The organism is Eubacteriaceae bacterium Marseille-Q4139 (assembly GCA_018223415.1).
Lineage (GTDB): Bacteria > Bacillota > Clostridia > Lachnospirales > Lachnospiraceae > CABSIM01.
Genome location: JAGTTQ010000001.1, coordinates 747,343 through 862,685, shown reverse-complemented (window position 1 = coordinate 862,685; position 115,343 = coordinate 747,343). Strand labels below are relative to the sequence as shown.

Below are 115,343 nucleotides of genomic sequence, written 5' to 3'. Positions count from 1 at the left end.
TTCTGCTATGGTGGGAGTTGCCATGGCATATAAAGGTGCCGGTGTTTGGGCTTTGATTTTTCAGCGTCTTCTGAACCAGGCCATTGATACAGGTGTGCTTTGGTGTACAGTGCGCTGGCGTCCGAGCCTTGAGTTCTCTTTCCGGCGGCTGAGACCAATGTTTGCATATGGGAGCAGGATTCTGGGATCATCGCTCCTTAATTCCTTTACCTCGAATCTGTCGGGTCTCTTGATTGGGAAAATATACGAGTCAGAGATGCTGGCCTATTACGAAAAGGGAAGGACAATACCGGGAATGCTGACAGATAATTTACAGATTTCGGTTCAAAGTGTGCTTTTCCCGGTTATGGCATTGGAACAGGATAAAGCAGAACAGGTAAAGGATATCCTGAAACGCTCAATTGGGATCAGCACATACTTTGTTTTCCCGTTTATGATCGGCATTGCCTCCTGTGCAGAACCTTTGATACAGATACTTTACACGGAGAAGTGGATTCAAATGGTGCCGTATTTGCAGCTCTGGTGTTTTATTTCCATGTTTTATCTCTGGCACACCGCAAATCTCCAGGTAATTCAGGCGATGGGACGAAGCGATATTTTTTTGAGGATAGAAGCCGTCAAACAATTCCTTGCCCTTGCTGGTGTTTTCCTTGCTATTCCGTTTGGTGTGTTGACTCTTCTGATGTCAGTATGCGTGACAACAGTCATTTCCCTTGCCATCAACGCACATCCGAATCAAAAGCTGGTCAACTATGGCTTTTTAAAACAGGTGCGGGATATGTTTCCGATTCTTGCGCTTAACGGTCTTTTGGCGGCAGTTTTATGGTTGACCGGCCGTCTGCCATTTACGGGTCTGACCATGATATTTACTAAAGCGGCAGTCGGCATAGCCTTTTATATAGCTGGTTCTTTAGTGATGAAGCTCAGCGTACTGAGATATGCGGTCGGATTGCTTTTGGAGCTTGCAGGTCGTGGAGAAAGGAAAGAGTGCTGATGGAAGACAAAAAAATATTGGTGACAAGGGCGTATCTCCCTCCAATGGAGGAATATATTGAGGAATTAAAAGAACTTTGGGAATCCCACTGGATCACGAATATGGGAGAGAAACACAGAAAACTTCAGCAGGAACTGATGCAGTTTATGGGGGCAGATGCGATTGAGCTTTTTACCAATGGCCATATGGCGCTGGAGTTATGCATTCAGGCATTTAATTTGACGGGAGAGGTTATAACGACACCCTATACGTTTGCCTCCACAACGCATGCGATTGTTCGGAATGGCCTGAAGCCAGTATTTTGTGACATTGATCCGGAGACATTTACCATAGATGTATCGAAAATAGAGAGCCTGATTACGGACAGGACATGTGCAATTCTTCCGGTACATGTGTATGGCAATGTCTGTGACGTAGATGGAATTGACCAACTTGCAAAAAAGTATGGACTCAAGGTGATTTACGATGCGGCGCATGCTTTCGGAGAAACATACAGGGGAAAAGGCGTTGGAACATTTGGCGATGTATCCTGCTTTAGCTTTCATGCAACGAAGGTCTTTAATACGATTGAGGGCGGAGCTGCCGTTTATCATGACAGTGAGTACGGATTGGAGCTGTACCGGCTGAAAAATTTTGGAATCCGCGGGCCGGAGCGGGTGGATGCCGTTGGGGCAAACGCTAAAATGAACGAATTCTGTGCGGCTATGGGATTATGCAACCTGCGCCATATGGAGGAGCTTCTGACAGAAAGAAAGCGTGTGACGGAACGCTATCTGGAGCATCTTGAGAGGATTGACGGACTGAAGCTGAACGCTGTTCAAAAGGATGTGAAACCAAATTATGGGTATTTTCCGGTAATATTTGATGAAAAACGATTTGGTGCCAGCCGAAATGAAGTATTTGAGATCCTTTGGCAGCATGGAATAGGAACGAGGAAATATTTTTATCCGCTGACAAATTCTTTTGAGTGCTTTCATGGACAGTTTTCCCTGGAAGAAACCCCGGCTGCCAGATATATTGCCAATCGTGTTTTGGCGCTGCCAATCTATCCTGAGCTGGAAAATACAGAAGTTGACAGGATCTGTGATATTATTTTAAGCTGCCGCCATTAGACGGAAATAAGGACAGCAAAACAGCCGGTTATAGGACTGGAGGGAAAGCTATGGTATCTGCGGAAAAGGAAGACGCCGGACAGGAGATCGTTGTCAGTACATATTGTCTGGCATATAACCACGAGAAATTTATACGGGATGCATTGGAGGGATTTGTTTCACAAAAAACAAATTTCAGATATGAGGTTCTTGTACATGATGATGCCTCCACAGACGGAACGGCACGTATTATCCGGGAATACGAAGAAAAATATCCGGATATCATAAAGCCAATCTATCAGAAAGAGAATCAGTACTCCAAGGGAATTGATATTGTTGGGACGATTATCACCCCAAGGCTTAAAGGAACGTATATTGCAATATGTGAGGGGGACGATTACTGGACCGATCCGGAAAAACTGCAAAGGCAGGTGGACATTTTGGAAGCCATGCCCTCTTGTATAGCATGCGTGCATCAGACATTGGAAATCGGATGCAGAAGTGGGAAAAAGCGGCTTATCTCACCGTATCGTGAGGATGGTTTTGTCGATATGCAGACGATCATCAGCGGGGGGAACAAAGCTTTTCAGCTCTCTTCACTGGTTTTCCGAAAGAAGGCTCTTGAAGAAATACCGCAGTTTGTATCGGCGGTGAAGGGAACTGGGGATTATGCGCTTTCGATGTATCTTGGATTGAAGGGAGATATCTTTTTTATCAATCGAACGATGTCGGTTTACCGTATGCTTTCTTCGGAGAGTTCATGGACAAGCCGCATGGCGGCAGACGAAAAAGCCTGGCTTAAGCACTGCCGGGAAACGATTGATATGCTCCGGTCGGTTGATTGCTATACAGAAGGGAAGTTCCATGAAATGTTTGATCGGGAACTGGCAAAATTTGAATACGAGCTGGAACGTGCAGCATGCAGCAGCAGCGTCTTTTTGTTGCCCAGATATGCGGAATACTGGAAAAGGGAGCCGCTGGTTAAAAAGCTGCGATATTTTATAAAGCTCATGCTGCCGCCGCCGATATGAAATAGATGGAAGAAGTAGAATCTGATATGGGGGAAAATAATTTGCATCATCGGAAAAAGAAAATGGCTTTGCTGGGGGCTGTCACTATAATTTGTCTTGTGATTTTGTTTTGCTCGAAAGATTATGCGAAAATGGCTTCGGGTAAGATGCAGACAGGAGAAATTGCCGTGGATTTCCAACAGGTGGTTGGTCAGATCCGGCCGCTCCAGGGAATGAACAATGGCCCGGCCAGCGGATATTTCCTGAACGAGTCGGGAGATATTGCATGGCAGATGGATGTAACAGGTCTTTATAAAGAAATGGGGATCCCTTATGTGCGGACGCATGATACCGAGTATCCCTATGGACAGGATCTATTTGTAGATATTCACTGCATTTTCCCGGATTTCCGTGCAGATCCAAATCTGCCGTCTTCGTACAGCTTTGAAGAGACCGATGAATATATTGCGGCAATCATTGATTCAGGTGCGCAGGTTTTTTTCCGCTTAGGCGAGTCCATAGATCATTCCGGAGAAAATCGTTATACCAGACCGCCGGAAGACCTTCAGAAATGGGCAGAAATATGTGAGCATATTATTCGTCACTATAACAAGTATTGGGCAGATGGATATTCATATGGGATCGAGTACTGGGAGATATGGAATGAGCCGGATTCCGGGTCGATGTGGCGCGGATCCATGGAGGAGTTCTATGAACTGTATCATGTAACGGCATCCTATCTGAAACAGACGCATCCGGAAGTAAAAGTGGGCGGCGGCGCTTTCAGCTACCCGGAAGAAGAGAAGATAACAGCTTTTTTGGGAGCGGTACAGGAAAATAATTCTCCTTTGGATTTTCTAAGCTGGCATACCTATACAAATGCTCCCGGGAAATTTGCAGAAAATGCAGGAAAAGTCCAGGAATTATTGAACCAATATGGTTTCACAGAGACCGAGAATATTCTGGACGAATGGAATTATCTGGACGGGTGGGACGATCAAACCAATGCCATTTCTGTTCGGAATTCCTTTATTGGAGCTTCTTTCCTTGCAGCAAGCCTGATAGAAATGCAGAACAGTCCATTGGATCTGGCAATGTATTATGATGGACAGTATTTGTTTGCGGATTTTTATTGCGGTCTGTATGATGCCGAAGGGAAAAAAGAACCTGGATATTACAGCTTTTTGTTTTGGAATGAACTGAATCATCTGAAAAACCAGGCATATGCGGAGTCAAGCCTGGACAGTGTTTATTGCTGTGCAGCCGTTTCCGGGGAGGAGCAGGCTCTTTTGGTTGTAAATTATAATGCGGTACCAACCAAAGTCCACATAAAATTCCAGGAAAGTTCAATCATAGAAAAGCTGACATCTGTGCGCATAAATGGGCAGCATCCGGAAAGCGTTGCGGAAAACAGCGTTTTGTTTTTTGGAGAGAAGACGTTTTCGCTGGAGGCAGGAGAAATTTTATTCCTGACTTTTCAGTAAGGTGGGGAAACCTCAATACAGAAAGGGGAAAAAATGCCGCGGTTTAGCGTACTGGTGCCGGTTTATAATGGGGAATTGCATATTAAAAAATGTCTGGAGTCACTTTTAGAACAGACTTTTGAAGACTTTGAGGTGATTCTCCTGAATGACGGATCATCAGACCGTTCGGGGGAAATTGCAGATGAGTTTGCGTTAAACGACAAAAGGATCCATGTTTTTTTTCAAAAGAATCAAGGCATCTTCAGAACCAGAATATCCATGATGCAGCAGGCAGCAGGAGAATATCTCGTTTTTTGCGATGCAGATGATTGGATGGAGAAAAACGCTCTGGAGAAGCTTGACAAAGCGATTCAGGAAAGCAATGCGGAACTGATTTTATTTGATTCTAATAAAGTTTACACAGAAAAAGGAAAAGAAAAGATTGTTCCGGATACTCCAATAGGTGAATGCGCAGGCTTTTTGGACAAAGAGTTTATTGCGCAGAGATTGTCAGAGTCTTTTGTTATGAATCCGCTGTGGAGAAAGACAGTAAGACGCAGGATTGTGGATCCAAAGCGGTATCATAAATATTTGGACATCTGCCAGGGGGAGGATCTGATCATAGGGCTGCCCTGGCTGTTTGAGGCAGGAAAGGTGTTTTATCTGAAGGAATCGCTTTATTATTATAGGTGCGGTGAGCCTCAAAGTGCAACAGGACGTGTATTTCCATATCGTTTCCGGATGGTTAATGAAACGAGGAAAATTCTTTTGGAGTATTTAAAGCAGTATCCGGAAAATGTGAACATGGAGATTCTGGCAAATCATTATTTCCTGGCTTTAAATTATTGTATGGCGGATATTGTATTCGGTATTAAAAGCGGCAGAGAAAAGAATGCAGCGTTTGAAGAAATGAAAGCTTCTGTGGTTTATAAGAGCCTTAAAAATTATGTGCGCACGGAAAGCATGAGGGTTCGTTTCAGGCTTTCTACGAGACTTCTCATTCGGGGACATTACAGGGCCTTAAGTATTTTCTGCCGTTTCGTTGGGATTATGCAAAGGAGAAAGAGATGAAGCTTGGAATTATGCAGCCATATTTTCTTCCATATATCGGATATTGGCAGCTGCTGAATGCAGTGGATGCATATGTCATATTGGATGATGTAAACTATATTGGAAGAGGATGGATTAACCGCAACCGCATTTTGATTCACGGAGAACCTGCCTATCTGAACCTTCCTGTCAGTAAGGCCAGTCAGAATCGAAAAATCAATGAGCTTCAGGTAAACTGGGACGAAAAGGAGAGGCTAAGGGCAAAAAGAAAAGTAGAACTGGCATATAAGAGGGCTCCCTATTTTGATTCTGTATATCCATTGTTTTGCGGGATTGTGGATGACGAGCAAAGGAACCTGTCGGAGTATCTTACGGACTCTATACGGAAAATTTGTGAATATTTGGAAATTGAAACTCCAATTCTGCTATCTTCTGAACTTGAGAAAGATCATTCACGGAAAGGGCAGGAAAGGATTTTGGACATATGCGACCATCTCGGAGCCAGTGAATATTATAATGCGATTGGCGGGCAGGCACTTTATTCGGGAAGCAGGTTTCAGGAGCATAAAATTCAGCTTGGCTTTGTAGAGACCGGAGTAATTGAATATGAACAATTTGGCAGTGTATTTGTCCCGGGATTGTCAATTCTGGATGTCATGATGTTTAATCCGGTAAAACGAATTCAAGAGTTTTTGGGCGAGTATGTGATCGTTCCGGGACGGGAAGAGACGGAGGAAGAAAATGAATCGAATATTGAGAGGTCTGCTGAGTGAAAAATCCTATTATGCGATGCTGAGACACCAGGGGCTTCATATTGGCGAAGGGTGCGATATCTGCCGGGATGTGGAATTTGGCAGTGAGCCATATCTGATTTGGATCGGCGATCATGTGAGAATTACATCCGGAGTTAAATTTGTGACACATGACGGCGGAATGTGGACATTGCGCGGTTTAGGATGGCTGGAAAACGCAGACCGTTTCGGAGAAATACGAATCGGCAGGAACACTCATATAGGATTGAACAGTATTCTCATGCCAGGGGTTCATATCGGTGAAAACTGCATCATCGGCTGCGGAGCAGTGGTGACGCATGACATTCCGTCTGGTTCTGTGGCAGTCGGGGTTCCGGCCAGGGTTATTCAGACCGTAGAAGAGTATTATGAAAAAAACAGAAACAGATGCGTGAAGACGAAGCATCTGGGGGCAGCAGAAAAGAGAAAGTATCTGGAAAAAGCGATAACAAGCCAGCGAAAAACAGAGCTCGTCAGAAAGGATGCAATATGAAACCAAGAAATGTGCCGCTTCATGGAAAGAGAATACTGATTACAGGTGCCGCAGGCTTCATTGGCGCAGGGCTCGCGGAAAAAATATGCAACATATTTCCCGACTGTTCTTTGATCGGTATAGATAATATCAATGATTATTATGATACGCATTTGAAGAGAGGCAGGCTGGAACGGCTGAAGGGTTATGCATGTTTTCGGTTTGTTAAGGGATCCATCTCCGATAAAGAATTTGTGCAGAACATATTTTCCGTGTATAGGCCTCATGTTGTGGTGAACCTGGCAGCGCAGGCCGGAGTCCGTTATTCCATTGATTTTCCGGATACTTATATTGAAACAAATATCGTGGGATTTTTTAATATATTAGAGGCGTGCCGGCATTATCCTGTTGAGCATCTTGTTTTTGCATCCAGCTCATCTGTATATGGGGCAAACCAGAAAGTACCATACTCAGAGGAGGATCAGGCGGATTGGCCTGTCAGCTTATATGCGGCGACAAAAAAGTCCGACGAGCTTTTAGCAAATGCATATTCCAGACTGTATGATATTCCGTCTACCGGGCTCCGTTTTTTTACCGTTTATGGCCCGGCCGGAAGACCAGATATGGCTTATTACAGCTTTACGGACAAGATGGTCCGGGGCGAAACGATCAGGCTTTTTAATTATGGAAAATGCAAACGAGATTTTACATATATTGATGATGTGACGGAAGGAATTATAAAAGTTCTTCAGGCAGCTCCGGAAAAGGGATGGGACGAACGCGGGCTTTCTGTTCCGCCGTATGCAATCTACAACATCGGCAACAGCCATCCGGAGGATTTAATAGAGTTTGTCAGAGTTTTGCGCGAGGAGCTGATCCGTGCAGAGATTCTGGATAAGGATTATGATCTGGATTCTCATATGGAATTGGTGCCCATGCAGCCAGGAGATGTAGTTGTCACCTGTGCAGATACGGAATCCCTGGAGAGGGATTTTGGATTTCGCCCATCGGTTCCGCTTCGGGAGGGATTGAGAAAATTTGCGGAATGGTATTATGAATATTACATGAGAGAATGAGAAGGCACTGCCTGTGGAAGGAAGGTTGGTATGGAACAGACAATGAAGATTACAGTGGTCGGAGCAGGTTATGTGGGATTGTCGGTTGCCGTATTGCTGGCACAGCGTCATAAGGTTTGTATCCTTGATATTCTTCAGGAACGGGTGGAAAAAATTAACCGCAGAGAGTCTCCGATCCAGGATTCCTGTATTGAAGCGTATCTGAAAGAGAAAACGCTGGAATTGGAAGCAACTTTGGATATGGCCAGGGCATATAAAGATGCTGACTTTATAGTGATTGCGGTTCCTACGGATTACAGTCCGGAGAAAAACTTCTTTGATACATCATTGGTGGAGACTGTGCTCCAGCAGGCAGCCGAGAGTAATCCCAGAGCGGCTCTGGTTATAAAATCTACGGTTCCGGTAGGCTTTACTCAGAAGGCAGCAGAGAAACTGAAGGGCAGATGTATTCTGTTCTGCCCGGAATTTTTACGGGAGACGAAGGCACTGTATGATAATCTGTTTCCTTCCAGAATTATTATTGGCTGCGATAAGGAAGAAACGTCTGAAGCGGCAGCTGCCGTTTTGGGAGATATTTTGAAGGAAGGCTCAGAAAGAGAAAATGTCCCCGTCTATTATATGGGGTATTCGGAGGCAGAGGCAGTAAAGTTATTTGCTAATTCATACCTTGCTTTGCGGATCGCGTATTTTAATGAAATGGATACCTATGCAGAGATGAAGGGATTGGATACCAGGCAAATTATAAAAGGTGTCTGTGCAGATCCACGAATTGGTGATTATTACAATAATCCCAGTTTTGGCTATGGGGGGTATTGTCTTCCTAAGGATACAAAACAATTGGTGGCGAATTATCAGGATGTACCGGAGAAGTTAATAGGGGCAGTAGTGGAAAGCAATAAAATTCGGACAGATTACATCGCTGAGCGGATTGTGGAACTGCTGCGGAAAGATGAGACAAAAGCGGAGCAGACTCCAAATACTGTGGTCGGGATTTTTCGTTTAACAATGAAGAGTAATTCTGATAATTTTCGCCAGAGCAGTATTTTAAAAGTCATGGAGAACATAAAACGTGAGGGGATAGCGATGCTCATTTATGAGCCGGCGCTGAGAGGCCAGACGGACTTCTGCGGGTGTATGGTGACTGCGGATTTAAAAGAATTTAAAATGAAAAGCAGGCTGATTGTGGCAAACCGATATGACAGTTGTCTTGATGATGTGAAACATAAGGTATATACGAGGGATATTTTTAAAAGGGATTAGGTAGCAGGACAATGAAAGTGCTAATGGTGGGAGTGGATCAGAAGGTTGTGGGCGGAATGCTCACAGTTTCAGAGAATTATCTGAAAAGCAAACGATTTCGTACGCAGACAAATCTGAAATATATATCTACTGCAACACGCGGCAGCATTCCGATAAAGCTGCTCAAATTTGCGGGCGCAATGATAAGAATCATAGGTCTGATTCTGACCGATAAAACGGATATCGTCCATGTGCATATGGCAGAAAGAGGGAGTGTTTTTCGGAAAGGAATTGTGATTGTCATTGCAAAGGCGTTGGGGGCCAAAACGGTAATTCATATGCATGCCGGCCCGATTGAAGAATGGTACAGCAGGCAGCGCCTTCCGGTAAGAACACTGACAGCATGGATTTTTTGCCAGGCAGACAGAATGCTTGTTCTGGGAAAAAACTGGGTGCCTTTTATGGAACGCGTAATGGGAGAAAAGAATCGGAAGAAAGTTTTGGTGCTTCATAATGCTGTTCATACACCATCCGAAAATCTGTATAACAATGAAGGCAAGAATCTGTTGTTTTATGGGATGCTGACGAAACAAAAAGGGATAGAAGATCTGCTGGACGCTTTTTCTAATATTCTGGACGAAATTCCGGAGGATATTTGCCTAATGCTCTATGGGGACGATGTAGAAGGCAATGTTCGGGAAAGGATTCATGCGCGCTCACTGGAGACACGAGTGAAATATTGTGGCTGGCTTGAGAAAGGAGAACGGGAAAAATGCTTTTCCGAGACCATATTGCATGTTTTGCCGTCTTACAGTGAGGGGCTGCCCATGGCAATTTTAGAAACGATGAGCTATGGAATTCCGAATGTATCAACAGAGGTGGGCTCCATTTCCGAGGTGGTTGAAGACTCAAAAAATGGGCGGTTAATACAGCCTGGAGATGTTTCCAAGCTATCTTTGGTTATGAAGGAGATGATTCTATGCCCGGAGACCAGAAAAGAGTATAGTGATAATGCTTTCATGAAAATCCGAAATGAGTTCTCATTTCCTGTTCATTTGAGGCACCTTATATCTATTTATGAGGATTTGCTTAAGGCTGAATAATCTCAGAGGGGATGACATAGTGAGGGAAAATAAAGAGAAGCTGCTGAATTTATATGTTGATAATCTGTCGCAAAAAGAACTCCTTTTCGAGGCAGAGAAGCGGATTATGGGCAGGACGCCTTCTCAAATGGTATTTGTTAATGTGGATGTGGCGGTAAAAGCGGATAAGGACGAATATCTCAGGAAAATCATCAATGAAGCAGATTTTGCGATGGTAGATGGAATGCCGCTTGTCTGGATTTCATATTTGTATGGAAGACCATTGAAAGAGAAAGTTTCGGGCTCGGATTTTGTTCCGGCGCTTTGCCGTGAGGCTGCCGATAAAGGATGGAAAATATTTCTCTTAGGAGGGGCGGAAGGGGTACCTCAAAGGGCAGCGGCTAATCTGAAAAAACGCATACCTAATATTACAATTTGCGGGACTTACTCTCCGCCAATGCAGTTTGAAAAGGACAAAGAAGAACTGGCTAAAATAAAAAGAATGATTGCAGAAGCGTCTCCTGAGATCTTGATTGTTTGTTTTGGATGTCCCAAGCAGGAAAAGTTTATTTATGAGCACAGCAGAGAATATGGAGCTCTTTTGTCCATCTGTGCAGGGGCAACCGTAGACTTCCTGGCAGGGACAGTAAAACGCTGTCCCAGATGGATCAGCAGTATAGGAATGGAATGGTTTTACCGTTTCCTGAAAGAACCTCGCAGACTATTCAAGAGATATTTTGTGGATGATTTAAGGATTTTAGCTATGGTATTTAAATATCGGTCATGGGGAGAATAAAATGAAAACCTTGTTATTGATTGGAAGCAACACCGGATACCGGGAAGTGGCAGAGTATATAAAGAAGAGAGGAGATCGTCTGATTGTGACAGACTACCTGCCTGTGGAAGAGTCGCCGGCCAAGCAGCTGGCAGACGAGGTTTGGAATATCAGCACGCGGGACGAAGAAGCCATTTATCAGAAATGCCTTGAGGAAAAACCAGATGGTATCCTGGCGACGACAAGTGAGCCAAACTTGGAGACTGCCCTGAAGCTGGCAGAGCGTCTCGGGCTTCCGTTTTACATTTCTCCTAGAGCCTGGAGCTATGTACATGATAAGCTGGAATTCAGGAAGATGTGTAAAAAACATGGGCTTCCTGTTGCAGAGGAGTTTTCGGAGGAAAATTTCCCAACAGAAAGCGATTGTCCTGTTATCGTGAAGCCGGCGGACAACTGTTTTAACCGGGGGATCACAATTTGTGAGCACATAGATAAATTTGGAGAGGCATGCCGGTTGGCCAGAGAAAATTCCCCTACTGGAAAGATTGTGATAGAAAAATATATCAGGGGAAATCAATTTAACACAAGCTATATAATTGTAGATGGGCATCCGGAGCTTATTTCTTTGTCGGAGACCCGGGTGAATCCGGACGAATCCACCATGTGTTATTGCCTTAGCTATTCCAGGACAGAGTGGGAAGCAGTATATCTTGAAAAGTATGACAAGAAGGTGCGGAAACTCCTGAAAGATATCGGCTTTGCGAATGGGATTGCGTTTTTCCAGACCATTGCAGATAAAGAGACAGGAAAGATATATTTTCTTGAGGTGAATAGTAGACTTGATGGCCTGGGACTTTTCAATATGCTGAAAGAAGCTATCGGTGTTGACCAGATCAAGCTGATTACGGATATATCTCTGGATGGGAAAACAGATTTGACTATTGTTCCGTATCAAACTGGCGGACGGGTTCTTTGCACTTATTGTATATGGTCTCATAAACCATGTGTAATTGCAAGTATTCGTGGAGTCCAGGAACTTTCCGCACATCTGGAACACCTGTATCTGCATATGAATTGTTATGAAGGGATGCGCCTGGAGGAACAGAAAGAAAAGGGAAATCTACTGTTTACCATCAATTTTTCAACGGCTACAAAAGAACAGATGATAGAAAAACTTCGGTATATTAACAGAACGGTATCCGTACTTGATACGGAAGGAGAAGATATCATGGTTCGTTATAATGGGCCGGAGATTCAGGAAAACCAGCCATCTTGAAATCTTCCCCCAAACGCCCTATAATATTGATAAGAAAACCCCTTTATCCCTCTATTGAGAGAGGAGAATCCCTCATGCAATACATAAGTCTGCACGCAGAACGGACTTCGTATATGCTGCCGTTCGACCAGGCGGAGGCGGAACAGTTCTTATATTTATGGCGGGAAAGGAAAAAACATGAAAAAGCTGCTGATGCTGGGGAGCAATAATGGAAGTGTTTATATTATAAAAAAGTGAACTGCTTCCCGTCAAGTAGACAATCAAAAAAATATAATTTTTTTCTGCCAGTAGGTATCACCTGCTGGCAGATTTTTACGCTGCCTGTAAATATTTTTCGTGTTTCTCCATTGGTGTTACTATACCAAGCTTCCTCTGCAAACGTCTGTTGTTATAGTAATTGATATATTTCTCTATCATGACCACCAGTGATTCTCTGTCCATAAATCGTTTACCATAATAACGCTCCCGTTTTAGAATTCCCCAGAATCCTTCCATTGGTCCATTATCGATACACTTTGCTACTCTGGACATGCTCTGCATCATCCCTGCTGCTTCAAGTTTTGCATGAAAGGCTCTATTGGTGTATTGAAAGCCTCTGTCACTGTGAAACATTGGATGTGCATCAGGATTATCTTTGACTGCATCATCAAAGGTATCAAACACTAATGCATTACTATTACTGTCTCCAATACGGTAGGATACGATTCTTCGGTCATACAGGTCAAGAATTGCACTTAAATATACCTTGTGCTTTTCATTTCCGATATAGTAATGAAATTCCGTTACATCGGTCAACCACTTTTCATTCGGAGCTTCTGCCGTAAATTCACGATTCAGGATATTTTCGGCTATGTACTGTGGATTTGCAGCCTGTCTTGTACAGCTATCGTTTGCATATTTAATGGTGGATTTGATACCAAGTTTCCGGCAGATGCGCAAAACACGTTTATCATTTACATCAATGTCATGGTAACGCTCCAACTCATCACGGATTCTGCGATAACCCTTATCAGGTGATTCTATGTGGATTTTTTCTATCAGTTCCGCAATTTTTCGGTTTTCCTGTTCATTCTCTGACATTTCATGGTTCAGCCATTTGTAATAAGCCGCCCTTGAAACACCGCCAATCTTACAAAGCTCCTGTATCGGATAATCGTGTTCTTTCTGTTCTTCTTTGACAGCCTGATAGATATGCTCGTGGCGGATCAGGCTCAGCCCCGCCTCCTTTCGATTTCCTCTAATTTTTTTAAGAATGATAACTCCATTTCTGCACGTTGCCGTTTGGCTTTTTCCAGTTTCAACTCCGCTTGAAGCTTTTCCACCTCTGTAAGAGAATCTTCCGATTTTCTTTTGCCGCGGTTATCCTGTAATGCAGGAACTCCGCCTGTTTCGTATTTGATAGTGTAATTTCGTGCCTGCTGATAGGACACCTTAAAGTTTTCTGATGTTTCAGCATAGTTATGGCCATGGGAAATGCAGTAGGATGCAATTTCCACTCTTTCTTCAAACGTTGTTTTTCTTCCTTTGGTCATAAGACTACATCCTCCTGTTCTGGAAGCCTTCAGTTCCTTATGACCATTATACAGCGCAATCCATTGCCTGAGTGTACGAGTACTGGAAATTTTATATTTTTTACAAATATCACGTAGTGAACCAAGACCAGAAAGATACTCTTGTACGGCAATCTCTTTCTCGGCAGAAGTTCTTTTGGTCCATCCTTTGTTGTAAAAGGTTTCTGAACCCATAGACTGATAATTACGAATCCATTCTTCTAAAGTAGTAGGATGAATTCCTTCGCCTGTTGATACAGATGTAATACTATGTTTAGCTTCCAAAATAAGCTTTACCATTCGTAATTTATCTTCAGCAGAATATTTACGCATAAGAAATGCTCCCTCCTTGATAAACAGTTTTATTATTTCAACTGTCTACCTAGAAGGGAGCATATCAAAGGCCAGAGAGCGGGGGCTTTATACGATTGTAACTGATGACCAAGAGCTGTCGGCCTCCCCAGCGAAAAAATCGGCGGATGAAATCTGGGATATTTCCACGGCAGATGTGGATTGTCTGGAAAAACGCTGTCGGGAAGAAGGCGTGGAAGCAGTCATCTGCGGTGTCAGCGAGTTTAATCTGGATCGCTGCCTGGAACTTACCGACCATTTGGGACTTCCCTGGTATTTTACCGCGGAGGCATGGAGCTATTCCAGGAATAAGATAAAATTTAAGCAGGCGTGCAGAGAAACGGGACTTCCCACGGCAGAGGACTTCCCTGTCCCGGAGAATCTGGAAGACTGGAGCGAAATCACATTTCCGGTGGTTGTCAAGCCGGCAGATATGTGTGCGAACCGCGGCCTGTCATTTTGTAATTGCAGAGAGGAACTGCCTGCTGCATGCAGGAACGCCGAAAGTCTGTCTCCCAGCGGAAAAATTCTTGTAGAGAAAAAGATACAGGGGAAAGAGTTTCTTGCGTACTATGCAATGGCTGAGGGGGAGTGCTCCCTTGTTTCGCTTTCCGCAGCTTATTTTCAGCCCGGGAAGCCAAGCTTCTGTTATTCGATCAATACATCGGTTGTCAGCGACTTAGCCAGATATATCGAAACGACGGATCGGAAGGCTGCGGAAATGTTAAAGCATATCGGGTGTCGGGAGGGGTTTGGCTGGATCCAGTTTATGATGGACGAAGCAGGAACCTTTTATGCCATTGAAATGGGATACCGCCTGCCAGGAGACTCCGGATATATACCGTTTTATGAGGCCTGCGGCTTTGACGCTGTCGACTGGCTGCTGGACTGTTCTCTGGGGATACGCCATACGAAAGAGGAGCTTCCGGTGCCTTTGAGAGTTCCATTTGAAAAGCCGGCCTGTTCGTATGTTCTCTGGTCAGATTGCGGGGGAACAGTTACGGAAGTCTCCGGCTTTGACAAGCTGTCAGATATTCCAGGGGTTCTGCTTGAGATTAACGTCCATAAGGGTGACAGGATCGAGCCATTCCAGCAACTTGCAAATGTTGTTTTCAGCAGCGGCTGCTGTGAGGAGATGTGCAGCCGTTTAAAAGAAGTTAATGACGTTGTTTCTGTACGGTGCCAGGGAGAGGACGGAGAAAGCAGAGACGTGCTGATCCGTTATACGGATTATGAGTTTTTAATGGAAACGGACAGAAAAGGAAGAAAATAGAAAGGAGCGTCTCATGCAATACGAAGGTCAAATCTGCCGCCCGCCCATGGAACGGGCCTCGTTCATGCTGCCGGTGACAGTCGGATGTTCTTATAACCAGTGTACCTTCTGTACACTTTTCAAGCACCTGAATTTCCGTGTCCTGCCCCTTGCCCAGGTGGAGGCGGAGCTGGGGCGCGTGCGGGCGCTAAACGGATCGCCGAAGCGGGTGTTTTTGGGAGACGGGAACGCGTGCCAGCTTCCGTTTGAGCACCTGTGTGAGATTTTAAGGCTGATCCATCAGTATTTCCCGGACTGTACGTCCATCGGCATGGATGCCACGGTCACGGATGTGAGTAAAAAAAGCGGGGAAGAACTGAAACGTCTCAGGGAAAATGGTCTGGACATCGTCTATGTGGGGATTGAAAGCGGGCTGGAGGACGTCCTTCTGCACCTTAAAAAGGATCACGGCCTGCGGGCCGCCTACGAGCAGACGGCAAGGCTTAAGGAGGCGGGCATCGCCTACGGCGCCCATTTGATGCTCGGGACGGCGGGAGCCGGCCGCGGCCTTGAAAACGCGGAAAAAACAGCGGAGTTCATCAATCGGACAGGGCCGGAGCGGATCATCAACACGACTATGTTCATCCACCGGCGGGCGCCGCTTTTTAAGGAGATCGAGGACGGAAGCTTTGTTCCGGCTTTGGAACTGGAAAGCCTTTTGGAGGAACGGCGCCTCATGGAGAAAATTTCTGTTCCCATCAAGATGTACGACGGCTTTCACGATGTGATTGAGGTTCGGACGCGCGGGCGGCTTCCCGAAGACCGGGAAAAGATGTTATCCCATCTGGACGAGGCCATCCGGCGGGAGGAAGCGAACCCGAAGAGAGAGGCTGTTTTCTTTGACTGACCGAAAGACAGAAAAACGGGCAGGCAGATTCTGGAATTTCCAGTTCTGCCTGCCCGATTCTATTTAGCACTGAGCTTCCCTGTAATGGAGATCCGTCCGGCCCAGCTTTTCGAGAACGACGTTCATATCAAGGGTCATGGTGCCGTCCTCCAGCTTAAAGCAGGGGATTCCGATCTTTCCGGCTTCGCGCACCCCGGCGAACAGGTCGTCGTGGTCTCTGAGCTTTAAGAACTTTTTCATATTTCCTGTGGTTTCGGTGATATCAAAATACATGAAGGGAATTTCATGCTCATTCAGAAAATCTTTTGCTTCCCTGCAATTGATGCAGGCATCCATTCCATAAATTAAAAGCTTCATGGGAATCTCCTCCTCGTTTATGTAAAAAGCGTTTCTTGTTACCATCATTATAGTCTTTTTGAAGGAAAAATGCAATCAAATCTCAGAAACCTTTTCGTGAGGCCGCAAAAATGCTGACAAACAGCAGAAGGTGCTAACGGCCGCCTTCCGTCTCAAAAAAATCCCGCTCGGAAAACAGGCATACATTCTCAATAAAAGTCTCCGTATCATATTGATCGGCCATCTCCAGGTAGCATTTGATAATCCCGAAGTAGAAATCCGCCAGCAGGGAGGCAAAGATCGGATGCGGGATTTTGGAGCGGTATCCCTTTTCTTCGGCTTCCTCCAGCTTTTCTGTGAGGATCTGGCGCAGGCCATTCTGGAGAATTTTCATCAGCTCCCCGTCCTGGTTCGCCCCGTAGATTTTCCGGTACTGTTTCATGTTTTCGTTGATGTGACGGATTAAAACCATGAGGAAATCGCGGATGGATTCCCGGTTTTTGAAGCAGATGACGTCTTCTGTGAGCCCTACCTCGTCGACGAGGCCGCGGAGGCAGCAGTGGAGCAGGTCATACTTGTCTTCAAAATATCGGTAAAAGGTGGAACGCGGCACCAGGGAGGCATTGCAGATATCCGTCAGGGTGATCCGCTCAAAGGGCGAATCGGCCATGAGCCCAAACAGGGTGCGGCTTAAGAGAAGATATGTCCGGCGTGCGGAGACGCTGGTTTTCGATGTTGTCTGATTCATAACAGGCCTTTCTTAACTGTCTTAAAATGGACACTTTCTGAAAAGTGTCGCATTTGGGTCAATTCAAAAAAAGTGATTCTTGAGTATTGTATCATAAAATAGGATAATATTGCAAGCAAGGAAGAGAGAACAAAAGGACGAGGATGAGACAGCATGAAGATCATGAAAACGGCAGCGGCCGCCGTGACGATGGCCGTATTTTTTATTTTCTTTGGCGGTGAGCCTGGCCTCTCAGCCATGGCGGCAGAAAGCCCCACGGAAAGCGGGTTTCGGGAAATCGACGGGGACTGGTACTACTTTTTTGAAGACGGCTCTGTCAATAAAGAAGATCTGTTCCTTGATAACGCCGTCTATGAATTTACCGAAAACGGGGCACTGAAATCTGCCCGATGGCAGGATAACACCGGCGGCGGGGCGTACCCGGCCGGCTGTTATGACGAAGAGACCCAGGCGCTTTTTGATGAGATGAATGAAAAGAAGCGGGAGCTGTATTTTGAGGAATACCCGGAGCGGGAGGACGGCTTCGATACGGATCTTCCCGTGTATGATAAGTACGCAGGCTTTGAGATGGACATGGAGCTTAACAGGGCGGCGGCCCATAGGCTTTCTGCGGCAAGGGAGAGCCGTTATTCGGACGGGAAGATTCCGGACGAAGGGACGGCAGGCGACTATCTGGCCGCGGTTTATGGCCGGAAGCATGCCACCTGCCTGGAAGTTTACATAAAATCCTGCGACGGGGCGGACGAGGCCTTTGAACGGCTCCTTAAGGAGACGGAAGACAGGTACGAGATCCGGGGAGACCGGCTGCGCTCTCTGGAATATTACAGGAGTGTGGGCATCGCCCATGAGGAGACAGACGGGCGGCACGCGTTTCTGATACTCTTCCTGCGTTAGAAAAAATTTGGCAAGGAGCAGAAACATGGGACAGAAATTTTTTAAGCGGCAGAAAGCGGAAGACACAGAAGGCATGGCGTTTCCTGCCAGGCTTGCCAGATTGATTATAAGAAGGCGCGGCCTCATCGAGAGCGTATTTGCAGTCGGCTGCCTGTTTTCCCTGCTGGCAATGTTTTTCGTGAATGTGAATTATGACCTGACGGAGTATTTGCCGGATGACGCCGAATCCAGCATCGGGATTGACGTGATGGAGCAGGAATTCGGCTATCCCGGGACGGCGCGGGTCATGATTAAGGACGTGAGCCTTTACGAGGCGAAGCAGTACAAGGATAAACTGGAGGCCGTGGACGGCGTCGATCAGGTTCTCTGGTGCGACAGCGCCGTCAACATCTATTCCGGTGAGGATTTCATCGACGAGGAGGAAATCCGGGATTATTATAAGGACGGCTGTGCCGTCATGGATGTGACATTTGTGGAGTCCGACGACTCCGACAGGACGTCGCGGGCCATCGACGAGATGGAGAAGATCACCGGGGAGAAGGGCCGCTTTACGGGCATGGCTGTCCAGAACAAGTCTCTGGAGTCAACGATGGAGAAAGAAATGAGCCGGATTCTTGTGGTGGCCGTCGTCATGATTCTTACGGTACTTTGCATCACGACATCGGCCTGGACGGAGCCGATTTTGTTTTTGTTTGTCATGGGTGTCGCCGTCCTTTTAAACAAGGGCACGAATATTTTTATCGGAACCATTTCCTTTATGACAGATAACGTGGCGATTATTCTCCAGCTTGCCACATCCATGGATTATGCGATTTTCCTGTTGGATGCCTTTTCCAGAGAGCGGGAAAACGGGGTGTCCGACGAGGAAGCCATTGTGACAGCCATCGAAGAGGCCATCAACTCGATTTTTGCCAGCAGCCTGACGACAGTAGTCGGTTTTCTGGCGCTGGTGTTCATGAAATTTACCATTGGTTTTGACCTTGGGCTGGTGCTCGCAAAGGGGATTGTTTTCAGCCTTTTGACCGTGGTCTTTTTCATGCCGGCCATGATTTTAAAGTTTGCGAAGTGGAACGATACGACGAGGCACCGTTCGTTCCTGCCGCCGTTTCAGAAATTCAGCCGGCGGGCGTACCATATGCGGTACGTGACGCTGGCGGTGATGCTTCTGCTTACGCCGTTCGCCTATGTGGCCCAGGGCATGAACGATTATCTGTATGGGAACAGTTCCGTGGGCGCAGCCGAGGGGACGGCCGTTTACGAGAGCAACGAAGAGATTACGGAGATTTTCGGCCGCAGCAACATGCTGCTGGCGCTCTATCCCAACACGTCGCCGGTGACGGAGGCAGCGCTTACGGAGGATATCGAGGCGCTTCCTTACGTGAAAAGCGTGACGTCCATGGCGAACACGCTCCCCGACGGGGTTCCGGAGGAATTCCTGCCGGAGTCCATGACAGAGCAGCTCCACACGGAGGACGCCTGCCGGATGCTCATCTACATCCGGACGAAGGAGGAGAGCGATCTGGCCTTTCAGTGTACCGATGAGATCCGCGGGATTCTCGAGTCTTATTATCCCGAGGGCAGCTACCTTGTGGGCCAGACGCCGTCCACCCAGGACATCAAAACCACGATCACGGCGGACAATATAAAAGTCAATGCGCTGTCCCTGGCCGGCGTATTCCTGGTTGTCATGGCCAGCTTCCGGTCGCTCATCATCCCGGTTGTCGTCATGATCCCCATTGAGGTGGCGATCTTTTACAACATGGCCGTCCCGTATCTGACCGGCGACAGCCTGGTGTACATGGGTTACATCATCGTCAGCAGCATCCAGTTGGGCGCTACGGTGGATTACTCGATCCTGCTGACGAACAACTACCAGAAGGCAAGGCGCACCATGACAAAGAGTGAGGCGTGCATGACGGCCATCGCCCGTTCCTGCCCGTCGATCCTCACCTCCGGCAGCATCATCACCCTGGCCGGCTACATCGTGCATTTTATTTCCACGACGGCGGCCATCGGTGATCTGGGGCATCTGATCGGCCGCGGCGGCCTGTTCAGCATGATTCTTGTTCTGACGGCCCTGCCGGCGCTTCTTGCCATGGCAGACGGCTGGATCGTCGAAAAGAAATGGCGGGCCGCCGCGAAGGCGAGGCAGGCCAAACGAAAGGAAAACGGAGGAGTGAAAGCATGAGACATCCATATAAAAGAGGGGCTGCGGCATTTCTCGCGGTGCTTGCGGCGGCCGGGAACATCTTTGCCGCACCGCAGGCGGCCTTTGGCGCCGGTGCCAAGGCCGGCGTGGAGGAGTCTGTTTACATAAATCTTGACTATTATGGGACGCCGACGAAGGTCAACGTGGTGAAGGCCATAAGTCCCAACGGGAAGACGGAATTTACCGACTACGGCGATTATCAGAAGGTGACGAACATGTCGGACGCCACGGAGCCGGAGCTCGCGGACGGGAGCGTCACCTGGAAGCTTTCCGGCGCGCCGGGAGAGCGGTTTTACTATGAAGCCGCCATGGACGCGGAGAAGACGGAGCTTCCCTGGACTTTTGATGTTTCCTATAAATTAAACGGCGTGCCGGCGGACGGCGATACCCTGGCCGGGGCGTCGGGGCTTGTGGAGATTCATATTCTGGCAGAGCCAAATGATAAGGCAGACGAGTATTACCGGAACAACATGGTGCTTCTTGCGGCCGTGCCGGTGGACCGGACGTCCTGTTACAGCGTGGAGGCCGAGGGCTCCCAGACCCAGAACATCGGGGAAAATACGTTTGTGGTGTTCACGGCCCTGCCTGGCGAGGAAGGCGACTTCACGGTTCGGATCGGGACGGACTGCTTTGAGACCATCGGCGTCGTCATGGCGATGGCGCCGGGAACCGTGAACGACCTGGAGCATGTAAAGGATCTTAAGGAGGCCAAGGATACCTGGAAAGAGGCAGGAGATGAGCTTTATGACAGCATGGATCAGATGGCCGCATCCATGGAAGCCATGGGGGACGGTGTGAACCAGCTCATTTCCGGCCTTCAGTCGGCGGAGGCGGCGAGGAAGACCTGGAGCGGCGCAAAGGACGGGATCCTGGCGGAAAACGACCAGGCGTTAGCGGCGTTTTCTGCGGTCGCCGGCCAGATGGAGGTCATGATCCCGCACATCCAGACGGCCAAGGACTCGGCCGAGGTGGTGCATGAGAGTATGGGCGGCATCGTGGACATCCTTGGCGACATGCAGGATCCCTTAAGGCGGTTAAATACCGGGCTCAGACGGATCCGGGGCGACGCGGAGGACATCTCCGGCGAGCTTCCTGGCCTCACGAGCCTGATGGAACAGCTGATTACTCTGGATGCAGCCCTGGAGGCCAGCACCCAGGCCTATGTGACGGGACTTGGGTCGTTAAGCGGAAGCCTGGGCCAGATTTCTGAGGATTATTACATGGACGCGGAGATCGCCACGCCGTCTGACGCGCCGGCGGCCATCCCCGGCGTCACCATGGACGGGAACGAGCTTTTGCAGGCTTTGATGGCGAGGAAGGGGTATCTGGAAAAGATTTCCGCCTCATCGAAGAGCCTGACTTCGGATCTTTCTCATCTGATGGAGGCCACTGGCGACTCGGCCAGGTACACAGCGGAGCTCATGGACGGGATGGACATGGTGATTGAGGATCTGACGGCGTTAAATGATTCTTTAGACATGTATTATCCCGATCTCCAGGCGGCGCTTGACGATACGCGGGTTTTGACGGAGCAGACGGCAGACGCCCTGAAAGCCAGTGTGGATGCGCTCTCGGCGCTTCAGAATACGGTAAGGGCCAGCAGCGATGACTTTGACGCGGCCGCCAGGGATACCATATACGGTAGCATGGAGCTTCTCGATAAGAGCCTGGGGCTTTTGGACAGCACCTCCTCCATGCGCGCGGCCGGGCGCACTATGAAGGACACGCTGGATGAGGAGTGGGAAGACTTAGAAGACGACACCCTGTTTTTGAACATGGATCCCAACGCCCCGAAGGTGTCGTTCACTTCTCCGGAAAACGCGGAGCCGGATACGCTCCAGATTATTCTGAGGACAGAAGAAATCAGCCTGGACGATGACGAGGAGGTTCTGGACGCTGAGACGGAGCCGGCTGACGTGAGCCCGCTTCAGAGGATGTGGAACGTGCTTGTGAAAATGTGGAATGCCATTGTGGAAATTTTTAAAAACCGATAAAGATTTTTGGAAGGAGAAGCTTCCCGTCCATGGCGGCATGGGCCCGGGAGGCGCCGGATCCGGGGAGGCATTCGGCGGCCGCAGGAACGTATCGTGAAAGGAAGTGGTTTTATGACAGGCTGGAAAAAGGGAATTTCCGCTGCTTTTATGGCGGCTGCTTTCGGCGTGCTTTCTTGCGGGACGGCCGCAGCCAGGACGCGGGAGGCAGTAGGGAAAGTTTCCCTTGTGATCGGCGCGGAAGCCGGTTTAAAGGAAGAAAACGGGGAAGTTTTTGTGACGCCGGACGGGGAAAATGCAGCCCTCTATACGGTTGAGGACGTCTTTGTCACAAATGAGGACGGCGAGGGCTTTCGGAACACGAACCCGCCGGAGGCGGAAATCACCCTCTCCGTAAACGATGACGAGGCATATTATTTTTCGGAGACAGGCTCAAAGGGCTTTAAGCTGCGCCTTTCGGAACGGGCAAAATCGCGGTATGATAAGGCAGAATTTGTGCGCGCATCGAGGGAAAACGACAGCTCTACGCTGGTTCTTACCATCCGCCTGCTGTTCGATGAGGACGCCGATACGGGGACGGCGCCTGCGCCGTCCGCAGCCGGCTGGTCTGCCGATAGGCCGGGGACGGCCTGCTGGAACGAGGTGTCCGGAGCCAAGTATTACCAGCTCCAGCTCGTCTTTCACGGAAGCTGGATCGGAGAGACACGTTCCATATATGGTACTAGTTATGATTTTTCCGGGGACATGGAGAACCCCGGGGAGTACCGCTACCTGATCCGGTCGGTGAGCCGGAAAAACAACAATAAGAGCGGCTGGCAGACTTCGGATGCCCTCGCTCTTAAGGAGGACGGGACGATGGAAGCTGTGGCCGGAGAATGTGCCGGGCAGTGGATGCAGGCGGCCGACGGCGTGCGGTTCTGGTGGCTTCGGGCCGACGGGACGTATCCGGCCGGAGAGTGGCTGAAGGAAGGCGGCAGGTGGTACCATTTTGATGAAGAGGGCTATATGCAGACCGGCTGGATCACCGTGGACGGGAAGGAGTATTATCTGGACCCGGAGAGCGGCGCCATGTATGAAAACACCGTGACGCCGGACGGGTATTTTGTCGGGCCGGATGGGGCGAGAATTGTGGATACCGGTGAGCCGTAACAGGCATGGGGCTGTTTGCATCACATGCCTGTCATTTTTCGGGAGCCTGGGGCGTACTGCCCCGGCTCCTTTTTCCTGCCGTTTTTGGCGCCTCATCTCTTGACAAGCAGGGAGAAAGGCAATATAATACGTTTATAGTCAATAAATTGACTATAAAGCTAAAAAAGGACGGTGAGCCATGACAAGGGAAGACAGAAGGAACGCATATCTGTACTGTAAATTCAGGGATGAACAGTTTGCCCTTTACGACGAGTACGCGAAACGCCACGGCATGTTAATGAAGACGCTGCTGGTGGTGAATGTCCTTTTTTATTCCGAGGAGGGGATGACGCAGACGGAAATATGCAGGAGAACGTTTCAGTCCAAGCAAACCGTAAACTTAATTATTAAGAATCTCCTGGCGGAAAACTATGTCACGGTCGCAGAAGTGCCGGAAAACAAGCGCAATAAAATTGTCCGGATGACAGAGGCCGGCCGCGGGTACTGCGAAAAGGTCGTCCGCCATATCACATGGGCCGAGGACACGGCAATGTCCATGTTTACGCCGGAGGAACAGCAGACGTTAATCGATCTGTCCCGGACATTTACAAAGAACCTTGCCAAGCTGGTAAATGAGGAAACGGAGGAGTAGGAATGGAATTTAACGAGGTCATAAATAAGAGAAGAACCAGCCGGGAGTGGACGGACAGGGAAGTAGACTTTGACGTGATAAAAAGAATCATCGGGGCAGGCATGAAGGCACCGTCCTGGGATCACTACCGGAACTGGCAGTTTATTGTGCTCCATACAAAGGAAGAAAAGGAAAATGCCTTTGGATATGCAAAATACATTGCAGAAAAATTTGATACGGGCCGGTACGAAAACAGGAAGCTGAACCTGGCCCAGGAAATGTACGCCTACGCCATGCCGCGGCAATATACGATGTTAGTGGACTGTCCGTACGTGATTGTCCCGCTGTTCCGATGCAGCAGGCTCAACGCCGAGTGGGTAAGCAAGCTGAACCCGCTGACGACGGCATGGTGCGTGGCTGAGAATATCATGCTTGCCGTCATCAACGAAGGGCTCGGCTACTCCCTGCGGATCCCCCTGAACAAGGAACACAACATTGTCCTTGAAAAACTCGGCGTGCCGCAGGGCTACATGACCCCTTGCTTCATCGGAGTCGGCTATCCCAAAGAAGACGAGCGGATTTTGGAGCAGTATGACAGCCGGCCGGACGGGCATATCCATATGGGGGCCTGGTAAATAACGAGGCATCGGTTCCGTTGGAATCGATGCCCCTTATAGTTTCTAGCGCCTTCTCCGGTCGTGCTTTTCGTAATATTTCTTCTTTTCCGCATACATTTTCTGCTCTGCGCCCTTTATCAGAAGGGACATGGAGGAGATATCCTGTCCGCACTGGATTCCCACGGAGATATTATAATCGGCTTTTGTCAGATCAGAATTCAGTGCTTCACTCCGCATTTCGAGATCCGCCTCTGCCGCATCCGGGACAAACAAAACGAACTCGTCCCCGCCTGTCCGGTAAATATATTCCGTATCGAAGTGTTTTCGGATCTCTTCGGCCACGGTACGCAGCATCTCGTCCCCCTTGTCATGTCCATGGGAATTGTTCATTTCATGGAGGCCGTTTGCGTCAATGTACACACAGGCCAGAGAACTTCTGTGTTGTGCAAAGATGCCGGGGAGATCCCTTTCATAACGGTTCCTGTTGTAGAGCCCGGTCAGGGCATCGTGATCGCCCTGCTTTTGAATTTCCGTGTAGCTTTTCAGGTTTTTGCAGAACATGCCGAAGCTGAACTGCATATTTTTAAGCAGCATTGCCGGTTCATGGCCCTTTTTCGTATTGCAGGCTGCCAGAATGCCGCAGATGCCTCCGCCCACGTCTTCGATGGGGACGGCGATCACATTTCTGATATCGGACAGTTCGCCTGCCGGAATCAGCTTTTTGAGTTCGCTTTCCCTGTAAGATTCATACATCTCATTGCCGGCAGCAAAGAATTCCAGAAACCTTCCGGCAGTTTCACGGCCGTCGGCGGCCCTGCGTTCCCCGGCCGGTTTGCCGTCTTCCCAGAAATACCATTTGCCGTCTTCTTCCTCGCTCAGGATCCAGAAACTGATTTTTTCAGCAGGCAGGATGCCGCCGAGCTTTTCCAGAGCCGCATAGATGTTTTCGCTTTTTTCATGTGCATTAAACAGAAGCTGCTCAACGTCATAGATATGGTTCAGCGTATCGAACCGCTTCTGCTTTTCATTCGTCACGCTCCGGACATAGCGCATCATCCACAGCAGGTACACGACAAAGCATAAAAGCTCGAACCCCAGGAAAATCCGGAGAATCTGTTCGATGGCATTGGCGCTTTCAAATACGACGCTCTCAGGCACGGACAGCGCAATCCGCCAGTCGTTGATATCCATGGGTTCATAATAAAAGTAGAGATATTCCCCGATGGTTTTTGATACGAATACGACGTACCGGCTTTCCCCGTTGGCCACTCCCTGCCGGAGCTGGTCCGCGTTATAGCCGGGAGCCATTTCCCGTTCGCCGAGTGCCCAGATATTTCCGGTGGCTCCGGGATGCCATGTGTCGATGAGGAAATCCCCGGTCTTTCCGTCTATGATATACAGAGCTGCTTTTTCGCCGTAAGCATTCAGATTGATCCCCTCCGGAAGTTCACCCGGCAGGATCACGCCGTACAGCATGGCCACAGTCTGGCCGTCCTGTTTTACAGGAACATAATGCCTCACGACATACGTGCTGCTATCGAGAATGTCGGTTTCGCGGTTCGTGATATGGATCCCCTTCGCGGCTTCTTCCTCAAAAGAGAGCTGTCCGCCGGCTTCTATGCGTCTCCCGCCCTCTGTGAGCACAATGTCGCCGGGCAGCAGCAGCTCGATGCGGGACATCATACCGATGTTGGTGTAGGAGTCCAAAAGCTTCCAAAGGTCAGGAGAAGAAAAATCCTGGTGCTGTGAGAGCACGGCCGAAAGCATTTCCAGCTCTTCCCGGTCATTTTTCGCATACATCTCAATGGTATCCGCCAGGTTCCCCGCCTCCTCATAGAGACGGTCAAAGCTTCTCTGTTCTTCCATGCGGCTTATGTAATTCGTCACGCCGAAAGACGCCGCCACAATAAAGAAAATCATGATGCCCGTCGTAATCAGGGGATATCCCCACCGGATGTCCGCTTTGGTTTTCTGCTGTTTTTGCTTTTTCATGCCAGCCAGCATAATTTTCAGCCTTCTTTTCTGATTTCTGGCGCCCGCCGTTGCCCGGCAGGGCAGGTGCATGTGATAAAAATTACAGCGCCATTATACAACAGGTTCCTTCTCTCTGCAAGACTTCTGTGTTCAGACATAAAAACGGCACAGCCCTGTTAAAGAAGCTGTGCCGTCAAAGCAGAAATTTTATTGATATCCAATGACAACGCAGACCATCATGATGATGACGCATGCCAGGATCCAGAGTCCCCAGAGCTTTCCGAAGAACTTCATCCACCTGTCGTAGGGGATGGCAGCCGCCGCGATGAACGGCATGAGGGAGCCGCCGTGGGGCTGTGCGTAGCCGCAGATGCCGTCTCCGAGACGGTAGGAGAGGACAAGAATCTGGCGGCTGATGTCGGAGAGGTCGGCCACAGGAGCCAGAATCGGCATGACGACGGCCGCCTGTCCCGTTCCCGAGGTGACGAATACGCTGGCAATCATGTTGATGATTAACATGGCCGGTGCCTTTAAAATATGCGGCAGGTAGTCCATGGAAGCCGCCATGCCCATGACGACGGTGTCCAGGATGTTGGCCTGATCCATGATGAGGGTACAGGCGGCGCCGAGGCCGACGATCAGGGCAGCAGAGATCATGCCCTTTGCGCCCTTTACGAACTCAGATGCGATTTTGCTGGGATTGTAGCCGTAGGCCAGGCCGCTTAAAATGCCCATCCACATGAAGACGATAGCGTTTTGCGTCAATGTCCAGCCGAATTTCAGGCAGCCGTAGATCAGGACGGCAAAGGAGCCTAAGAAGACGGCGAGAACCAGCCAGTGACGCTTTTCAATTTCCGCGTCCATCTCACTCATGTCAAAGGTCTTGATATCCGGACAGCCGTAGATGGCGCTCTTTGTGGGATCTTTTTTGCATTTTTCGCCGTAGCGAACGATGTAGGCGGTGGTAATCAGGTAGAGGATGACAAAGGCCGCGATCCGCATGGAAATGCCCGAGTAGGCGGGGAGTCCCACAAGCCCCTGGGCCACGGCTGTCGTTGAGGCAAAGATGCCGGAGGAGAAGCCGATTCCGATGCCCAGCATGACGATGGAAACACCGACGATGGCATCGTATCCCAGCGTGGCCGCCAGCATGACGCCGATGGGCGTAAAGCCGATGAATTTATTCGTCGACTGGGTGATGCCGATGCTGGCAAACAAAAGGACGAATAACGGGATAAAGAATTTTTCCTTCCCGCGGCAGGCCTTTGACAGACGGTTGCAGAAGGCGTGGAACATGCCGGTGGATAAGAGAACCTCCAGGCCGGCGCCGACGATCAGGACACCGAAAATGATGTCAGCCTGTTCCGTAAAGGAAGTCATGATGTAATTTGGTATTTCCCAGAAGGGAACGGGCGTTTTTTCGATGTAATGGAACGAATCTGCCACGACGACTTCCTGGCCGGCCTCGTTTTCGATCCGGTCATACTGTCCGGCAGGGATCACATACGTCATGATGGATACAAAAATTAAGATCATGAAGATCACGACGTAGCCGTGCGGCATTTTAAAGGCTTTTTTCTTCTTTGCTGCTTCCATGAGAATCCCCCTCGTATGATTTATTTTGCTTCGCTGTTTTCCTTTTCCAGGTTGCAGCGGAATTCTTCTTTTACTTTTGCTAAAAGCTCCGGTTTTTCAATGAGCTCCCAGGCGGAGCCGGCGATGATTTTTGCGCCAAAGATTACGGCGTCATGGGCTTCCTTCGTCTTTCCCGCCTCGATGTATTCCTGAGAGTGGGCCGCGGCCCCTTCGGGAACGAAGGCGATGCGGGCGCAGGTGCCGGGAACACGCCGCATGACGTTTCCGAAATCCGTGGAGCCGGTTTTTTCCCTGGCCGGACGGAGTCTCGGGGCGTTCACTGCCTTCGCCTGTTCCATGACAATGTCATTTAAAGAGAGAACCGGGATTTTATTGTCCACTTCCTTTTCGCGGATGATCTCCACCTCGGTTTCCGTCATCATGGCGGCGCCCTTTAAGACCTTTTCAAACCGCTCGCAGACGTTGTCGAGATAGGCGCGGTTGTAGGAGCGCACATAGGCGCTGGCCTCCGCGTATGCCGGAACCACGTTGGCCGGCGTCCCGCCGCAGTTTACGACAGTGTAATGCATTTTTACGTCGGAATTTACATGCTCACGCAAAAATTCAATGCCCTGGAACGCGAGGATCAGGCCGTCTAAGGCGCTCCTTCCTTTTTCCGGCTTGATGGCCGCGTGGGAGCTTGTGCCGCGGAAGATGATTTTATATTTGGTGTTTGCCAGGGACTTTACGTCCACCTGGGTGGCCGGGCCGCCGTGCATCATGAAGGCCGCGTCCAATTCCGTAAAATCGCAGCCCCTCTGGATCATCATGATTTTTCCGCTGACGCTCTCTTCGGCCGGCGTACCGTAGACGGTAACCGTATAGGGTTTATCGGTTTTTGCATCTTTTAAAGCCTTGGCGGCGGCCAGGATGCTGGGGCCCTGCATATGGTGGCCGCAGGCATGGCCGATTCCAGGCAGCGCATCGTACTCGCAGAGCAGGCCGATGTTGGGGCCGCCCTCGCCGTGATGGTAAACGGCGCGGAACGCCGTCTCGATGCCTGCCACGCCGCGTTCTACGAAAAAGCCTTCTTTTTCCAGCCAGCCGGTGAGGACAGCGGCGGCGTGGAATTCCTCAAGGCCGGTTTCCGGATGATCGAAAATATCGTCGGCCATGGCCGCAAGCTCGTCGCGCATGCTGTCTATCTCCTGAAACATTGCTTCTTTCGACATAAAAAAGCACCTCCGTTCGTTGATAGGGCAACTATACCAGAAGACGGCGGTGCTTGTACAATATGTAAAATTTAATTTATGGTTTTAGGTTTTTTATGGAAGGTTTGCATGAAGCCGTTAAGCTGTCAGGAAACGCTCGCCGTGGCTTTTTAAAATGTCCACCATGCCCTGCATGTAATCGGGCAGCTCCATGCCCTTTTTGTAGGCCGCGACAACGGCTCTTTTGTGGTTTTCCGTATCCATGATGTAAAAATTGACAGGCTTTTTATATTTGAGGTTGACGGCGTAGCCTTCGCGGATGAAGCTGATGCCGAGGCCTTCGGCCGCCATCTGGAGAGCAGTTTCCATGCTGCGGAAGATGCGGATGCGTCCCGGCGTCACATGGTGGCGTTTTAAAATAACGTCTTCCACATGGCGGCTGCTCTGCATGGGCGTGTGCAGGATCAGCGTCTGGCCGTTTAGGTGTTCCGGGCTCAGCTTGCGGTATTTTTCTCCGGGGACGTACTCGGCCATCTCGTTGATGGGATGGCGGACAGGGACGGCCATCAGGAATTCTTCCTCAAACAGGATTTCCGTCTCCATATTCCCGGTCACGTCGCTTTTATTGAGAATAATCATGTCCAGCTCGCCTTTTTTCAGCATCTCGTTGATGACCGTCAGGTTCCCCTCGCGGATCACCAGGTCCACCTGGGGCCATTTTTCCTCGTACTCGGCAATGACAGGCGGGAGAAACCAGGAACCGCGGCGCTGGGAGATGCCGAGCCGCAGGCGGCCGGCAGTTTTGCAGGCGATGTCGTAGATTTCGCTGTTGAATTCCTGTTCCAGCTTTAACATCTGGGCGGCCTTTTTCACATAGCATTCCCCGGCAAAGGTCAGCACGAACCGTTTCCCCTTCCGCTCAAACAGGGGGAGGCCGAGATTTTTCTCCAGGTTTGTGATGTAGATGCTTAAGGCCGGCTGAGAGATGAAGAGCCGTTCCGCCGCCTTTGTCAGGCTGCCGCATTCCGCCAGGGTGCATACATATTTCTGTTCCCGCAAATCCATAGTTCCCCTCCGTTTTCTGTGCTGATGTAGAAGTTTTTCTATATTATAGCAGTTTTTAGAAAATCTTACAAACGATTGGCGGATCATTAGAAAAATTTATACGGATCTTTAGCTTTTCTTATGATTTTTGGGTGAAGCGGCGGCTTCCAAAAAACGGGAAAGGCCTGCATAATTTGCCGTACCTGCTAATATGATGTAAAAAACGATTTCAGGGATGACCCATGAAAGAATATATCGAAGAGCGGGCAATCCAGATTGCCAATTATATTATTGATGAGAATGCGACGGTGCGGCAGACGGCGAAGAAGTTTGGGATATCTAAGAGTACGGTACATAAGGACGTCACCGACCGCCTCATCCACATCAACCCGACCCTCGCCGCCGAGGCCCGCGTCGTTTTGGACATCAACAAGGCCGAGCGCCATATCCGCGGCGGCCTGGCGACGAAGGAGAAGTACCAGCACCAGCTCCAGGCATGCAGCACAACAAAACCGTAAACAAAAATCCGCCGTTCCCTTCATGGGCCGCAAGAGTGTTTGCAGGCCGGGACGGCGGATTTTTCAAATCCCGCCCCGATACATCTCCCATTTGACAGATCCCCCTCCCCCCACTATAATAAGAAGAAAAACAAAACAGACAAGGAGCTTTTACCATGACATTCATATACCCTGCGGTCTTCACCCCGCACAAAGACGACAAAGGCTACCACGCCGCTTTCCCGGATCTGGAATGCTGCGAGGTGGACGGGCCGGATCTGGAGGACGCCATCGAAAACGCCAGGGAGGCGGCCTATAACTGGATTATGGTGGAGCTGGAGGAGGAAGAGTGCGACCTTCCCTTTGCCAGCCATGAAGACGACATCCATTTAGAGGAAGGGCAGTTTATAAGGCGGATCCTCGTAACCATCAAGCTTTTGCCGGATAACGACTAGGCGAACCAGACAGGCGTGCCGGCCTGCCCCGCCACTCACCGGAATAAAATAAAAGGTTTCCCAATAAAATGTAGCAAGTAAAATTGGGAGCCTTTTATTTTTATGTTTGGAAAGTGGAACTTAAAATGGAAAAAGCCGGGAAGAAGGGCGACAGCGGCCTTTGGCATTGTGGCGATCCTGGCGGCCGTCTGCATCGGCTTTACCGGCTGCCGGTCGGAGAACAATGCAGACGAAAAAATCCGCGATCTGGATTTTACGGTAATCGGCGAAAATGAAATTCCGGCAGAGCTTGCCGACATCATCGCCCAGAAGCGGGAAAAACCGTTCAAGCTTACATACGCCGACGGAAGCGACATGTACATCGTAGTTGGCGAAGGGCCGCAGAAAGGCGGCGGCTTCAGCGTTGCCGTGAAAGAGCTGTATGTGACGGAAAATTCCATCGTGATCCGGACAGAGCTCATCGGGCCGGAAAAAGACGAGGCCTCCGGCGCGGACATGTCCTACCCGGTACTCGTGGTAAAGACGCAGTTCATGGAAGAGCCGGTGGTGTTCCGGTAAAAAACAGGTATTTACTTGCGCCAGGTTTTCTGGTAGAATAGCGAAAGCTTAAAGGAAGGAAAAGCCGCCGGGCTGTTTTCTGGCTTAACCGGGACAGCCCGGCGGTGCCATACCGGCAGGAGAGCAAAGGAGATTACATGGAAGCTTCAGGAAGAGAAGACGCCCTTCAGAGGACAAGGGACATCGAGCGCAGCATCATCAAGCGGTTCCGGAAGGAAATCTGGCGGCCGTTCGTGCGGGCGCTCAACGATTATGACATGATAAAGGAAGGCGACAACATTGCTGTCTGCATTTCCGGCGGAAAGGACTCGATGCTGCTTGCAAAATGCATGCAGGAGATCCTGCGCCACGGGAAAATGGAATTCGGCTTAAAATTCCTTGTGATGGATCCCGGCTATGCGCCGGAAAACAGGGCGCTGATCGAGGAAAACGCAAAAACCCTGGGAATCCCAATCCATATTTTCCAGTCGGAAATCTTCGACGTGGTGGTGGATGTGGACGATTCACCATGCTATCTCTGTGCCAGGATGCGCCGCGGCTACCTGTATTCCAATGCGAAAAAGCTCGGCTGCAACAAGATCGCCCTGGGCCATCATTTTGACGATGTCATCGAGACGATTCTCATGAGCATGCTCTACGGCGCCCAGGTCAACACCATGATGCCAAAGCTCCACAGCACGAATTTCGAGGGCATGGAGTTAATCCGCCCGCTGTATCTCGTGAAGGAGGCCGACATCCTGGCCTGGAAGGACTACAACCATCTGCGGTTCCTCCAGTGCGCCTGCCGGTTCACCGAGGCGGCCGCCAGGGAAAACGAAGAGGAAAAATCCAAGCGCCAGGAGATGAAAAAGTTAATCGCCGGCTTCCGGAAGACCAATCCGTACATCGAGACCAACATCTTTAAAAGCGTGGAAAACGTCAATCTGGACGCCTGCATCGGCTATGTAAAGCACGGGGAGCGCCACAATTTCCTGGAGGAATACTAGGAAACCGGATAAAACCGGGAGACCGATGGCGTGCCTGCCCGAGGAGGCCCTAAAGAATCAGGACAAAATGCCATGCCCGTCATATTTAAAAGGACGCCGTCATAAACTTTCGTAAAAGCAGCAGCTTTGGAAAGGTTTGGTGGCGTTTTTTATGATGGAACTTGTGAAAAAGCATATCCATATGAACAGGCGGCGCGGGAATGTCACGTCCCAGATCACCCTGGACGACGATTTCAACGTGCCGGATTCCATGGACGATGTGGAGGAGCTGATTTTGGACAGCGGCGAAATTCAGATAGAATCAGCAAAAAATCTCGGCGAGAAGGTGGCCGTCAGGGGAAAGCTGAATTTCCGCGTTCTCTACCGGAAGCCGGACGGCGGCCTCATGACCTTGGCCGGGACACTTCCCTTTGAGGAAAATGTCAATGTGCCGGGGCTTAAGGAGCAGGACTTTCTCCAGGCCGGATGGGAATTGGACGACTTAAACATCGGCCTGATCAACTCGAGAAAATTAAGCGTCAAGGCTCTTGTGACCCTGAAAATCCAGGCGGAGACGCTCTACGACGCCGAAGCGGCCGTGGATGCGGAATTCGACGGGAATGTGGAAATTTTAAAGAAAACCATCACGGTGGCGGCCATTGCCGTGAGGCGGAAGGACACCTTCCGCGTGAAAGAAGTGCTGACGCTTTCGGGAAACAAGCCGGACATCGACACGCTGCTCTGGCAGGATCTCCGCCTGCGGGGCGTGAACACGAAGCCGTTAGACGGGAAAATCCATATCGACGGGGAGTTAATGGTATTCGCCATCTACGCCGGCGAAGGCGCCCAGGCCCAGATTCAGTGCTTAGAGGAGACCATCCCGTTTTCCGGAGAAGTGGAGTTAGAGGAGTCCGTGGAGGGGATGATCCCGTTTATCACCGTGCGGCTCATACATAAAGACATGGAAGTGAATCCCGACGCCGACGGGGAAATGCGGGAAATTTCCGTGGACGCCGTCATGGAGCTTGACATCCGGCTTTACGAGGAAGAACAGGCGGAGATTTTAAACGATCTCTATGCCCTCGACAGAGAGGTGGTGCCGGAGACCGGCGAGGCCTGCTTCGACCAGATCGCCGCCAGGAATACGTTAAAAAACAGGATCCAGGAGAAGGTGAGCCTGGAAAACGGCCAGCGGATTTTGCAGATCTGCCACAGCGACGGCGATGTGAAAATTGACGACGTACAGATTCATGACGGCGGCATCCATATCGACGGCGTCCTGGAAGTGCGCCTTCTCTACCTGACGGCCGACGACAGCTCGCCGGTGGGCGCCTCCGTAACCATGGTGCCGTTTCACGCCATGGCCGAGGTGCCGGGCATCACCGAAGACAGCATCTACCAGCTGGAACCCGGCTTAGAACAGCTTACGGCCGTCATGCTTGGCGGCGACAGCGTGGAAATCAAGGCCTCCGTCGTCATTGACACCCTTGTCCTCCAGCCGGTCTGCGCCCAGGTGATTTTAGGCGTCCGGGAAGAGCCGTTAGACATGGAAAAGCTTAAAAAAATGCCGGGCATCGTCGGCTACATCGTGCAGCCCGGCGACTCCCTCTGGAAGATTGCCAGGAAATTCCACACAAGCGTAGACGCGATCATGGCCGCCAATGACCTGACCGACAGCCTGATCCATCCGGGAGATAAGTTGATTTTAATCAAAGAAATCCGGGAACAGCCATAAAAATCTCCGGGAACCTGCGAAATCCCACAGGCTCCCGGAGATTTTTGCGCTGCAAAAGAAAAACCTGGCGCCGGCCTATTTCCTATTTGGAAAAATATGGCCGGATGCCAGGTTGCAAATCGGGGAGAATACCATATAATAGAGTATAAGCCGGTCAGCAAAACGAAAGTCCGCATCCGGCCGATGCTTTATATAGATCCGGGAATCCATGGTCTCCCGGGACGGTAATGGTATCCGAAACACGTGCCGTTACCGTTTACATAATCCGGATCTATGCGGCCACAAACCCGAACATCATCACATAATGGCAGAAGCTCCCGCCCATGACGAACAGATGGAAAATCTCATGGGAGCCGAAAAACCTGTGCTTTGCGTTGAAGATCGGAAGCTTTAACGCATAGATAATGCCGCCGATGGTGTAAATGATGCCGCCGGCGAGGAGCCATCCGAAGGCCGCCGCAGGCAGGGCGGAGACGATCTCGCTGATTGCCGTGATGCAGACCCAGCCCATAGCGATGTAGATGAGCGAGGAAAACCACTTTGGGCAGTTGATCCACAGGGCATTGATGATGATGCCGGAGACGGCAATGCCCCAGACAAGGGCCAGAAGCCGGTACCCGGCCTGGTTTCCGAGGACAATCAGGCAGACCGGCGTGTAGGTGCCCGCGATCAGGACAAAGATCATCATGTGGTCAATCTTTTTTAAGAGCTTGTTGACCTTTTCGGAAATATCGAAGGTATGGTAAGCCGTGCTGGCCGCGTAAAGCAGGATCATGCTGACGATAAAAACAGCGAGGGCCGCCACATGGAGATGCCCTGGCGCGTCTGCGGCTCTTAAAAGCAGGGGCGCCGTTGCGATGATGGCAGAAATCATGGCGATAAAATGAGTGAGCGCGCTGCCGGGATCTTTGATTTTCAGTTTCATAGACACTCCCTCCATTCTTGAGATGTTTATTACTGCGACATGTAGTTTTAAAAACTATATGTATTGTTTTTATATACTATACCACTTTGAAGAAAAATATGCAAGCGTTTTTCCGGGAAGACAAAGGAGGAACTCATGGAAGAAATTTTATATGCAGACAGTGATATTCTCGTGGCCGTCAAGCCGGCGGGCATCGAATCCCAGGCCGCCAGGCGGTTCGAGCCGGACATGGTGAGCCGCCTGAAGCGGTACCTTGTTGTAAACAAGTTATGCACACCGGGGAAAGAGCCGTATATCGGAGTTATCCACAGGCTGGACAAGCCGGTTTCCGGCATCATGGTCTACGGAAGGACGAAAAATGCCGCAGCCAGGCTGAGCAACGCCCTTCAAAACGGAAAAATGAAGAAAACATATACGGCTGTCGTATGTGGAAAACCTGTGAATACTGTGGATAACTTTGTGGATTACCTGGAAAAAACGGTGGATGGAAATTATTCACATGTTGTGGATAAGGGGAAAACCGGTGGAAAACGGGCCGAGCTGTCCTACCGGCTCGTGGATACGAGGGAGGAAGCCGGACAGATTTTGAGTCTTCTTGAGATCCGGCTGATGACGGGGCGGCACCACCAGATCCGGGTGCAGTTATCGTCCCACGGCCTTCCGATTTACGGGGACAGAAAGTACGGCGGGCCGGAAAGGGATTTTCCGGTGGGCACTCCGCTTGCCCTCTGCGCGTCGAAGCTTTCCTTCCCTCACCCAAAGACGGGAAAGGAGATGGAATTTTCCATGACGCCTTCCGGCGGCGCCTTTGAAAAATTTTTCCACGGCGAATAAACCTGCCGGATCGGCTCATACTAAGGTTTGTACAAAGGAAGTACAAATCAAAAAACAGGTGAGTCCATGGTGAAACCAGTCAAAAAACTGAAGAAAATTTTATTGATAATGGGAATTACGGGCGCGGTCTACGGAGGGTTCCGATACCTCCTGCCCCTCGTAATTCCCTTTTTGCTGGCTTATGCGGCGGCTTTGTGGATGCGGCCGTCGGTGCGGTTCATCGAGACGCGTTTCTGTTTCCGGTTCCTTGGAAAAGAGCGCCGGCTCCCAGTCTGGCTCATCGGCGGGGCCGAGCTTTTGCTTTTTTCGGCGCTTTTGTTCTGGGGGCTTTATCTCGGCGGAAAACAGCTCTTTTCTGAAATGCGTCTGTTCTTTGAGCGGTTCCCGGACTGGCTTCTCTGGCTGGATGAGTGGCTCACGGGCATCTGTCTTCGGGCGGAGGAGGCTCTTGGCCTGAAGGAAGGCCGCCTTGTGGGCTTTGCCGGGGACATGGTCGGGAGTTTAAAGGAGGCGGCCAGGCAGTCCACAATGCCGCTTCTCATGACGAACTCCATGGCGATTTTAAAGAAGGCGGCGGAAGCCCTGGTCTTTCTTGTGATCTTTTTTGTGGCGGCCCTGCTCTGCCTTCAGGAGATGGACGATCTGAGGGAGAAAAAGAGCCGCTCCACCTTCCATCGGGAGTTTTCGCTGATGGGGCGGCGGCTTGTGACGGTGGGCAATGCATGGCTGAAAACGCAGTTCATCATTTTGGTGCTGACGTCCATTCTCTGCATTCTGGCGCTGTTTCTGATCGGCAGCCCTTATGCGATTTTGTTCGGCATCGGCATTGGGCTTGTGGACGCGCTTCCGGTTCTTGGCGCCGGCGCCGTGCTGATTCCCTGGGGAATTGTGCTGTTTGCAGAAAAAGCATGGTGGCAGGGGACTGTGCTTCTCGTGCTTTACGCGGTCTGTTACCTGCTCCGGCAGTTTTTGGAGGCAAAAATCATGGGCGGGAAGGTGGGGCTTTCGGCCCTTGAAACGCTGGCATCCATGTATGTGGGGCTTAAGCTTTTCGGCCTCGTAGGCTTTCTTTTGGGGCCCATCGGCTACATTCTCATTGAGGATCTGGTGGATCTATACTGGGAAAAAGATTGACACGGCGTTTTGGGAAACTTAAAATGGAGAAAAACCAAAGAAAAGCGCCGGAGTTTTCCGGCGGCGGAAAGGAAACCATGGAACAGCATTCAGAAAGAGGCATGAACCAGTCTGCGAAGTTTATTCTTGCGGCAGGCGTGTTCTGCGCCTCCATGTCTTCCATCTTTTTTAAATTCATGACGGCGCCGAGCTGCGTCACGGCCACCTACCGGCTCGGCTGGACAGTCCTTCTTCTGACGCCTGCTGTCTTTTTAAGGCACAGGCGGGAACTTTTGTCCTTAAAAGCGGGAGAGCTAGGCTGGTGCGCCCTGGCCGGCGTCTTTCTGGCGCTGCATTTTTTCGTCTGGTTCGAGTCTCTGCGGCTCACGTCGGTTGCCAGCTCCACGGTGTTAGTCTGTACGGAGGTGGTGTTTGCGGCCTTCGGTTATCTGATCTTTTTTGGCCGCAGGATCCGGGGCATCGAGACGGCTGCCATCGCCGTGGCTGTCTTCGGGAGCGTCGTCATCGCCATGGCGGACGGCGGCGGGAGTGCCGGGGAACATGCCCTGGCCGGAGATCTGATGGCGCTGGCGGCCGCCGGGTTTTCTGCCCTCTATACGTTAATCGGCGTCAGGCAGCGGGGGCATATGAGCACGACGGTCTATACATACGTCCTCTACTGGGCCAGCTTTTTCACACTGCTTGTCATCGACATCCTCACCGGGACGCCAGTGCTTGGCTACGGGCCGATGGACTGGCTCATGAGCCTCTGTCTGGCCGTTTTCTGTACGCTCCTCGGCCACAGCATCTTCAGCTGGAGCCTCAAATACCTGTCCCCGACTTATGTGAGCACGGTGAAGCTTGCGGAGCCGGTGTTTGCGGCGGCAGCGGCATTTGTGATTTTTGCGGAGATGCCCGGCATGCTCCAGCTTGCAGGCGGCATCATTGTCCTGGCGGGCGTGTACCTGTACACGAAAAATGCCTAGAGGCAGGCGGAAATTTCCCTGAGCATGGCATCGGCGAAAATCTGAGCCGTCTCCATGTCGATGGGGACGGGCGTTTGTGAGCCGTACCGGGAAAGTGCCTGAAAAATCAGCGGGGCATAGGCCTGCGGAAGATGGGAAAGGCCCCACCGGCCGCCGGCCTCCTTGGAGAGCACCAGGCCTTCCGAAAGATACGCCGATACCCGGCAGAGATTTAAAATCACGTAGACGGGCTCCCGCAGCACGTCTTCCCTGGCCGTCTGGATGTCATGCCAGATGCTGTCGAGATAGGCCTCCTTTGGAACCTGGCCGAAAACACCGGCAATTTCCGCGCCGTATAAAGCAAGCCCAAAGTGGTTCAAAATCATGACGTGAGCCGCCAGGTCCCTGTCTGTGCCGTTCATCCTGCGGATATAGTCCTCCGGATCCCTTTGGAACCATGACAGGTGCATTGGGGAAAAATGGAGCTCAAAGGGCGTCGGATAGACGAAGGGAAGGCAGAATTCCCGTTTTAAAAAGCTGATTTCCAGCCCCTTTGCCGGGCCGCGGCCGTTTAAGGCCACAATTTCCTCCATGAGACGGCGCTTCTGACTGTCAGAGAGGGAAGTCTCTGTGACGGCCAGAAGATCCAGATCGCTTTGTCCCGCGTGAAAACAGCCCATGGCCATGGAGCCGTGGAGATAGACACCGGTGAGCGCTGTCCCGAGGACAGTCCGGCACAGTGTAATCAAATCGTCGGTCACATCCTGAAATTCCATGTCACATCCCTCACAAATCCCTGTTATTTCCATTTATTATAGTATTTGAACGGAATTCCGGTCAAGAAGGCGAAGAAGGATTCTCGGGCTTGACAAGAACATTACTATATGTTATATATAATATAGAACAAATAAAATAGATATATTCTTGTATCCGGCCGCAGGAATGCCTGCGGCTTATGGAAATAAAAGAGGGTGACTGTGATGGCAGCAAAGAGAGATTATTACGAGGTTCTCGGCGTCAGCAGGGATGCCGGCGCGGCGGAGATTAAAAAAGCATACAGGAAGCTGGCGAAAAAATACCATCCGGACTCCAACAAAGGGGACGCCCGGGCGGAGGAACGCTTTAAGGAAGCGACGGAAGCCTATGATGTTTTAAGCGACGAGGAAAAGAGGAAGCTTTATGACAGGTTCGGCCATGCCGCCTTTGACGGAACAGGTGCGGCGGCCGGCGACAGTGCAGGAAACGCCTACGGCGGCCCGGGCGGCTATACGGAGTTCCACTTCGACGGGAACGGTCAGGACATGGAAGACATCCTGAACCATATTTTTGGCGGCGGCTTCGGGAAAACGGGTGCCCGCGGCGGTTCCTTCGGCAGCAGCTTCTACGGCGGCTTCGGGGATTCCGGCAGCCGGCATTTTTACGGAAACGGCTTCGGCTTTGACGGCGGTTCCTTTGCACAGGACGGAGATGACCTGGCGGCGCAGGTGGAGGTGAGCTTTGAAGAAGCTGCCTTTGGCTGCAAAAAACGGATCTCCTTCCAGGGGGCAGACGGAAAGCGTCAGTCCCTGGAGGTCACGATTCCTGCGGGGATTGAGGACGGGAAGACCTTGCGGTTAAAAGGAAAAGGAATGCCGGGGATTGGAGGCGGCGCGCCGGGAAGCCTGATGCTCAAGGTGTGCGTAAAGGAGAAGCCGGGGTACCAAAGAGACGGGCTGGATGTTTACACGACGGTTTCCGTGCCCTTTACGATGGCTGTGTTCGGCGGCGAGGTGCCTGCCGATACGCTGTATGGACGCGTGCTATTAACCATAAAGCCGGGCACCCAGTCGGGGACGAAGATCCGGCTGCGCGGAAAGGGAATCGTCTCCATGAACCAGCCGGGCGTGCGCGGCGACCAGTATGCGTCGGTGGAAATCCAGGTTCCGCGGGATTTGAGCGCAGCCGCAAAGGAGAAGCTTAAGGAATTTGAGGCCGCCTGCGGGGGAAGCCGGCGGGGAAATGCGGCATAAATGAGGCATAACGGAATAGTAAGAAAGATGTAAGCATATTTCTGTATCTTTTCAAATGCTTTCGTGATAGCATAGAGCTAGAAAATGAAAATGACCGGAAAATAGCAGTTTCAGATCACGGGAGGCGGAAAGAAAATGAAAAAAACAGTCAGGATGATCTGTGCCCTTGCGGCGTGCGCCATGATCGTTTCTGGATGTACGTCGAAGACGGGGACGGAGGAAAGCAAGGCCGTGCAGGCGGGAGCCGTCGGGAATGAAACGAAGGAGGAGCCGTCGGCCGCAGGGCAGGAGAAATTGGCAGAAGAAGAAAAAGAACCGGCTGTGGAGCTTGATTTGGAAGGCAAAGCGGAACAAAAGACAGACGCCGGGGACGGCAGAAAGGCCGGGGAAGCCGCACCTGCCGAACCAAAGAAGGCAGACGGGCCCAGGGAGGCTGAAGCCAAGGTGGTGCCGGCGAAGGAAGCGCCGAAGCCTGTGCCGGCTGCGGAGCCGGAGAGGCCGAAAGAGCCAAAGGAAAAGCCTGTGCCGGCTGCGGAGCCAGAGGGGCCGAAAGAGCCAAAGGAAAAGCCTGTGCCGGCCGCGAAGCCGGAGGGGCCGAAGGAAAAAACGGAGACGCCTGCCGGAGAGGCGGGGCCGAGAGCGTTAAAAGAAGCGCCTGAAAAAGACGGGCCGAAGAAAGCGGAGCCAAAGGCCGGGCCGGAGAAGAAAGCAGACGGACCCAAGGCGGCCAAGGAACCGGCCGGGCCGGGAAAAGAGGCTGGCCCGAAAGCATTGAAAGCGGAGCCGAAGGCCGGTTCGGAAAAAGAACCGGCGCCTAAAAAGCCAGAGCCGGCAAAAAAGCCTGGCATCGCAGAGCTTGGAAAAGTCGGAGATGACGCCGGTTTCGTTCTTCTGTCTGAAACGGCGGCTTTGCCGGAAGACTTCCTTTCGTTCGAGCTGAAGGCGGCAGGAACGGAAGAAGAGGCGTATTACAGCCTGGCCACGGGCTTTTCTAAAAATGAAACAGAACAGTACGCCGAAAAGGTAAAACAGCTTTTTTTAGACTGCCGGTGGGATGCTCTGGCAGAGGAGATCCGTTTTCCGGCAATGATTGACGGGACAGAGGTCGGGACAAAAGAGGACTTCCTCAAACTGGATCTGGAAAACGGCCTGAACCCATACTTTTTTGTGGAGCTGGAGGAGGAAACCTGCCGGGAAATGTTCTGCAATTACCAGGGGATCATGATGGGAGCCACCGGACGCGTGTGGATTGCCGATGTGCCGGTGGGGAACGGGTCTTCCAGAGGCCTGAAAATCATTGCTGTCAACGGCTTAAAGGAAGACTTTGGCCTTCCGGGAGGCGTTTCCATACGGGCAGAAGAGAATGACATCACGCTAGGCGGCATGACTCTGATTTTAGAAAACGAGACAAATCTTGACATAGCCTTTGGCGGAGACTACAAGCTCCAAATCTGCGATGAGACAGGCGTCAGAGATTTGGAGCCGGTGAGCGATACGGCCTGGGAGGATATTGCCTGGACGCCGCGGCGCGGCGAGCCGGTGCGCCTGGAAGTCAACTGGGAGAGCCGGTACGGGAAGCTGGAGCCGGGAACCTACGCCATTTCAAAGACGGCAGTGGATCTGTCGGCTGAGGAAGGCCGGGGAAGCTGTGAGCGCAGCTTCTGGTTCACGATTGGAGAAACAGCCGGTTAAGGCATGACATGGTACAGAAGAAAAGTCCGAAGCAGACCGGAAAAATCTGCCTCGGACTTTTTATGCGTTTTTTCTCTTATATTCCGTCCCCCACGCCACCATGGCATCCAGAATCGGCTTTAAGCTGTATCCCGTCTCCGTCAGTGTATATTCCACCCGCGGCGGAACCTCTGCGTAAACCTTTCTTGTGAGAAGGCCGCTGTCCTCCATCGAACGCAGGTTGGCAGTCAGCACCTTCTGCGACACATTTCCGACGGAGCGCTTTAGCTCCCCGAACCGCTTTGTCCCGTCCAGCAGATCCCGGATAATCAGCACCTTCCAGCGGTCGCTGATGAGCATCAGGGTTGTCTCCACCGGGCAGGCCGGCAATGTTTTATCCATGTAACCCCTCATTTCTTATAAAAGTTTCTTTTTGATACTTAGAGTAAATTAGATATCTGCTTTCCATATCGGCTTTACAGCTCCATTTTACATGAAACAAGTGAAAAAGGCAATAGAAACCTTCCATGATTACCTGCCGGTAACTATGCCACAATATTGTGCGTACTTAACAGGCGGAACATGGACAGCTATAATAGGCTCAGAAACCGAAAAACAAATCAAAAATGGAGGTAATCATGATGAAAATTACAGTTGTTTGTGCAAATGGAAAAGCAGGAAAGCTGATTGTAAAGGAGGCCATGGACAGAGGGCTCGACGTCACGGCAGTCGTGCGGGGGGAGAACCATTCCGCGGCAGAAAAAGTCATCCGGAAGGATCTTTTTGAGCTGACGGCGGCAGACCTTGCCGGCTTTGACGCGGTCATTGATGCTTTTGGCGCATGGACGCCGGAGACGCTCCCACAGCACAGCACGTCCTTAAAGCATCTCTGCGACATCTTAAGCGGAACCGAGACGCGCCTTCTGGTGGTCGGCGGCGCCGGGAGTCTTTATGTAAACCCGGAGCACACCGTGCAGGTCATGGACGGCCCGGACTTCCCCGATGTTTTTAAACCGCTGGCTTCCAATATGGGAAAGGCGCTGGAGGAGCTCCGCGCCAGGAATGATGTGAAATGGACATATGTGAGCCCGGCAGGAGATTTCCGGGCGGACGGCGCGAAGATCGGAAGCTATCTTCTGGGCGGCGAGGAACTGGTGTTAAATTCCCGGGGCGAGAGCGTAATCAGCTACGCAGACTATGCGGCAGCTATGGTGGATGAAGCCGTAAACGGGAACCATATTCATGAGAGAATCTCGGTTGTAGAGGCATAAAAAGATTGGGAAAGGCCCTCTGTCTGGAAAGATTTCAGGCAGGGGGCCTTTTGAGTAGAAGAAAGAAGCCGGATCAGAAAGCATTGGTTTCCCTTGCAGGTCTTTCACCGGTGCAGGCGGGGATTTTCACCTGGAACAGTCTGTGCGTCAACCGGCTGCCATTCGTTTCAGTAATGGCAGACTTGACCTTAGCACATTATTAGATGTATAATTATTCTTATTATCAATGCGAATTGGCGTTTCCATGGCGTTAAGCAGCGGCGAAAACCTGCCCCTGCGATGCAGCCGATTTACATAAAAAGGAAAAATAAAATGCGAGGAAAAATGATTATGAAAAAGCAAAAGCCGAAACAAAAAATTCCGGAGCGGCTTCTCTGCCTGATGCTTGCTGCGGGAATGGCGGTTTCTCAGCCGGTATCTCCTGTTTTTGCCCAGGAAACCGCTGATGGACAGGGAAAACCGGAAACTCTTGTGGGAGAACTCTGTGTTTATACTCAGGGACAGGGCGTCCACAAGGCAGATGCGGCGCTATACGATGAAACCATGATCCTGGTGTCGCCCCAGACAGCGGCTGCCCTGGCTGACGCAGAGCTGGTTGATGGGGGAAACGGACAATTCGAGTTCTGGCGGGATCATTACGTGGTACAGGTGGATACGAACACAGGGGAAATTGGCATTGGCCTTTCCATCAAAAGGGAAACGGCCAGCAGACTCTATCAGAACGAGAAGTTTACCTTGCAGGAAGTCCAGTCCGTTCGGTTTGGAAAAGAGAAAACAACCGTGATCCCTCTGGAGCAGATCCTTTATCTTCTGAATGCCCAATGGCTCTGCGCGGAGGACTGCGTATATATCTATAACCCGCCGGAAACCCTTTGGAACGTGGTGGGCGGCCTTTGGGAGATGGATGGGGCCCTGCCCTCCCCGGCGGAAATCCTGGGGGATACGGTGTTAAAAAAATGGGGCAATTCCTTTAAATATGGGCTGCTGGCCTTTGCGGATGAGGTAGCCCCGGAATATCTGATTCCCATAGTGGGGGACGATTACTGGGGGCGGCAGAAAATGGAGGAAGCCCTTCTGACGCTGGCTGTTCCCTGTGAAAACATCATGGGAAGCCTTCAGGAGAAAACCCAGAATGACAGCAGCAAATTTATCAGTGACATCAGCGGAATGGCTGGCGATATTTCGTCCCTGGGCGGCGGGGCTGTTTCCGTGGCGGATAAGCTCACCAAATCGGTCACAGCCTGGTCGGATGTCAAGATACCGGACGGGATTTCCAAAACCTTTTCCGGGGTTGGTTTTGCGGCAAAGATGGCAAAGGCCATTGCTGCTGCGGGGCGGTACGAAAGCTGGGGAGAAAATTATCGGAACCAGCTGGAATATCTGTCCAAAGTGAAAAACGATACGTATGCCGAATACTGTAAGGATCTGAACAAAGTGGCCGGGTCTCTTTCTAAGGAGTACGGAGATTACGCAGGAAATGTCACAAAAGAAGTGTTGGAAACCATGCTGTCCAGCCTGGGCGGAACATTTCTGGATACGACCCCGGCAGGGCTGGTGTTCTCCTCCTATGATCTGGCCCACACCTTTGTAGAGGCATATATTCCGGCGGCAAAAACTGCCCAGGCTGCTGGGGATAACGCGTCTGCCGCCATGCGGCTGAACGATTTGGCTGTCCTGATGCGGGCGCAGTATGGGGATGAAATTGTCCGTGTCGCTCAAATGGGAACGCTTAATAGCGCCGAAGATGTGGCCCAGCTTCGGTCCATCGGTTCTCTGATGATGGCGGCATCCGCCCACAGTCACGATTCCCTTTACTCCGCATGGAAAAACATGTATCTTGCCGGGCATTCGGATGCAAGTGAGGAGGAAATCCGTCAGAACGCCGGAGAAACCATCACCATGGATGCGCTGGCTGGCAAGCTGATCCAAAACCAGACCAGCATTACACGGTTTGAGGAAACTTCCCAGTATGATTCGAGCCTGCTTCTCTACGGGGACATGGAGAATTTATACAGCGAAACAGACGGAGCACACCGGGAAAAGATTCCGCCGGAGTATGTGAAAATAAAGGAACTGCCGGTCTTCTCCTCCAACATCGCCGAATACCAGGGAACGCCGTATGTGCGGTACAGCAGCGGCAGCCTGCCCGGCCTGGCCAATATTGCAGTCGAGCCCGCTTCCTATGACGATATCTGCGGAATTGCGTTCTATGAGGATCGTCTGTACTATGCCTGCAAAACTACTGGCACCAGCGATATCAGTTCCGCTATTTATTCCTGCAATCCTGACGGCAGCGACCAAAAACTTCTGGCGGACTGCCCGTATGGCTCCGGCAATGCAAACTGCACAGCATTCATGATTCAGGATGGGCGGCTTTATTATGGGTTTTCCGGGGAAAACTTTGTCGATCTGAATACCGGTGAGACAGGAAATTCTGATTCCGGAGCTGATTTAGAGGCGGCTAACCGTTTTGTAGAGCATAAGGCAGCTTCAGTCGTTTATGCACAGAATGGGCTGTATTTCCGCGGAGAACTCAACTATCAGCAGGGAATGAACGGTGACCGAATTTATTTTGCAGGCGAAGAAGATGAAACAGAAACCATAGTCTATGAGGATTCCTCGCTTCGGCGGATCAATATCGAGATGGTGACACCGCAGGAAATCTATTTCAGCGCAGACAAGGGCAGTGACTGCCTGCTGATGAAACTCGATCTGGAAACCGGAGAAGCGGAGCTGCTGGACAGCCACCCGGAAGCAGGCAGCGGCGGATACTTTGCATGGTAGCATCATCACAGGATAAAAAGGAGAGGTTGTAATGAAAAAACAAATGGCGATCTTGCTGGCAGGAATGCTGGCAGCGGCGCTGCTTTTAAACGGCTGTGCCGCTGGGGAAGGAACCCCTCAAAAAGCGGAAGAGACGGAGAGCATGCCGGCGGAAATGAATTCTGAGGCAGAATCCGCAGACAAAGAAGAGGAGAGCGTCGAGGAAACAGAGGCGGAAAGCACGGCCGCAGTTTCAGAAAGTGCCGAAAGCCGGATCTCGCCGGTGGCCACGCGGCAGGAGGCATTAGACCTTTACGACAAGGCTTTTGCCGAGCATGATTTCGCGTATCTGCTGGCCGCGTGCATTGAGCCGTACGGACAGCGAAATGTAGTTTTTCTGGCGCCGGGCGGCTCGATGTCCGAGGAAGCATACTGGGGAGAGTATGACGATTCCCAGGGGCGCTATTACGATATCGGTGTTTTTGAGAGCTATTCTTCAGAGATTACCGCCGAAACGCAGGTTGAGGATACGAAAGCCATTGAGGAAGAGCTGCTTCAGGCCTACGGCTATTCATGTACCGTCGAAGAGGCTTACGAGGTGACGTATAATCGCATGGCTTCTGGTACGGAGGGAACTGCCGTCAATGAAGGATATCGTGCCCAGATGGTTCTGGTGGACGGCAGCTGGTATATTTCAAAGATGTGGTGATGAAAAAGCGAGTATCCAGCAGTGAAAACAGGGGGCAGACCGCAAACGCTGCGGAAGCCCCCTGTTTTTTGCCTGCCGGTTTTCATTTTTAGTACACCAGATCTGCCAGGATCCATTGTTTTGCGGAACCCATGAACTCCGGCAGAGATTCCACAGAAAATTCTTCATATTCAAAGCTGGACCATTCGTCATATTGTTCTCCATCCTGGTCATAACTGGTGCATGTAAGCGGATAACCATCTTCGTCATAAGTGAATTCCGTCCATGCGCCATAGGCATCTTCCCGACGAACAATATTTCCGGACTCGTCATAGCTGTAAGTCCAAACGCTGCCGCTTTCATTCCCTTTGGAGTCCAGCTTGATCTTTTTCTCAAGCAGACCAGAATCATCGTAGTTCCAGGCATACCAGTAATAAAGGAGGCTTCCATCGAGGGATTCGGATTTGTATTCCATAAGCCTGCCGGATTCATCAAAGAGATACGTTACCTGATAAGACTGGTCTGCCGGAAGTTTAAGAAGGGTTCTTCCGGCTTCGTCAATCTCATAAGTACACTCATCCACTGTTTCTAAAAGGATGTTATCTGGCGTGTACCGCTCAAAGCCGTCGTACAGCGCGGTTTCCGTATAGATAGGCGCATAGTAAGAGCTGATCTGCCCGTCCAGGTCGGTACGGTGGATGTATTCTTTTGCCAGAAGCTTGACAGTGGAGCCGGAAGCGGCTTCTTTTTCAGAACTTGAAGCTTGTTCCGGGCTTTCCGTGCTGCCGGGCTCCTCAGAAGATACGCTGCTTTCATTTGATACAGCTTGAGTCAAGCTGTCAGATGTTTCGGTGCTGCCTGCGCCGCAGCCCGATAAAGAAAGCAGAAATACACAAGCGAGAACAGGTAAAACTTTTTTCATACGCATTCATTCCTCCCAGAAGATAAAATTTTTGAATTCGCATTATTGACATGACTAATTATAACTTTAATAATGCGATTTAGTCAAGAGCATACGCCAGGAACACAAACATAAACGTAACAGAAAAGGATGCGTCCGGAGCTGGAATGCAGACGGAGGCTCGATTCAATAATCAGCCTTTGTATTTGAAGTTTGCGGTTACGACATCATTGTGGGAAATGCGGGTGAAAGGCTTGATTTTACTGGGGGGGGGTGATATGCTTAAAGTATCATACCGCCCCTTTTTTAAGGGCCAGTACAAAGGAGGAATGGTTCAGTATGAAAAGAAAAAAATGGCTTGCCAAAGTGTTGGCGGCCAGCATGGCCATGTCGCTCTGCACATCTGAACTGCCGGCTTTCGGGCAGGTGGAAACGACAGAAAACGTGAGGAAAGCAACGGACAGCAATGCTTCCTATACAGAAGGGAGCACACCTAAGAGGGCAACGGCAAGCAATGCCAGGCTGCTTTCTGCGAAGAAAGCGAGTGAATGGGACACGATGAGCGGCCTGACACTCGACATTGTATCCCCCTATAACCAGCGGAAAAAAGCTTCGGATCTGGAACCGTCAGTGAAGGTATTCCTGTTTGGCAATATCTCTGGCTGCGGGAATACAAAAGGCACGCTTCTGGAACTAAAAACCAAGGCAGAAATTATTCAGGCGGATTTTTATTATCTGGACATTTATAAGAATTCTGTCGAGGAAATCCAGAAACAGGGGGAAGAAATCCTGAAACTTGGGGATCAGATTCTTCTGTGCGCCGATGAAGACGGAACGAATAAATATGGAAGTACCGCGACTACAATTTTTGGCACAGGCTTTCGGATGCCCCTGGTTTTAATCATTGGTGAAGAAAATGAAACGATTGCATGCAGAGAATTCACCACATCCGCCGCGGACTTCGCAGACTGGATTGAGACAAATATTAAAACAGCATATCCGGAATGCGTAGAGGAAAATCTTGCTGTTAGAACGGACACGCTTTATATGTATGAAGGCATGAGTCGCCGCTTCCCGTTAAAATCAAGCGGAGGTTCGGTTCTTTATGAGAGCAGTGATGAAGCAGTGGCGGAAATAAACGAAGACGGAACTATTACGGCAAAGAAACCGGGTACTGTGACTTTAAAGGCATTTTATGGATCAAAGGCCGGTACGGTTACGCTGCATGTTTTAGAGGAAGAAGATCCTTACTACACGGACAATGAATGGGAGGTTCTCAAGCTGGTCAATGAGGCAAGGCTTGAAAATGGTAAGGAACCGATCAGCATGATGCAGGATATGCAGAAAGCAGCCCATGTGAGAGCCAAGGAACAGCTTTTGCTTTACAGCCACACCAGACCAGATGAAAGCTCTTACAGCACAGTTCTCAGTGAGGCTGGGCTCAAGGGAGGAAGCTCCGGGGAGAACATTGCAAGTGGCTATGGTACGCCGGAACATGTGATGGAAGGCTGGATGGAAAGTACCAAGCACCGGGCTAACATCCTGAATTCTGGATATACCCACATCGGAATCGGAGAAGAGAGCCGCAAATGGGTACAGGTATTTTTAGAATGCGGGTATTCCCAGACAGTTACGGGACTCGTAAAGACAGGGCAGACGCATTTGGAGGCAGGAGAGGATTTAAGCAGCCTGGATTATTACATTACAGTCGAGTGTCCGAGATGCGGAGAGGCTGTAATTCCGGTGGTGGATGGAATGTGTACAGGCTTTGATTCCTCAAAGACAGAAACGCAGCAGGTGACTGTGAAACTGGGGAACTGGAGCGAAACCTTTCAGGTGACGGTGGATGCGGCAAAGAAGCCGGTGACAAAAATCCAGCTCTCGAAGTCATCGCTGTCTCTGGAAACAGGAGCGGAAAGCAAGCTGACCGCATCAATTGTACCATCGGATGCGGACGACAAGCGGATTCAGTGGAGCAGCTCTAATCCATCCGTGGCATCGGTGGATGCCAACGGTACCGTAAGGGCTGTGGCACAGGGACAGGCAGACATCTATGCTGCCGCCATGGATGGCAGCGGCGTTCGTTCTTCTGCCTGCCATGTGACAGTAGAGGATCCGGTGCAGGCTGTGACGATCCGATTGGATAAAAAAGCCCTGAATCTTCGGGAAGGCACGACAGAGAAACTTACGGTGTCCCTGTACCCATATGATGCGGATAAAACGGCGGTAGAGTGGAGCAGTTCCAACCCGGATGCCGCATCTGTCAGCGCAGACGGACTCGTGACGGCGAAAAAATCCGGAACAGCTGTAATTAAAGTAAAAACAACAGATGGCAGTAAACTGGAGGCCTCCTGTGATGTCATTGTTTACGGGAAGAATGTGGAGAGCGGCCTGAAACTGCCGTCGGAGGAAGAGGTGCGCGCTTATTATAAGGCCCATCCATTTAATCTCAAACGGAGCGTTACCTATGACGAAACACCGGGAACCAATCCTTATAAAGCCGGTAGCCTGAGCAGTACGTCCAGAGCTGACGGACTGAATGCTCTGAATCTGGTTCGCTATATTGCCGGGCTTTCCGAGGTGGGAATCAATGCTGAGTATGAGGAGCTTGCCATGAAGGCGGCGATCATCAACGCGAAAAACGGTCGCTTAAGCCATTACCCAAGTCAGCCTGGAGACATGCCGGACGACTTCTATGTGGCTGCAAAAGAGGGAGCCGGAAGCTCGAATCTGGCATACGCAAGCTTTAATACGAATCTGGCTTATTCCGTCATCAATCAGTGGATGAATGACGGTGACAGCAGCAACATTAAGGATGTGGGGCATAGAAGATGGTGCCTGGATCCGAATATGGAAGAGACCGGTTTCGGCTTTTACAAAAACTACTCGGCGATGTATTCGTTCGACGGGAGCGGAAATACGGCGAATGACGTAAATTACGTGGCATGGCCAGCAGGAAATACGCCGAAGAGCGTGATGACAGGTCCATGGTCGGTGAGCCTTGGACGTCTGTTTGCAAGACCGGACGAAGGAAACATTAAAATCACAGTGACGAATGGTTCCCAAAAGGCGGTTATCAGCAAGGGACAGGGAACCATGTATATTTCCACCAAGGGATACGGCGATGGGGATTGCATTATTTTCCAGCCGGGTGTTTCGTATTCGTCAGGAGATACGGTACAGGTGACAATTTCTGGCCTTCGTGATGAAAAAGGCGATGAATTGGAAATTTCCTATTCCGTAAACTTCTTTGACATGACAGTAAGCTCCAGCAGCGGAGGTGGTTCCAGTTCCAGTAGCGGAGGTGGTTCCAGTTCTGGCGGCGGAGGTGGCTCCAGCTCCAGCAGACGAAGCACTTCCGTATCCATCAGCACAGGAAATGGGCTTCCGGAATATGTGATTCGCGGTTCCTGGAGCCAGAATGCAGACGGTCAGTGGAGCTTTTCCGATACGGCAGGTGTCATGTATAGGAACGCCTGGGCGGCAGTGGAGAACCCCTATGCCAATACAGCGGCAGGCCAGCAGGCCTTTGACTGGTTCCGGTTTGATGAGAACGGAATCATGATGACAGGATGGTTCCATGATGCCTCCGATGGATTCTGGTATTACTTAAATCCGGTTTCCGATAATACAAGAGGACGTATGCTCACAGGATGGGCCCTGATCGATGGAAAATATTACTACTTTAACCCAGCATCAGACGGACACCGCGGCCGTATGTATGCAAACGAGACGACACCGGACGGCTATCAGGTAAATGCGGACGGCGTCTGGATCCAATAGTCGCACGGCGCGCTGAAAGTTTACGGCTTCTTACACTTGACAAATCCCCCCAATTCCTCTAAAATCAAGAGGAATCCCCAAAGCCGCCATTTTAGCCGGCCTTTTGGGAACCAGAATAAGAAACGGCGATGAAGAGGAAAAGTAAGCGAGAAGCGGCATCCCAGAGAGGGGAGAATGGTGAAAATCCCCATGTGCGCGGCGCCGAAACCGGCCTTTGGAGCCCTGTATGAGAAATGCAGCGTATTCCTGCGTTAAAGGAAAAAGAGGAGAGTTCCCGGGCTTCGGGAGCTAAATTGGGTGGTAACGCCGGCTGTCGGTCCCTTTGGGGGCTGGCAGCCGTTTTTTATTTCCGCCCCGGAGAAAAATTGAGGAGAGAAGATCATGGCAAGAGAAAAGAAGATGGTGGAGGCCATTACCTCCATGGAAGAGGATTTCGCCCAGTGGTACACGGACGTGGTGAAGAAAGCGGAGCTTATTGACTATGCAAGCGTAAAAGGCTGTATGGTAATCAAGCCGGACGGCTATGCGATCTGGGAAAACATCCAGCATGAGCTGGACAGACGCTTTAAAGAGGCAGGCGTGCGGAACGTCTACATGCCGTTATTCATCCCGGAGAGCCTGCTCCAGAAGGAAAAAGACCATGTGGAAGGCTTTGCGCCGGAGGTGGCATGGGTCACCCATGGCGGCCTCGAACCGCTCCAGGAGCGCCTCTGCGTGCGTCCGACGTCCGAGACGCTGTTCTGTGATTTCTATGCGAAAGACATCCATTCCTACCGCGACCTGCCGAAGGTTTACAACCAGTGGTGCTCCGTCGTGAGATGGGAAAAGACGACGAGACCATTCCTGCGCTCCAGAGAATTCTTATGGCAGGAGGGCCACACGGCTCACGCCACGGCCGAGGAAGCCGAGGAGAGAACCATCCAGATGCTGAACCTCTACGCGGATTTCTGTGAGGAAGTCCTGGCGATGCCTGTCATCCGCGGCCAGAAGACCGATAAGGAGAAATTTGCAGGCGCCGAGTCCACCTATACCATTGAAGCCCTGATGCATGACGGAAAGGCCCTTCAGTCAGGCACGAGCCACAACTTCGGCGACGGCTTCGCAAAGGCCTTCGGCATCCAGTATTCCGACAAGGACAATCAGTTAAAATACGTCCATCAGACGTCCTGGGGCATGTCCACCCGTCTGATCGGCGCCATCATCATGGCACACGGCGACAACGAGGGCCTTGTGCTTCCGCCGCGGATTGCACCGGTTCAGGTTGTGATCGTTCCGATCCGCCAGCAGCAGGAGGGCGTTCTTGAAAAGGCCCGCGAGGTGGAAAGCGCGCTGTCCAACTTCCGCGTGAAGGTGGATGATTCCGACAAGAGCCCGGGCTGGAAGTTCAGCGAGTCCGAGATGCGCGGCATCCCGGTTCGCATCGAGCTTGGCCCGAAGGACATCGAGGCAGGCCAGGCCGTCCTGGTGCGCCGCGATACCCATGAGAAGATGACCGTATTCCTGGATGAAATCGCAGAGAAGGTGGGCGAGCTCCTTGAGACCATCCAGAAAGACATGTTTGAGCGCGCAAAGGCTCACCGTGACAGCCACACCTATTCCGCAGTGACTATGGAAGAGATGAAAGATCTGGCCGACAACAAGCCTGGCTTTATTAAAGCCATGTGGTGCGGCTGCCAGGAGTGCGAGGAAAAATTAAAGGAGACCGTCGGCGTCACCTCCCGCTGTATGCCGTTTAAGCAGGAACAGCTTTCCGACACCTGCATCGTCTGCGGCAAGTCGGCGAAGAAAATGGTTTACTGGGGCAAGGCATACTAAAGCGAGGAACGGATGAGAGAAGAACGATTTACTGTCCGTGATCTGGCCGAGGGCGGCCTGTTTACCGCCCTCATTGCCGTCGGGGCATTCATAAAGATCACGATCCCGGTGCAGCCGGTGCCCATGCATTTTACGCTCCAGTTCTTTTTCGTGCTGCTGTCCGCCTTTCTTTTGGGAAGCCGGCTCTCAGCGGCATGCGTGTTCACGTATCTTGTGATCGGGCTTTGCGGCATCCCCGTGTTTGCATCGGGAGGCGGGCCGGCCTACCTTTTAAAGCCCACCTTCGGCTTTCTTCTGGGCTTTGCGGCGGCCGGCTTCGTGACAGGAAAGGTTTACGAGGCGAAGGACAGGCGGACATTCCCGTGGCTTTTGTTTTCTGCCGTCTGCGGCATGCTTTCCATGTACGCCTGCGGGATGGCGTATTTTTACGGGTGCAGCAACTATGTCCTCCATGTGGCCGTGGGCTGGCGGCTGGTGTTCATCAACTGCTTTCTATTAACGGCGTGGGGGGATTTTGTGCTCTGTGTGCTGGCGGCAGCCCTGGCAAGACGGCTGATTCCCGTTTTTCGCAATATAAAATCCGAACGGAGGGAACCCCAATGAAGATAGAAGTGCCGCAGGAGGTCGAGTGGATCATAGGAAAAATCCGGGAACATGGCTTCGAGGCCTTTGCCGTGGGCGGCTGCGTCCGCGACACGCTGCTTTCCCGCACACCCGGCGACTGGGACATCACGACTTCTGCCGAGCCGGAGGAAATCAAGCGGATCTTCCCGCGAACCGTGGACACGGGACTTCAGCATGGCACCGTCACCGTCATAAAGAACCGGAAGGGATACGAAGTGACAACCTACCGGATCGACGGCGAATACCATGACGGGCGCCACCCGGATTCGGTGGAATTTACGAAAAACCTCACCGAGGATTTAAAGCGGCGGGACTTTACCATCAACGCCATGGCGTACAGCCATGAGACAGGGATTGTGGACGTGTTCGGCGGGATGGACGATTTAAAGGCCGGGATCATCCGGTGCGTCGGGAGCCCAACGGAGCGGTTCTCCGAGGATGCGCTCCGGATTTTAAGGGCTATCCGCTTTTCCGGACAGTTAAATTTTGAAATTGAGGAGGAGACGCTTAACGCCGTCGGGGCGCTGGCGCCGAATCTATTAAAAGTCAGCAGAGAGAGGATCCAGACGGAGCTGACAAAACTCCTGTTATCGGATCATCCGGAGCGTCTGATTCTCACCGAAAATCTGGGAATCAGCCGGTACGTGGCCGACGGCCTCCATGAAATCCTGACGGAAGGTGAGCGGCCCGGGGAAAAAAGCGAGGGACTTTTGGCATATCCGCGCTGTCTCATGGGAACCTCCTCCCTTCCGGCAGAAAAGTCGATGCGGTGGGCCGGTTTCCTGCGGTTTACGCCTCCCAATGATGTCCGGCGCTTTTTAAAAGGGCTCAAGCTTGACAACGAGACCATTGGGAATGCAAAAACCATGGCGGAGGGCTTCCAGACGCCTCTTCCGGAGGCGAAAACGGCCATCCGGCGCATGGCGAGCCGGATGACGGAGTACCAGTTTGAAGGTGTCCTCTCCTTAAAGTCCATGGAGGAAGCGCTTCCAGGCTTTCCAGGGCCGAAGACGGCGGCCGCGCTTTCTGCCCTCTGGCAGGAAATCCTCGCGTCAGGGGACTGTCTTAGGATGAAAGACATGGCCGTAAACGGCGGCGACCTGATTGCGGCCGGAATGAAGCCGGGAAAGGAAATGGGAAGTACGCTGGAATATTTATTCGGCCTTGTGCTGGAACATCCGGAATACAATCAAAAAGAATTTCTGCTTGACCTTTTAAAGAAAGGCGGCGCGCATGGCTGACTGGCCGGCGCGCCGCTTTTTCCAACTTGCCCTCATATTTCGGCCATGTTTTTCATACCCTAGAAGTAGCTTAGATGGGATATGGAGGGACGCACGTGAACGATTGGAATACGGAGGTTATCGGCCAGTATGAGCTTGAAGTGGAAAGCTTGAGGAAAGGCCGCGGCGCGTGGATTTTTGAGACGGACCGTGGCCTTAAGCTTTTAAAAGAATATAAGGGAACCGTAAAGCGCCTGGAATTTGAGGAAAAGGTGTTAAAAACCGTGGAAGAATGCGAGAGCCTTCAGGTGGATCAGTACATGCGGAACCGGGAGGGGGAGCTCATCTCCCTGGCCGAGGACGGAACCAGGTTCATCGTCAAGGACTGGTTTTCCGACCGGGAATGCGATATCCGGGACACGAGGGAAATCCTGTCCGCCATCCGCCAGATCGCAGTCCTACATAAGCTCCTTCGGAACATCCCGGCGCAGGAGGAATGGAACTTAAAATCCATGATCTCGCCGCCCCTGTACTCCGCCATGGAGCGCCACAACCGCGAACTGAAAAAAGCGCGGGCGTTCATCCGCGGAAAACAGAGGAAAAACGAGTTTGAGCTCTGCGTCATAGGGAATTTCAGCATGTTTTACGAGCAGGCGGTGGAGGCCTGCGAAAAAATGCGGGAACTGTTTGACCAGGAAGGCGGCGCCCTGTGCGGCAGGTACCATGTCTGCCATGGGGAGCTGAACCAGCACCACATCCTGATGGGCAGGACGTATGTGGCCGTGACGGAATTCAACAAGATGCACCTGGGGCTCCAGACCGAGGATCTCTACTATTTCATGCGGAAAGTCATGGAAAAGCATGACTGGGACAGACGGCTCGGCCTTTCCATGTTAGAGGCATACGAGCGGGTGCTGCCGCTTTCCGACACCGACCGGGCGTGCCTGTACTGCCTGTTCCTGTATCCGGAGAAATACTGGAAGCAGATCAACTTTTATTACAATGCCAATAAGGCATGGGTGCCGGCCAGGAATGCGGAAAAGATAAGAAACCTGGAGAAACAGCAGAAAGGGCGGGAAGAATTCCTCTCCTGCCTGCTCTGATGCGGGAATTTCATCCCAAAATGCCGCAAAAGTCAGGAAAATACATGCTTTGTCCGGCGTCGTGTCTTTGACTTTTCCCCCTGCATGTATTATAATAAGGACATGGTTTCACGGAAAAGGCCGGAAGCTTGAGATGAATATAGCGAGGGGAGTTAAGCAATGAAGGATTACAAGAAGATCTATCAGGAATGGCTGGAAAATCCGTATTTTGACGGGCAGACCAAAGAAGAGCTGCGCGCCATCGCAGACGATGAAAATGAGATCAAAGAGCGGTTCTACATGGACTTGGAATTCGGTACGGCAGGCTTAAGGGGAATCATTGGAGCCGGCATCAACCGGATGAACATCTATACCGTCCGCCGGGCAACCCAGGGCCTTGCAAACTACATTATCAAGCAGGGCGGCGCAGATAAGGGCGTTGCAATCGCATACGACTCCCGCCGGATGTCGCCGGAGTTTGCCATGGAAGCGGCCATGACCCTGGCGGCCAACGGGATTAAGGCATATAAATTCGAGTCCCTGCGCCCGACGCCGGAGCTGTCCTTTGCCGTGCGCGAGCTGGGCTGCATCGCCGGCATCAACATTACGGCCAGCCACAATCCGCCGGAATACAACGGCTACAAGGTTTACTGGGAGGACGGCGCCCAGTTTACCCCGCCCCATGACAAGGGCGTGACGGAAGAAGTTCTCGCCATCGAGGATCTGTCCACAGTGAAGACGACGACCGAGGACGAGGCCGTAAAAGCCGGAAAATATCAGGTAATCGGAAAAGAAATTGACGACAAATACATTGCACACGTCAAGGCCCAGGTGGTGAACCAGGAGGCCATCGACCGGATGCAGAAGGAAATCACCATCATCTACACGCCGCTTCACGGAACCGGAAACATCCCGGCTAGGCGCGTGATGAAGGAGCTTGGCTTCGAGAACGTCTATGTGGTGCCGGAGCAGGAGCTTCCCGACGGCAACTTCCCGACGGTCAGCTACCCGAACCCGGAGGCCGAGGAGGCGTTCGCGCTGGGGCTTAAGCTTGCAAAGGAAAAGAATGCGGATCTTGTCCTTGCGACGGATCCCGATGCAGACAGGCTCGGCGTATATGTAAAGGATACGAAATCCGGCGAGTACATCCCGCTTACGGGCAACATGTCCGGCTCCCTGCTTTGCGATTATGTACTGAGCCAGAAACAGGCCAAGGGTGAAATCCCGAAAGACGGCCAGGTTATCAAGTCTATCGTGACGACGAACCTGGTGGACGCCGTTGCAGCCCACTACGGCTGCGAGCTGGTGGAGGTTCTGACCGGCTTTAAATACATCGGCCAGCAGATCTTAAAGGAAGAGCAGACAGGAAAGGGCACCTATATGTTCGGTATGGAAGAGAGCTACGGCTGCCTGATCGGCACCTACGCCCGCGACAAGGATGCTATCTCCGCTACGGCTGCGCTCTGCGAGGCTGCCGCTTATTATAAAGAAAAAGGCATGACACTCTGGGATGCCATGGTTGCCATGTATGAGAAATACGGCTACTATAAAGACACGGTGAAGTCCATCGGCTTAAAGGGCATTGAAGGCCTTGCAAAGATCCAGGAGATCATGGAGAACTTCAGAAAGAACCCGCCGAAGGAGCTTGCCGGCTGGAAGGTGGTTTCCGCCAGGGATTATAAGGCCGACACCATCACCGATCTTGAAACCGGCGCCGTAAAGCCCACCGGACTCCCCAGCTCCAACGTGCTTTACTATGACATGACCGACGGCGCATGGCTCTGCATCCGCCCGTCCGGCACTGAGCCGAAGATCAAGTTCTACTACGGAATCAAGGGAACATCCCTTGAGGACGCCGAGGCGAAGTCTGCAAAGCTTGGCGGGGAATTGATGGATATGGTGAATAAGATGCTGTAAAAGTATCGGATCGTTGAGAATGTATGGACTGTGCTGTTGGCATGCAGTTGCCTGTCAAAGCACAGTCCTTTTGTATAAACGGCTGAAATAGGATTACTTGTGGGTGGATTGAGGACAGGGTATGTTAAGAATCGGTATTTGTGATGATGATATGCAGTATGCGGAATGGTTAAAATCCGAAATAGTACGATTGGCAGGGGGCGGCGTTGAGGTTTATCTTTATAATTGCGGGGAAGACATTCTGGAAGATGCAGATTTGCAGCATGAACTCATAATTTTAGATATGGAAATGCCATTCCTGGATGGTATTGATGTTGCAAATGAGATCAGGAAAGAAAATAAGAATGCGGTACTGGTATTTATATCAGGAGTCAGGACACCCACTCCGGCAGCATTCAAAGCAGCTCCATATCGCTATCTTCTAAAACAATTTAAAAAAGAGGAATTTGAAAAAGAAATCACGGATATTTTGAAAGAAGTCAGAAGAGTTTTCAGCGATGATTGTATATTATGTGAGAGTAAAGGAACGTATTTGCATGTAAAGCTCAGAGATATTTACTATATTTCAATTATACGGGACGGGTGCGAAGTACATTTTGAAGATTACAGGGAAGAAAAAAGCAGAAGATGGATTTTAAGAAAGAAATTAAAAGATATATCGAATGATCTGGAGAAGAAAGATTTTGTATATATTCACAATAGTTATATGGTCAATTTATACAATATAAAGACTTTCTCGAAAAAGGAGGTTACATTAAAGGATGGAACGGTACTTGCGGTTTCACGGGCAAGATACCGTGCATTTGAGGAGCGGATCTTCGATTATTGGGGAGGCAAGTATTGACGCATGGGAATCATGAAAGAACTGTTTGTCACCGGCGGAAATATCGCGGAAGTTTTTATGGCATTTCTCTGGTGCAGAACCATTTTGGAAACAAGGCTGAAGAAACGATATGTGTTTTGGACGGCAGGGATTTTATATTTTTTCTGCTATCACATGCCGGGGAGCGGCATGATGAATTTTGTAAAGATGGCCGGATTTTACGCCATTATACTTCTTCTGTTTCGCGGGGGAATTGCACAAAAATTATATATGACAATGACTGTATTCGGTATTTTTTCTTCGGGCATCTATATTCGTACATTATGTGCAGAACTTGGAAAAATGCCGTATAATGCCGCACTTTATAGCAGTTGTATTATGATTGAAGCCGTATTATTTTTAGGCATTTCTTTGCTGATCGGGGAAGCGAAAAAAACAGAAAACTATGGATGGATCGGTTTGATATTTTCCTGCATGTGGGGAATAAATATGGGGTGGATGCGTCTTGCAGTTGAAAGTCCGTTTTCTTTGAATGGAAAGAATCAGCATTTTCTGATCGCTGTTTTTACAGGTGTAAATCTTATATTGTTTCTATATTATGAAAAGAATTGCTTTCTTCAGGAAGAAATAAAAAGGAAAACATTATTCATTGAAAAGTGTGAACTGGAACAGAGGCATTTTCAGCGGTTGGAACAAATTTATCATGAATTTAAAGGACTGACGCATGATATAACAAGGTATTTAAATGTTCTTACAGCCATGGAAGCGGACGCAAAGGGCGATAAGAAAATGGGTGGAGAATCCGCCGTTTCTCTAATAGACGAGATAAAGGAACGGATTTTAGGAACGGAGCAGTACCTATACTGTGCACGGCCTGTACTGAATTCTATTTTAAATGAAAAGAAAAAAACGGCGGATGAAAAGCAGATAGATTACGAAGTTTTCGTTGAAGCGGGATTTGATTTAGAAAGAATGAGCGATTTTTCACTGATAGGAATCCTTTCAAACCTGATAGATAATGCCTTAGAGGCAGCAGAAAAAGCGGATAAGGAAAAGTGGATAAAGATTTGCATGTATCGGATAAACGAGGAAAAAAGTTTTATTAAAATTGAAAATAGCATCGCTGCGGGAATAGATGAGGAGAAAATGCCTGAAACGGTTTATGGATATGGTTTGAAAAATGTACAGAGGCTTGTGGAAGAAAACTGCGGAGTTATGCGGATAGAGAAATTTGAGAAGGTGTATCGAGTGGAGAGCATTATTTAAAAATACATAGAGCCATGCAAAAATCGTCAAAAAATGAACCAAATTTGTCATTTGCCAGAAAATCAGTAAGTAATATGATATTCTTGTTGAAAATATTGGATATTGACAAATGGGGGGATTTAGACAGTGAAAAAGTGGAGTAAATGTATCCTATTCTGCGTGTTGCTGATGGGTATGATTTATGTGAGTGCATTCTATGAGAAAAGAAAAGCTCTCCCTGATGCGGCAGACAGAATATACGCATTATCGCAAATTTGGAAGAATGCATCGGAATACTACGCGTTTTGGGATCAGACAGATGACGGGCTAGACTGGGATGCCGAATATCAATATGCGTGCGACAGGGCCCTTCAGGCAGGTACTGCATACGAATACTATTGCGTTTTGCAGGAATTTACTGCCAAATTAAAAGATAATCATGCGGACATTTTGCTGTCGGCTCCGGAAACGGTTGAGTTTGGAAGACTGCCCTTTCATGTGCAATATATTGAAGATCAATATGTGGTAGATATTACACAGGACGGCAATAAGGCGCCATTGGGAGCGGTTCTCTATCAAATCAATGGACAGGATACGGAGGAATATCTGGAAGAAGTATTTGGAACACGTATAGGGCTTCAGACGGAGTTGGCGAGACAGCAAAAACTGGCAGAACTATTCATTTATAAGGGAGAGATCGGAGAAAAGCTGAAATTAGAGTTTTACGATAGTAGCCGTATAATAGAAAGCACTATAAAACGCCAGAAATTTTACAGCAGTAATTCGGTCTTTCGATTAGAAAGGAACATACCATATAAAGAACAAGTGTATGTATCCGAGGCATTTGAATTATACAAGTTAGAAAACGATTTGGTATATTTGAATGTGAAAGGCGCTTTAAATGAGGAAAAGCTGAGGGAATATGAAAATGAAGTGATAGGCAGAATGGAGAGAGGAAGAGGAGTCATTGTTGATTTGCGTTTCTCAACAGGAGGGAATGCAGGAATAGGAAACAGCATATTAGGAAGCATTGTAAACAAAGAACTGCCTCCGGGAAAATTTAAGACGACCATTACAGCAGGCTGTGACATTTCACTTTATAAAGGAAACCCGGACGCGGAAGGAGAAAGCTGGTGGGAACGGGGATTTCAGATGGATAGAAAGCGATTTCAGCTTACATCAGAGCAGTATGCAGAATTTTTGAATACTGTTTTAAATCAGCCAGGCGAATACATCTATGATTTGGACAGGAACAGGATAGAAAAGAAGAGAAAGGAAGTACCGGCTGCTGTGCTGATCAGCCATACGACAGGATCTGCAATAGACAACTGTGCAGCATCATTAAAGTCTGCCGGAATCCCGCTTGTAGGCACCAGAACGAGCGGGGGTACGGGAATGGTGCTGCCCGTAGATTTGGGAAATGGATGGACTTGGGGATTTTCTATCAATCATCCGCTGACGCCGGAGGGGGAGGAAATCAATAATCATGGAGTTAAAGCATCCTATTATGTAGAGCAGAAGTATGATGATTTTCTTAATGAGATTGATTCGCAATTAGTATTTGCAATGGATCTGTTGAAAGGAATTGAGGAAAATCCGTGAGGGAACGATATTAAAGCTGCTGGATCTTTTAGATCACAGAAAAATCCCCCGTCCCACTGAGAATTTGATATGCTCCCTTCTAGGTAGACAGTTGAAATAATAAAACTGTTTATCAAGGAGGGAGCATTTCTTATGCGTAAATATTCTGCTGAAGATAAATTACGAATGGTAAAGCTTATTTTGGAAGCTAAACATAGTATTACATCTGTATCAACAGGCGAAGGAATTCATCCTACTACTTTAGAAGAATGGATTCGTAATTATCAGTCTATGGGTTCAGAAACCTTTTACAACAAAGGATGGACCAAAAGAACTTCTGCCGAGAAAGAGATTGCCGTACAAGAGTATCTTTCTGGTCTTGGTTCACTACGTGATATTTGTAAAAAATATAAAATTTCCAGTACTCGTACACTCAGGCAATGGATTGCGCTGTATAATGGTCATAAGGAACTGAAGGCTTCCAGAACAGGAGGATGTAGTCTTATGACCAAAGGAAGAAAAACAACGTTTGAAGAAAGAGTGGAAATTGCATCCTACTGCATTTCCCATGGCCATAACTATGCTGAAACATCAGAAAACTTTAAGGTGTCCTATCAGCAGGCACGAAATTACACTATCAAATACGAAACAGGCGGAGTTCCTGCATTACAGGATAACCGCGGCAAAAGAAAATCGGAAGATTCTCTTACAGAGGTGGAAAAGCTTCAAGCGGAGTTGAAACTGGAAAAAGCCAAACGGCAACGTGCAGAAATGGAGTTATCATTCTTAAAAAAATTAGAGGAAATCGAAAGGAGGCGGGGCTGAGCCTGATCCGCCACGAGCATATCTATCAGGCTGTCAAAGAAGAACAGAAAGAACACGATTATCCGATACAGGAGCTTTGTAAGATTGGCGGTGTTTCAAGGGCGGCTTATTACAAATGGCTGAACCATGAAATGTCAGAGAATGAACAGGAAAACCGAAAAATTGCGGAACTGATAGAAAAAATCCACATAGAATCACCTGATAAGGGTTATCGCAGAATCCGTGATGAGTTGGAGCGTTACCATGACATTGATGTAAATGATAAACGTGTTTTGCGCATCTGCCGGAAACTTGGTATCAAATCCACCATTAAATATGCAAACGATAGCTGTACAAGACAGGCTGCAAATCCACAGTACATAGCCGAAAATATCCTGAATCGTGAATTTACGGCAGAAGCTCCGAATGAAAAGTGGTTGACCGATGTAACGGAATTTCATTACTATATCGGAAATGAAAAGCACAAGGTATATTTAAGTGCAATTCTTGACCTGTATGACCGAAGAATCGTATCCTACCGTATTGGAGACAGTAATAGTAATGCATTAGTGTTTGATACCTTTGATGATGCAGTCAAAGATAATCCTGATGCACATCCAATGTTTCACAGTGACAGAGGCTTTCAATACACCAATAGAGCCTTTCATGCAAAACTTGAAGCAGCAGGGATGATGCAGAGCATGTCCAGAGTAGCAAAGTGTATCGATAATGGACCAATGGAAGGATTCTGGGGAATTCTAAAACGGGAGCGTTATTATGGTAAACGATTTATGGACAGAGAATCACTGGTGGTCATGATAGAGAAATATATCAATTACTATAACAACAGACGTTTGCAGAGGAAGCTTGGTATAGTAACACCAATGGAGAAACACGAAAAATATTTACAGGCAGCGTAAAAATCTGCCAGCAGGTGATACCTACTGGCAGAAAAAAATTATATTTTTTTGATTGTCTACTTGACGGGAAGCAGTTCAATTTCAGGGGACAGGGGATTTTGCCAGCATTTTAGGAAACCCAGGCGCCGCTTTCGTCAAGCTGATACCCATCAACAACAGTGTCAGCGAGCATCATGCCCTTAAAGCCATTGCCCGCCTCGTTGAAGTAGTACCAGGTGCCGTCGATTTCTCTCCAACCCGTTGCCATAGCGCCGGTTGCGGGATCCAGATAGAAATAGTTTCCGTTGTCCTTGAGCCATCCGGTCGCCATGATTCCGTCTTTTCCGAAGTAGTACCAGACGGAGCCAATTTCCAGCCATACGTTTTCGGCGCGCGTGCCGTCACTGTAATAGTAGGAATACATTCCGTCCGCAAGCTTCCAGGAACCGCCGGCCGGGGACTTCGGGAGGTCGCTCTCCTTTACGATGCCGGAGCGCGGGCCGCTTCTTCTGGAGGAGCTGCCGCCGGAGGACGGTTTGTCATCGGAGGAGCCGTCACCGGAAGACGGCTTGTCGTCAGAGGAGTCATCGCCGCCGGACGGTTTGTCATCGGAGTTATCACCGCCGGAAGACGGCTTGTCGTCAGAGGAGTCACCGGCGTCGGAGGGCTTGTCATCGGAAGAATCGCCGCCGGATTCCGACGAGGAACCTTTGACATAAACGGTTCCGAGCTTTGTGGTAAAGAAAGTAATGAGGCCGTCTTCATAGTCCACCGGGCCCTGCTCGATTCCGTCGCCGGAAAGCTTGTCGGAAGTCTTGTGAACCTCGTCGTATTCTTCCGGAGCAGCAATGGAAATAAGAAGCGGAGTCTTAAGTGTGGAGATGGTGTCCTCAGAGCCGTCCGCCATGGTAAGCTTGCCGGAAAGCTCAAATTTCAGCTTCGTGGCGTTGCTGGCCGTCGCAAGGCTGGTATGGAACAGGGTAATCGTTTCGGCTTTCCCCTTTCCTGCCACATAAGCCAGAAGGTGCGCGCCGGTCACATCGGCTACAAAATCATCCATTTCCACATTAACGGCAAATTCCTCATCGAAACGTGCCAGTTCCTCGACGATGGCATCCAGCTTTTCCACCATTTCTGCATCGAGATCGCTGGCTTTCACATCTTTATTTAAAATAGAAGCCCGAAGCTTTGCCATGGTTAAAGCGGCCAGCTCGGAGTCTTCGATTTCATCCGCCGCCGGAAGGGTGTCAGCCAGGTCTTTGAACTCGGTGGCATTGGACGGTGTTGCAATAAATGCAGGGTCAGCGCCTTCCTCAGCGAGAACAAACGTGCTGAAGCTGGTGACGGTGAATGTGACCGTGTTGTCGCTGTTTTTAGTAAGCGGGAAGATCACATCGTAAGTCCCGTCGGCATGATAGTGAAGAATCTGGAAGAAATCCGGATTGATGCCGGCAGGAATCGGGAGCGTAATCTGAACCGGCACTTTTAACGTCCCGGCCGCACCTTTCAGGGAAAGATCCACCTGGACGGCATTGCGGTACGCCGTATGGTCGACAACGACCTCTTTTTTCGGCTTGGACACGTTAAAGGTGACAGCATCGCTGTTTTCTGCGGCATTGAGTCCCGCGCCGACAACCTTGATATCGTCCTCGTTCATATCGACATCAGAGCTGATCTGCGTGCCCACCGCAATGCCCTTCTGTTCGGTGTAGGCAGCTTCCAGCTCCGCAATTTTATCGAGGACATCGGCATCCGACTGCATAGCAACCTGAACCTTCTTTAAATTGGAAGATAAGGTATCAGGCGCGTTGAGGATGGCTTCCTCGCTCTCTAGAATGGCGTCAAGCTGGTCTGAAATGAGCTTATTTTCTGCATCCGCACCGTAGGGAGTTTCACAGAAGATTGTTTCACCATGGTAAAACTTGGAAGGCGTATTGCTGATGACGCGGACGGAGAACGTGTATTCGACGTCCGGATCCGTAATGTACCTTGAAAAGTCGTAGCTTAGCTGCGGGGTACAGTTACCGCCGGTGATCCTATCTCCGTCGGCATAGAGACCATAATTATAGCCTTTCACATATTCGGCATTCTCGGCCGGGGCATTCCAGCAGGCAGTTGTTTCTTCCCACCTCAAATTTGTGGCGACGCCGAGAGGAGATTCGGGGCGTATGTAGTCCCAGGTCTCGGAAAAGTCAGACCATTCGCTGTCCAGAGTTTCAACATTGTCTCCACGGGCCATGACACGGAATTTGTAGCTTCCATCATCTGTCAGACGTATGAGAAAACTATTGTTTTCATGGTATTCCGGCTTAAAAGTAGCAGAATACTGGTAGGTATCGGAGTAATATAACTGATCCTCAAGATAAACTTCTACCGAATATCTCCCACCGGCTTCCTCCACGCGCTTCCACTGCATCATCGCCTCTTCGCCCTCTTTCCACCGCACTTCCTGCGGCGTTCCCAGCTTCGTTGCGGCAACAGCGCTAAATGCCATATTAAGGGACAAAAACACCGCCGCTGCCGCGGTTAAACTTCGTTTCATACTCAACCTCCTTTTATATTGATATGTATTGCACAAATCGGGCAATTTGCACAAGTTCATTATAATACCGACGAAAAAGTTAGTCAATAAGTACCGGGGGGGGGGTATTTCAGAAAATTTCAATATTTTCATATGAAAATCACCCCAAAACAAACCAAACAGCATCCCACAATCTCCGCTGAAACCTCAAAAACAAAAAAAGCTTCTGCACAGATCCATCACAATCCATGCAGAAGCCCTTTTTATTCTCCCTTTTTCTCCAGATCCTTAAGCCCTTTATAATAAGAAAGAAGCGGGGCATGCAGCCCTTCCAGCTCTTCCTCCTCCGGTTTGATTCCGTGTCTTTCCAGCAGGCCGACGGTATAGCGGTGAGCCGAAAAATACTGGAGCATTCTTGTCAGAAGTTCCTTTTCCCCCTCATTCAGTTCTGAGATATCAAGCGTCTCCTCCGATGTCCGATCCAGAAGGAAATCCGTCGTCACGCGGAACAGCGAGGCCAGCTCGACGACATACTGGGTTGACGGGACACTGATGCCCATTTCCCATGCATTGACGGCGGAACGGGAAATCTGGAGCCGCCTGGAGAGGTCGGCCTGGGTGAGCCCGTTTCTGGCTCTCAGCTCTTTTATTCTGTCTCCAATCATGTGTCCCTCCTTTTTTCTATACTATACAGGCACCGCCGCGCAATTACATTATTTTAAAAGATAATAAAAAATTTTTTATTTATATTATACTATCATAAAAGATAATTTAATTTGACAATTAGCAAAAACGGGAGTATAATTTTGTAAAAAAGAAAGGCAGAAAGGGGGCATGAATTTCATTCAGCCAGTCAAAAGGCTTTAAAAATTTCCGTATTGGGAGGGATTTACTATGAGAAAGAGAAGAACAGCCGCCGCACTTTTCCTGGCGGCATCCATGCTTCTGTCGGCCTGCGGTTCGGGGGTACAGCAGGATAATGGTACGGAAGCGGCAGCCGAAACGGCAGGCTCCGGGACGGCGGAACAGACGGCCGGGGAGACGGCAAAAGAGGCCGCCCAGGCAGGAGACGGAAGGCGCGATATCATCGCCGCCAACAGCAGCGATATTCAGTCCATGGATCCTGCGGCCGGCGTGGATTCCCCGTCGGCTATTTTAAACAAGCATATTTACAACGGCCTGACGAAAATTGACGAAAACAAAGAGGTTGTCGGCGACCTGGCCGAAAGCTTTGAGATGGTGGATGACGTGACTTATAAATTTAAGCTGCGGGAAGGCGTCAAATTCCACAACGGCGAAGAATTAAAAGCCAGCGACGTGAAATTTACGCTGGAGCGGTGCAAGACCATGCCAAAGGCCATGTCCAATGCTTCGGCCATCGACCACGTTACCGTGGAAGGCGATTACGACCTGACAGTCCATCTGAATAAGCCGTACCCGTCGCTTCTATATATCCTAAACGACACAAGCATGAAGATCCTCTCGGAAAAGGCTGTTACCGAGGCCGGAGAGAGCTACGGCGAGAACCCGGTGGGCACAGGCCCGTTTAAGTTCAAAGAATGGGTTCCCAACGACCACTGGACGTTGGAGCGGTTTGACGACTATTTTGATGGGCCGGCAGAGGCGGCGTCCATCACAATGCGGATTATCCCGGAAGGAAGCGCCAGATGCATCGCCCTTGAGACGGGAGAAATCGACCTGACGATTAACGTGGATCCGACGGATGCCGTGAACATCGAGTCGAACCCGGATCTGATGCTTGAGAGCCACCCGTCTTCGTCGGTGGAGTACCTTGCACTCAACACACAGAAGGAAGCCTTAAGCGATGTGCGGGTGCGCCAGGCCATTGCCTACGCCCTCAACCGCCAGGAATTTGTGGACACCATCGTGGAAGGTCGCGGGGAAGTTGCCAACTCCTTTATTGCCAAGACGATTCCGGGCTGGAACGAGGAGCTTGAACCGTATCCGCAGGATGTGGAAAAGGCAAAAGAACTGTTGGCTGAGGCCGGTTACGGAGACGGGCTTTCCTTAAAGATCTACGTTTCCGGCGATGTGCGGAACCGTTCCGCCCAGGTGGTGCAGGCGCAGCTGAAAGAAGCCGGCATCGACGTGGACATCAATGTCTATGAATGGGGCGCGTTCCAGGATTCCATCAACGCCGGGGAACATGACATGCTGATTCTTGGCTGGACGAATACGACGTGTGATCCGGAATACAGCACAACGCCGCTGTTCCACTCGAAAAACTGCGGAATCGGCGGAAACCGCGCGTTCCTTCAGGACGAAACTCTGGACGCCATGATCGATGCGGCCAGCGTTCAGACAGACAACGAAAAACGTCTTCAGGAATATAAGGACATCCAGGCCTACTTAAAGGAACTCTGCCCATGGGTGCCGCTTTATTATAAGAGCGACATGGTTGGACGGCGTGCTGATTTAAAGGGCTTTGAATTCAACCAGAATACAGCGATCCATTATCTTGGAAACTGCCATTACGAATAAGGTACAAAAGACGCAGGAAGGGCATGACGTTTGTCCCGGCCTGCGTCTTCTGCGCTCTGAAAAGAGAAAAAAATATTATGTAAAATATACAGAAAATATTGCTGTTGCAAAGAAATTTTGGATGGATTATAATAAAAGCAGCATCAATTAGAGCAATCTTTATTAAAATCCAAAAGAAAGAAGGAATATCCATGCTGGAGACAATCGCTGTAAAAGCCATTGAAAAAAACGAGAAGCTGCTCACCGATCTGGCAAAAAAGATCTGGGAGTACCCGGAGATCGCCTACAATGAGGTAAAGGCCTGCCAGTGGACGGCCGAGGTGCTAAAAAGCCTTGGCTTTGAAGTGGAAGTAGGCTATGCCGGTCTGCCAACGGCCATCCGCGCCGTCTGGGGAAAGGGCCATCCGGTTATCGGCTTCTTAGGCGAATATGACGCCCTGCCCGGCCTGAGCCAGAAAGTGAGCACGGAAAAAGATCCCGTCGAATACGGCGCGCCCGGACAGGGCTGCGGCCACAACCTCTTAGGCGTTGCCTGCCTTGGCGGCGCACTGGGAATGAAGGCCGAGTTGGAAGAGCGCGGGATGGAGGGAACGGTTGTCTTTTACGGCTGCCCGGCGGAGGAAGCCCTGACAGGAAAGACCTTCATGGCGAGAAACGGGGCTTTTAAGGATCTGGATGTGGCACTGGCCTGGCACGGCGGCACGAGGAACGAAGTAAATGTGGGCTGCTCCAACGGCTTAAACAGCGCCATTTTCCACTTTAAAGGCATCACGGCTCATGCAGGCGGAGATCCCCACAACGGACGTTCCGCCCTGGACGCTGTGGAGCTAATGAACGTAGGCGCCAACTACCTGCGGGAACATGTGACAAGCGACGTGCGGATCCATTACGTCATCAAAGAGGGCGGCGTGGCTCCCAACATCGTGCCGGACAACGCCAGCGTATGGTATTATGTGCGCGCCCAGAGCCGCGAGGCCATCGACGACGCATACCGCCGCCTTGTGCTTGTGGCGGAGGGCGCAGCCCATATGACCGAGACCCAGCTTGAAATCGAATTTTTAGGCGGCTGCTACAACACGCTGGACAACGAAGTCCTGGCGCAGGTGGCCCATGACTGCATGGAAAATATCGAAAGCCCCAAGTGGACGAAGGAAGAGCTGGAATTTGCCGAAAAGCTGAATCTGGCAAGCCCGAGATACCAGAAGATGAAGGACGCCGGGGAGTTAGAAGGCCCGGCCATCCATTCGGCGGTGTCGCCGGTGACGCACCGCAACGGATACGGCTCCACCGACGTGGGCGATGTGGAACATATCGTACCCGGAATCATGGTGAATACGGCCACCTGCAACCTGGCTGCCCCGGGCCACAGCTGGCAGATCACTTCCTGCGCCGGCATGGGCATCGGTGAAAAAGGAATGTTATACGGCGCCAAGGTTCTGGCGGCGACGGCTGTCAGACTGGCAGAGGAGCCGGAGCTGGTGAAAAAGGCCAAAGAGGAATTCGATGCGAACATGAAAGGCAAGACCTACAACTGCCCGATCCCGAAAGAAGTTCCGATTCCTCAGCCTCAGAAATAAATAAGCATTAAAAAGAAATCCCCCCGCAGGCACACCTGGCCGGCGGGGGGAGCTGGCATATGGAATTTTGACGTCCTATATGCGCCAGACAACGGTTTCTTCGAGAGCTTTCCGCGGCCTGGCGGCCGGCGCCTCGTCGGCATATCCCACGGCAAAGGCGGCAAACAGCCCGCCGGTTTCCCCGAGCCAGGCGAGAAGCTCTTCATGGGCAAAATAGGTATCGCAGATCCAGAGGCTCCCGAGTCCAAGATTCACGGCGGCCAGGGACATGTTTTCGATGGCAGCGCCTGCGGACTGGGCATTGCAGATTTCAGAAATATGGTCTTCTGCATTCAGGGGGCGGTCAAGGGGCAGAGCCAGCGGATTTACAATGAAAATCACGACAGGCGCCTGTCTCATGATTTTTAAGGTCTGTTCCGCTCCGCGCAGATGCATGGCGCTCCCTGGGAGAAGAGGCACTTCTTTTTCCCTGAGAAGCCCGGTCTCCATGGCCTGAAGGGCCTTTGCTTTTTCACTTCCTGCTGTGACAATGAATTTCCACGGCTGCCTGTTTTTTGAGGACGGCGCCAGCATGCCGGCCTTTATAATTTCTTCCAGCATGGTTCTTGGAACCTGCGTCTCTTTAAACCGGCGGATACTCCGCCTTTCTGTAATTTCACGTATCATCCGGATACTCCTCTCTTTTCTTTTTCCTGCGTTCCAAAGTCCGAGTCCTTGCCGTAGCATTGCTCCAGGAAGGCGATGTACCGTTTGGCAGCGGCCGGAAGCTCCCGCTCCTTTTGATAGATGTAGCAGAGGCTCTTTCTGTCCTCTCGGATTTCCCTCGGCGGGATATCGGACGGAAGGGGCAGGGAGACAATGCCGAAGTCTTTTTCCTGCTCGCGGGTGGCGGCCGTCCCCAGGGCGATGAAATCCGTGTGGGTCAGGATGTTGTGGAGCGCCGCCCGGCTGTACACATAGACCACCTGCCGGACGCGGTTCCAGTTGATGAGGTTCAGGGAGGAGTCGCCGTAGGCGCTCTGGAGCACATGGGTTTTGTCGTCCTGCATGTCCGGATACAGGACAAAGTTGTACTGGTAAATATCGTCCATGGTGAACGGCTCCTTTTTCTCAAGAAGCGGGTGCCCGGAGCGGACGACAAAATAGGTGCCCGAGTCGAACAGCGTTTCGCAGGCGATGCGCCTGAGCTGGAGAAGCTCCAGAACCGTATCGCGCGTGGAGCTGTTCAGAAGAATGACGCCGATGTCAGCCATATTGGTGCAGACGTCGTTTACAACGTCCATGAGGGTAGTCTCCCGGTAGCTGAACCGAAGGGAAGAATCCGGCGACTCCTCTAACATCCGGAGAAAGGCATCCATGGCATGCGAGGTGTTTGCGGAGCTGACGCGCAGACGGAAGCTGTCGCGGCGCTCGTCAAAGGCTTTCTGGAAGGCTTCGGCACTGGCGATGAGATCCTTTGCCATGTCAAGGAACAGCCGCCCGCTGTCGGTGACGGTGATGCCGTTTTTTGCACGGGAAAAAATGATGATCCGGTATTCTTCCTCTATCTCTTTTAAAATTTTGCTGAGGTACGGCTGAGAGACAAAAAGGGCATGGGCGGCACCGGAGATGGAACCGCGTTTCTCAATTTCTACGATATATTGAAGCTTTTGAAGGTTCATGTTCCGCCTCCATAACTAAATAGTTATAAGATGATAAATATAGGGAATTGGAAAGGCAAGCGCAGGAATGATATAATTATACGAAAATATACAGGGGGATGTCAAACACAAAAAGTTATGGATTCCCCCGGAACCAGGAGGAGAGGAATGGACAACAAAGAACTTGTAATCCGTGCTGTTGAAGAAAAACAGGATCTGATCGTGGATGTCAGCGACAAAACCTTTGATTTTGCCGAGACCGGCTTCCATGAATTCAAGACGGCAAAGCTCTATGAAGAAGTTCTGAAGGAAGAGGGCTTTCAGGTGGAAATGGGGCTTGCCGGAATGCCGACGGCCTTTAAGGCCGTTTACGGCGAGGGGAAACCTGTCATCGGCTATCTGGCCGAATACGACGCGCTTCCGGAGCTTTCCCAGAAGGGCGGCTTGACGAAGCGAGTTCCTACTGACGATGAAAATCCCGACGGACATGGCTGCGGCCACAACCTGCTGGGCGCCGGAACCTTTGCCGCCGCGCTGGCGATGAAGGCTTACCTGGAGAAGAATCCGGGAAAAGGAACCGTCGTTTTGTTTGGCTGCCCAAGCGAGGAAAAGGGAAATGGAAAGACCCTCATGGCGAGAGACGGGATTTTCGACGGCGTGGATGTGGCCTTCACCTGGCATCCGTCGGATACAAACCGTGTCGTGACGACGTCTACGCTGGCTAATGTCAGCGTGTTTTTCCGGTTTAAGGGCATCACGTCCCATGCGGCCGCCGCGCCGGAGATGGGCCGGTCTGCCCTGGATGCCGCAGAGCTGATGAGCGTCGGCGTCAACTACCTGAGAGAGCATATCATTTCCGATGCAAGGATTCATTATGCCTACCGGGACGTGGGAGGCATCGCTCCGAATGTTGTCCAGGGACATAGCTGCGTCCATTATTTCATCCGTGCGCCAAAGTCCTGGCAGGTGCAGGAGATCTATAAGAGAGTCATTGACGTGGCGGAAGGCGCCGCAAAGATGACGGGCACGGAAATGACGTATGAGCTTTACGCCGGCCTTTCCGATTTCATGCCGAACCATGTGGTATCCGGCGTTCTTCAGGAAGCCCTGGAGGAGATCGGCGCGCCTGCTTACGGCGAAGAAGACTTTAAGCTGGCCCATGAATTTTTCTATGACACCTCGACACCGGAAGAGATCGAGAGCAAGAAGGCGGCAATCCGCCGGATGTTCGGCGCGGAAATTGCCGAGGAATATTTTGAAAAGCCGCTGGATACGAGAATCGCCCCCCTGGCCTTTAACGGCGGGATTCAGGCCGGTTCCTCCGACGTCGGCGACGCGAGCTATGTGATGCCGACGGCCTGGCTGTCGACGGCCACGGCAACCCTGGGGACGCCGGGCCACTCCTGGCAGATGACGTCCCACGGGAACACGGAAATTGCCCATAAAGCCATGCTGACGGCAGGAAAAGCCCTGGCCCTCGCGGGAATCAAGATTCTCGAGAACCCGGAGCTTGCCGAAGCGGCGAAGAAAGAGCTTCATGACGAGACAAACGGCGTGTACGAATGCCCGATTCCAAAGGAAATCGGCCCGCGCCTCAATGAGTAAGGGAAGAGGGGGAAAACGAGTATGTCACATTTGGAAGCTGCCAACAGCTCGGTGATGGCGGTTCTTTGCGGAATCACCATCCTGATTGTCCTGCTCCAGCCGATTCTGTTTCTGGCTGCGGCAGTAAAGCGCGGAAAAGAACTGAATATGACGAAGGAGGAGATGAAGAATGCGGCCGTCAGCAGCGCCGTGTTCTCCATCATCCCGTCCCTTCCGATTATTATCAGCTACCTGATCCTGGTTCCGTCCCTCGGGCGGTATTTCCCGTGGCTGCGGTTAAGCGTCGTGGGTTCCGCCTCCTATGAGACCATGGTTGCCAACATGGCGGCCGAGGCCTTCGGACTGGAGTCCATTACGGTGGAAAACATCCCGTTAGATGTTTTCGTCAGCATCGTCTTTGTCGTTACCATCGGCATCCTCGGCGGAAACATCTTCAACGTGTTTTTCTTAAAGACCTACGACAAGAAGGTGGAGAAAATCAAGGGAGAAAACGCAGCCCTTGTTCCGATGATTACGACAGCCATGTTTTTAGGCCTTTACGGCACCATGGCGGCCCCGCACCTGACGAATTTTTCCAGCATCCCGGCGCTTTCCGCGATTCTTGTGGCAGGCATTGCCGCCCTTCTTTTAGGAAAGCTTTCGACGAAGGTGAAGCGGCTTAAGGAATTTTCCTTTGCGCTCAGCATGGTAATCGGCATGCTGGCATCCTGCGTCGTAAATGCAATGCTTGTATAGGGAGGAGACGTCAATGAAAGAAATGAGCTTTTACAATAAAATTCACCTTCTGGGAAGAATTACGGTAATTCTGGCGTTAATCTGCTTTATGGGAGTGCCTTTCGGGCTTTCCATCGTCTACGATGTGCCGCTGGATCTGCCGCATGTGCTCCAGAACGGAGCCCCGATCTTTCTGACCTTTGCAATTTCGGGCATCTGTGAGAACCTGTCCTTTACGCCAATCATCGGAAGCGGCGCCCTCTATATGGCATGTGTGACGGGAAATGTCAGCAACATGAAAATCCCGGCAGCCGTAAACGCCATGGAGGTTGCAGGCTGTGCGGCCGGAACCGACAAGGCCAACGTGATTTCCATCATTGCGGTGGCGGCGTCCACGTTCGTGACGACGGCGATTGTATTTCTGGGAATGCTGTTTCTGGCGCCGATTTTCGAGCCGGTGTACAACAACGAATTCCTTCAGCCGGCCTTCACCAACATGGTGCCGGCGCTGTTCGGAGCCCTGCTGTTCCCGAACATTGCGAAGGCGCCCAAGCAGGCCGTCCTTCCGATTGTGCTGCCGATCATCATTATTTTCATCGTTGGAAGAAGCTTTTTCTCCTCCAACCAGAGCTATATCATGATGGGCGTCATCATCCTGTCCGCCCTGTATTCGTACATGCTTCATAAGAAAGGGATCATCTGATCTCATTTTGTCGTAAAAACGTGAAAAATCTGTGAAAACCGGCAATTTCCATTGTCGAATCCGCAAAAACTGTGCTAAGATAAAAAACGCAGATTGCGGAAAAGAGAGAGGGAGCGTTTTTATGACGAAGGAAGAATGGATCAAGCGGTACGAAAAAATAAGACCAATTATCGGAATTCTGTGCCTGATTCTGGCGCCCTGCGTCAGCTACGCCCTGTTTGAATATGTGACGGGGAATCTGGCACAGATTTCCTTTTTTATGGCAGCGTTAAACGTGTGCTGGATCCTGGCGGTGTACCTTCTGCTGTTTGTGATTTCGGGAAGCACCAGGATTGCCGTGCCCATCGGGGCGGCCGCGTTCTACGCCATGTCCCTGGCGGAGACGTTTGTGGTGGACTTTCGCGCAAGGCCGATCATGATCTGGGACGTGATGTCCGTGGGGACGGCCATGAGCGTCGCGGGAAATTATACCTTTACCATCAGCCGTCCGATGGCGATGGCCGGTGTCTGCACTGTCCTTCTGGCGGCCGTTTCCATTGCCTGCCCGTTCCGGCTGAAAGGGAAAAAAGTCCGGCTTTCCGCGTTTTTCGGCGGGACAGCCGCGGTGTCTGCCTTCGTTTTCTGGTTCTATTCTTTTGCCATTCCCCACTGGAATTTTACCATCAATATGTGGGAGTTTACCGAAACCTACAACGAGTATGGCTACGTCCTTTCCACGGCCGTGTCCGGCCAGTATTTAGTGAAGAAAAAGCCCGAGGGCTATAAGACGTCCGTGGTGACGCAGCTTGCCGAAGAATATAAGGAGGCAGAGGAGACAGAGCATGACGGCCGCATCCAGCCGGTCAACCTGATCTGCATCATGAACGAAAGCTTTTCCGACCTCCGGTCCGCCGGGGATTTTGAGACAAACCAGGAGTATCTTTCCTTTTACAACAGCCTTTCGGAAAATACGGTCAAAGGAAAGGTAATCGTCCCGATTTTCGGTTCCATGACGAGCAATTCGGAGTATGAATTCCTGACGGGAAATTCCATGTCACAGCTTCCGACAAGCTGCATCGCCTACCAGTTTTTGGTACGAAGCAATACGCCGGGACTGGTGGAGACCTTAAAAAGCCAGGGCTACGAGGCCGTCGCCATGCACCCCTACCCGGCGGACAACTGGAACCGGCGGGAATGCTATGCCAACATGGGCTTCGATTTGTTTCTCGATGAGACGGCTTATGAGGGAAGCGAACAGCTCAGGAATTACGTCAGCGACAGGGGCGACTATGAGAAGCTAATCGAAATGGTGGAAAATAAGGAGAATCCGGAAGACCGGCTGTTCCTTTTTAATGTCACGATGCAGAACCACGGCGGCTACGAGGAGACCCACGACAATTTTAATCAGGAGGTCTGGCTCACCGGTGAGCTGGAGGGGAAATTTCCGAAAACAGACCAGTACCTTTCTTTAATGAAGGAATCCGATGAGGCCCTTGAATATCTGATCTCGTATTTTGAGGAGTGCGAGGAGCCGACGATGATCGTCCTTTTCGGCGACCACCAGCCGAGCGTCGAGGACGAATTTTTCGACATCATGGCCGGCCGGCCAAGCAGCGAGGTGCCGGTGTCGGAAAAGTTCATGTGGTACGAAACGCCGTATCTGATCTGGACAAATTATGAGAGCGAGGCGGAGGAAACCGGCCATTTCAGCGCCCTTTATCTCTCCTCTGAGGTGCTTTCCAGAGCCGGGCTTTCGATGACGCCTTACAACAGGTTCCTGCTGGAAATGAAGGAGGAAGTCCCGATTCTCCATCCCTTCGGCTGTGAGGACGCAGACGGCGTCTTTTATACATGGCCGGAGATTACGGCGGCGGGAAGCCCCCACGAAGAGCGGATGCTGGAATATGAATATCTGGTTTACAATTTTGTATATGCAAACGACACGGTCGATGCCATGTTCCGGCTGAATTAACGCCGGAACTTTTCTTATGCGGCGGTGCCCGCATAAGCCGCCGCGCACACTTTTTCCAGCCTGCCGGTTGACACAGGGGAACCTTGTGCTATAATTGGGCACAGGATTTACTGAATGAAAGGAAATGGGGATCGAGAAGTATGAAAAAGCTTATCACCTTTCTAAAACGGGAGACGGTGCTTGCGGCAGCCATTCTGCTTGCGGTTGTCTCCTCTGTTCTTGTCCGTCCGGACATGGAATACCTCGGCTACATTGATTATAAGACCATCGGGCTTCTGTTCAGCCTGATGACGGTCATGGCCGGCTTCAACCGTCTGGGAATTTTCCAGAGGGCCGGGCAGTGGCTTTTAGGGCGCGTTTCGTCCCCGGCGGCCATCGCCGGAGTCCTTGTGTACCTCTGCTTTTTCCTCAGCATGGCAATCACAAACGATGTGGCGCTCATCACCTTTGTGCCCTTTGCCGTCACGGTTTTATCCATGGCAAGGATGGAGCGGCTCATCGTTCCCGTGGTGGTTCTCCAGACCATCGCAGCCAACCTCGGCAGCATGATGACGCCGGTGGGGAACCCGCAGAACCTCTATCTTTACTCCCGCGCCGGCATTCCCTTTTCGGAATTTCTGGTGCTCATGGCGCCTTATACGGCAGTTTCCTTCGCCCTTCTTTTCGTGTGCCTGGTTTTTGTGGGGCGGTACTGGAGAAAGTCCGGTGAAACCACGGCGGCCGTGGAATTTAAAATGCAGGGAGACGGCGGGATGACGGCTTCCGGGAAGCTGGATTTCCTTATTTACCTGGCGCTCTTTTTCGTCGCCATGGCTAGCGTTGCGCGGGTGCTTTCGTGGCAGGCGCTCTGCATCGCAGTCCTGGCTGCTGTTTTCTGGCGGGATAAAAGCCTGTTTTTTGCCGTGGACTATTCGCTTCTTTTAACCTTTGCGGCGTTTTTTATCTTTATCGGGAACATGGGGCGGATCCCGGAATTCTGCGCCGTGCTTGCAGACGTGCTGGAAGGCCGGGAAGTCATCACAAGCGTGGCGGCCAGCCAGGTCATCAGCAACGTGCCGGCGGCCCTCCTGCTTTCCGGCTTTTCCGACCAGTGGGAGAAGCTCATCGTCGGGACAAACCTGGGCGGCCTCGGGACGCTCATCGCCTCCATGGCGAGCCTGATTTCCTATAAAGCCATCGCCGTTCGCTTCCCGGAAAAGAAAAAGAGCTATTTTTCACTGTTTACGGCTTTAAATCTTGTCTTTTTGGCGGTGCTTCTTGTGATGGCACTTTAGGCGGGGAAATCTTTCAAATTTCCTTGACATCCCCGTCCAAATTTGATATCTTTAAAGAAGTGTGAAGAGACATTATCGTTTTCATGCAAATAAGTGACCACTTCCTTCGGGGAGTTAAGCCCAGACGGACAGGCGGGTCAAGTGCCGGCGTGGGAAACCACATTATTGATTGAGTTAAAAGCTCAAATTTTATAAGTTGATTCCTTTATAATCTGTGTTTTCAAACACATCATCTTGTGAAACGGTCAATAAAAGCAGGGACAGTCTATTTGCGATTACAGACTTGAAAACGATAGCAGTCATGGGAATGCTGCCGGAAGCGGCCGGCATTCAGCCAGATATGATATGAATCGTAGAAGCGGATGATGGGAGACTGTCATCCGCTTTTTGATTTATGAAGAACGCTATGCGAGGACGCATATTTTTACAAATAAACATGAGAGGTACTGCCATGGACAGAGAGAGACAAAAGAGAGCCCCCATCTACGAGGCCCTGGAGGCATTTAAAAGAAAAAGGGTCGTTCCGTTTGACGTGCCGGGCCATAAGCGCGGGCGCGGGAACCCGGAGCTAGTACAGCTCCTTGGGGAAAAATGCGTGTCCCTGGATGTGAATTCCATGAAGCCGCTTGACAATCTCTGCCATCCGGTTTCCGTAATCCGTGAGGCCGAGGAGCTGACGGCCGAGGCCTTCGGCGCAGCCGGTGCCTACCTGATGGTGGGCGGAACCACGTCGGCAGTCCAGAGTATGATCCTTTCGGTCTGCCAGGCCGGCGATAAAATTATCCTGCCGCGAAACGTCCACAAGAGCGTCATCAACGCCATGGTGCTCTGCGGCGCCGTTCCGGTTTATGTAAACCCGGAGATGAACCAGAAGCTTGGAATCGCCCTGGGAATGGAAGTGGAGAAAGTAGAACAGGCCATCGAGGACAATCCGGACGCCGTGGCCGTGTTCGTGAACAACCCGACGTATTACGGAATCTGTTCCGACCTCCGCACCATCGTGAAGCTGGCCCATGGCCGCGGCATGAAGGTGCTTGTGGACGAGGCTCACGGAACCCATCTGTATTTTGGAAAGAATCTGCCTGTTTCGGCCATGGAAGCCGGCGCCGACATGGCGGCCGTCTCCATGCATAAATCCGGCGGCAGCCTGACCCAGAGCTCGGTGCTGCTTTTAAATAAGGGGATCAACGCCGACTACGTGCGCCAGATCATCAACCTGACCCAGACCACCAGCGCGTCGTACCTGCTCCTTTCCAGCCTCGATATTTCCAGACGGAACCTGGCACTTCGCGGTGAGGAGTCCTTTGCGAGAGTGGCGGAGATGGCGGAATATGCGAGAAAAGAAATCAACTCCATCGGCGGATACTATGCCTACGGGAAAGAGCTGGTGAACGGGAACAGCATTTTCGATTTCGATGTGACGAAGCTTTCGGTTTATACCCGTGACATCGGCCTGGCCGGCATTGAGGTCTATGACCTTTTAAGGGACGAGTACGACATCCAGATCGAGTTCGGCGACATCAGCAACATCCTGGCTTACATCTCCATTGGAGACAGGCTCCAGGACATCGAGCGGCTGGTGGGCGCCCTGGATGACATCGAGCGGCTGTACCGCAAGGACAGCACCGGCCTGCTCTCCGGCGAGTACATCAACCCGAAGGTTGTCATGTCGCCTCAGAAGGCCTTCTACTCCGACAAGGTGTCGCTCCCCGTGGAGAAATCCTCCGGGAAGGTGTGCGCGGAGTTTGTCATGTGCTATCCGCCGGGAATCCCGATCCTGGCGCCCGGCGAGATGATTACGGACGACGTGGTGCAGTACATCCTTTACGCAAAAGAAAAGGGCTGTTCCATGCAGGGAACCGAGGATCCGGCCGTCGAGCACCTGATGGTTCTTGCAAATATTTAAGGAGGTGCCGCAGATGGAATTCTGGTTTTCGGAGCTGCACACAGGAAATGTGAAACTGACGATCCGGATTGAAAAACAGCTTTTCTCCGGTGAGAGTGAATATCAGCGGATCGACGTGTTCGATTCGGAGGAATTCGGAAAATTCATTTCCCTGGACGGGGAGATCGTGTTTTCCGAGAAAGACGAATTTATCTATGATGAAATGGTGACCCATGTCCCCATGGCCGTCCATCCGAACGTAAAGGACGTCCTCATCATCGGCGGCGGCGACGGCGGCGTTGCCAAGGAACTGCTTCAGTACGGCTGCGTGGAGCGGATCGACGTGGTGGAGACGGACAAGATGTTCGTGGACGTGTGCCGCCAGTTTTTCCCGGAGGTGGCGAACGCCCTGGACGACGAGCGTGTCTCCGTCCATTACGATGACGGCCTGCGGTTCTTAAGAAATAAAAAAAGCCAGTACGACCTGATTATCAACGACTCCACGGATCCCTTCGGCCACACGGAGGGGCTGTTCACCAAGGAGTTTTACGGAAGCTGCTATAAGGCCTTAAAGGACGACGGCATCATGGTTTACCAGCACGGGAGCCCGTTCTACGACGAGGACGAGATGGCCTGCCGCAGCATGCACAGAAAGGCATACCGTTCCTTCCCCATCAGCCGCGTCTACCAGGCGCATATCCCCACGTCCCCGTCGGGATACTGGCTGTTCGGCTTTGCGTCAAAGAAGTACCATCCGATCAAGGATTTCAAGCCGAAGGAATGGAACGACAGGAAAATAGAAACCTGGTATTATACGACCCACCTGCACATGGGCGCGTTCATGCTGCCGAAGTATGTGGAGGATTTACTGGAAGAGGAGGAAAGATAACATGAGCAGATTATTGATTATCGGATGCGGAGGCGTGGCTTCCGTGGCAGTCCACAAATGCTGCCAGAACAGCGAGGTTTTTAAGGAAATCATGATTGCGAGCCGCACGAAGGAGAAGTGCGACGCGTTAAAAGAGAAGTTAGAGGGCACGACGTCCACGAAGATTTCCGCGGCGAAGGTGGACGCCGACAGCGTGGATGAGCTGGTGGCTCTCATCGAGTCCTACAAGCCGGACGCCGTCTTGAACCTGGCTCTTCCGTACCAGGATCTGACGGTCATGGACGCATGCTTAAAGACAGGCGTTCACTACATCGATACGGCAAATTACGAGCCGGAGGACACCGACGATCCCGCATGGCGCGCGATTTATGAAAAACGCTGCAAGGAAGAGGGCTTTACGGCTTACTTTGACTATTCCTGGCAGTGGGCCTATAAGGAGAAATTTGAGAAAGCCGGCATCACGGGACTTCTCGGAACCGGCTTTGATCCCGGCGTTACCAGCGTGTTTGCGGCCTACGCCTTAAAGCATTATTTTGACGAGATCCACACCATCGACATTTTGGACTGCAACGGCGGCGACCACGGCTATCCTTTTGCCACCAACTTTAACCCGGAGATCAACCTGCGCGAGGTTTCCGCAAACGGCTCCTACTGGGAGAACGGCCATTGGGTAGAGACAGAGCCCATGGAGATTAAGAGAGAGTACGACTTCCCGCAGGTGGGCATGAAGGATATGTACCTGCTTCATCATGAGGAGATCGAGTCTCTGGCAAAGAACATCCCGGGCGTAAAGAGGATCCGCTTCTTTATGACCTTCGGACAGAGCTATCTGACCCATATGAAATGCTTGGAGAACGTGGGAATGCTGTCCACAAGCCCGGTAACCTTTAACGGACAGGAGATCGTGCCGATCCAGTTCTTAAAGGCGCTGCTTCCGGATCCGGCATCCCTTGGCCCGAGAACCGTCGGAAAGACCAACATCGGCTGTATCTTTAACGGCGTCAAGGACGGAAAAGAGAAAACTATCTATATTTACAACGTCTGCGACCATCAGGAGTGCTATAAGGAGGTCGGCTCCCAGGCCGTTTCCTACACGACAGGCGTGCCGGCCATGATCGGCGCCATGATGGTGCTGACCGGCGCATGGAAGAAGCCGGGCGTCTTCAATGTGGAAGAGTTCGATCCCGATCCGTACATGGAGGCGCTTAATGCGTGGGGCCTTCCGTGGGTAGTCGACGAGAACCCGCAGACGGTAGCGTAAGGAGAACTGCATGAAAATTTATGAGCTGCCGACTCCCTGCTATGTGATCGACGAAAAGAAGTTAAGGGAGAACCTGGAAGTATTAAAAGGTGTGAAGGAACGGACGGGCTGCAAAATCCTGCTGGCCCAGAAGGCCTTCTCCTACTTCCATGAATATCCGCTGATCGGCCGGTATCTGGACGGCACCACGGCCAGCGGGCTTTATGAGGCAAAGCTTGGACGGGAGGAGATGGGGCACGAAGCCCACATCTTCTCCCCTGCTTTTAAGGAGACGGAAATCGAGGAGATCACGGACCTCTGCGGCCATGTAGTCTTCAATTCCTTTGCACAGCTTGAAAAATATTATGAAATCTGCAAAAGGAAAGGCGTCAGCGTGGGAATCCGCGTAAATCCCGAGTGCTCGACCCAGGGCGACCATGCGATTTACGACCCGTGCGCGCCCGGCTCCCGCCTTGGCGTCACGAAGGAGAATTTCCGCGAAGACCTGCTTTTTATGCTGGACGGGCTCCATTTTCACACTCTCTGCGAGCAGAATTCCGATGATCTGGAAACGACGCTTCATGCGGTGGAGGAAAAATTCGGGCCGTATTTAAAGCAGATGAAATGGCTCAACATGGGCGGCGGCCATCATATCACGAGGGCCGACTACGACATTCCCCGGCTGGAAAAGCTGATTCTCCATATGAAGGAGACCTACGGCGTGGAGGTGTACTTAGAGCCTGGAGAGGCCGTGGCGCTAAATGCCGGATATCTCGTGACCGAGGTCATGGACATCGTAAAAAACGGCATCGAGACGTTAATTTTGGACGCCTCTGCGGCCTGCCATATGCCGGATGTGCTGGAAATGCCATACCGGCCGCCCCTTAAGGACTCGGGAAAGCCCGGCGAAAAGGCTTTTGATTACAGGCTTTCGTCCTGCACCTGCCTGGCCGGCGACGTGATCGGGGATTACTCCTTTGATAGGGAGATCAAAATTGGCGATAAGCTGTACTTTGAGGATATGGCCATCTATTCCATGGTGAAAAACAATACCTTTAACGGCATGGCGCTCCCGTCCATCGCCGTCATGCACGAGGACGGGGAGTGCGAGGTGATCCGCTCCTTCGGTTACGAAGATTTTAAAATGCGGCTTTCATAGGAGGAAGCGGGACGATGAAGATGAGGACTGGATACCCGGCGGACGAAGGCTTTTTCATGCCGGGAGAGTTTGACGCCCATGACGGCTGCATCATGATCTGGCCGAAACGGCCGGGAAGCTGGAACTACGGGGCGAAAAAGGCCAGGGAGGCGTTCGCCGCCGTGGCAGCGGCCATCGCGGAGAGCGAAAACGTCTATATGCTGGCGGAGCCGGACGTGGCAGGGAACGCCAGGGAAATGCTTGGCGCTTTTGGAAACGAAAGAATCCATGTGATCGAGATGGAGTCCGACGACGCCTGGGCCAGGGACGTGGGGCCGACGTTTGTTGTCAATAAGGAAGGGCTTGTCCGCGGCATCGACTGGGAATTCAACGCCTGGGGCGGCGATGTGGACGGGCTTTACGCCCACTGGGAAAAGGACGATCTGGTGGCCGGGCGGTTCTGTGAGGCCATGGGATACGAGTGCTATGAGGCCAGGCCCTTTGTTTTGGAGGGCGGTTCGATCCACTCCGACGGCGAGGGGACGGTTCTCGTGACGGAAGCCTGCTTACTCAGCGCAGGGCGGAACCCGTCTCTTTCCAAAGGGGAGATTGAGGAGAAGCTAAAGGCATACCTCGGCGCAAAAAAGGTCATCTGGCTGGAGCGCGGCATTTATAACGACGAGACAAACGAGCACGTGGACAATATCTGCGCCTTCGTGCGCCCCGGCGAGGTGGTGCTTGCGTGGACAGATGATGAGGACGACCCGCAGTATGCCATGTCGGAGAGCTGTCTTCGGATTCTTAAGCAGGAGACGGATGCCATGGGGCGGAAGCTCAAGGTTTACAAGCTGCCGGTTCCGAAGGTGCCGGTCTGCGTGTCGGAAAAAGATCTTCTCGGCTATGATTTCGAGGAAGGCGAGGACGTGCGGGAGCCGGGCGAACGGCTGGCGGCCAGCTATGTGAATTTTTATATTTCAAACGGCGGCGTCATCGTGCCCCAGTTCGGGGATGAGCATGATGAGACGGCCGTGAAGATCCTTTCGGAGGTATTCCCGGAGCGGAAGGTGTACCCGATTGCGGCGAAGGAGATTCTCCTTGGCGGCGGGAATATCCACTGTATTACGCAGCAGATTCCGGCGGGAAGGAAAGCGTAGGCCGGAAACGGCCCGCGCCAGGAAAACGGCGGGCTGCGGGCCTTTGCCGGGCGGAGATTTTGCGGAGAAAGAAATCCGGCAGCCCTTTTCGGGCGGAGATTTTCTCAGAAACGGAGGCAACATTCGGATGCGTATGGTTAAGACGGCTGCGGTGCAGATGCGCTGCGGCAGGGATGTAAAAGAGAATATCGCCAGGGCAGAGGAGTTTGTGCGGGCGGCCGCTGCGGACGGCGCGCAGATTATTCTTTTGCCGGAGCTTTTCGAGCGGCAGTATTTCTGCCAGGAGCGGCGGTATGATTATTATGAGTTTGCAAAGCCGGTGGAGGAGAACGACGCCGTCCGGCATTTTGCGAAGGTGGCGGCAGAGCTTTCTGTTGTGATGCCCATCAGCTTTTTCGAGCGGGATAAGAACCGCCTGTTTAATACGGTGGCGGTTCTGGATGCCGACGGGACGAATTTGGGGATTTACCGGAAGACCCATATTCCCGACGACCACTATTATCAGGAGAAGTTCTATTTCGTGCCGGGTGATACGGGATTTCGTGTATTCGAGACGAAATACGGCACCATCGGCGTGGGGATCTGCTGGGATCAGTGGTTCCCGGAGACGGCGCGTTTCATGGCGGTAAAGGGCGCAGAGCTTCTTTACTATCCGACGGCCATCGGAAGCGAGCCGATTCTCTCTGTGGACAGCATGCCCCATTGGAGGCGCTGTATGCAGGGGCATGCGGCTTCCAATTTGATGCCGGTCATCGCGGCGAACCGCGTCGGCGTTGAGACGGTGGAGCCATGCGAGGAAAACGGCGGCCAGAAATCGTCGTTAAAGTTCTACGGTTCCTCCTTCATCACCGACAATACAGGTGAAATCGTATTGGCCATGGACCGGGAGAGCGAAGGCTTTATTGCGGCAGAGTTCGATTTGGAAAAAATGTTTTTGGAGCGGCTGGAATGGGGGCTGTTCCGCGACAGGCGGCCGGAGATGTATCGGGAATAAAAAGAAGAACAGAAAACAGTGCAGAGGGCAGGACGCGTTTGGATGGGCGCGGAGGTTCTCTGCACTGTTTTTTCTTTCTTTAAATGATTTTGCAATATTTCTTCAAAATAAAATATTTATATTGACTTATTCGAAGAGGTGCGTTATCATATAAGTATGATTTTGCTGATTTTTTGCAGAATGGAGGAATTGTATGCTGTTGGAATTCAGAACGTCGAACTACAAGTCTTTTAGAGAGGAAATGGTATTCTCTCTTGTACCGGCGCCGAAGCAGAAGGGCCTTGATTACAGCGTCCTGGAAGAGACGGCTGGCAAACGTATCTATCACGGCCTCTGCTCTGCGGTGGTTTATGGCCCAAACGCGTCCGGAAAAACAAATATTATTGGAGCCATGGACGCGTTTAAAGCCATTGTTTTGCGGGGACATCTTCGCAATGACGAGGGAAAGGTGTCTGCGAATGCCGCGTCCAATCTTCTGGAGCTGATCCCGAACCAGTCTCTGGAGACGCCGGAACCAGTCTGCTTTTCCATAAAATTCATTTCAGACGGGATTTTGATGGAGTACGGATTTTCCGCAGATCTTGGGAAATTTCTGGATTCCAACTGCCGCCGCAGGGTGATGTCGGAATTTCTGAAAGTGAATAATTCCCAAGTGTTTTCGCGGAGGGAAGGACTGGAATTCGGTTCCTTTGATGCAATCGGAGACTTCCTTGTAAATGAGTTTGCGCCCAATGAGGAAGGTGCAGTTGCCCTTGCAAAAAGCAATTTGAATGAGGAAGAACTGTTTTTGATGAACGGTTTTAAAACGATGTTCAGTGCCAAACTCGCGGCCATACTTGCGGAATGGCTGGAACATAAATTCATGGTAATTTATCATGCCGATGCGGTTCACCTGACGCGAAAGTTCAGTGATCCGAAAAGGAATTCCGTCTATGTGGAGAAGACGTTAAATGAGGCTGCCTCTTATTTTGGAATCAATTCCAATGCCCTTGGCTATGCCGTAAGGGGAGATGAGAGTGAGGCCAGGCTGTATTCCGTTTTGCAGAAAAACGGCAAAGGGACGGCAATTCCTGCGGAACTGTTTGAATCCTACGGGACCATCCGCTTTGTGAATATGTTCCCTCTGGTGGTAAATGCCATGTTAAACGGGGGAACGCTGGTGGTGGATGAATTTGATGCGTCTATTCATCCAATGGCGTTGATGGACATTATCAATATTTTCCACAACGACGAGATCAACAAACACCATGCACAGCTCATTTTTAACACTCACAATCCGATCTTCCTGAATTCCAGCCTCTACCGGCGGGATGAGATCAAATTTGTAGAGCGGGATGATGAAACGCATTTCAGCACTCAGTATTCCCTGTCGGATTTTGGGACAGCCGGAAAAAACGGTGTGCGGAAGAACGAAGATTATATGAAAAATTATTTTATCGACCGTTACGGCGCAATTAAAGAAATCGACTTCACGCCGATTTTTGAAAAAATCATGTCTGAGAATGATGAGGGGTAGCCTATGAGGAAAGAAAATCGAACCTATTATTTTTCCGTAGAGGGGGATACGGAACAATGGTACCTGGAATGGCTTCAGCGTTCGATCAATGCGGCACCTGAAGCCGCATGTACGGTAAAGCTGGACTGTAAAATCCAAAAGGATCCGTTTGCAAGAGTAAAGCGAATGAAAATCGTGAGAAAGACAGAAATAACGCACCTGTTTGATTATGAGAGCGGAGAAGAAGAATATGAAAGGGAATTTAAAACGGTAATCGACCGCATGAGGGAGGCGGAGAGCAGCGGAAAGGATATCCAGTACCATATTGGTTACAGCAATTTTACGTTTGAACTTTGGATGATTCTCCATATGGCGGACTGCAATGGCCCGTTGACCCACAGACGCCAGTACCTGCCTCTGCTCAATAAGGCATACGGCGAAAATTTTGGCAGTCTGGAGGAATATAAGCACGAGAATAATTTTAAGCGAATCCTGGGAAAGCTGACGCTTGCCAATGTCCGGCAAGCGGTTCAGCGATCCAGGACGATCATGCAGATCAATCAGGAATCAGGCCGCATACTTCAGCAATACAAAGGTTTTCCATATTACAAAGAAAACCCATCTCTCACTGTCTGGGAACAAATCGAAAAAATCTTAAAAGTCTGCAAGCTGTCTTAAACTTTCTATAACAAATACTCCATCTGTACATCACACGGCTCTTTAGCTGCCAGCACGGGATCGATTTCCTCTGCAAGTTTACAGCCCAGTCTGCGGTAGGCCTCCTGACTTTCTTTGGAGGAATGGGCGGAGATATAGAGCTTTTCTGCGCCGGCTTCCCTTGCCTTTTGAGCTGCCATGGAAAAGAGGCGCCGCCCGACTCCGAGTCCGCGGCAAGGCTCTGAGACATAAAAATGGACGAGATCTAAATACTGGTTCCGGCTTCCGAAGGGCGTTTCGTCGAGAATGCCAAAGCCGATCAGACGCCTGTTCTGCCATGCACCGAAGCCGCTCCAGCCGTTTGTAAGTCGGTATTCGATTTCGGAGGCCAGTTCTCTGAGCTCACTGAGATCCCAGTCCTCGGTAAAGGGATGCGGGATAAGCACCCACATCCCGTTTTGAATCCGCCAGCATTCCTTTACTTCCTGGTGCCGGATAAAAGAGTCCAGGGAATTTCTGTGAAAGTTACAGGGTGTCAGTTCTGAATAAATGATTTCTTCCATGCGGCTTTTTCGGCGCTAGTGCTGCTCCGTCTCCTTCTTTTTGGATGATTTTTTATTGAGCTTTTCCACAAGGGCTGCCGTCCTTGTCCGATAGTCGTCCAGCTCGGTCACAATGCCCATGAATGAGGAAACCATATCCAGAGAGGAGCGGAGCGTGCTCTGTTCACTCTGGTAAATGGCACGTTTGGTAAGGCGCATGGCCTGCTGCGGCGCATCAAGCAGCTTTTTCATGTAGTTTTCGACGTATTCATCAAGCTGGTCGTCGGGAACCGCATGGGTTACAAGGCCGATCCGCTCGGCCTCCGGGCCCTTTAAGGAACGGGTTGTCCAGAACATGTCGAGAGCCTTATCTTTGCCCACAAGACGAGGCAGGAAATAGGCGCCGCCGTCGCCGGGAACGATTCCGGCATTGAAATAGCTCTCGGATAAGGTAGCACTTTCCGCGGCAATCCGGACATCGCACATCAGGGCCATGTCCAGGCCGGCACCGACAGCGGCGCCGCGGATTTTGGCAACCACCGGCTTGTCAATCTCCTCCAGAATCAGCGGGATGCGCTGGATTCCTTTCCACAGGGAATTTTTTCTTGCAAGGGCAGTCGAGGTGATGTCATCGTGGCTTTCAAAAAATCCGTCTCCGGCAGCCATGGCCTTGACGTCGCCGCCGGCACAGAAGGCCTTGCCGTTTCCGGACAGCAGAACGGCATAGATGTCTTCCCGGTCCCGGACGTCCTCCAAAGCCTTTGCCCAGAGACGGATCATCTCCTCGCTGAAGCAGTTGAGCTGTTCCGGGCGGTTTAAAGTGATGCGGGCTAAATGGTCTTTTACTTCATAAATCAGATCCGGCATAGCAGGTACCTCCCATTTTTTATTTCCGCGGATATGCGTTCCCATCCATTCGATGTCTGCCGCGGGTGAACTGTCAATTATTATAAGAAATTTTCGGACATCTGTCAATTTTGGCGGCGGTTATTTACGAATATTTAACATAAAGTGCGCCCTTCTGCTGCATGGACTGCACATTCGATAACTGAGGGTTATGGGAAAAATAGAAAACTTGCATGTCCTTCCTGGCCGGCGTCGGTTGAAAAAAAGCGGGGGATCGTCTATGATGGAAGGCAGATAGAACAACAGAAAAGAAATGGAGGAAGTATTGATGGAATATAAGATTGCAGCGATTTCCGGCGATGGAATCGGGCCGGAAATCGTCGGGGAAGCAAAAAAAGTCCTGGAAAAGGTGGGCGCTGTCTACGGGCACACGTTCCATTTTGAGGAGGTGCTGATGGGCGGAATTTCCATTGACACCTATGGGGTGCCGCTGACGGATGAAGCGTTAGAGACAGCCAGAAACAGCGATGCCGTGCTTTTGGGCGCCGTAGGCGGAAACGTGGGAAATTCCAGATGGTACGACGTGGCGCCGAACCTCAGGCCGGAGGCAGGGCTTTTGAAGATCCGAAAGGAGCTCGGCCTGTTTGCGAACATCCGCCCGGCATATCTTTATGCGGGCCTTGAGGACGCCTGCCCCTTAAAAAAGGAAATTATCGGGGATGGCTTTGACATGGTGATCGTCAGGGAGCTGACGGGCGGCCTCTACTTTGGCGAACGCCATACGGAGACGGTTGACGGCATGCGCCAGGCCACGGATACGCTCGTTTACAGCGAGCATGAAATCCGCCGGGCAGCCGTAAAGGCCTTTGAGATTGCAGAGAAGAGACGGAAAAAGGTGACGAGTGTCGACAAGGCCAACGTCCTGGATTCTTCCAGGCTCTGGAGAGCAGTTGTGGAAGAGGTGGCAAAAGAATATCCGCAGGTACAGCTTGAGCACATGCTGGTGGACAACTGTGCCATGCAGCTTGTGATGAATCCAGGCCAGTTTGACGTGATCCTCACCGAGAACATGTTCGGCGACATCCTTTCGGACGAGGCCAGCATGATTACCGGCTCCATCGGCATGCTGTCGTCGGCCAGCCTCAACGAGGGAAAATTCGGCCTTTATGAGCCGAGCCATGGCTCTGCGCCGGATATTGCAGGAAAGGGAATTGCAAACCCCATTGCGACGATCCTTTCGGCGGCCATGATGCTCCGGTTCTCCTTTGATTTGGATAAGGAGGCAGATGCCGTGGAAAATGCCGTGCGGAAAGTGCTGGCCGAGGGCTATCGGACGGCAGATATCATGGCAGACGGAATGACGCAGGTGGGCACCGGTGCCATGGGCGACCTGATCTGCGGACATATTGGCTGATTTTTAAGGCGCAGGGAACCGGGCGGCGGAGGCGCCTTCCGGTTCCCTTTTTGCAAGATGGAATCTGGACAGGCAAGGCGTTCATATATTAGCTTCAGATGATGCAGGGTTCCCTTTTTCAGGAGGCGTTTGATGCAGCAGTTCATTCTGGAGTTCATTGGAGAATACGGCAGTTTTGCCGTGTTTCTTCTGATTTTAATTGAGAACCTGTTTCCGCCGATTCCATCGGAGGTGATCCTCACGTTCGGCGGCTTCATGACGACGTGTACGCGGATGACGGCAGCGGAAGTGATCGCAGCCTCAACGCTTGGATCGTTGGCCGGGGCGGTGTTTTTGTATTTTGCAGGCTATTTGATCCCTGACAGTCTGTTTAAAAAACTCCTTTCCGGCCCTGTGGGACGGACGCTTAAGTTCCGGCCGGAGGATGTGGAGCTGGCAAAGGGCTGGTTTTTGAAGAAGGGACAGAAAGCCGTGTTTTTCTGCCGCCTTGTGCCCATTGTCCGGAGCCTGATCTCCATTCCTGCCGGGCTTTCCGGCATGGCTTTCGGGCCGTTCCTTCTTTATACCGCGGCAGGAAGCCTGATCTGGAATACGGTTCTTGTTTTTGCCGGCAGGATTGCCGGGAATTCCTGGGAGGCGGTTTCCGGAGCCATGGGGGCATACTCTGATATATTCCTGATGGCGCTCGGCGCCGGCATGCTGTTTGCTGTTTTTCTCCAGAACATATGCAGAAAGAGAAAAGAAAGCTGAGAAGGAAACGCAGAAACATGCATGAATGTTTGAAAAGTACAGAAAAATTTGTGCGTAAAACAAAGGGAACGAGATAAATTATTTGAAAAATACTATACAATATGAAAATATAACAAATGTATCAAATTTATTTTAAAATTTTTAGAAAAAAAGTATTGACATTCTAAGCCTGATCGCATATAATAAAGACAACAAAAGAAAAGAACTTAACAAAATCTAAGAAAAGGAGGTACGGACCACCGAAAACGTAAATCTCGTTTAGCTTTTACAAAAGTAAAAGTCTAAACAAAGGAAAAACATGAAACCGGATAAAACGAACAAAATGGTTACCAACTATTCCATTCCTGATATGACGAGAAAGTATCAAAATGAAGAATATGTAATCAATATGAAAAAGAAAAGATCGTATGAATCGTTCGCAGAAGCCGGGGCAATGGAAAAACTTAATATAGATAAAAAAAGAAAGAGAGGTATTACTCCATTGGATGAAGTAGCATGAAGCGGGTATCGAAAAAAGAAAAAATTCGATACCCGCTAAATTTTTGCCTGCCGCCGTATTCTATACACCAGTCAAGTCAAAAGGCGGCGTGTATTCTTCTTTTGCACTGCTTTTTTCCTGCATATACCCATTTGTGAGCCCGAGGGCAAGGGCCGCGTCCACGACCTTCTGATATTCGTAGGAGGTGATCCGGCGGTTGATTTCCGGATACTGGCAGCTATGGTAAAAGGGCGTGTACTGACTTAACAGGCTTATGAGAAAGCTGCCTTCAGGAAGTTCGTCATGAAGCCAGGTAAGAAGGCGGATCGAGTCGTTTCTGGCGCCGGGGAGAACCATGTGGCGGACGACGACGCCCGTCTTTAAAAGTCCGGGTTCGTGTTCATTCCAGGAGAGGCCGCTGGTCTGGCGAATCATCTCCTTTAACGAGGCGGACGCATATGTAAAATAATCGGCAGCGCCGGAATATTTTTCCGACAGAACCGGGTCATAGTATTTGAGATCCGGGAGATAAATATCCACATAGCCGTCCAGTTCCCGGATGGTTTCCGGCCGTTCATAGCCGCCGCAGTTATAGACCACGGGGATTCGCAGCCTGTTTTTTACACGGTCGAGAGCGGAGAGGACGGACGGGAGAAAATGGGTCGCTGTCACAAGGTTGATGTTGTGGGCGCCCTGTTCTTCAAGTTCCAGGAAAATTTCGGAAAGGCGGGAAACGGAGACCTCTTTTCCGAAGTTTTCATGGCTTAAGCTGTAATTCTGGCAGAAGACGCATTTTAAGGTGCAGCCGGAAAAAAAGACGGTGCCGCTTCCGCGGGTTCCGCTGATACATGGCTCTTCCCAGTGATGCAGGGCGGCGCGGGCGATTTTCGGCTGATCTTTCTGCATGCAGAAGCCTGTCCCGGTGCGGCGGTCTGCGCCGCACTTTCTGGGACAGAGGGTACATGATTCGTATGTCATGCCCATGTGCTACCTCCGGTTTTCTGAATTTTTCGGACTGTCCGAAACTCCGTCGGGAGGTTCCGGGATAAAACGGTACATCTGGTTGTAGGCCTCCAGCTCTGCGTCAGACTGGGGCAGGGCGGGAATCAGGCCGGTGCAGTCCATGGCAGAGCAGGACTGGATGTCGATGTCGAAATCATCTTTTTTCATGTTCATCACCTCATCCCCAGTATGCCCTGGGGGGTGTTGCTGCCATACTGGATTATGATTCCTGGTTTTCCAGAATCACCGACCAGGCGGCGACGAGGCGGTCAAGCGTCCAGGCGGCGTTTGCCGGGCTGGTGGAAGGAAGCACTGCGGCCGGGCGGCCAAGTTGTTTTTCCTGATATTTCTTATAATAACGGCCCGATGTTCCGCCGTTGCAGAAAATCCGCCGGATGGGGGCTGCGTTTACAATCACAGAGAGGTCGTTGGGCACGGCATCGCGGATGGAGCTGTCGCTGGAGCCCTCGATACGGCAGGAGGCAATCACATCCCAGACGGCAATGCGGTGTTTTAGAAGGAACGCTTTTTTCTCTTCGATGGTTTCGGGGAGCGGCGCTTCCATGATGGCGGCCAGCACTTTCCAGAAACGGTTTTGTGGGTGATGGTAAAAAAAGCAGCCTTCCCGGGATTTTACTGACGGGAAGGAACCGAGAATGAGGATTTCCGACCGGCTGTCGTAAACCGGAGGGATCGGATGGACGGCTTGTTCCATGGTATTTTCCCTTCTTTTCTTGTTTTCCTGTCCAGTATCGCAGAAAAGGCGGAATTTGTCAAAGCTAAGCGAAATTTTTATATTTTTTTTATTGCCATATGGGGAAACTCAAACTATAATGGATTCGTATCGTGAAAATCTGTTCGGATGCAGAGCGCGGTATATGTATATAGAAGTGGAGAAAAGGAATGGATAACAATCAGAATCGAAATAACAATAAGAGGCCCAGCGGCCAGAGCATCGGCGTTCTTGTGGTTATCATGATCCTGACCCTGATTGCGGTCAGTATGATGAACAGTGCCATCAAGAAGAGCCAGACAGAGGAGCTGGGCTATGAAGAGTTTGTGCAGATGCTGGAAAATAATGAAATCGATACGGTACGTGAGTCCGGCAATCGGCTTTTAATCACACCGAAGGCAGAGTCCCGGTCGTATAATCGTTTCAAGGAATACTATACTGTCCGGATTCAGGACGCTGATTTCGCAAATCGGCTTCTGGCATCCGATGTGCATATCCTTGGTGAAGATGTTAATGCCGGGGCCAGCGTGTTAAGCTTCATCCTCGGATGGGTGCTGCCGTCGGCTCTGATGATTTTCCTGCTTTATATGATGTTCAGCCGGATGGGCGGCGGAGGCGGCGTCATGGGCGTCGGGAAGAGCAATGCAAAGGTCTATGTCCAAAAGGAGACCGGCGTCACCTTTGCCGATGTGGCCGGTGAGGACGAAGCCAAGGAATCCCTTGTGGAGATCGTGGACTTCCTCCATAATCCGGGAAAATATACGAAGATCGGCGCCAAGCTTCCGAAGGGCGCGCTTCTTGTGGGCCCGCCCGGAACCGGAAAGACCCTGCTTGCAAGGGCCGTGGCCGGTGAGGCGCATGTGCCGTTTTACTCCCTGTCGGGATCGGATTTTGTGGAAATGTTCGTCGGAGTGGGCGCTTCGCGTGTCCGCGACCTGTTTAAGCAGGCGCAGCAGTCGGCTCCCTGTATTATTTTCATCGACGAGGTGGATGCCATCGGCCGGAGCCGTGATTCCAGATTCGGCGGCAACGACGAGCGGGAGCAGACCTTAAACCAGCTCCTTTCGGAGATGGACGGTTTTGATTCTTCCAAGGGACTTCTTGTGATGGCGGCCACGAACCGGCCGGAAATTCTGGATCCGGCGCTCCTGCGTCCGGGCCGTTTTGACCGTCGGATTATCGTGGATAAGCCGGATTTAAAGGGCCGGATCAATATTTTGAAGGTACATTCCAAGGATGTCCATCTGGATGAGACCGTGGATTTCGAGGAGATTGCGCTGGCAACCTCCGGCGCCGTCGGCGCTGACCTTGCCAACATGATGAATGAGGCGGCCATCAATGCCGTCAAGCACGGGCGAAACGCCGTGTCCCAGAAGGATCTGTTTGAGGCGGTTGAGCTGGTGCTTGTGGGCAAAGAGAAGAAAGACAGGATCCTGAGCAAGGAAGAGCGGCGGATCGTTTCCTATCATGAAGTAGGCCATGCGCTTGTATCTGCTCTCCAGAAGGATGCGGAGCCGGTTCAGAAGATTACGATTGTGCCGAGAACCATGGGCGCATTGGGATATGTAATGCAGGTGCCGGAGGAGGAGAAGTTCCTCAACACGAAGAAGGAGCTTCAGGCGATGTTAGTCGGTGCGTTGGCTGGGCGTGCGGCTGAGGAGCTGGTGTTCGATACGGTGACGACCGGCGCCGCCAACGATATCGAGCAGGCAACGCGGATCGCAAGAGCCATGGTGACGCAGTACGGCATGTCCGAGAAGTTCGGGCTTATGGGGCTTGAAACCCAGGAGAACCAGTATTTAACCGGGCGGACGGTCTTAAACTGCGGCGATGCGACGGCAGGTGAGATCGATCAGGAGGTTATGCGGATCCTCAAGGAGGCATATGCCGAGGCGAAGCGGCTTCTTTCTGAAAACCGGGATGCGATGGATAAGATTGCCGAGTTCTTAATTGAGAAAGAGACCATCACCGGCAAGGAATTCATGCGGATTTTCCGCCAGGTGAAGGGAATTCCGGAGCCGGAGGAGGAAGACGAGGAGAAGAAGACGAGGTTTGCCCGCGAAACGGGAGCGGACCGCAGGAACGGCGGCCAGTATCCGCCGCAGGGCCAGGGCGGAGCTGGCGGAAGCCAGGGGTATGGCCAGAGCGGAGCTGGCGCAGGCCAGGGGTATCCGCAGGGCCAGAACGGAATGGCCGGAGGCCAGGGATACGGCCAGGGTCAGAACGGAATGGCCGGAGGCCAGGGATATGGCCAGGGCTATCCGCAGAACCAGGGCGCTCCTGGCGGGCGTCCGCCTTACGGATATCCGGGAAACAGCGGTCAGGTGCCGCAGGGTGCAGGCGGCCAGTATCCGCCGTATCCAGGCTACCCGCAGGGGCAGGGCTATCCCGGCCAGCAGGGAAGGTACCCGCAGGGCCAGAACGCACCCCAGGACGGCGGGATGACAGGCTGGAACAACGGGAATCCGTCCGGAGGCGCTGCCAGAGGGCAGGAGACCGGAAATGACTGGAGACGGCCGGAGGACAGGACGGATACGGAACGATAGATGGTACAGGATGTATTCTGATATGGAGTACATCCTGTTCGCATTTCGCAGGTCTTTCTGCGGCCGCCATGCCGCGGCGTACAGGCAGCCTGCGGGGAGAGGGAGCAGCCGGTCGGACGAAAGTTCACACATTTTCCACAGTTTCGCCACGATTTGACTATATTTCCCGTGTATAATTCCGGAAACGGCAGATTCGAGAAAGAAAGGGGATTTTTGTGAATAGAAGAAAGCTTTCACTTTTTATGGCAGTACTGCTCTGCGTTCAGGCTTTGGCCGGATGCGCCGTCCCAACTGCCGGTGCGGCAGAAATTGGGGCGGCTGAAGGCGCGGTGCAGGCTGCGGAAACGAAAGCGTCTGTGACAGAGGATGTGTCCGCCTATGAAAACGGGGAAATCCTGGCTGTTTTGGCGGACGGGGAACCGGAGGTTTATGCCTGCGGCTCTGAGGCAGAGTTAAAGGAGACCATTGCGGCCTTAAAGGAGAGGGACGACGTGGTGCTCGTCCAGCCCAATTATTCCTATGAGGCCCAGGGGCTTAACGTAAACGATGAACTGGCCGGGGAACAGTGGGCCTTGTTTAATGACGGCAGCTTTTATATCGAAGAAGAAAAGAACATGTATCCTGTGTACGATGATCCCTTCGGCGAGCCGGCGGAACCGGGACAGTGGAAGGACAGCGAGGGCTTTGGGCCGGGCTGGCAGAAGCCGGATATGATCGGTGTCCTGGTGGAAGTGGTGAGGCAGAATGCCGAGGCCGGGGTTGACATCAACATTTCGGACGCCTGGGCCAGGTACGGAAGCGGGACGCGGGATGTGATTGTGGCGATGCTGGATACGGGCATTGATTACAGCCATCCGGAGCTTTCCGGCTCCATCTGGGTCAATGCCGGGGAGATTCCGGGAAACGGCGTGGATGACGACGGAAACGGCTATGTGGACGACGTTTACGGCTGGAATTTTTACGACGACAATAACCAGGTCTTTACAGGCAGTGACGACAGCCACGGGACGCACGGAGCCGGAACCATCGCGGCGGCCGCAAACAACGGGGCGGGAATCACCGGGATCGTGCCGGGAAACCGTGCAAAGATCATGCCGGTGAAGATTTTAGGCGGTTCCAGAGGCGGCGGGAACACGGCCTCTCTCATTAAGGCCATCCGCTATGCAGAGGAAAACGGCGCTGTGATCTGCAACCTGAGCCTGACGACGACGGTCTATGACGCGGCCCTTTATCAGGCCATGGCAAACTCAGGCATGCTGTTTGTGGTGGCGGCCGGAAACGGCGACGAGCTTACGGGGCTTGGGGTCAACACGGACGAGACGCCGTTTTATCCGGCGGCCTTTGACCTCGACAACATCATTTCCGTGGCGAACGTGGAGTTTAACGGGATTTTGAATTCCAGCTCCAACTTCGGGGCGGCCACGGTGGATCTTGCGGCCCCCGGCACGTATATTCTAAGCACGACGCCGGGAAATTCCTACGGTTATATGACGGGAACGTCCATGGCGGCGCCGATGGTGTCCGGCGTGGCGGCGCTGGTGTATTCGTATTTTGACGGGATTGGGCCGGCCGATGTGAAGGAAATCCTGTTAAAGACGGCAAAGCCCCTCGACGGCCTTTCCGGGCTTACGGCAAGCGGCGGCATCGTGGATGCCGGGGCGGCCCTGGCCTTTGATTTAAGCGGCCTTTCGGGACAGGGTTTTTCAAACGCCGGAAGCGCCCCGGAAAGCGGGACGGCGCCGTATATTGAGACAAAGTTTTCTTCCAGGCTCGGGAAGTCCTATCTGACGGTCCGTGTCGTGGATGTGGACGGCGACCTGGAGACGTTAGCCTACAACCGGGGCGAGCTGACGGCTCCGGATTTTGCCGGCGGGACGGCCGGAGAGCCGTTTACGATCAATTCCAACGATGTGGCGACGTTCCGGATTGACAATGCAGGGACTTATACCTTTTATGCGAGGGATAAAAACGGGAACGAGTCGGTGAAGGTTGTGAAGATTACCGAGGAACAGGACGGGCCCGGTGCGTAAGATAAAAAGAACAGGGAATGCGGCAGGCTGAATGGAGGTCTGCCGCATTCATTTTAATGCCAGATGATAGCCAAAGTGGCGCATGGTGACAATTTTTACGTTGGCGCCCAGGCATTCCAGCTTTTTCCGGAGAAAGGAAATGTAGATTTCCACGTTGTTTTCCACGGCATCGGGGCGGTCTCCCCAGATTTTTGCAAGCAGCATTTCCTTGGAGACGACGATTTCCCGGTTGGCCAGCAGGATCCGCATGACTTCATATTCCTTTCGCCCCAGCTGGAGAGAAGTTTTTGGCCCTGACAGGCAGTAGGTAGTCTGGTTTAAGGACAGGTTCCCGTAGGACAGGCAGTCGGGGAGAAGCTCGCCGCGGCGTCTGGTTACGGTTTTTATGACGGCCAGGAGCTCGCCTGTGTCAAAGGGTTTTTCGAGGCAATAGTCAGCGCCTGCCTCCAGCCCGGTAATCCGGTCAGACGGCCTGTTTTTTTCTGTCAGGAGGACGGCGGGGATGGAGATGCCGCAGGAGCGGATTTCTTTTAAGAGAGCCGGCCCGTCTTTTCCCGGAAGCGTGAAGTCGAGAAGGACAGCGTCATACTGGCCTGTCTTAAGGGCGGCAAGGCCCGTGGGCCCGTCGGCGCAGACATCTGCTTCATACCAATGCTGCTTTAATAGCTCCTGTATGGAGGCGGCAAGCCGTTCTGTTTCATTTATGAGAAGAATTTTCATGTTGTCATGCCTCTTTTCTGGTACTGAACTGTTACTCATTTTCGGCCTTTCCACGCCCAAGGTCAAGGCATGGGATGCATAATTCATCAATTTTTCACAAAGCCGGGGCCTCGCAAAGAAGAGCGGGGCCCCGGAGCAGTTTTACCGGCTGCGGATTTCTTTCCGCATGAAGCTTATGTAGGAGGCCGCGAAGATGACGGCCGTCGCAGCCAGGAGCCCGACCATGTGGGGCCATACGAGAAGCAGGCTTTGTCCCAGGGACAGGTAGCCGTCGATGGCGCCGGAAAGCTGGTTGAGCGTGATGATGTTCATGGATCGCACGGATGGGTTCATGATCGTGGAGACGGCCTCGCTGTACAGATAGTACGGAGAGAGGCGGTTGAGCCCCAGGATCATGTCGTAGCTGTTAATGAGATCGCCCATTGTCGTCATTTTTTCGACAGGATATAAGAAGTCCACGACGATGCTTACGACGAGGCTCATGAACAGTGCGAAGAAGATCCAGATCCCGATGACTGCCATGGCCGAGGTGGCCGCGTGGCGGCAGAGGACGGAAAACAGGATCGAGAGGGCCAGCCAGAACGAGATGTAGATGCCTGTGAAAATCAGGTAGGCAAGGAGCCGGCCGGTCTCCTCTGTGCTTGGCGGGATTCCCGTTGTCAGGAGCCCGACGGCGCTGATAATAAGCCCCATGGAAAATACCATGATGAAAATAATCGTGGCGCCGGCCAGGAATTTGCCGTTGATGACGGCGTCCCGGTAGATGGGCTGCGAGACGAGCCGGTTTAACGTCCCTTCTGACCGCTCGCTGTTGATGGCGTCAAAGCCCAGGGTTACGCCCACGAAGGGGCCTAAGAGAGCGATGAAGGAGGTAAACGAGGGAATGGAATCCCCGCTTAAGGTAAAGAGCTTTAAAAAGATAAAGTCGGGATCGGCGGAAATGGCGTCTTTTAAGCCGGACAGCGCGCCGTAAATGCTGGCGAAGCTGGTGATGAGGATCAGGGCCAGGACGATGAGGAACCGCCGGCTCCGGATGTGATCCGCCATTTCCTTCCGGTAGAGGGCCATGAGCCCGCTGCCGGCGCTATTTCCTTTTGAGGGAAATAAATGTTTTATTTTTTCTTTCATGATCATTTCCATCTGTCTGCCCTGCTTTCTCAAAATAACGTCTGTAAATTTCATCCAGGTCGCTTCCGCGCTCCCGCAGGTGGCTTATGGTGTAGCCGCCGTCCAGAGCCTTTCTTAAAAGCTCCCGCTTCACGTCAGATTTCGAGTTTACCACATAGAAATCTCCCTCACGCTCGACGGACTCCACGTTTCCGAGGCTTAACAGCAGGTCGCGCCAGCCGGAGTCGTCCGGCACGGCGGCGGCTTCCAGGGAGCAGCGGCCGTCCGCCATGGTCTGAGCCGCCAGCTCGTCGATGCGGCCGCAGGCGATGAGGTTTCCGCCTACGAAGAGGCCGACGCGGTCGCAGATCTGCTGGATCTGGTAAAGCTGGTGGGAGGAGATTAGGATCGTGCGGCCGTCCTCCTCGGCCAGGCGGCGGATTAAGGTCATTAACTCCCGCATGCCTTCCGGGTCGATGCCCAGAGTCGGTTCATCCATGATGATGACCTGCGGGTCTTTCATGAGCACGTCGGCAATCCCAAGGCGCTGCTTCATGCCGCGGGAGTAGGTGCCTGTTTTCTGGTCAGCGGCATAGGTCATGCCGGTTTTTTCAAGAAGTTCGTCAATCCGCGCTTCGATGGTTTCCTCGGAGAGGCCGTTTAAGCGGCCGGTGAACCGCAGGTTTTCGCGGCCGGTCATGTCGGAATAAAAGCCCACGCTGTCGGGCAGATAGCCGACGATGCGTTTTACGGCGATGGCCTCCCTGGTGCAGTTTTTCCCGTCGATGAAGGCGCTTCCTTCCGTCGGCTCCGTGAGGCCTAAAAGCATCAGCGTCGTCGTTGTTTTCCCGGCGCCGTTGGGGCCTAAAAGTCCGAAGATTTCGCCTTTTCGGATGGACAGGTTTAAGTGAGAAACGGCCGTCTTTGAGCCGTAGGTTTTTGTCAGGTGTTCTGTCGTGATGATGATGTCACGGGTTTCCTCCATATGGCCGCCTCCTTACCGTCTCCCGTATTTTTTGAACACATAGCCGAGGCCGCCTGCGACGCAGACAATGATGACGATGGCGACAAAGCCCCAGATGGTGCTGGTCTTTACGGAGACGCGGAATTCTGCCGTATCAGAGGTGGAGGTCTCCGAATTCCTGGCCGTAAACGAGGTGACATAATCGCCGGTGATGGCGTCGGAGGACGGCTTCACATGGGCGATAACCTGGGTGGTGGCGCCGGCTGCGATGGAGTCGATGGAGTTGTCTTCGAGGTCAAAGGTGACAGTCCAGCCGCTTGGCGCCGATGAGGTTAAGGCCACATCTGTCAGATCGACGTTTCCCGTATTTGTCACGTTTAAGGTCACGTCGGATTCACTTCCGGCATGGGCGTCAAAGCTTAAGCGGCCGTCGGGTGTTTCCAGCTTTAAACCGTATGTACCGGTGATGACGGCCTTTAAGTCCACGGACAGGGTTTCCTGGGCGGAGACGGCGGAACAGGAGATGTCATATTCGCCGGAGGCGATGTCGGTCGGCGGGACGACAGACACGTTGATGCCCTTGCTTTCGCCGGATTCCACGTCGATGCCGGCAATTTTTGTGGATTCACCGGAGGGCGTGAAGGAGACGCTCCAGCCGGCCGGTGCGTTGGAGGACAGGCTGTATGACTGGGTTGTCAGGCCGTTGTTGATTAAGGTTGTGCTGAAGCTGAAGCTGGTGCCGGAGGCGCCTTCCTGCTGCGGGTACTCGGAGGTGAAGCTGCCTTTTCCCTCTTCCTTCTCAGAGATTGTGAAGGTGATCGGAAGGGAGGCGGACATGCCGGGCGCAGAGGCGTCGATGACGGCCGTGTACGTGCCCTCGGCCGTATCCTTCGGAACGGTCAGATGGAGCGTGAGCGTTGTCCCGCTTCCGTCTCCCGGCACATGGACTTTATTTACCTGGTAGCTGCCGCCCTGGAGATAGCCGTCCCAGCCCTCGGGGCTTTCGGTGAGGGCGACGTCTGCGTCGACGCCGGCCCCGCTGGCGTTTTCTAAGGTGACGGTGATGCTCAGGCTGTCGCCCGGCTTCACGGACATTCCCGGGTAGCTTGTGTGAAGGGAAAGCCCTCCGTCGGCGCGCGCCGGGAATGAAGAGAACAGAATCAGAATTGCGGCCATGAAACATGTCATGGCCATAAAGACTTTTTTCTTATGCAGTTGAATTCCTGCTGCTTGCATGATAGGTTTCCTCCTTTTTTCACGCCGATACGGCGTTCTTTTTTCATGATTCTCATTATAGGAGCGAAACCTTTAGTGAAGATGTAATAAGTTTGAAAGATGTGTGAAAGAACAGCCGTCTTTCACGAACCAAAACGGAGCAGGTCGTTTTTTCTGACAACGTAATAGGAAAGCCCTGCGATGTCAGCGAGAGCCCATCCGATGGGCACCGACCACCAGATCCCGACGACGCCGACGGCCGGGATGGCTGATAACAGGTAGGCCAGGGCCACGCGTGTCCCGAGGGAGATGACCGTCAAAACCACGGACATGCCCGGTTTTCCGAGGGCCCGGTAGAGGCCGTAGAGCAGGAACAGGCAGCCGATGCCGCAGTAGAAGGCGCCTTCGATGTGAAGGTAGCGGATTCCTTCGGCGACGATGGCCGTCTCGCTTTTGTCGATGAATAGAAGCATTAACGGCTCTGCGAACATCCAGACGGCGGCCGAGATAACGACGCAGAACAGGACGGAGGCGGCGACGGCGCCTTTTAAGCCCTTGCGGATCCTGTCTTCTTTTTTGGCCCCGTAGTTCTGGGCGATGAAGGAGGAGAAGGCGTTTCCGAAGTCCTGCACCGGCATGTAGGCGAAGGAATCAATCTTCACGGCTGCGGCAAAAGCGGCCATGACGGCGGGGCCGAAGCTGTTGACGAGCCCCTGTACCATGAGGATTCCCAGGTTCATGACTGACTGCTGGACACAGGTTAAAACGGAAAAGCCGGCGATTTCCTTCACGCAGGAAAGGCGGATCCGGCAGTGGGCCTTCGTGACCCGCAGATAGGGGCAGAAGATCCAGGTGTAGGCAGCGATGCCGATGCCGGAGACGTACTGGGAAATCACGGTGGCTTCGGCGGCGCCGGCCACGCCACGGTTTAACACCAGGACGAAAAATAAGTCCAGGACGATGTTTAAAACGGCCGACACGGCCAAAAAGGCCAAGGGAATCACGGAGTTTCCCACAGACCGAAGGAGCGAGGCAAAGTAATTATAGAAGAAGGTGGCTGCAATGCCGCAGAAAATGACAATCAGATATTCCCGCATGAGCCCCTGGATTTCTTCCGGCACCCGCAGGAAGTAAAGGATCCAGTCGATGCCGAGGAAGGCGGCCGCGTTTAAGATTACCGTCAGGGAGGCAATCAGGACAAAGGACGCGCACATGCCTTCTTTTAAGCCGTTTTCGTCTTTCTGCCCGAAACGGATGGAGAAGACGGCACTGCTTCCCATGCAGAGGCCGAGAAGAATCGACGTTAAAAAGGTCATCAGAGTATAGGATGAGCCGACGGCCGCTAGGGCATCGGCGCCGAGAAAGCGGCCGACAATCAGGGTGTCGGCGACGTTGTAGCACTGCTGGAGCAGGTTTCCGAGTATCATGGGCAGGGCGAAAAGCAGCATGGTTTTCATGACCGGGCCCCGGGTCAGATCTCCCTTCATTGGTTCACCAAACTTTCTTTATTTTTATGTGAAAATGCGTTCCGGGGACTATTATATCGGCGGGATGGGGGAATGTCAATGGGATGTGAACCATACTTGACAAACCGTCTATTTTCGATATAATGGAAATAGAAGAGGGCATTGCCGATAAGCGGTCAGCCCTGTTTCAGAGAAAGTTAATAATGCAGTGCATTAGAACCGTCACTTGGCAGAGTGGCGGTTTCTGCTTTTTACAACAATCGTTACGGTAAACCGCCCGATATGTAAAGTAATCCGCATGGCCTCACCCCCTTTCGGGTGATGTGGCTAACCGCCTACCGTATTTATCGCAATGCCCGTGCCCCTTATGGGGTAATGTTTATTCTACCTGGGACAAAGAACTTTGTCAATTGGGGCAGAAGAAAATACATGGCATAAACATAATTCTTTTCCCCTGTCTCGCTTCTGGCACCTGATTCATATCTTTTGTATTTATAATCCTACGGATCATGTGTATTCCCCAAAAACAAAGGTTTTATAACCTTCACTTATAATTCGGATTATGTAAAGAAGCATAGGTGAATTATAGCATTTACAAAAAGTGAAGTCAAGATTTTGTGACTGAAAAGACAAAAATCAGAGAAATTTGCATTAAATTATCGAAATAAGATAAATATAATCGTATATTTATTTTTAATTTAACTTCTCATAATCCGAATTATCTCATGAGAAATGCTTTTGTATGGAAATTTTTCACCGGGCATCCGGGTTATGAAGACAAAATTTTGAGGGAGGTTACATATGCAGACGTACAAGATACGCGAAATGAGCTGGACGGAGTTCGATGAGCGCAGAAGGCAGACGAACACGGTCATCATTCCCACCGGCGCATGCGAAATCTACGGGCCGCATCTGCCCATGGGCTCTGACGGGTTCGCCGCCGAGGCCGTCTCCGAGCGTGTGGCGGAGCGGACAGGGGCGCTCATTGCCCCGATGACGGAAATTGCCGATTCCGGCGCGCTTCTCGACTATCCGGGCACCATCACGGTTTCCACGCCGCTTTACCGGATGTGGATGGAAGAGCTCATTGACAACCTGATCGGCTACGGCTTCAAAAATTTCCTGTTCATCAGCGGCCATGCCACGAATGTGGGCATCATCACATCCTTAATGATCGAGAGGCAGCGGACGCGGGGCGTAAACTGGGCGCAGATCGACTGGTGGCGGTTTACGGCACAGCACGGCGACGACATTTTCGACTGCAAGGGGCGGATGGCTCACGGACATGCCAGCGAGTGCGGCACCTCGGTCATGCTGTATTTAAAGCCGGAGCTTGTGCACATGGATAAGGCAGCCTGCGTGGCGCCCCCGCCGGAGACGGCCGATTACGCGGACATCGTCCATTTCGTGCCCATGGCGGAGAAATCGCCGAACGCCATCGTCGGCGACGCCACATGCGCCACGAGGGAAAAGGGTGAAAAAATCGTGGCCCGCTGCGTTGACCGGATCGTGGAGTATATGAACGCCAAGTGGGACATTTAAAAAGGGGGCAGGAACATTATGATAAGAAAATACCAGATCGGCGTCGTCCAGATGGATACCAGGGACGACAAGGCGGCCAACTTAAAGGCAGCCTGTGAATTCATCGACGAGGCGGCGTCCAAGGGCGCAAAGCTCGTCTCGTTCCCGGAAGTCATGAACGTCATCAGCGACAATCCGCCGCCGCCCGAAGAGGTGCCTGGCGGGGAGACCATTTCTTTAATGGCCGAAAAGGCAAGGCAGCACGGCATCTACATTCACTGCGGCTCCATCGCGGAGGTCAATCCCGACGGCGACAGGAAATACAATACGACGGCCATGTTAAACCCGAAGGGCGAGTGCATCGCAAAGTACAGAAAGCTCCATACCTTTGACATCACCCTTCCCGACGGCACTGTGGCGAACGAGTCTGAGCGGATCAAGCCGGGCGATGAGATCGTGACCCTGGATACGGAGCTTGGCTGCTTCGGCTTTTCCATCTGCTACGATATCCGCTTCCCGGAGCTTTACCGCTACATGGTTTTAAACGGTGCACAGCTTTTGTTTACGCCGGCCAACTTCACAACGCCGACGGGAAAAGACCACTGGGAGGCAATTTTAAGATGCCGCGCCATTGAAAACAGCAGCTACGTGATTGCGGCGGCTCAGATCGGAAAGAAAAAGGGAGTCAGCAACTCCTTCGGCTCCACCATGGTGGTGGATCCCTGGGGAACTGTCATCAGCCGCGCTAGGGAGACGGCCTGCGTGATCATGGCTGATATTGACCTGGATTATCTGGACGATGTCCGCAGGCGTATGCCGGGGCTTGTGAACCGGAGAAGCGACGTCTACGACGTGATTAAGAAATAGAGGAGGGGTTTGTCATGGAATGGACAAAAGAGCTTGCCGAGCGGTTTTTAAAGACCGACCCGGCTACATACGGGCATTTTCTCGGAGTCGGATTTATGAATCCGAAGATGAAGCCCATCAACAAACATTCAAAATTAGTTGGGCCAGCTTATACGGTAAAGCTTTTGGGAAAGGACTCCTGTGCCCTTTATAAGGCCATCCAGGAGGCACCGAAGGGTTCTGTCCTCGTCATCGACCACAGCGGCGACGAGGTGTTTGCAAGCGTTGGCGAGATGGTTGCGCGCAACGCGAAGGCCATGGGAATTGCCGGCATCGTCATCAACGGCATGGCGACGGATTCTCTTCATATTGAAGAGATGGACTTTCCTGTATTCTGCACCGGCATTTCCGTGGCGACAACGAACGTATGGGGCGTTTCCGGCGAGTATGACATCCCTGTAAACTGTGCCGGCGCTGTCGTCCATCCCGGCGATATCGTGTTCGGAGACGCGGACGGCGTTGTGGTGATCCGGCCGGAGGGCATCGAGGAGATGCTTGTGAAAGCCGAGGCGGCAGCGGCCAGGGAAGTGGAGATGAGAAAGAAGTTTGCGGAAGGGATTCCCAGCTTAAAGAGTGTGGACGGCCTTCTGGCGGCCGATGTGCCGGCGTTTATCGCAGAGCACAGATAAAAACGGCAGGACATGCGCCGTCCCGGGACTCGCAGGTATCCCGAAAGACGGTGAAAAAAATCAGTAAAGGAGAATTGGTATTATGAAGAGACAGATTGCAGCCGCCCTCTGTGCGGCAATGCTTCTGACAGGCTGCGGCGGCGGAAATGCCCAGACCGCAGAGACAACGGCGGCCGGTGCTTCCTCCGGCGGAAGTACGGGTACGGAGACAACTGCCGCTTCTGCTGGAAGCGGGAAGGTGAAAGACACCATCGTCATTGCAAACCAGGAGGAGCCGGCGACCCTGGATCCCTGCTGCGGAAACGGCCTCAGCGTCAACCTGATCGACAACCTGATTTATGACAGCCTTGTGGATCGTGACTCCGAGGGCAATATCCTGCCGCGTCTGGCGACAGAGTGGGAGTTCATCGACGACACCCATATCCGTTTCAAGCTCCGTGAGGACGTGGTGTTCTCGAACGGAAACGCGTTTACGGCTTCCGACGTGCTGTTTTCTTTAAGACGTTCCCTGGATGAGCCGACGGCCCAGTCCACGATGGTTTGGTACGATCCGGACAATTCCTATGAGGAAGATGACCACACGGTTGTCCTTGCCATGTATGAGCCGTATGCAGCCGTCCTTTACGTGCTCGGCGGCGGCCGTACCTGGATCGGCGACGAGGAGACGATCACCGAGATGGGCGCTGAGAACCACGCCAGAATGCCGGTTGGTACAGGCCCCTACAAGATGGTTGAGTGGGTTTCCGGCTCCAGCATCAAGCTGACGGCAAATGAGAGCTACTGGGGCGAGCAGCCGGCAACGCCGAACATCGTCGTGAACGTCATCGCAGAGCCGACGAACCGTGTCATCGCTCTGGAGACCGGCGAGGCCGACCAGGCGCTTTACGTGAGCGGCAGCGACATCGAGAGAGTCAACGCCATCGACGGCTACCACATCGAGCAGGGCCCGTCGGAGAAATACTACCTGATTACCATGGCCATGGACTGCGAGAAGCTTTCTGACCTGCGCGTCCGCCAGGCACTCTGCTATGCCCTGGATAAAAATGCGCTTGTGGCCGGTTCCTTTGACGCTGGCGCCAACGTGTTAAACGGCTATTATCCGTCCATGGTGGAGGGCTTTAAGGACTTCGGCGAGTGGGATTACAATCCGGATAAGGCGAAGGAACTTCTCAAGGAAGCCGGATATGAGACAGGCCTTGAGCTTGAGCTCCACATCCTTCCGGGAACTGAGTACCAGAGAATGGCACAGATCGTACAGGCATACTGGGAGGCCGTCGGCGTCAAGGTCAACATCGAGCAGAGCGCCCTTGCAACCAGAGAGGCCCAGGGACCGTGGGAGACGTCCATCCGCGTTGCGACGGCAGACGAGATTTCCAACATCCTCATTATCTATGAGAAGGAATTCGGCTCCAGACTGGCGCCAAACGACGATCATCTGGATTCCATGCTAAAGGAATTAAAGACTCTCTACGATACGGACGAGAGAACTGCCCTTGAGGAAGAGATCCAGGATTACTTAGACGAGATACGCTTCTCCATCCCCTTTGCAGAGATCGACACGATCTACGGCGTCAGCGACAAGATCGAGAATTACGTCTATGACCGCCGGATCGACAGGCAGAACATCGTAGACTGGGTTGTTTACGAGTAAATGAGTAACCTTCATCGGGCGGGGGCCGGGCCGGTGTTTCGGTCGCCCGCCCGTTTTGTATATCTGGAAAGGAGATGAGTCCATGCTCAAATTCATCGGACGCCGGATCCTGATGATGATCCCGATCATGCTTGGAGTCGTCCTTCTCGTGTTCAGCATGCTGTATTTTTCCCCGGGTGAGCCGGCGAAGTACGTGCTTGGCGATATGGCGACGGAGGAAGACATTGCGATGTTCAACGAGGAAAACGGCTTAAACGACCCGTTCCTCGTGCAGTATGTAAACTACATTGCCGACGCCCTTCACGGGGATCTGGGCATTTCCTACACGACGAAGCAGCCGGTGATCGACGAGATCATTGCCAGGTTCCCGACAACCTTTAAGCTGACTATCGTGAGCACCCTGGTTTCCGTCGTTATCGGAATCACCCTGGGGATCATTTCGGCGGTCAAGCAGTATTCCATCTGGGACAACATCGTCCGCGTCATCGCCATGGTCGGCGTTTCCATGCCGAACTTCTGGCTGGGGCTTTTGTTAATCCTGCTGTTCTCCGTGCAACTCGGCGTTCTTCCGGCGGCCGGGATCACTTCCTGGAAGCACTGGATCCTGCCTGCCATCACCATCGGTACGGCGTCGTCGGCCGGCATCATGCGTATGACCCGCTCCAGTATGCTGGAGGCCATCCGTCAGGACTATGTGCGGACAGCCAGGGCCAAGGGACAGAAGGAAATGATTATCATCTGCGTCCATGCCTTAAGGAACGCCATCATCCCGGTTATGACGCTCATCGGCATCAACTTCAGCCGTATGCTCGGCGGTTCCGCCATCAGCGAGGTGGTGTTTGCGATCCCCGGACTCGGGAACCTGATTATCAGCGCCATCAACGTGAAGAATGCGCCGCTTGTGCAGGGCGGCATCCTGTTCATCGCCGTCGTCATGGCCTTCTGCAACCTGATCGTCGACGTGCTTTACGCCTATGTGGATCCGCGGATCCGCTCCCAGTACGTGAAACCAAAGGCTGCCAAAGCGGCTGTTAAGAAGGAGGCGGCATAGAATGAGCGATACGAAAAAGACGGCTCCGGCAGAAAATTACGCCGATCTCGGTGATTTTTCCATTTCCAGCCGGGGCATGGCAAAGGATATTATCAAGCGGTTCATGCGGAACAAGACGGCAGTCGTGGGACTTTTTATCATCGTTGTGCTGACGGTCTGCGCCCTGTTCCCGGCACAGATTTCCGACCCGGATTATGTGACGCTCCATCTGGACAATGCGTTTGCGGCCCCGTCGTCGGAGCACCTTCTCGGGACGGATGAGCTGGGGCGCGACATGTTTACGCGGATTGTCTGGGGCTGCCGGACGTCCCTCACCATCGGGCTTACGGCCGTGGCGGCCGCCTGCGTCATCGGCGTCGGCATCGGCTGTGTGGCCGGGTTTTACAGCGGCGTTGTGGACAACGTGCTCATGCGTATCATTGATATTTTCATGGCGGTTCCCAACCTGCTTCTTGGAATTTCCGTTGTGGCGGCTCTTGGAAGCTCCATGTCGAACCTGATTATCGCCATCGGCCTCGGCAGCATCCCGGCTTTCGCCAGGGTCGCCAGGTCGGCCGTCATCACCGTGAGGAACCAGGAGTACATCGAGGCGGCCAGAGCCACGGGGGCCGGCGACATCTGGCTCATGATTAAGTACGTGCTGCCCAACTCCCTGGCGCCAATCATCGTCCAGGTTTCCATGGGACTTGCCACGGCAATTTTAAACATATCGGGCTTAAGCTTCATCGGGCTTGGCGTCCCGGCGCCCACGCCGGAGTGGGGCTCCATGCTCTCCACGGGAAGAAGCTACATCCGTGACTATTATCATGTCATCACGTTCCCGGGCATCGCCATCATGCTTACGGTATTTGCATTCAATCTTTTCGGAGACGGCCTTCGTGATGCACTTGATCCGAGATTAAAGCAATAAGGAGGCTAAGAATGTCCGAGAACCTGTTAGAAGTGAAAAATCTGTCTATTCACTATACTGTCGACAAGTCGGTGGTGAAGGCAGTCAACGATATTTCGTTTACGATTAAAAAGGGCGAGGCTCTTGGCCTCGTCGGGGAGACAGGCGCGGGAAAGACGACGACGGCCCTCGGCGTCATGCGGCTTGTCCCCAACCCGCCGGGCAAGGTGGTTTCCGGCGAGGTGTATTATAACGGGGAAAACCTGTTTAAGAAATCAGAGGCGGAGATGCGGAAAATCCGCGGCGGCGAGATTTCCATGATTTTCCAGAACCCGATGACGGCCTTAAACCCGGTGCTCACCGTCGGCGAGCAGATTGCCGAGGTGATCCGGCTCCACAGCGATAAAAAGCTTTCCAGGGCGGAGGCGCTTATCAAGGCCACGGAAATGATGGAGATGGTAAACATCGAGGGACGCCGCCATTCGGAGTTCCCCCACCAGTTTTCCGGCGGCATGCGCCAGCGTATCGTCATCGCCATCGCCCTGGCCTGCAACCCGCATCTTCTTCTGGCCGACGAGCCGACGACGGCTCTCGACGTGACGATTCAGGAGCAGGTACTGGATCTCATTGAGAACTTAAGAAAGAAGCTGGGAACATCGCTGCTTCTCATTACCCATGACCTTGGCGTCGTGGCCGAGGTCTGCGACCGGGTGGCCGTCGTGTATGCCGGGGATATCGTGGAAAGCGGTTCCTTAGAGCAGATTTACAATGATACCAGACATCCCTATACCATCGGTTTATTCGGCTCCCTGCCGAACTTCAGCCAGAAGGTGCACCGGTTAAAGCCCATCGCCGGCATGATGCCGGATCCGTCACAGCTTCCGGACGGCTGTGCCTTCGCGCCCAGGTGTCCCCATGCGACGGACGCCTGCCGCCATGGCGTGATGCCGAAGGTGGAGGTGGCGCCGGGCCACATGGTGAAATGCATCATGATGAAGGAAGGAGGAAAATAAGCTATGGACAACATTCTTGAGGTGAAAAACCTGAAAAAGTATTTTTCTTCTTCCGGAGGGCAGCTTCACGCCGTGGACGACGTTTCGTTTACGATTGAGAGGGGAAAGACCCTCGGCGTCGTCGGCGAGTCTGGCTGCGGGAAGTCCACGCTGGGCCGTACCATCATCCATCTTTATGAGTCCACGGACGGGAAAATCCTGTTTGACGGCCGCGACATCACGCGCATCAGCCATTCGGAGATCAAGACGCTCCGTGAGGATATCCAGATGATTTTTCAGGATCCGTTTGCGTCGTTGAACCCGCGTATGTCGGTGGGACAGCTCATCGCCGAGCCGCTTCTCATCTACGGCAAGATGAAGGGAAGAGAGCTTGACCGCCGCGTGGCGGAGCTTATGGACACGGTCGGCCTTGCAAGGCGCCTCTCCAACTCGTACCCCCACGAGCTTGACGGCGGGCGCTGCCAGCGAATCGGCGTGGCGAGGGCTCTGGCGTTAAATCCAAAGTTCATCGTCTGCGACGAGCCTGTTTCTTCCCTGGATGTGTCGATCCAGGCACAGGTCATCAACCTGATGCAGGATCTTCAGGAGGAGCTGGGGCTGACCTACATGTTCATCACCCACAACATGGCCGTCGTGCGCCATATGTCCGACACGATCATGGTTATGTATCTGGGCATGATGGTGGAGTTTGCCGATTCGGAGGAAATGTTCCGCCGCCGGCTCCATCCCTACACCCAGGCGCTCCTTGCCGCTGTCCCGATTCCCGAGGTCGGCGAAAAGAAGGAGCGGAAGCTCATCAAGGGCGAGATCACATCCCCCATTGATCCGCCGGATGAGTGCCGGTTTGCGAAGCGGTGTCCCTATGCGAAGGACATCTGCTTTGCGAAGACGCCTGCGGCCGAGGAGGTGCTCCCAGGTCATTTCGTGGCCTGCCACAGGGCCAGGGAGTTAAACGGCCTGTAAGCTGTTGTTTTTCGTTCCTCCGAAAATGCACAAAGCCCCGGGCGGCGTTTGCCGGCGGGGCTTTTGCGGTATGGAAAAAGCTGCTGGGATTATGCGTAAAGAAGTTCTGGTGAATACATCTTTTTATTCGTAATAAGTTCTCTCTAAAAAATCATTTACAACACGTTCCATGGATTTTTGCAGTAATTCCCCCAGGAGCTGACGTGCCTGGTCTTTGTCCGAAAGCTGGGCGGTCTTACATTGACAAGGGCGGTTTGCCCAGGCATTTCCAAACTTCATAAATGAAGTTACCTTTGTCATGGTTTTTGCCCGGTGAATCCCTGCATCATATTGTATATGTTTGAGCGTTTTTGAAAGCTGAACATATTCATTCCACGTTACTATCTGCGCGGAAAATTCTAAGCGGGGAAGCAAACGGGAAAAGGACTGCTCGACTTGTGTTTTATATTCGCCAGCTTCATCTATCAAAAACGCGCATAGTTTATCAAATCGCACGCCTTGCTGTGGGTCATATAACGGACAGCCGAATTTAGACAGAATTGATGAAAACCGCTTCATATCGGCCCGCTCCATCGAATAACAGTCAAAACGAACCGTTTGTGGAGTTGCCGAAATCTGGAAAGAACCGCGCCCTTCTCTCTCGTAGTTGAATGGGTCAAGTGAAGTCCACTCGTGGAAGACTGCTGCTGTTTCTTTTAAGATGGCATCGATTGGAAGCTGTTCCAATCCCTCGACTTGCTCATTATCACAGCAGGCTTTTTGGTACACCATCGCATTATCCAGATATACGCCGCTTCGATATTTCCAAAAATTTAAGTCAATACTCATTTATATACTTCCTTCCATTCTTCGCTTATCACTAAATCTACAATTATAATTTTTCTATTGTCCTCACAATGATAGCAACATTTTCGTTAATACTTTTGGTTCCGTCCAATTTGACTTTGACACATTTCAATCTATTTGCACTTTCTTCGACCGTCTGATTACTTTTACCAGCTATAATATTTCTAAATGCTTTTTGTTGTTCATACATATCACCGCCTGGCATAACACGTGAACCGAATCGGATTTCTTCTCGATGCTGAACCCTTTTCACTCGTTCCTCAGTTGGTGCTTCCAAAATAAATGCTGCATCAACTGCCTCCAAAATATCTTTATCCCAGTTCATTGTTACACCAGATATAACAAACTGTGCATGCCTTTTTATTTCATCACGAATCATTTCTTGTACTTCTCTTTTTGAACGAGGCACAGAATACGGAATTTCTCCTAAATGCTCACATTCAACATCATATTGATGTTCAAGAATGGATTGCCGTGATTTCTTTTGTTCTGGGAAAAAATAATCCTCTAAATCAATTTCAAAGTAATTAAGATATTTACAGACCTCATGTGCAAGTGTAGATTTTCCACACCCATTTAATCCCATAATCGCAATTCCATGTACCATAAATTCTGCCCCCGATTTTTATTATAGCACTCATATACGAATTTCTCTATCATATTCCTAGTTGTCTGAATGGTATTTTCTCATATTTGGCCGTATCGCGTTACATCGCAAAGGGAAATGCAAATCTTGTTTTTTATATGAGAAACCTGCGGTATAATAACTGTGAGACGGTTATTGTACCTGTGCATTCTGGATTCTGCGTTCCCCGCAGAAATCCTGGTGCCAGGTTCCGCCGGAGGCCCATGGCCGCAAAGCGGACATAGTACAAGAAAGGAAACATATCAGGAGAGGAGTTAAGACTATGAAATTACTGGAAATGATGCAGAACCGGCGCAGTGTCAGGCAGTACACAAAAGAACCAATCCCGGAGAAACTTTTGACGGAAATTGTACAGGCGGGACTTCTGTCGGCGTCTGGCCGCGGGCTTCGCCCGTGGGAGCTTATCGTCGTGAGGGATAAGGAGATGCTGTTAAAGCTCTCAGAATGCCGGGCCGGCGCTGCAAAAATGCTTGCAAATGCCGCAGCCGCGATTGTGGTGATCGGCGATTCGGAGCTTTCCGACACATGGATTGAGGACTGTTCCATCGTCTTGTCCAATATGCACCTGATGGCTGACAGCCTGGGCGTGGGAAGCTGCTGGATCCAGGGACGGCTCCGCAGGACTCCGGAGGAGGAGACAACGGAGGAATACGTCAGGCGCTGCCTCGGTTTCCCGGAAAAATTCCGCCTGGAAGCCATTCTTTCCCTTGGAATGCCGGCAGCCCACGGGGCGGGGACGGAGCTTTCTGCCCTGCCAATGGAAAAGGTACACGACGGGAAGTTCTGAGAGGAGGTGCTCCCGGGTCATTTCGTGGCCTGCCACAGGGCCAGGGAGTTAAACGGCCTGTAAGCTGTTGTTTTTCGTTCCTCCGAAAATGCACAAAGCCCCGGACGGCGTTTTGAACTGCTTCCCGTCAAGTAGACAATCAAAAAAATATAATTTTTTTCTGCCAGTAGGTATCACCTGCTGGCAGATTTTTACGCTGCCTGTAAATATTTTTCGTGTTTCTCCATTGGTGTTACTATACCAAGCTTCCTCTGCAAACGTCTGTTGTTATAGTAATTGATATATTTCTCTATCATGACCACCAGTGATTCTCTGTCCATAAATCGTTTACCATAATAACGCTCCCGTTTTAGAATTCCCCAGAATCCTTCCATTGGTCCATTATCGATACACTTTGCTACTCTGGACATGCTCTGCATCATCCCTGCTGCTTCAAGTTTTGCATGAAAGGCTCTATTGGTGTATTGAAAGCCTCTGTCACTGTGAAACATCGGATGTGCATCAGGATTATCTTTGACTGCATCATCAAAGGTATCAAACACTAATGCATTACTATTACTGTCTCCAATACGGTAGGATACGATTCTTCGGTCATACAGGTCAAGAATTGCACTTAAATATACCTTGTGCTTTTCATTTCCGATATAGTAATGAAATTCCGTTACATCGGTCAACCACTTTTCATTCGGAGCTTCTGCCGTAAATTCACGATTCAGGATATTTTCGGCTATGTACTGTGGATTTGCAGCCTGTCTTGTACAGCTATCGTTTGCATATTTAATGGTGGATTTGATACCAAGTTTCCGGCA

102 protein-coding genes and 1 other annotated feature (2 of these 103 only partly in view) are annotated in these 115,343 nt (G+C 51.6%); of the genes, 73 read left to right on the top strand and 29 right to left on the bottom strand.

Annotation, left to right across the window (positions count from 1 at the left end):
• From KE531_04165 to KE531_04110, 12 genes are all read left to right on the top strand, one after another.
• Positions 1-994: the 3' portion of a lipopolysaccharide biosynthesis protein gene (locus tag KE531_04165; protein ID MBR9952825.1), read on the top strand. The gene continues 461 nt to the left of window position 1, outside the view; only the last 994 of its 1,455 coding nucleotides appear in the window; its start codon lies beyond the left edge, outside the window; the stop codon is at positions 992-994.
• Positions 994-2,106 (top strand): DegT/DnrJ/EryC1/StrS family aminotransferase, encoded by a 1,113-nt coding sequence (locus KE531_04160; protein ID MBR9952824.1) that lies wholly within the window; start codon positions 994-996, stop codon positions 2,104-2,106. Before KE531_04165 ends, KE531_04160 begins: the two co-directional genes overlap by 1 nt.
• A gap of 50 nt (positions 2,107-2,156) precedes the next feature.
• A complete protein-coding gene (locus tag KE531_04155) occupies positions 2,157-3,116 on the top strand; it encodes a glycosyltransferase (protein ID MBR9952823.1) in 960 nt (319 codons plus the stop codon).
• A 5-nt stretch (positions 3,117-3,121) separates the two neighbouring features.
• On the top strand, positions 3,122-4,579 hold the full coding sequence (locus KE531_04150) for a hypothetical protein (GenBank protein MBR9952822.1): 1,458 nt from the start codon (positions 3,122-3,124) through the stop codon (positions 4,577-4,579).
• A gap of 33 nt (positions 4,580-4,612) precedes the next feature.
• Positions 4,613-5,629: a glycosyltransferase family 2 protein gene (locus KE531_04145; GenBank protein MBR9952821.1), complete on the top strand. Its 1,017-nt coding sequence runs from the start codon at positions 4,613-4,615 to the stop codon at positions 5,627-5,629.
• Positions 5,626-6,381 carry a WbqC family protein gene (locus KE531_04140; GenBank protein MBR9952820.1) on the top strand — a complete coding sequence of 252 codons (756 nt, stop codon included), beginning with the start codon at positions 5,626-5,628 and terminating at the stop codon, positions 6,379-6,381. Before KE531_04145 ends, KE531_04140 begins: the two co-directional genes overlap by 4 nt.
• Positions 6,350-6,892: an acyltransferase gene (locus KE531_04135; GenBank protein ID MBR9952819.1), complete on the top strand. Its 543-nt coding sequence runs from the start codon at positions 6,350-6,352 to the stop codon at positions 6,890-6,892. Before KE531_04140 ends, KE531_04135 begins: the two co-directional genes overlap by 32 nt.
• A complete protein-coding gene (locus KE531_04130; GenBank protein MBR9952818.1) occupies positions 6,889-7,947 on the top strand; it encodes a GDP-mannose 4,6-dehydratase in 1,059 nt (352 codons plus the stop codon). The genes KE531_04135 and KE531_04130 overlap by 4 nt, the downstream gene beginning before the upstream one ends.
• A 42-nt stretch (positions 7,948-7,989) precedes the next feature.
• Positions 7,990-9,207, top strand: a complete 1,218-nt coding sequence (locus tag KE531_04125) for a nucleotide sugar dehydrogenase (protein ID MBR9952817.1) — start codon at positions 7,990-7,992, stop codon at positions 9,205-9,207.
• 11 nt (positions 9,208-9,218) lie between these two features.
• A complete protein-coding gene (locus tag KE531_04120) occupies positions 9,219-10,289 on the top strand; it encodes a glycosyltransferase family 4 protein (protein ID MBR9952816.1) in 1,071 nt (356 codons plus the stop codon).
• Positions 10,264-11,064, top strand: coding sequence for a WecB/TagA/CpsF family glycosyltransferase (locus KE531_04115; GenBank protein MBR9952815.1), 801 nt, complete (start codon positions 10,264-10,266; stop codon positions 11,062-11,064). The genes KE531_04120 and KE531_04115 overlap by 26 nt, the downstream gene beginning before the upstream one ends.
• Before the next feature lie 235 nt (positions 11,065-11,299).
• Positions 11,300-12,319 (top strand): ATP-grasp domain-containing protein, encoded by a 1,020-nt coding sequence (locus KE531_04110; protein ID MBR9952814.1) that lies wholly within the window; start codon positions 11,300-11,302, stop codon positions 12,317-12,319.
• A gap of 312 nt (positions 12,320-12,631) precedes the next feature.
• Here KE531_04110 and KE531_04105 read toward each other — a convergent pair whose 3' ends face one another.
• Together KE531_04105 and KE531_04100 are read right to left on the bottom strand one after the other, a co-directional pair.
• A complete protein-coding gene (locus KE531_04105; GenBank protein ID MBR9952813.1) occupies positions 12,632-13,561 on the bottom strand; it encodes an IS3 family transposase in 930 nt (309 codons plus the stop codon).
• Positions 13,531-14,202 (bottom strand): transposase, encoded by a 672-nt coding sequence (locus KE531_04100; GenBank protein MBR9952812.1) that lies wholly within the window; start codon positions 14,200-14,202, stop codon positions 13,531-13,533. Before KE531_04100 ends, KE531_04105 begins: the two co-directional genes overlap by 31 nt.
• A gap of 16 nt (positions 14,203-14,218) precedes the next feature.
• On the opposite strand from KE531_04100, the gene KE531_04095 reads away from it, so the two are divergent.
• Both KE531_04095 and KE531_04090 read left to right on the top strand, forming a co-directional pair.
• On the top strand, positions 14,219-15,493 hold the full coding sequence (locus tag KE531_04095; GenBank protein MBR9952811.1) for an ATP-grasp domain-containing protein: 1,275 nt from the start codon (positions 14,219-14,221) through the stop codon (positions 15,491-15,493).
• 13 nt (positions 15,494-15,506) lie between these two features.
• Positions 15,507-16,379: a radical SAM protein gene (locus KE531_04090; protein MBR9952810.1), complete on the top strand. Its 873-nt coding sequence runs from the start codon at positions 15,507-15,509 to the stop codon at positions 16,377-16,379.
• A 63-nt stretch (positions 16,380-16,442) separates the two neighbouring features.
• Here the strand turns inward: KE531_04090 and KE531_04085 are convergent, their stop codons facing one another.
• Together KE531_04085 and KE531_04080 are read right to left on the bottom strand one after the other, a co-directional pair.
• Positions 16,443-16,736, bottom strand: coding sequence for a hypothetical protein (locus KE531_04085; GenBank protein MBR9952809.1), 294 nt, complete (start codon positions 16,734-16,736; stop codon positions 16,443-16,445).
• A gap of 133 nt (positions 16,737-16,869) precedes the next feature.
• The gene (locus KE531_04080; GenBank protein ID MBR9952808.1) at positions 16,870-17,463 is read right to left on the bottom strand and encodes a TetR/AcrR family transcriptional regulator C-terminal domain-containing protein; all 594 of its coding nucleotides are present in this window, start codon (positions 17,461-17,463) and stop codon (positions 16,870-16,872) included.
• A 153-nt stretch (positions 17,464-17,616) separates the two neighbouring features.
• Here KE531_04080 and KE531_04075 point away from each other — a divergent pair, with 153 nt between their 5' ends.
• The 6 genes from KE531_04075 (at position 17,617) to KE531_04050 (ending at position 24,951) form a co-directional block, all read left to right on the top strand.
• A complete protein-coding gene (locus KE531_04075; protein MBR9952807.1) occupies positions 17,617-18,357 on the top strand; it encodes a hypothetical protein in 741 nt (246 codons plus the stop codon).
• 25 nt (positions 18,358-18,382) lie between these two features.
• Positions 18,383-20,545: an MMPL family transporter gene (locus KE531_04070; GenBank protein ID MBR9952806.1), complete on the top strand. Its 2,163-nt coding sequence runs from the start codon at positions 18,383-18,385 to the stop codon at positions 20,543-20,545.
• A 38-nt stretch (positions 20,546-20,583) separates the two neighbouring features.
• The gene (locus KE531_04065) at positions 20,584-22,560 is read left to right on the top strand and encodes a hypothetical protein (protein MBR9952805.1); all 1,977 of its coding nucleotides are present in this window, start codon (positions 20,584-20,586) and stop codon (positions 22,558-22,560) included.
• 111 nt (positions 22,561-22,671) lie between these two features.
• A complete protein-coding gene (locus tag KE531_04060) occupies positions 22,672-23,706 on the top strand; it encodes a hypothetical protein (GenBank protein MBR9952804.1) in 1,035 nt (344 codons plus the stop codon).
• Between the two features lie 178 nt (positions 23,707-23,884).
• The gene (locus KE531_04055; protein ID MBR9952803.1) at positions 23,885-24,337 is read left to right on the top strand and encodes a winged helix DNA-binding protein; all 453 of its coding nucleotides are present in this window, start codon (positions 23,885-23,887) and stop codon (positions 24,335-24,337) included.
• Between the two features lie 2 nt (positions 24,338-24,339).
• On the top strand, positions 24,340-24,951 hold the full coding sequence (locus KE531_04050; protein MBR9952802.1) for a nitroreductase family protein: 612 nt from the start codon (positions 24,340-24,342) through the stop codon (positions 24,949-24,951).
• Positions 24,952-24,996: 45 nt separating this feature from the next.
• Here KE531_04050 and KE531_04045 read toward each other — a convergent pair whose 3' ends face one another.
• The 4 genes from KE531_04045 to KE531_04030 form a co-directional block, all read right to left on the bottom strand.
• Positions 24,997-26,937 (bottom strand): diguanylate cyclase, encoded by a 1,941-nt coding sequence (locus KE531_04045; GenBank protein MBR9952801.1) that lies wholly within the window; start codon positions 26,935-26,937, stop codon positions 24,997-24,999.
• Between the two features lie 177 nt (positions 26,938-27,114).
• A complete protein-coding gene (locus KE531_04040) occupies positions 27,115-28,503 on the bottom strand; it encodes a YfcC family protein (protein MBR9952800.1) in 1,389 nt (462 codons plus the stop codon).
• A 20-nt stretch (positions 28,504-28,523) separates the two neighbouring features.
• Complete coding sequence (locus tag KE531_04035; protein MBR9952799.1) at positions 28,524-29,714, bottom strand: M20 family metallopeptidase; 1,191 nt, start codon at positions 29,712-29,714, stop codon at positions 28,524-28,526.
• A 117-nt stretch (positions 29,715-29,831) separates the two neighbouring features.
• Positions 29,832-30,758, bottom strand: a complete 927-nt coding sequence (locus KE531_04030) for a LysR family transcriptional regulator (protein ID MBR9952798.1) — start codon at positions 30,756-30,758, stop codon at positions 29,832-29,834.
• Positions 30,759-30,979: 221 nt separating this feature from the next.
• Here KE531_04030 and spoIIID point away from each other — a divergent pair, with 221 nt between their 5' ends.
• The 5 genes from spoIIID to KE531_04005 all read left to right on the top strand — a co-directional run bounded on the left by spoIIID (position 30,980) and on the right by KE531_04005 (position 34,947).
• The gene (gene spoIIID / locus KE531_04025; GenBank protein ID MBR9952797.1) at positions 30,980-31,255 is read left to right on the top strand and encodes a sporulation transcriptional regulator SpoIIID; all 276 of its coding nucleotides are present in this window, start codon (positions 30,980-30,982) and stop codon (positions 31,253-31,255) included.
• 155 nt (positions 31,256-31,410) lie between these two features.
• Entirely contained in the window at positions 31,411-31,689 is a 279-nt protein-coding gene (locus KE531_04020; protein MBR9952796.1) for a type II toxin-antitoxin system HicB family antitoxin, read from the top strand.
• 102 nt (positions 31,690-31,791) lie between these two features.
• Positions 31,792-32,247, top strand: coding sequence for a protease complex subunit PrcB family protein (locus KE531_04015; protein ID MBR9952795.1), 456 nt, complete (start codon positions 31,792-31,794; stop codon positions 32,245-32,247).
• A 137-nt stretch (positions 32,248-32,384) separates the two neighbouring features.
• Positions 32,385-33,233: a tRNA 2-thiocytidine biosynthesis protein TtcA gene (locus KE531_04010; protein ID MBR9952794.1), complete on the top strand. Its 849-nt coding sequence runs from the start codon at positions 32,385-32,387 to the stop codon at positions 33,231-33,233.
• Between the two features lie 154 nt (positions 33,234-33,387).
• Complete coding sequence (locus tag KE531_04005) at positions 33,388-34,947, top strand: DUF3794 domain-containing protein (GenBank protein MBR9952793.1); 1,560 nt, start codon at positions 33,388-33,390, stop codon at positions 34,945-34,947.
• A 271-nt stretch (positions 34,948-35,218) separates the two neighbouring features.
• On the opposite strand, the gene KE531_04000 is transcribed toward KE531_04005, so the two are convergent.
• Positions 35,219-35,872: a hemolysin III family protein gene (locus KE531_04000; GenBank protein MBR9952792.1), complete on the bottom strand. Its 654-nt coding sequence runs from the start codon at positions 35,870-35,872 to the stop codon at positions 35,219-35,221.
• A gap of 135 nt (positions 35,873-36,007) precedes the next feature.
• On the opposite strand from KE531_04000, the gene KE531_03995 reads away from it, so the two are divergent.
• From KE531_03995 to KE531_03985, 3 genes are all read left to right on the top strand, one after another.
• On the top strand, positions 36,008-36,706 hold the full coding sequence (locus KE531_03995; protein ID MBR9952791.1) for an RluA family pseudouridine synthase: 699 nt from the start codon (positions 36,008-36,010) through the stop codon (positions 36,704-36,706).
• Between the two features lie 66 nt (positions 36,707-36,772).
• A complete protein-coding gene (locus KE531_03990; GenBank protein MBR9952790.1) occupies positions 36,773-37,840 on the top strand; it encodes an AI-2E family transporter in 1,068 nt (355 codons plus the stop codon).
• A 101-nt stretch (positions 37,841-37,941) separates the two neighbouring features.
• Positions 37,942-38,805, top strand: a complete 864-nt coding sequence (locus tag KE531_03985; GenBank protein ID MBR9952789.1) for a DMT family transporter — start codon at positions 37,942-37,944, stop codon at positions 38,803-38,805.
• Here the strand turns inward: KE531_03985 and KE531_03980 are convergent.
• Positions 38,802-39,560, bottom strand: a complete 759-nt coding sequence (locus tag KE531_03980) for a DUF4111 domain-containing protein (protein ID MBR9952788.1) — start codon at positions 39,558-39,560, stop codon at positions 38,802-38,804. The two genes, KE531_03985 and KE531_03980, sit on opposite strands and share 4 nt — an antisense overlap.
• Before the next feature lie 204 nt (positions 39,561-39,764).
• On the opposite strand from KE531_03980, the gene KE531_03975 reads away from it, so the two are divergent.
• Entirely contained in the window at positions 39,765-40,793 is a 1,029-nt protein-coding gene (locus tag KE531_03975) for a J domain-containing protein (GenBank protein ID MBR9952787.1), read from the top strand.
• Between the two features lie 135 nt (positions 40,794-40,928).
• Complete coding sequence (locus tag KE531_03970) at positions 40,929-42,485, top strand: hypothetical protein (protein MBR9952786.1); 1,557 nt, start codon at positions 40,929-40,931, stop codon at positions 42,483-42,485.
• Positions 42,486-42,545: 60 nt separating this feature from the next.
• Here KE531_03970 and KE531_03965 read toward each other — a convergent pair whose 3' ends face one another.
• Positions 42,546-42,866 (bottom strand): helix-turn-helix transcriptional regulator, encoded by a 321-nt coding sequence (locus KE531_03965; GenBank protein MBR9952785.1) that lies wholly within the window; start codon positions 42,864-42,866, stop codon positions 42,546-42,548.
• A gap of 239 nt (positions 42,867-43,105) precedes the next feature.
• Here KE531_03965 and KE531_03960 point away from each other — a divergent pair, with 239 nt between their 5' ends.
• The 3 genes from KE531_03960 to KE531_03950 all read left to right on the top strand — a co-directional run bounded on the left by KE531_03960 (position 43,106) and on the right by KE531_03950 (position 47,207).
• Positions 43,106-43,735 carry an NAD(P)-dependent oxidoreductase gene (locus tag KE531_03960; protein MBR9952784.1) on the top strand — a complete coding sequence of 210 codons (630 nt, stop codon included), beginning with the start codon at positions 43,106-43,108 and terminating at the stop codon, positions 43,733-43,735.
• A 330-nt stretch (positions 43,736-44,065) separates the two neighbouring features.
• Complete coding sequence (locus KE531_03955) at positions 44,066-46,519, top strand: hypothetical protein (GenBank protein MBR9952783.1); 2,454 nt, start codon at positions 44,066-44,068, stop codon at positions 46,517-46,519.
• Positions 46,520-46,550: 31 nt separating this feature from the next.
• Positions 46,551-47,207, top strand: coding sequence for a hypothetical protein (locus KE531_03950; GenBank protein MBR9952782.1), 657 nt, complete (start codon positions 46,551-46,553; stop codon positions 47,205-47,207).
• A gap of 88 nt (positions 47,208-47,295) precedes the next feature.
• On the opposite strand, the gene KE531_03945 is transcribed toward KE531_03950, so the two are convergent.
• Positions 47,296-48,108: an RHS repeat protein gene (locus KE531_03945; protein MBR9952781.1), complete on the bottom strand. Its 813-nt coding sequence runs from the start codon at positions 48,106-48,108 to the stop codon at positions 47,296-47,298.
• Between the two features lie 318 nt (positions 48,109-48,426).
• Between KE531_03945 and KE531_03940 the strand changes: the two genes are divergently transcribed.
• From KE531_03940 to KE531_03890, 11 genes are all read left to right on the top strand, one after another.
• A complete protein-coding gene (locus tag KE531_03940; GenBank protein ID MBR9952780.1) occupies positions 48,427-51,870 on the top strand; it encodes an Ig-like domain-containing protein in 3,444 nt (1,147 codons plus the stop codon).
• A 119-nt stretch (positions 51,871-51,989) separates the two neighbouring features.
• Positions 51,990-52,195 (top strand) — a binding site (T-box leader).
• A gap of 56 nt (positions 52,196-52,251) precedes the next feature.
• A complete protein-coding gene (gene proS, locus KE531_03935) occupies positions 52,252-53,685 on the top strand; it encodes a proline--tRNA ligase (GenBank protein ID MBR9952779.1) in 1,434 nt (477 codons plus the stop codon).
• 12 nt (positions 53,686-53,697) lie between these two features.
• Positions 53,698-54,288 (top strand): biotin transporter BioY, encoded by a 591-nt coding sequence (locus KE531_03930; protein ID MBR9952778.1) that lies wholly within the window; start codon positions 53,698-53,700, stop codon positions 54,286-54,288.
• A complete protein-coding gene (locus KE531_03925) occupies positions 54,285-55,550 on the top strand; it encodes a CCA tRNA nucleotidyltransferase (GenBank protein MBR9952777.1) in 1,266 nt (421 codons plus the stop codon). Before KE531_03930 ends, KE531_03925 begins: the two co-directional genes overlap by 4 nt.
• A 95-nt stretch (positions 55,551-55,645) precedes the next feature.
• A complete protein-coding gene (locus KE531_03920; GenBank protein ID MBR9952776.1) occupies positions 55,646-56,632 on the top strand; it encodes a spore coat protein CotS in 987 nt (328 codons plus the stop codon).
• Positions 56,633-56,791: 159 nt separating this feature from the next.
• Positions 56,792-58,528 (top strand): phospho-sugar mutase, encoded by a 1,737-nt coding sequence (locus tag KE531_03915; GenBank protein MBR9952775.1) that lies wholly within the window; start codon positions 56,792-56,794, stop codon positions 58,526-58,528.
• A 121-nt stretch (positions 58,529-58,649) separates the two neighbouring features.
• Positions 58,650-59,372 (top strand): response regulator transcription factor, encoded by a 723-nt coding sequence (locus KE531_03910; protein ID MBR9952774.1) that lies wholly within the window; start codon positions 58,650-58,652, stop codon positions 59,370-59,372.
• A gap of 3 nt (positions 59,373-59,375) precedes the next feature.
• Positions 59,376-60,617 (top strand): GHKL domain-containing protein, encoded by a 1,242-nt coding sequence (locus KE531_03905; protein ID MBR9952773.1) that lies wholly within the window; start codon positions 59,376-59,378, stop codon positions 60,615-60,617.
• A gap of 126 nt (positions 60,618-60,743) precedes the next feature.
• On the top strand, positions 60,744-62,198 hold the full coding sequence (locus KE531_03900; protein ID MBR9952772.1) for a hypothetical protein: 1,455 nt from the start codon (positions 60,744-60,746) through the stop codon (positions 62,196-62,198).
• A gap of 132 nt (positions 62,199-62,330) precedes the next feature.
• Entirely contained in the window at positions 62,331-63,002 is a 672-nt protein-coding gene (locus tag KE531_03895) for a transposase (protein MBR9952771.1), read from the top strand.
• Positions 62,972-63,901, top strand: coding sequence for an IS3 family transposase (locus tag KE531_03890; protein MBR9952770.1), 930 nt, complete (start codon positions 62,972-62,974; stop codon positions 63,899-63,901). The genes KE531_03895 and KE531_03890 overlap by 31 nt, the downstream gene beginning before the upstream one ends.
• 109 nt (positions 63,902-64,010) lie before the next feature.
• Here KE531_03890 and KE531_03885 read toward each other — a convergent pair whose 3' ends face one another.
• Positions 64,011-66,422 (bottom strand): N-acetylmuramoyl-L-alanine amidase family protein, encoded by a 2,412-nt coding sequence (locus KE531_03885; GenBank protein MBR9952769.1) that lies wholly within the window; start codon positions 66,420-66,422, stop codon positions 64,011-64,013.
• Between the two features lie 242 nt (positions 66,423-66,664).
• Positions 66,665-67,066 carry a helix-turn-helix transcriptional regulator gene (locus tag KE531_03880; GenBank protein MBR9952768.1) on the bottom strand — a complete coding sequence of 134 codons (402 nt, stop codon included), beginning with the start codon at positions 67,064-67,066 and terminating at the stop codon, positions 66,665-66,667.
• Between the two features lie 229 nt (positions 67,067-67,295).
• Here KE531_03880 and KE531_03875 point away from each other — a divergent pair, with 229 nt between their 5' ends.
• Complete coding sequence (locus tag KE531_03875; GenBank protein ID MBR9952767.1) at positions 67,296-68,903, top strand: glutathione ABC transporter substrate-binding protein; 1,608 nt, start codon at positions 67,296-67,298, stop codon at positions 68,901-68,903.
• A 191-nt stretch (positions 68,904-69,094) separates the two neighbouring features.
• A complete protein-coding gene (locus tag KE531_03870; GenBank protein MBR9952766.1) occupies positions 69,095-70,480 on the top strand; it encodes an amidohydrolase in 1,386 nt (461 codons plus the stop codon).
• 75 nt (positions 70,481-70,555) lie between these two features.
• On the opposite strand, the gene KE531_03865 is transcribed toward KE531_03870, so the two are convergent.
• Positions 70,556-71,146, bottom strand: coding sequence for a nitroreductase family protein (locus KE531_03865; GenBank protein ID MBR9952765.1), 591 nt, complete (start codon positions 71,144-71,146; stop codon positions 70,556-70,558).
• Entirely contained in the window at positions 71,143-72,141 is a 999-nt protein-coding gene (locus KE531_03860; protein ID MBR9952764.1) for a LysR family transcriptional regulator, read from the bottom strand. The genes KE531_03865 and KE531_03860 overlap by 4 nt, the downstream gene beginning before the upstream one ends.
• 147 nt (positions 72,142-72,288) lie before the next feature.
• On the opposite strand from KE531_03860, the gene KE531_03855 reads away from it, so the two are divergent.
• From KE531_03855 to KE531_03795, 13 genes are all read left to right on the top strand, one after another.
• Positions 72,289-73,725 (top strand): amidohydrolase, encoded by a 1,437-nt coding sequence (locus KE531_03855; protein MBR9952763.1) that lies wholly within the window; start codon positions 72,289-72,291, stop codon positions 73,723-73,725.
• 21 nt (positions 73,726-73,746) lie between these two features.
• Complete coding sequence (locus tag KE531_03850) at positions 73,747-74,460, top strand: DUF5058 family protein (GenBank protein MBR9952762.1); 714 nt, start codon at positions 73,747-73,749, stop codon at positions 74,458-74,460.
• A gap of 13 nt (positions 74,461-74,473) precedes the next feature.
• Positions 74,474-75,142, top strand: coding sequence for a hypothetical protein (locus KE531_03845; protein ID MBR9952761.1), 669 nt, complete (start codon positions 74,474-74,476; stop codon positions 75,140-75,142).
• Positions 75,143-75,263: 121 nt separating this feature from the next.
• Positions 75,264-77,093, top strand: coding sequence for an LTA synthase family protein (locus KE531_03840; protein ID MBR9952760.1), 1,830 nt, complete (start codon positions 75,264-75,266; stop codon positions 77,091-77,093).
• Between the two features lie 140 nt (positions 77,094-77,233).
• Positions 77,234-78,367, top strand: coding sequence for an anion permease (locus KE531_03835; protein ID MBR9952759.1), 1,134 nt, complete (start codon positions 77,234-77,236; stop codon positions 78,365-78,367).
• Positions 78,368-78,818: 451 nt separating this feature from the next.
• Positions 78,819-80,273, top strand: coding sequence for an aminotransferase class I/II-fold pyridoxal phosphate-dependent enzyme (locus KE531_03830; protein ID MBR9952758.1), 1,455 nt, complete (start codon positions 78,819-78,821; stop codon positions 80,271-80,273).
• 13 nt (positions 80,274-80,286) lie between these two features.
• Positions 80,287-81,141, top strand: a complete 855-nt coding sequence (gene speE / locus KE531_03825; GenBank protein ID MBR9952757.1) for a polyamine aminopropyltransferase — start codon at positions 80,287-80,289, stop codon at positions 81,139-81,141.
• A gap of 1 nt (position 81,142) precedes the next feature.
• Positions 81,143-82,402 carry a saccharopine dehydrogenase family protein gene (locus KE531_03820; GenBank protein MBR9952756.1) on the top strand — a complete coding sequence of 420 codons (1,260 nt, stop codon included), beginning with the start codon at positions 81,143-81,145 and terminating at the stop codon, positions 82,400-82,402.
• Between the two features lie 10 nt (positions 82,403-82,412).
• Positions 82,413-83,540: a carboxynorspermidine decarboxylase gene (gene nspC, locus KE531_03815; protein MBR9952755.1), complete on the top strand. Its 1,128-nt coding sequence runs from the start codon at positions 82,413-82,415 to the stop codon at positions 83,538-83,540.
• A gap of 14 nt (positions 83,541-83,554) precedes the next feature.
• Positions 83,555-84,673 (top strand): agmatine deiminase, encoded by a 1,119-nt coding sequence (gene aguA, locus KE531_03810; protein MBR9952754.1) that lies wholly within the window; start codon positions 83,555-83,557, stop codon positions 84,671-84,673.
• Between the two features lie 127 nt (positions 84,674-84,800).
• Positions 84,801-85,667 carry an N-carbamoylputrescine amidase gene (aguB, locus tag KE531_03805; GenBank protein MBR9952753.1) on the top strand — a complete coding sequence of 289 codons (867 nt, stop codon included), beginning with the start codon at positions 84,801-84,803 and terminating at the stop codon, positions 85,665-85,667.
• Between the two features lie 193 nt (positions 85,668-85,860).
• Positions 85,861-87,183, top strand: coding sequence for an ATP-binding protein (locus KE531_03800; GenBank protein MBR9952752.1), 1,323 nt, complete (start codon positions 85,861-85,863; stop codon positions 87,181-87,183).
• 3 nt (positions 87,184-87,186) lie between these two features.
• Positions 87,187-87,840: an RloB domain-containing protein gene (locus tag KE531_03795; GenBank protein ID MBR9952751.1), complete on the top strand. Its 654-nt coding sequence runs from the start codon at positions 87,187-87,189 to the stop codon at positions 87,838-87,840.
• Between the two features lie 5 nt (positions 87,841-87,845).
• On the opposite strand, the gene KE531_03790 is transcribed toward KE531_03795, so the two are convergent.
• The gene (locus KE531_03790; protein ID MBR9952750.1) at positions 87,846-88,382 is read right to left on the bottom strand and encodes a GNAT family N-acetyltransferase; all 537 of its coding nucleotides are present in this window, start codon (positions 88,380-88,382) and stop codon (positions 87,846-87,848) included.
• A 15-nt stretch (positions 88,383-88,397) separates the two neighbouring features.
• The gene (locus KE531_03785; protein MBR9952749.1) at positions 88,398-89,228 is read right to left on the bottom strand and encodes an enoyl-CoA hydratase/isomerase family protein; all 831 of its coding nucleotides are present in this window, start codon (positions 89,226-89,228) and stop codon (positions 88,398-88,400) included.
• Between the two features lie 307 nt (positions 89,229-89,535).
• Here KE531_03785 and leuB point away from each other — a divergent pair, with 307 nt between their 5' ends.
• The 3 genes from leuB to KE531_03770 all read left to right on the top strand — a co-directional run bounded on the left by leuB (position 89,536) and on the right by KE531_03770 (position 91,870).
• Entirely contained in the window at positions 89,536-90,621 is a 1,086-nt protein-coding gene (leuB, locus tag KE531_03780) for a 3-isopropylmalate dehydrogenase (GenBank protein MBR9952748.1), read from the top strand.
• 132 nt (positions 90,622-90,753) lie between these two features.
• Positions 90,754-91,371, top strand: coding sequence for a DedA family protein (locus KE531_03775; protein ID MBR9952747.1), 618 nt, complete (start codon positions 90,754-90,756; stop codon positions 91,369-91,371).
• A gap of 298 nt (positions 91,372-91,669) precedes the next feature.
• Complete coding sequence (locus KE531_03770) at positions 91,670-91,870, top strand: hypothetical protein (GenBank protein MBR9952746.1); 201 nt, start codon at positions 91,670-91,672, stop codon at positions 91,868-91,870.
• 60 nt (positions 91,871-91,930) lie between these two features.
• On the opposite strand, the gene KE531_03765 is transcribed toward KE531_03770, so the two are convergent.
• From KE531_03765 to KE531_03755, 3 genes are read right to left on the bottom strand one after another with little or no spacing between them, the layout of a single operon-like run.
• Entirely contained in the window at positions 91,931-92,833 is a 903-nt protein-coding gene (locus tag KE531_03765) for a radical SAM protein (GenBank protein ID MBR9952745.1), read from the bottom strand.
• 3 nt (positions 92,834-92,836) lie between these two features.
• On the bottom strand, positions 92,837-93,028 hold the full coding sequence (locus KE531_03760) for a hypothetical protein (protein MBR9952744.1): 192 nt from the start codon (positions 93,026-93,028) through the stop codon (positions 92,837-92,839).
• Between the two features lie 43 nt (positions 93,029-93,071).
• Positions 93,072-93,566, bottom strand: a complete 495-nt coding sequence (locus tag KE531_03755) for a DNA-deoxyinosine glycosylase (protein ID MBR9952743.1) — start codon at positions 93,564-93,566, stop codon at positions 93,072-93,074.
• A gap of 188 nt (positions 93,567-93,754) precedes the next feature.
• Between KE531_03755 and ftsH the strand changes: the two genes are divergently transcribed.
• A complete protein-coding gene (ftsH, locus tag KE531_03750; GenBank protein ID MBR9952742.1) occupies positions 93,755-96,130 on the top strand; it encodes an ATP-dependent zinc metalloprotease FtsH in 2,376 nt (791 codons plus the stop codon).
• A gap of 614 nt (positions 96,131-96,744) precedes the next feature.
• Positions 96,745-98,160: a S8 family serine peptidase gene (locus tag KE531_03745; protein MBR9952741.1), complete on the top strand. Its 1,416-nt coding sequence runs from the start codon at positions 96,745-96,747 to the stop codon at positions 98,158-98,160.
• Positions 98,161-98,208: 48 nt separating this feature from the next.
• On the opposite strand, the gene KE531_03740 is transcribed toward KE531_03745, so the two are convergent.
• The 5 genes from KE531_03740 to KE531_03720 form a co-directional block, all read right to left on the bottom strand.
• On the bottom strand, positions 98,209-98,880 hold the full coding sequence (locus tag KE531_03740; protein MBR9952740.1) for a response regulator transcription factor: 672 nt from the start codon (positions 98,878-98,880) through the stop codon (positions 98,209-98,211).
• 141 nt (positions 98,881-99,021) lie between these two features.
• A complete protein-coding gene (locus KE531_03735) occupies positions 99,022-100,020 on the bottom strand; it encodes an ABC transporter permease (protein ID MBR9952739.1) in 999 nt (332 codons plus the stop codon).
• Complete coding sequence (locus tag KE531_03730; GenBank protein MBR9952738.1) at positions 99,965-100,972, bottom strand: ABC transporter ATP-binding protein; 1,008 nt, start codon at positions 100,970-100,972, stop codon at positions 99,965-99,967. The genes KE531_03735 and KE531_03730 overlap by 56 nt, the downstream gene beginning before the upstream one ends.
• A 12-nt stretch (positions 100,973-100,984) precedes the next feature.
• A complete protein-coding gene (locus tag KE531_03725; GenBank protein MBR9952737.1) occupies positions 100,985-102,187 on the bottom strand; it encodes a hypothetical protein in 1,203 nt (400 codons plus the stop codon).
• A gap of 122 nt (positions 102,188-102,309) precedes the next feature.
• The gene (locus KE531_03720; protein ID MBR9952736.1) at positions 102,310-103,653 is read right to left on the bottom strand and encodes an MATE family efflux transporter; all 1,344 of its coding nucleotides are present in this window, start codon (positions 103,651-103,653) and stop codon (positions 102,310-102,312) included.
• A gap of 780 nt (positions 103,654-104,433) precedes the next feature.
• Between KE531_03720 and KE531_03715 the strand changes: the two genes are divergently transcribed.
• The 8 genes from KE531_03715 to KE531_03680 all read left to right on the top strand — a co-directional run bounded on the left by KE531_03715 (position 104,434) and on the right by KE531_03680 (position 112,255).
• On the top strand, positions 104,434-105,174 hold the full coding sequence (locus tag KE531_03715; protein ID MBR9952735.1) for a creatininase family protein: 741 nt from the start codon (positions 104,434-104,436) through the stop codon (positions 105,172-105,174).
• 18 nt (positions 105,175-105,192) lie between these two features.
• Positions 105,193-106,020 (top strand): carbon-nitrogen hydrolase family protein, encoded by an 828-nt coding sequence (locus tag KE531_03710; protein MBR9952734.1) that lies wholly within the window; start codon positions 105,193-105,195, stop codon positions 106,018-106,020.
• Between the two features lie 14 nt (positions 106,021-106,034).
• Entirely contained in the window at positions 106,035-106,688 is a 654-nt protein-coding gene (locus tag KE531_03705; GenBank protein MBR9952733.1) for an RraA family protein, read from the top strand.
• Positions 106,689-106,770: 82 nt separating this feature from the next.
• Positions 106,771-108,339: an ABC transporter substrate-binding protein gene (locus KE531_03700; GenBank protein MBR9952732.1), complete on the top strand. Its 1,569-nt coding sequence runs from the start codon at positions 106,771-106,773 to the stop codon at positions 108,337-108,339.
• Between the two features lie 82 nt (positions 108,340-108,421).
• Positions 108,422-109,390, top strand: a complete 969-nt coding sequence (locus tag KE531_03695) for an ABC transporter permease (protein MBR9952731.1) — start codon at positions 108,422-108,424, stop codon at positions 109,388-109,390.
• A 76-nt stretch (positions 109,391-109,466) separates the two neighbouring features.
• Positions 109,467-110,300: an ABC transporter permease gene (locus KE531_03690; GenBank protein ID MBR9952730.1), complete on the top strand. Its 834-nt coding sequence runs from the start codon at positions 109,467-109,469 to the stop codon at positions 110,298-110,300.
• Between the two features lie 11 nt (positions 110,301-110,311).
• Entirely contained in the window at positions 110,312-111,292 is a 981-nt protein-coding gene (locus KE531_03685) for an ABC transporter ATP-binding protein (protein ID MBR9952729.1), read from the top strand.
• A gap of 3 nt (positions 111,293-111,295) precedes the next feature.
• Positions 111,296-112,255, top strand: coding sequence for an ATP-binding cassette domain-containing protein (locus tag KE531_03680; protein MBR9952728.1), 960 nt, complete (start codon positions 111,296-111,298; stop codon positions 112,253-112,255).
• A 123-nt stretch (positions 112,256-112,378) separates the two neighbouring features.
• On the opposite strand, the gene KE531_03675 is transcribed toward KE531_03680, so the two are convergent.
• Together KE531_03675 and KE531_03670 are read right to left on the bottom strand one after the other, a co-directional pair.
• Entirely contained in the window at positions 112,379-113,083 is a 705-nt protein-coding gene (locus tag KE531_03675) for a hypothetical protein (protein ID MBR9952727.1), read from the bottom strand.
• 43 nt (positions 113,084-113,126) lie between these two features.
• A complete protein-coding gene (locus KE531_03670) occupies positions 113,127-113,708 on the bottom strand; it encodes an AAA family ATPase (protein MBR9952726.1) in 582 nt (193 codons plus the stop codon).
• Positions 113,709-114,009: 301 nt separating this feature from the next.
• Between KE531_03670 and KE531_03665 the strand changes: the two genes are divergently transcribed.
• On the top strand, positions 114,010-114,534 hold the full coding sequence (locus KE531_03665; GenBank protein ID MBR9952725.1) for a nitroreductase family protein: 525 nt from the start codon (positions 114,010-114,012) through the stop codon (positions 114,532-114,534).
• 191 nt (positions 114,535-114,725) lie between these two features.
• Here KE531_03665 and KE531_03660 read toward each other — a convergent pair whose 3' ends face one another.
• Positions 114,726-115,343 carry the 3' portion of an IS3 family transposase gene (locus tag KE531_03660; protein ID MBR9952724.1) on the bottom strand. 312 nt of this gene lie beyond the right edge of the window, so only the last 618 of its 930 coding nucleotides appear in the window; its start codon lies beyond the right edge, outside the window; it ends in the stop codon at positions 114,726-114,728.

What these genes read in the sequence shown, in the direction of transcription:
- KE531_04160 (MBR9952824.1), top strand. Translation starts at nt 994, where the DNA reads ATGGAAGACAAAAAAATATTGGTGACAAGGGCGTATCTCCCTCCAATG.
- KE531_04155 (MBR9952823.1), top strand. Translation starts at nt 2,157, where the DNA reads ATGGTATCTGCGGAAAAGGAAGACGCCGGACAGGAGATCGTTGTCAGT.
- KE531_04150 (MBR9952822.1), top strand. Translation starts at nt 3,122, where the DNA reads ATGGAAGAAGTAGAATCTGATATGGGGGAAAATAATTTGCATCATCGG.
- KE531_04145 (MBR9952821.1), top strand. Translation starts at nt 4,613, where the DNA reads ATGCCGCGGTTTAGCGTACTGGTGCCGGTTTATAATGGGGAATTGCAT.
- KE531_04140 (MBR9952820.1), top strand. Translation starts at nt 5,626, where the DNA reads ATGAAGCTTGGAATTATGCAGCCATATTTTCTTCCATATATCGGATAT.
- KE531_04135 (MBR9952819.1), top strand. Translation starts at nt 6,350, where the DNA reads ATGAATCGAATATTGAGAGGTCTGCTGAGTGAAAAATCCTATTATGCG.
- KE531_04130 (MBR9952818.1), top strand. Translation starts at nt 6,889, where the DNA reads ATGAAACCAAGAAATGTGCCGCTTCATGGAAAGAGAATACTGATTACA.
- KE531_04125 (MBR9952817.1), top strand. Translation starts at nt 7,990, where the DNA reads ATGAAGATTACAGTGGTCGGAGCAGGTTATGTGGGATTGTCGGTTGCC.
- KE531_04120 (MBR9952816.1), top strand. Translation starts at nt 9,219, where the DNA reads ATGAAAGTGCTAATGGTGGGAGTGGATCAGAAGGTTGTGGGCGGAATG.
- KE531_04115 (MBR9952815.1), top strand. Translation starts at nt 10,264, where the DNA reads ATGAGGATTTGCTTAAGGCTGAATAATCTCAGAGGGGATGACATAGTG.
- KE531_04100 (MBR9952812.1), bottom strand. Translation starts at nt 14,202, where the DNA reads ATGCGTAAATATTCTGCTGAAGATAAATTACGAATGGTAAAGCTTATT.
- KE531_04090 (MBR9952810.1), top strand. Translation starts at nt 15,507, where the DNA reads ATGCAATACGAAGGTCAAATCTGCCGCCCGCCCATGGAACGGGCCTCG.
- KE531_04085 (MBR9952809.1), bottom strand. Translation starts at nt 16,736, where the DNA reads ATGAAGCTTTTAATTTATGGAATGGATGCCTGCATCAATTGCAGGGAA.
- KE531_04080 (MBR9952808.1), bottom strand. Translation starts at nt 17,463, where the DNA reads ATGAATCAGACAACATCGAAAACCAGCGTCTCCGCACGCCGGACATAT.
- KE531_04075 (MBR9952807.1), top strand. Translation starts at nt 17,617, where the DNA reads ATGAAGATCATGAAAACGGCAGCGGCCGCCGTGACGATGGCCGTATTT.
- KE531_04070 (MBR9952806.1), top strand. Translation starts at nt 18,383, where the DNA reads ATGGGACAGAAATTTTTTAAGCGGCAGAAAGCGGAAGACACAGAAGGC.
- KE531_04060 (MBR9952804.1), top strand. Translation starts at nt 22,672, where the DNA reads ATGACAGGCTGGAAAAAGGGAATTTCCGCTGCTTTTATGGCGGCTGCT.
- KE531_04055 (MBR9952803.1), top strand. Translation starts at nt 23,885, where the DNA reads ATGACAAGGGAAGACAGAAGGAACGCATATCTGTACTGTAAATTCAGG.
- KE531_04050 (MBR9952802.1), top strand. Translation starts at nt 24,340, where the DNA reads ATGGAATTTAACGAGGTCATAAATAAGAGAAGAACCAGCCGGGAGTGG.
- KE531_04045 (MBR9952801.1), bottom strand. Translation starts at nt 26,937, where the DNA reads ATGCTGGCTGGCATGAAAAAGCAAAAACAGCAGAAAACCAAAGCGGAC.
- KE531_04040 (MBR9952800.1), bottom strand. Translation starts at nt 28,503, where the DNA reads ATGGAAGCAGCAAAGAAGAAAAAAGCCTTTAAAATGCCGCACGGCTAC.
- KE531_04035 (MBR9952799.1), bottom strand. Translation starts at nt 29,714, where the DNA reads ATGTCGAAAGAAGCAATGTTTCAGGAGATAGACAGCATGCGCGACGAG.
- KE531_04030 (MBR9952798.1), bottom strand. Translation starts at nt 30,758, where the DNA reads ATGGATTTGCGGGAACAGAAATATGTATGCACCCTGGCGGAATGCGGC.
- spoIIID (MBR9952797.1), top strand. Translation starts at nt 30,980, where the DNA reads ATGAAAGAATATATCGAAGAGCGGGCAATCCAGATTGCCAATTATATT.
- KE531_04020 (MBR9952796.1), top strand. Translation starts at nt 31,411, where the DNA reads ATGACATTCATATACCCTGCGGTCTTCACCCCGCACAAAGACGACAAA.
- KE531_04015 (MBR9952795.1), top strand. Translation starts at nt 31,792, where the DNA reads ATGTTTGGAAAGTGGAACTTAAAATGGAAAAAGCCGGGAAGAAGGGCG.
- KE531_04010 (MBR9952794.1), top strand. Translation starts at nt 32,385, where the DNA reads ATGGAAGCTTCAGGAAGAGAAGACGCCCTTCAGAGGACAAGGGACATC.
- KE531_04005 (MBR9952793.1), top strand. Translation starts at nt 33,388, where the DNA reads ATGGAACTTGTGAAAAAGCATATCCATATGAACAGGCGGCGCGGGAAT.
- KE531_04000 (MBR9952792.1), bottom strand. Translation starts at nt 35,872, where the DNA reads ATGAAACTGAAAATCAAAGATCCCGGCAGCGCGCTCACTCATTTTATC.
- KE531_03995 (MBR9952791.1), top strand. Translation starts at nt 36,008, where the DNA reads ATGGAAGAAATTTTATATGCAGACAGTGATATTCTCGTGGCCGTCAAG.
- KE531_03990 (MBR9952790.1), top strand. Translation starts at nt 36,773, where the DNA reads ATGGTGAAACCAGTCAAAAAACTGAAGAAAATTTTATTGATAATGGGA.
- KE531_03985 (MBR9952789.1), top strand. Translation starts at nt 37,942, where the DNA reads ATGAACCAGTCTGCGAAGTTTATTCTTGCGGCAGGCGTGTTCTGCGCC.
- KE531_03980 (MBR9952788.1), bottom strand. Translation starts at nt 39,560, where the DNA reads ATGGAATTTCAGGATGTGACCGACGATTTGATTACACTGTGCCGGACT.
- KE531_03975 (MBR9952787.1), top strand. Translation starts at nt 39,765, where the DNA reads ATGGCAGCAAAGAGAGATTATTACGAGGTTCTCGGCGTCAGCAGGGAT.
- KE531_03970 (MBR9952786.1), top strand. Translation starts at nt 40,929, where the DNA reads ATGAAAAAAACAGTCAGGATGATCTGTGCCCTTGCGGCGTGCGCCATG.
- KE531_03965 (MBR9952785.1), bottom strand. Translation starts at nt 42,866, where the DNA reads ATGGATAAAACATTGCCGGCCTGCCCGGTGGAGACAACCCTGATGCTC.
- KE531_03960 (MBR9952784.1), top strand. Translation starts at nt 43,106, where the DNA reads ATGAAAATTACAGTTGTTTGTGCAAATGGAAAAGCAGGAAAGCTGATT.
- KE531_03955 (MBR9952783.1), top strand. Translation starts at nt 44,066, where the DNA reads ATGAAAAAGCAAAAGCCGAAACAAAAAATTCCGGAGCGGCTTCTCTGC.
- KE531_03950 (MBR9952782.1), top strand. Translation starts at nt 46,551, where the DNA reads ATGAAAAAACAAATGGCGATCTTGCTGGCAGGAATGCTGGCAGCGGCG.
- KE531_03945 (MBR9952781.1), bottom strand. Translation starts at nt 48,108, where the DNA reads ATGAAAAAAGTTTTACCTGTTCTCGCTTGTGTATTTCTGCTTTCTTTA.
- KE531_03940 (MBR9952780.1), top strand. Translation starts at nt 48,427, where the DNA reads ATGAAAAGAAAAAAATGGCTTGCCAAAGTGTTGGCGGCCAGCATGGCC.
- proS (MBR9952779.1), top strand. Translation starts at nt 52,252, where the DNA reads ATGGCAAGAGAAAAGAAGATGGTGGAGGCCATTACCTCCATGGAAGAG.
- KE531_03930 (MBR9952778.1), top strand. Translation starts at nt 53,698, where the DNA reads ATGAGAGAAGAACGATTTACTGTCCGTGATCTGGCCGAGGGCGGCCTG.
- KE531_03925 (MBR9952777.1), top strand. Translation starts at nt 54,285, where the DNA reads ATGAAGATAGAAGTGCCGCAGGAGGTCGAGTGGATCATAGGAAAAATC.
- KE531_03915 (MBR9952775.1), top strand. Translation starts at nt 56,792, where the DNA reads ATGAAGGATTACAAGAAGATCTATCAGGAATGGCTGGAAAATCCGTAT.
- KE531_03910 (MBR9952774.1), top strand. Translation starts at nt 58,650, where the DNA reads ATGTTAAGAATCGGTATTTGTGATGATGATATGCAGTATGCGGAATGG.
- KE531_03905 (MBR9952773.1), top strand. Translation starts at nt 59,376, where the DNA reads ATGGGAATCATGAAAGAACTGTTTGTCACCGGCGGAAATATCGCGGAA.
- KE531_03895 (MBR9952771.1), top strand. Translation starts at nt 62,331, where the DNA reads ATGCGTAAATATTCTGCTGAAGATAAATTACGAATGGTAAAGCTTATT.
- KE531_03885 (MBR9952769.1), bottom strand. Translation starts at nt 66,422, where the DNA reads ATGAAACGAAGTTTAACCGCGGCAGCGGCGGTGTTTTTGTCCCTTAAT.
- KE531_03880 (MBR9952768.1), bottom strand. Translation starts at nt 67,066, where the DNA reads ATGATTGGAGACAGAATAAAAGAGCTGAGAGCCAGAAACGGGCTCACC.
- KE531_03875 (MBR9952767.1), top strand. Translation starts at nt 67,296, where the DNA reads ATGAGAAAGAGAAGAACAGCCGCCGCACTTTTCCTGGCGGCATCCATG.
- KE531_03870 (MBR9952766.1), top strand. Translation starts at nt 69,095, where the DNA reads ATGCTGGAGACAATCGCTGTAAAAGCCATTGAAAAAAACGAGAAGCTG.
- KE531_03865 (MBR9952765.1), bottom strand. Translation starts at nt 71,146, where the DNA reads ATGATACGTGAAATTACAGAAAGGCGGAGTATCCGCCGGTTTAAAGAG.
- KE531_03860 (MBR9952764.1), bottom strand. Translation starts at nt 72,141, where the DNA reads ATGAACCTTCAAAAGCTTCAATATATCGTAGAAATTGAGAAACGCGGT.
- KE531_03855 (MBR9952763.1), top strand. Translation starts at nt 72,289, where the DNA reads ATGGACAACAAAGAACTTGTAATCCGTGCTGTTGAAGAAAAACAGGAT.
- KE531_03850 (MBR9952762.1), top strand. Translation starts at nt 73,747, where the DNA reads ATGTCACATTTGGAAGCTGCCAACAGCTCGGTGATGGCGGTTCTTTGC.
- KE531_03845 (MBR9952761.1), top strand. Translation starts at nt 74,474, where the DNA reads ATGAAAGAAATGAGCTTTTACAATAAAATTCACCTTCTGGGAAGAATT.
- KE531_03840 (MBR9952760.1), top strand. Translation starts at nt 75,264, where the DNA reads ATGACGAAGGAAGAATGGATCAAGCGGTACGAAAAAATAAGACCAATT.
- KE531_03835 (MBR9952759.1), top strand. Translation starts at nt 77,234, where the DNA reads ATGAAAAAGCTTATCACCTTTCTAAAACGGGAGACGGTGCTTGCGGCA.
- KE531_03830 (MBR9952758.1), top strand. Translation starts at nt 78,819, where the DNA reads ATGGACAGAGAGAGACAAAAGAGAGCCCCCATCTACGAGGCCCTGGAG.
- speE (MBR9952757.1), top strand. Translation starts at nt 80,287, where the DNA reads ATGGAATTCTGGTTTTCGGAGCTGCACACAGGAAATGTGAAACTGACG.
- KE531_03820 (MBR9952756.1), top strand. Translation starts at nt 81,143, where the DNA reads ATGAGCAGATTATTGATTATCGGATGCGGAGGCGTGGCTTCCGTGGCA.
- nspC (MBR9952755.1), top strand. Translation starts at nt 82,413, where the DNA reads ATGAAAATTTATGAGCTGCCGACTCCCTGCTATGTGATCGACGAAAAG.
- aguA (MBR9952754.1), top strand. Translation starts at nt 83,555, where the DNA reads ATGAAGATGAGGACTGGATACCCGGCGGACGAAGGCTTTTTCATGCCG.
- aguB (MBR9952753.1), top strand. Translation starts at nt 84,801, where the DNA reads ATGCGTATGGTTAAGACGGCTGCGGTGCAGATGCGCTGCGGCAGGGAT.
- KE531_03800 (MBR9952752.1), top strand. Translation starts at nt 85,861, where the DNA reads ATGCTGTTGGAATTCAGAACGTCGAACTACAAGTCTTTTAGAGAGGAA.
- KE531_03795 (MBR9952751.1), top strand. Translation starts at nt 87,187, where the DNA reads ATGAGGAAAGAAAATCGAACCTATTATTTTTCCGTAGAGGGGGATACG.
- KE531_03790 (MBR9952750.1), bottom strand. Translation starts at nt 88,382, where the DNA reads ATGGAAGAAATCATTTATTCAGAACTGACACCCTGTAACTTTCACAGA.
- KE531_03785 (MBR9952749.1), bottom strand. Translation starts at nt 89,228, where the DNA reads ATGCCGGATCTGATTTATGAAGTAAAAGACCATTTAGCCCGCATCACT.
- leuB (MBR9952748.1), top strand. Translation starts at nt 89,536, where the DNA reads ATGGAATATAAGATTGCAGCGATTTCCGGCGATGGAATCGGGCCGGAA.
- KE531_03775 (MBR9952747.1), top strand. Translation starts at nt 90,754, where the DNA reads ATGCAGCAGTTCATTCTGGAGTTCATTGGAGAATACGGCAGTTTTGCC.
- KE531_03770 (MBR9952746.1), top strand. Translation starts at nt 91,670, where the DNA reads ATGAAACCGGATAAAACGAACAAAATGGTTACCAACTATTCCATTCCT.
- KE531_03765 (MBR9952745.1), bottom strand. Translation starts at nt 92,833, where the DNA reads ATGGGCATGACATACGAATCATGTACCCTCTGTCCCAGAAAGTGCGGC.
- KE531_03755 (MBR9952743.1), bottom strand. Translation starts at nt 93,566, where the DNA reads ATGGAACAAGCCGTCCATCCGATCCCTCCGGTTTACGACAGCCGGTCG.
- ftsH (MBR9952742.1), top strand. Translation starts at nt 93,755, where the DNA reads ATGGATAACAATCAGAATCGAAATAACAATAAGAGGCCCAGCGGCCAG.
- KE531_03745 (MBR9952741.1), top strand. Translation starts at nt 96,745, where the DNA reads ATGTATCCTGTGTACGATGATCCCTTCGGCGAGCCGGCGGAACCGGGA.
- KE531_03740 (MBR9952740.1), bottom strand. Translation starts at nt 98,880, where the DNA reads ATGAAAATTCTTCTCATAAATGAAACAGAACGGCTTGCCGCCTCCATA.
- KE531_03735 (MBR9952739.1), bottom strand. Translation starts at nt 100,020, where the DNA reads ATGGAAATGATCATGAAAGAAAAAATAAAACATTTATTTCCCTCAAAA.
- KE531_03730 (MBR9952738.1), bottom strand. Translation starts at nt 100,972, where the DNA reads ATGGAGGAAACCCGTGACATCATCATCACGACAGAACACCTGACAAAA.
- KE531_03725 (MBR9952737.1), bottom strand. Translation starts at nt 102,187, where the DNA reads ATGCAAGCAGCAGGAATTCAACTGCATAAGAAAAAAGTCTTTATGGCC.
- KE531_03720 (MBR9952736.1), bottom strand. Translation starts at nt 103,653, where the DNA reads ATGAAGGGAGATCTGACCCGGGGCCCGGTCATGAAAACCATGCTGCTT.
- KE531_03715 (MBR9952735.1), top strand. Translation starts at nt 104,434, where the DNA reads ATGCAGACGTACAAGATACGCGAAATGAGCTGGACGGAGTTCGATGAG.
- KE531_03710 (MBR9952734.1), top strand. Translation starts at nt 105,193, where the DNA reads ATGATAAGAAAATACCAGATCGGCGTCGTCCAGATGGATACCAGGGAC.
- KE531_03705 (MBR9952733.1), top strand. Translation starts at nt 106,035, where the DNA reads ATGGAATGGACAAAAGAGCTTGCCGAGCGGTTTTTAAAGACCGACCCG.
- KE531_03700 (MBR9952732.1), top strand. Translation starts at nt 106,771, where the DNA reads ATGAAGAGACAGATTGCAGCCGCCCTCTGTGCGGCAATGCTTCTGACA.
- KE531_03695 (MBR9952731.1), top strand. Translation starts at nt 108,422, where the DNA reads ATGCTCAAATTCATCGGACGCCGGATCCTGATGATGATCCCGATCATG.
- KE531_03690 (MBR9952730.1), top strand. Translation starts at nt 109,467, where the DNA reads ATGGCAAAGGATATTATCAAGCGGTTCATGCGGAACAAGACGGCAGTC.
- KE531_03685 (MBR9952729.1), top strand. Translation starts at nt 110,312, where the DNA reads ATGTCCGAGAACCTGTTAGAAGTGAAAAATCTGTCTATTCACTATACT.
- KE531_03680 (MBR9952728.1), top strand. Translation starts at nt 111,296, where the DNA reads ATGGACAACATTCTTGAGGTGAAAAACCTGAAAAAGTATTTTTCTTCT.
- KE531_03675 (MBR9952727.1), bottom strand. Translation starts at nt 113,083, where the DNA reads ATGAGTATTGACTTAAATTTTTGGAAATATCGAAGCGGCGTATATCTG.
- KE531_03670 (MBR9952726.1), bottom strand. Translation starts at nt 113,708, where the DNA reads ATGGTACATGGAATTGCGATTATGGGATTAAATGGGTGTGGAAAATCT.
- KE531_03665 (MBR9952725.1), top strand. Translation starts at nt 114,010, where the DNA reads ATGAAATTACTGGAAATGATGCAGAACCGGCGCAGTGTCAGGCAGTAC.